The organism is Sandarakinorhabdus sp. DWP1-3-1 (assembly GCF_049896705.1).
Lineage (GTDB): Bacteria > Pseudomonadota > Alphaproteobacteria > Sphingomonadales > Sphingomonadaceae > Sandarakinorhabdus.
In genome coordinates, this window is record NZ_JAFCUV010000003.1 from 1 (window position 1) to 110,822 (window position 110,822).

Below are 110,822 nucleotides of genomic sequence, written 5' to 3' on the forward strand. Positions count from 1 at the left end.
CCCGATTCATGGTTGAGCGTCAGGCCGCCCTGCACGGCAAGGCCGTTGTTCGACTGCGACACGCCGCGAAAGCGGTAGTCGGAAACCAGGGCAACACTGCCCGAAACCTTGAGCGCCGGGGTGGGCTCATCGGCGGCGAGCGCGGGCGAAGTCACGGCGCCGGCAAGGATCGCCGCGCTGATGAAGATATGACGCATGGAACATTTCCCTCTCTTTGGGGGTTGAATGTTCCTCTCCCATCCGTCGGTCTTACCTCTCGCATGGCAACGGGGCCGTGGGGGCATTGATCCGTACAGTGCCGCACAGCCTAGGGTGGAGTTGCCGGCCTTGTATAGCTGCATTGCAGCATTTGCCGGAATGATTGCAATGGTGTTGCGGAATTGCCACTGCAAATGGCACGTCCGTTGTCGAGAATAGCATTTCGGCGGCATTTTAGAACTGGCGCCGTAAAGGTGCGCGCCGGCGATCAGTCCACCAGCACGCCGACCTGCGCGAGGATGATAGTTCGTGCCGTCTCGGCCGGCAGCCTTTGTTCGAAGCGCAGCCGCGCCCAGGTATCGAGGCTCAGGATCAGGTCGAGCGTTTCGAAGGCGATGGCGTTGTCGACGAGATGTGGCGGCATCAGCGCCTGAAGCCGGGCCCTGAGCAGGGTCACGGCGCGCTCGTGATAGGCCTGGATCGTCGGTGATTCGTGGCGATGCGCGTCCGCGGCGCGCTTGAACGGCAGCAGGCGTTCATAGATGTCTACCCGCCGCTCGATCGCCTCGAACAGTTGCGGCCGCCAGTCGACCGATTCGAACGGAGCCAGCGCCGCCATGTAGAACTGCCCGAGCTGGATGGTCATCTCGGCATAAAGGCTTTCCATGTCCTTGAAGTGCCGGAAGACACTGCGCAGCCCGACCTGCGCGCGCGCTGCAACATCCTCGGCACTCGGCGAAATCGCGCCGTCCTCGATCAGCGACAGCATCGCGCCGACAATACGGTCACGACTCTGTTCGGATCGACGACGGCGACCGTCGGTCGAAGGCATGGCGCTGTTCATCGAAGCCAAAGTAAACACTTCTTTCAATTCGACCAATAGATATAGGGTTCACCGGGTTTCGGCGTGGCGCCGAGCGGCCTGTCGATAGCGATCGGGCTGCGGATCAGCGATTGCCAGGCGGGCGGCTGCTGCTGCGCATCATGGGCCTTGAGCCTGGCCTGCAGCGCCGAGACGACGGCGGGATGCGCGGCCGCCACATCCGTCCGCTCGGTCGGATCCGCCGCGAGATCGTACAGCAGGTCCTGCCGCGGCAGGTCGAGCGATTGAAGTTTCCAGTTGCCGTCGCGGACGACACGGTAGCGCCCGCTGCGCCAGAACAACGCTTGGTGCGGCGCGCCGCTAGCCTTGCCCTCGACAAAAGGCAGCACGTCGACACCGTCGACCCGGCGATCAAGCGGCAACGGCGCACCGGCCGCGGCCGAGGCGGTTGCATAGATATCGAAATGGCTGATCATCTCGCGATAGGTCGAACCCGGCGCGATCCGTCCCGGCCAGCGCATCATGAACGGCACATGGGTGCCGCCTTCATAGAAAGTCGCCTTCCAGCCGCGATACGGCCGGTTGATGTCGGGCAGGCCGATGTAGTTGGCGCCACCGTTGTCGGAGGTGAAGATGACCAGCGTGTTGTCGTCGAGGCCCTGGCGTTTCAGCTCGGCCATCACCCGGCCGACGCCGCGATCAACGGACCGGATCATCGCCGCATAGACCCGCAGGCGATGATCCTTGATCTGTGACAGCGCGTCGTAATCGGCCTTCAGCGCCTGCAGCGGCGTGTGGGGTGCGTTGTAGGCGAGATACAGGAAGAAGGGCCGGTTGCGGTTCGCCTTGATCGTCGTCACCGCCTGGTCGGTCAGGTAATCGGTCATGTACTTGTCGGGCGCAAAGCGCGGGCTGCCGTTGTACTGCACGCTGAACGGCAGGTTCGCCCACAGGAACTTGTCGATCGGGTCGAAATCCTGCTTCGAATTGACGACGTTGGGGTCGTCGTCGGGCAGGAACTTCTGGCCGCCGATGATGAAGCCCAGTGATTCGTCGAAGCCCTGGTCCTCCGGCCGCATGCCCTTGGCCTCCCCGAGATGCCATTTGCCGAGGTGGAGCGTGTGATAGCCGCGCGATTTCAGCTGTTCGGCGATGGTGATCTCGCTGGCAGGCACGCCCTTGGCGCCGGGCTGCGCGGCCCGGCGAGCCGCCTCCTCGTCGAAAATCGCCTTGTGCTCCGACGTGCTCGGGAACTCGGCGATGGTTCGGGCGAACATCGCGTCGGGGCGGAACAGGCTGGTCGGGAACCAGGCCGGCAACCGCGTGTCGGTGGGCGTGAATTCATACCCGAAGCGCGTCGGATAGCGGCCGGTCATCAGCGCAGCGCGTGACGGTGCGCAGGTGGCGTTGCCGGCATAGCCGTTGCTGAACACCACGCCATCATGGCCGATGGCATCGATGTTCGGTGTCGCCACGCCGCCGGCGCCGGTACCGGTCAGGCTGATGTCGTTGTAGCCGAGATCATCGGCCATGATCAGGATGATGTTGGGCGGCCGCTGGCCTGCGGGTGCCGTCGCGGGCCCCTGGTTCCAGGTGATGGCATGGTTGGGTGCCGTCGGCCCCGCCATCCAGCCGGCCATGTGCAGCTTGATATAGTCGCGCGACGCGACGACGCCGACGGCCAGCGCCGCGGTGGTGCCGAGCAGGACCTTGGCCCAGGTTCTCATGTGCGTCCCCTATCCGCCGAGCATGGCGGCAAATCAGCGTGCCGAAAAGCGCCGGTAGGCGAGCAGCAGAAGCCCGATCATCACCGCCTCCACCGTCATCGGCTGGATCGCAGTCGGCGCCATGCCATCGACGAGGATCGAGATCACCCGGCCGAACAGGGCAATGCCCAGCATCAGCAGCGGTACCAGCAGCGGCCGCGCCTCGCCGCGCCAGGCGCCGACCAGCGCGAACACCGATGCGCCGATGAAGAAGCCGGGAAAATCGGCGCGCAATGTCGCCATGCCCTGGCTGCCGATCGGCGACAGGAAGAAGGCGGCAGCGAGTTTTTGCGGTACGACCAGAAAGGCGAGGCCAATCGTGACGTTGAAGAGGCCGACCAGCCCGATGACGGCCCGCATGACATTCCGCACGACCTTGTCTCCCCGATTTTGAGAGAGCCTAGGCGCTTCCCCGGCGCATGGCAATATTTCGGCATTGAAAGTGCCATATTTGGCGCGCATCATCGTGGAAAGTGGGGTGGACGCATGCGAATCATCGGCAAGCTGGCGTTGGGCGTCGCTGCACTGGCGCTGGTGGCAGGGGTCGGCGCCAAGGTCTTCCAGCGCCAGCTCGGCGAGATGGCGCTGGCCCGCATCGCCAGCGAACGCGTCGGCCGCGACGTCACAGCCGGGCTCCCCGACGGCCTGCATGTCATCATCTGCGGCAGCGGCTCGCCGCTCCCCGATCCGACCCGCGCCGGCCCTTGCACCATCGTCATCGCCGGCAACCACATCTATGCGATCGATGCCGGCGAGGGCGGCACTCGCAAGCTGAACCAGCTCGGCCTGCCCATCGGCCGCATAGAAGGGCTGTTCCTCACGCATTTCCATTCGGACCATATCGACGGCCTCGGCCCGCTGATGCTGCTGCGCTGGTCGGGGCGGTCGAACACCAGCCCGTTGCCGATCCACGGGCCCCCGGGCGTCGAGCGCATCGTCGCCGGCTTCAATGCCGCCTATGCCCAGGACAATGGCTATCGCACCGCCCATCACGGCACCAAGATCATGCCGCCGTCGGGCGCCGGTGGTACGGCCCTGCCCTTTGCCATCGCCGGTCTGCCGGTGGTCGTTCTCAATGCCGATGGCGTCAGGATCACCGCCTTCCCGGTCGATCACGCGCCCGTCCAGCCGGCCGTCGGCTATCGCTTCGACTACAAGGGCCGCTCCGTCGTCATCAGTGGCGACACCGCCGTCTCGCCGTCGCTGGTCCGCGCCGCCAGGGGCACCGACCTGCTCGTCCACGAGGCGCTGCAGCCCAGACTGGTCAAGATCCTGACCGAGGCGCTGGCCAGGACGGGCCAGGCCAACACCGCCCAGATCACCCGCGACATCCTCGACTATCACGCCAGCCCCGAACAGGCCGCCGACGCGGCAAAGGCGGCAGGCGCCGGCGCGCTCGTCCTCAACCATATCGTGCCGCCACTGCCGCTGGCCTTTGCCTATCCGGCTTTTCTCGGCGATGCGGCCAAGCATTTTTCAGGGCCGATTACGATCGGGGAAGATGGCATGATGATTGACCTGCCGGCCGGCAGCACGTCGATCACCACAAGGAAACTGCTCTGATGAACCGCGTTCTCGCCCACACCGGTGCCCGCTATCCGATCGTCCAGGCGCCGATGGGCTGGATCGCCCGCGCGCAGCTGGCCAGTGCCGTCTGCAATGCCGGCGGCCTCGGCATCATCGAGACATCGTCGGGTGAAACCGCCAATTGCCAGGCCGAGATCCTGAAGATGAAGGACCTGACCGACGCGCCGTTCGGGGTGAACCTGCCGATCCTGTTCCTGAAGGACGACGCCATCCTGCGCTTCATCTGCGAAAGCGGCGTCAAGTTCGTCACCACATCGGCCGGCAGCCCGGCCAAGTTCCTCGCCCCGCTGAAGGCGGCCGGCATTACCGTCTATCACGCGGTCCCCACCGTCGACGCGGCGCGCAAATGCGTCGAGGCCGGCATCGACGGCCTGGTTGTCGAAGGCGCCGAGGGCGGCGGCTTCAAGAACCCCGAGGAAGTTTCGACGCTGGTGCTGCTCCAGGCCATTCGTCGCGCTACCGATGTCCCGCTCATCGCCGCCGGCGGCATCTGCGACGGCAAGGGCATGTCAGCCGCCTTCGCGCTCGGCGCCGAGGCCGTGCAGATGGGAACCCGCTTCGTGTCGGCCGCCGAAAGCCCGGTCCACGTCAACTACAAGCAAGCGATCATCGATGCCCGCGAGACCGGCACCTATGTGCTCAACAAGAAAGCCAGCCCCTGCATCCGGGCGCTGAAGACGACACGCACTGCAGCCATGCACGAAAGCGGCCTAATGCCGCCCGACACCTTCAGGCGCATCCTCGAGCTGTATTTCGGCGGCGACATGGAGGCGGCGGTCGGTCTCGCCGGCCAGACCGCCGGGCTGATCAACGAGGTGAAGACCGCAAGGCAGATCATCGACGAGACCGTCGCCGAGTTCCACGCCATTGCCGGACGCATGGGTGCGCTCGCCAGCAGCGGAGGCTTTTGATGTACCGGCTCTATGGTGCGCTCGGCTCGCCCTATTCGATGAAGCTGCGCGCCGTGCTGCGCTATCGGCGGCTGCCGCACGCCTGGGTGCACGGTCCAGAAGCGATGACGATTGCCGGGTCGAAGGTGAAGGCGCCGGTGATCCCGGTGCTCGAATATCCCGATGGCAGCTTTCACAATGATTCGACGCCGGTCATCCTCGACCTCGAGACGCGCCATGCCGAGCGCGGCATCGTCCCGCCCGATCCGGCCCTCGCCTTCATCGCCGCGTTGATCGAGGATTTTGCCGACGAATGGCTGACCAAGGCGATGTTCGGCTACCGTTGGCTGCGCGAGGTCGACCAGGTCCAGATGAGCCGCTGGCTGGCCTATGACCAGATGAAGGGCGGCGGGCTCGACCGGTCGCAGGCCGCCGCCGAAGCCTTTCGCGCCCGCCAGGTCGGCCGCATGGCGATCGTCGGCTGCACCGAGGCCAACTTCCCGCTCATCGAGGCATCGACCCGCGCCGTGATGGCGGCGCTGGAGGTGCATGTCACCGAACGCCATTGCCTGTTCGGCAGCCGGCCGTCGCTCGCCGAATTCGGGCTCTATGGCCAGATTTCGCAACTCGGCGTCGATCCGACGCCGGAGTCGATGCTGCGCGCCGACTATCCCTATACCTTCCGCTGGCTGCTCCACATCGACGACATGAGCGGCATCGAGGGCGACTGGGACGCGCCCGGCGCCGTGATGGCGCCGGTGGTTCCGGCGCTGCTCCGCATCATCGGCGAGGTTTACTTCCCCTTCCTCGACGCCAATGCCGCCGCGCTGGCCGCCGGTGCCGAGACCTTCACCATCACCGCCATGGGCCATCGCTATACCCAGGGCACGTTCAAGTATCAGGCCAAGTGCCTCGCCGAACTGCGGCGGCATTATGCGGCGCTGCCGACGGACGCGCGGGAGATGCTCGAGCCGCTGCTGGCGGAAGCCGGCTGCCTGGCGCCGTTGACGGCATGACCATATCGCGGCGCAAGGGCTCGTCCGCTGCCAGGGCCGCACTTCCCGCAGCCTTGTTCCTCGCGACGGCTGCCGCTCCGGTGCCCGCCCCGATCGCCCCCGCCCGCCCCAACATCATCCTCATCGTCGCCGACGATTGGGGCTTTACCGACGTCGGCGCCTATGGTGGCGAAATCGCCACGCCGAACCTCGATGCACTTGCAGCCTCGGGCACGCGCTTCGCCAATTTCCATGTCGCCGGCAGCTGTGCCCCGACCCGCGCGATGCTGCAGACCGGGGTCGGCAGCCACCGCGCCGGGCTAGGCAACATGCCCGAGACCATCCCGCCCGAGCATCGCGGCAAGCCGGGCTATGGCGCCGAACTCAACGATCGCGTCGTCACCATCGCCGACCGGCTGCGCGCTACCGGCTATCGCACCTACCTTACCGGCAAATGGCACCTCGGCAATCGCGCCCGCAACCTGCCGACCGGCATGGGCTATGACCGTGCCTTTGCCCTCGGCCAATCGGGCGCCGACAACTTCGAGGAAAAGCCCAACCTGCTGCTCTACGACAAGGCGGCCTGGACGGAGGACGGCAAGCCGGCACACCTGCCCAAGGATTACTACTCCTCGCGCTTCATCGTCGACCGCATGATCCGCTACGTCGATGCCGGCAATGCCAGCGGCAAGCCGTTCCTCGCCTCGATCAATTTCCTCGCCAATCACATCCCGGTACAGGCGCCCGACGGCGACATCGCCGCCTACAAGGATCGCTATGCCGCCGGCTGGACCAGCCTGCGGGCCGAGCGCCGCGCCGGCGCCATCGCCAAGGGCGTGATGCCGCCCGGAACGGCGATGGTCGCCATGGACACGACCGGCGACTGGCAGGCGCTGACGCCCGCCGAACGTGCCGCCCGCGCCCGCGCCATGGCGGCCTATGGCGGCATGGCGACGTCGATGGACCGGGAGATCGGCCGGCTCGTCGCGCATCTGAAGGCGATTGGTGCCTATGACAATACGGTCTTCGTCTTCCTGTCGGACAACGGCGGCGAGGCGACCGACCCGATGGCCAAGCCCTTCAACGCGGCGATGGCGCGGCTCTATTACAACCAGAACCCCGACCAGCAGGGCCGGCCCGGCAGCCTGACCGCCATCGGCGCGAGCTTTGCCAGCGCGGTGTCGTCACCGCTGCGCGGCTACAAGTTCACCGCCAGCGAGGGTGGCCTCAGGGTGCCGCTGATCATCAGCTGGCCCGGCAATCCGGCGCTGGTCCGCAACGGCGTTGCCAATGGCTTTGCCCATGTCACCGACGTGGCGCCGACCCTGCTCGCGCTTGCCGGTGTTGCCGCACCGGCAGGGCGTTTCGGCGGACGCACGGTAGAACCGATGCAGGGCCGCGACCTAACGCCATTGCTGACCGGCGCCGCCACCCGCGTCCACCCCGCCGACGAAGCGCTCGGCTATGAACTGTCGGGCAATGCCGTGCTGTTTCGCGGCGATCTGAAGCTCGTGCGCAACCTCGCCCCCTATGGCGACGGCGCCTGGCATCTGTACGACATCGTCCGCGACCCGGGCGAGACGCATGATCTTGCTGCTGCCCGCCCGGATGTGTTCCGGTCGATGCAGGCCAACTATGCCGACTTTGCCGCGCGCGACCAGGTGCTGCCGATGCCCGCCGGCTACCAGGCCCCGCGCCAGATCGAGGCCAATGCCCTTGATGAATTGCTGGTGCCGCGCCTGTTGCGCCTGATGCCCTGGGTTGTCGGCGTGCTCGGGCTGTTTGTCGGCGGGGCCGTGGCCTGGCGGCGGCGGGAGAAGACCCGGCAGGCGTCGCAGTCCGGGGGCTAGGCAGGGCTGTTAACGCGCTCCCTCCGCTCGCTGCGCGATGCGCCAGGCGAGCTGGTCGAAGCGGTCCTGGCCGAAGAATGGTTCGCCATCGAGAACCATCAGGGGCACGCCATAATGACCACCCTTGCGCTGGTCGACCTGATTGATCTCGATCTCGGCAACATAGCGTGCCGTATCCGCGGCAATCGCGGCATCGAGTTCGGCCAAGTCGAGTCCGGCGCGGTCGGCAGCCCGGGCGAGGTGGTCGCCTTCGTGCCAGTCATCGGTGGCGCCATTCCAGATCAGGGCGCTGACTTCGGTGATGAACTCGACGCAGCGGCCGCGTTCCGCGGCTGCCACGCCCAAATGACTGAGCCGGTGGATGTGCGGCTGTTCCCTGGGATAGCTCCGCGTCGCCGGGTCCATGAGCACCGGATCGGGCCGGGGCCAGCGGTACGGCATGCCGAGATACTGCGCCGTGCGATAAGTGTCCTTCATCAGGTAGAAGACCCACAGCGGATCGGCATTGGCGAAGAAGTCCGCCTGCCGGACCGCGATCGGGTAGACGATGCGGACGTTGCAGGCGACCTTGCCATCGGCAACCAGCGCGGCGACCCGCGGCATCAGCAGATAGGAATAGGGCGAACGGAACGACCAGAACAGGTCGAAGCTGATCGTCATAGCGCCATCAACCCCGGGGCGGTGCGGATGTTGAGCTGCCCGGCAAGACCGGCAAAGCGATGCACTTCGATGCCCTGGTACTCGGGCAGGCCGACCATCTGCAGCATCGCCTGCGGGCCGGGATACCAGGCAAGCGCCACCATGTCCCAGAGCTCCTCGACATCGCCCAGGATGATGCCGGTGACATCGCCCGAGAATACCGCCCGACCGCCGACCATCTCGAGGCATTTCTGCACCGCGGCGCCATAGCGGAGATAGGCGTCCTTCCCCGAAAGCCCCGCGTCCGAACCGTCGGGATACTCGGCCTTGTCCTTGAATTTCAGCAGATTGATCATGACCATCGGGCCGCTGTCGGCGCCGGCAAAGAACAGCTGCGCCTGTTCGGGCCGGGGCATCACGGCGTTGGCGACATGCATGCGGTCAGGCCCCCTTGATGAACTGGTCGATGATCGCCGCGAGTTGCGGCGCCGCGTCTTCCTGGAGGAAGTGACCGCCGGGAACGATCGTGTGCGCCTGCCCGCGGGCACCGGGGATGCGCGCGATGATGGCTGCCTCGCCGCCCTTGGTGACGGGATCGTTGTCCGAAAAACAGGTCAGCACCGGCTTGGCAAAGGCTTCGAGCACCTGCCAGGCAGCGATGTTTTCGCTGACCGAGCCATGGCCGGGCGTGACCGGCACCAGCGTCGGGAACTGCCGCGCGCCTTCCTTGTAGGTCTCGTCGGGAAACGGCGCGTCATAGGCGGCGATCTCTGCCGCGGTCAGCTCGCGGGACGTGCCCATGTTGACGATGTTGCCGGCCGGGAAATTCGGGATTGTCTGGCTGATCTGCAGCCATTGGTCGAAGCCCGGCGATGATCCGGAGCCGGTCGGCAGGCCGGTGTTGGCGATCACCAGCCGGGCAAAGCGGTCCGGAAACGCCGCCACCAGGCGCAGCCCGATGAGGCCGCCCCAATCCTGGCAGAACAGCGTTATGGTGTTGAGGTCGAGCCCGACCAGCCAGTCCGACATCCACTGGACATGGCGCTCATAGGTGTAATCCGTCCGCGCGCCGAGCTTGTCCGACCGGCCGAAACCGATGAGGTCGGGGGCGATGACGCGATGCCCGGCATCCACCAGCGGCCCGATGAAATTGCGGTAGAGGTAGCACCAGCTCGGCTCGCCGTGCATGAGCAGCACCGGGGCTGCATCGGCGGGGCCTTCATCGAGGTAGTGAATGCGGAGCGGCCTTCCTGTCGCCCCATCGGCGACGTCGGCATAATGGGGCGCGAAGTCATAGCCCGGCAGCCCGATGAAACGGTCCTCGGGTGTGCGCAGCACGTGCACTTCATGTCCCCCATCGCTTTATGACACGATAGGTGCCATTATACGTCGCAGGGGTCAATCGTCGGCCTTGGCCGCCATCTCCGGTGCGAGTCGCAGCGACGCCCGCCAAAAGAAGAATGCCGGGATCAGGCCGAGCCACGCCGCGCCATAGAGCACCCAGCGCACGCTTTCGGTGCCCGCCATCGGCTTGAAGGCATCCGACATCATGCCAAAGAACAGGGGGCCGAGGCCGAGGCCGATCAGGTTCTGCGCGAACACCATGATCGCCGTGGCCATGGCGCGAGCCTGGGGGCGCACCAACTGCTGGGCGATGGCGTAGGTGGGGCCATAATAGAGTGCATTGAAGGCGGTGGTGACGATCATCAGCGCCAGCGCCAGCCGCCAGTCGGCAGCGCTGTAGGCAAGGAACAGGATCGGCGCCGCGATCGCCATGGCGATGGCCGGTGCGGTCAGCATGTGGCGGCGATGGTGCCGCCCGAAGCGATCGGCGAGCCAGCCGCCGGCCCATGTGCCGAGCACCCCCGACAGGCCGAGCGCGACGCCGAGAGCCAGCCCGGTTTCGCCCGCCGACAGGCCATAGGTGCGCTGGAACAGGATCGCGACCCAGACGCCCTTGCCATAGCTGAGGAAGGCGGTGAGGCCGGCCGCGGTGGCGAGCAGCAGGAAAGCACGGCTGCCGAGGACTTCGGCCAGGGCCGCGCGGGTGCTGATGCGCTCGACCTTGGGAGCACCTTCGCGCAAGGCCGTGGCGATGCTGCCGTGGCGCGGCTCGCGCAGTGCAAACCAAACGAACGCCGCCAGCAGCAGCCCCGGCAGGCCGACCACCAGGAAAGCCTGCCGCCAGCCGACGGTGTCTGCGAGGAAGCCGCCGAGCACCATGCCGATCAGCCCGCCGATAGGAATCCCGAGGCCATAGAAGGCGATGGCCGAGGCGCGGCGTTCACGCGGCACCATGTCGGAAATCAGGCTGTGGGCGGCCGGCGTGCACCCCGCCTCCCCGACCCCGACCCCGACGCGGGCCAGCAGCAGCTGGGTGAAGTTCTGCGCCATGCCGCACAGCGCCGTCATGCCCGACCACAGCACCAGCGACAGCGAGATCAGCCCGACACGATTCGACGTCGGCCGGTCGGCATAGCGGGCGATCGGGATGCCGAGCAGGGCATAGAACAGCGCGAACGCGAGGCCGGTCATCAGGCCGAGCTGGGTGTCGGACAGCCCGAGGTCGCGCTTGATCGGTTCGGCGAGGATCGTGACGATCTGGCGGTCGAGGAAGTTGAAGATGTAGACGACGAGCAGCGTCCACAGCAGCAGCCGTTCCGACGTGACGCGTTCAACGGGCACAGCGCGGGCCGCGGTTGCCATCATCCTCTCCCCAACACTTTGCAGTCGCTTATGGGCCGTTTCCCGGCTCCTGTTGTGGCCAAGGTGGCGCGATCGGCGGGGATTGGCAAGCGAAGGAGCGGCGGCCATGGTGGCGACGCAGAGCTGATCGACAGGGGACAGGATGATGGCACGCACGACGATAGCGGCGGCGACGCTGGTGGCGGCGGCAGCGGTGGCGGCGGGGGCGGCGGTGCCGTCACCCCGGCGACCGGTGACCGACCCGAAATCACTGGTGTCCTCGGCCAATGCGGCCGCGGCGCCGATTCCCCTTGCCGACCTGGTGCTGACCCGCTCGATCGGGTCGGCCACCTGGAGCGCCGATGGCAAGCGACTGTTCCTCGTCACCAATTTTACCGGGCGGCAGAATATCTGGCGGGTCGATGCCGGCGGCAGCTGGCCGGTGCAGATGACCCAGTCCGACGAGAGCCAGGGCGACCTGGCGGCGTCGGCCGACGGCAAGCTGCTGTATTTCGGGCAGGACAAGGGCGGCGACGAGCTACACGACATCTATGCGGTGCCGACCGGCGGCGGGGCCGTCGTCAATGTCACGAACACGCCCGACAGCGACGAACAGGGGCTGCTCGCCGGCGCCGGCGGGCTGGCCTTTGGCGCCAAGCGCAAGACCGAAGGCCAGGTCAACCTCGCCATCATCGACAAGGCGACGGGCAAGGTGCGGTTGCTGACCGACGAAAAGGATCCGCAATGGCGCTGGGGGCCGGTCGAATGGGTCGATGGCGGCCGCGCGCTGATCGCCAATCGCGTCTTTACCAGTGGCAGCGAGGCACAGGTCTGGCGGGTGAGTGTCGCCGATGGCGCGGCCACGCTGCTGTCGGCGGTCAAGGGCAAGAGCATTACCGCCAGCGGCGCCAGCGCCGACGGCCGGACGATCGCCGCGACATCGAATGCCGAAACCGGGCAGGCGCGCGCCGGCCTGTTCGACGTGGCGAGCGGCAAATGGCGCTGGCTGGCAACGACACCCTGGGAGCAGGAGGCCGTGGCGCTGTCCCCGGACGGCCGCCGGATGCTGGTGCGCGACAATGTCGATGGTCGGTCCTCGCTTGCGCTGGTCGATGTCGCGACGCTGGCGGTGACCCCGGTTGGCCTTCCCGAAGGACTCAATGCGACGGCCGCCGTCCAGCCGTTCACGCCTGACAGCAAGGCGCTGCTGGTGCTCCACGCCGGCGCCGATACGCCGTCCGAATTGCTGGTCGCGGATCTGGCGGCGGGCCGGGCGCGCCCGCTGACGCAGATGGCAATGGCCAGCCTCGATCCCGCCAACCTGGCGAAATCGCAGGTCGTCACATACAAGAGCTTCGACGGCACGTTGATCAGCGCCGTTGTGACGATGCCGTTCAACCTGAAGCGGGATGGCAGCAACCCGGCCATCGTGGTGCCGCATGGCGGTCCGACAGGGCAGACGCAGGACAGTTTCAACCGGACCAGCGCCGCCCTGGCATCGCGCGGCTATGTCGTCATAGCGCCGAATTTTCGTGGTTCGACCGGCTATGGCGAGGCGTTTCAAGCGGCCAATTTCAAGGATCTGGGCGGCGGCGACCTGAAGGACACGCTGGCCGCCAAGGATTTCCTGGTGGCATCGGGCTATGTGGACGCCGCCCGCGTCGGCATCACCGGCGGCTCCTATGGCGGCTTCATGACGCTGATGGCGATCGGCAAGGCGCCCGATGCCTTTGCCGCCGCGGTGCAATTGTTCGGCATCATCAACTGGCGGACGATGTACCGCGACCAGGATGCCGCACTGCAGGCCTATCAACGGTCGCTGCTGGGCCGGCCCGACGAGTTCAAGGGCGTCTATGAGGCGGCATCGCCGATGACCTTCATCCGGGCAACCAAGGCGCCGCTGCTGACCTTGCAGGGTGAAAACGATATCCGGGTGCCTCGCGGCCAGGCGCAGGAGGTTGCCGATGTGCTGAAGGCCAAGGGGAATGTCGTGGAAACGGTGTTCTACCCGGCCGAGGGCCATGGCTTTCGCAAGCGCGAGAACCAGTCGGACTCGCTGCAGCGGACGATCGACTGGTTCGACAAATATCTGAAGGCGGCGAAATAGCATGGGCGATTTCATCCTCCGCGAGACCATTGGCCGGGTTGCCGTGCTGCGCATGAACAGGCCCGATGCCCTGAATGCCATAGGCACGCTGCAGGATTGCGACGATTTCGTGCGCGCCATCGAGGCGGTGGGCGACGATCGCGGCATCAGTTGCGTGATCCTGACCGGCACCGGCCGCGGGTTCTCGGCCGGCGGCAATCTGAAGGCGATGCAGGATCGCACCGGCATCGGCCCGCAGGACCAGCCCGACGGTACGCGCGCGAACTACAAGCGCGGCGTCCAGCGCATCACCCGCGCCATGATGGAACTGGAAGTGCCGGCAATTGCCGCGGTCAACGGCCATGCGGTGGGGCTCGGCTGTGATCTTGCCTGCCTGTGCGACATACGGATCGCGGCGGAATCGGCGCTGTTTGCCTGCAGTTTCATCAAGGTCGGCATCGTGCCGGGGGACGGCGGCGCCTGGTCGCTGGCGCGGGTCGTCGGCTATGCGACGGCGGCGGAGCTGTTTTTCACCGGCGAACGCTTCGATGCGGCGCGGGCGCGGGAGATCGGCCTGGTGTCACGGGTGGTGCCCGACGACCGGTTGCTGCCCGAAGCGATGGCATTGGCGGAGAAGATCGCCGCCAATCCGGCCCGCGCGCTGCGGTTAACGAAGCGGTTGCTGCGCGAGGCGCAGACGGCGCGCATGGACCAGATCCTCGAATTGAGCGCCGCCTTCCAGGCGCTGGCGCATGAAACGGCGGATCACAAGGAGGCTGTCTCGGCATTTCTGGACAAGCGGCCGGCGCATTTCACCGGCGACTGAACGAAGAATAGTCATGCCGGGCCCAAGATTTTTACGCACGCGTTCCGCTAGTCCGCTGTTACAACCAGCGGCATGACAGTGCGGCTGACCCATCTGCAACGGCTCGAGGCCGAAAGCATCCATATCCTGCGCGAAACCGTCGCCGAGACCGAGCGGCCGGTGATGCTCTATTCGATCGGCAAGGATTCGGCGGTGATGCTGCACCTGGCGAAAAAGGCTTTCTATCCGGCGCCCCCGCCTTTCCCGCTGCTGCATGTCGACACGACCTGGAAGTTTCGCGCCATGTACGGCCTGCGCGAGAAGGCGGCGCGCGATGCCGGGATGGAGCTATTGGTGTGGCAGAATCCGGAAGCCAAAGCCGCCGGCATCAACCCGTTCGACCATGGCAGCGCCGTCCATACCGACCTGTGGAAGACCCAAGGCCTGAAGCAGGCGCTCGATCACCATGGCTTCGACGCGGCGTTTGGCGGCGCGCGGCGCGACGAGGAAAAGAGCCGCGCCAAGGAACGCGTGTTCAGTTTCCGCGACCATAACCACCGCTGGGACCCCAAGGCGCAGCGGCCGGAACTTTGGCGGCTGTACAATGCCCGCGCCAATCGCGGCGAAAGCATGCGGGTGTTCCCGATCTCCAACTGGACCGAGCTCGATATCTGGCAGTACATCCATCAGGAGGGCATCGAGATCGTCGGCCTGTATCTGTCGGCGCCGCGTCCGGTCGTCGAGCATGGCGGTCTGTTGATCATGGTCGATGACGAGCGGTTTCCGCTGAACGGGCGGGTGCCGGAGCTGAAATCCGTGCGGTTCCGGACGCTTGGCTGCTACCCGCTGAGCGGCGCTGTCGAAAGCAATGCGACGACGCTTCCCGAGGTCATCCAGGAAATGCTGCTGACGACGACGTCGGAGCGGCAGGGCCGCGCCATTGACCATGATCAGGCGGCGAGCATGGAGAAGAAGAAGCAGGAGGGGTATTTCTGATGGCCCCGCCCGACGGCTTTGCCCCCGACCCGCTGATCGCCAGCGACATCGACGCCTATCTCAAGGGCCAGGCGGCAAAAGCGCTGCTGCGCGTCATCACCTGCGGCTCGGTCGACGACGGAAAATCGACGCTGATTGGCCGACTGCTCTACGATTCCAAGCAGATTTTTGACGACCAGCTGAGCGCGCTCGAGGCCGACAGCAAGCGGGTCGGCACGCAAGGCCAGGCGATCGATTTCGCGCTGCTCGTCGACGGGCTGGCGGCCGAACGCGAACAGGGCATCACCATCGATGTGGCCTACCGGTTTTTCGCCACCGACAAGGCGAAGTTCATCATCGCCGACTGCCCGGGGCATGAGCAATATACCCGCAATATGGTCACCGGCGCATCGACGGCCGATGCCGCGATCGTGCTGGTCGATGCGCGCAAGGGCGTGCTGACGCAAACCCGGCGGCACAGTTACCTCGCGAAGCTGATCGGCATCCGCCACGTCGTGCTGGCGGTCAACAAGATGGATCTGATCGGCTTCGACCAGGCAGCATTCGATACGATCGTCGCCGATTACCGGGCCTTTGCCGCCGAAATCGGGCTGGAAGACGTGGCCGCCGTGCCGATCTCCGGCCTGGGTGGCGACAATATCACGACGCTGTCGGCGAACACGCCCTGGTACACGGGCCCGACCCTGCTCGGCTGGCTGGAGGCGGTCGAGGTCGCCACCGAGGCCGACCAGTCGCGGCCGTTCCGCCTGCCGGTGCAATGGGTCAACCGCCCCAACCTCGATTTCCGCGGCTTTGCCGGCACCATCGCCAGCGGCCGCGTGGCACCCGGCGACGCGGTGCGCATCCTGCCGTCGGGGCGGACGACCAGCATCGCGCGCATCGTGACGCTCGAAGGGGATCGCGACAATGCGGTGGCAGGGGAAGCCGTCACCCTGACGCTCGCCGACGAGGTCGATTGTTCGCGGGGCAATGTCATCGCCGTCGCCGATGACCCGCCCCAGGTTGCCGACCAGTTCGAGGCGACTTTGGTGTGGATGGCGGACGAGGCGCTGCTGCCAGGGCGGTCCTATCTGCTCAAGCTGGGCACCCAGACGGTGGCGGCGACGGTGCAGACGCCGAAATACCAGATCAACGTCAACACGCTGGAGCATATCGCCACCAAGACGCTGGAACTGAACGCCATCGGGGTCGTGCCGCTGACGACGGCGGCGCCTTTGGTCTTCGAACCCTATGTCGACAGCCGCGAGCTGGGCGGTTTCATCCTCATCGACCGGCAGAGCAATGCCACCGTGGCGGCGGGCATGATCAATTTCGCGCTGCGCCGGTCGCAGAACATCCACCTGCAGGCGACCGATGTGACGCGGGAGGCGCATGCCGGGCTGAAGAACCAGAAGGCGGCGGTGCTGTGGCTGACCGGGCTGTCGGGAGCCGGCAAGTCGACGATCGCCAATCTGGTCGAAAAGCGCTTGCACCGGATGAACCGGCACACGTTCCTGCTCGACGGCGACAATGTCCGCCATGGCCTGAACAAGGACCTGGGCTTTACCGATGCCGACCGGATCGAGAATATCCGCCGCGTCGGCGAGGTGGCGAAGCTGATGACCGACGCCGGGCTGATCGTCATCACCGCCTTCATCAGCCCGTTCCGCGCCGAACGGCAGATGGTGCGGGACATGATGGCGCCGGGTGAATTCTGGGAAATCCATGTCGATACGCCGCTGGCGGCGGCCGAGGCACGCGACGTGAAGGGCCTGTACAGGAAGGCGCGGGCCGGTGAACTGAAGAACTTCACCGGCATCGACAGCCCCTATGAGGCACCCGAGGCCCCCGAACTGCGCATCGACACGACGGCGATGAGCGCCGAAGACGCCGCCCGGATGATCGTCGAAAGGTTGATCGGTTGAACGATGCTGCCCTGGCCCGCGCCCTGGCCACCGAAGCCGGCAAGCTGCTGCTCGCACTGCGCGACAATGAGGATAGCAACGCCAAGGCGCTGGGGGACGAAGGCGACCGCGCCGCCAACCGGCTTATTCTCGACGCGCTGCGTCGCGAGCGGCCGGACGATGCGATCCTGAGCGAGGAGGAGGCCGCCGACCCGGCGCGATTGGGGTCGCGGCGCATCTGGATCGTCGACCCCCTGGACGGCACCCGCGAATACGGCGAGCGCCGCGACGACTGGGCGGTGCATGTCGGCTTGAGCATCGATGGCGTGGCGAGCGAGGGCGCGGTGGCCTTGCCGGCGCTGGGGGCGTGTTTCTGCACCCAATATCCACCGGTGCTGAAACCCGAGAGCCGCCCGTTACGGATGCTGGTCAGCCGCACCCGGCCGGCGAAGGAGGCGATCGCCGTCGCCGAGGCGCTGGGGGCCGAACTGGTGGCGATGGGCAGCGCCGGTGCCAAGGCAATGGCGGTGCTGCGCGGGGAGGCCGACATCTACCTGCACACCGGCGGCCAATATGAGTGGGACAATTGCGCGCCCGCGGCAGTGGCGCTGGCGGCGGGGCTGCATGCGTCGCGGGTCGACGGGTCGCCGCTGGTCTATAATCGCGCCGATCCGTTGCTGCCGGACCTGCTGATCTGCCATCGGGATCGGGCGGCGGAGGTGCTGGGGCTGGTGCGGGGGCTCTGACCGTCGTGTCATCCCGGCGAAGGCCGGGACCCATGGCCCACGATCGTTGCCGCGGATTGACCCCGCGTGTGGCAAAGTTTGTGGTTCATGGGCCCCGGCCTTCGCCGGGGTGACAGGGAACTATCCGTCCCCGCGCCGCACCATGTCCGCCCACAGCCCGGCCCCGGGCTCCGACAGCGCCTGTTCTCCCAGCATTTCCGCCCAGCTGTCGCCGCCGAAGTCCGATCGCCAGCCCATCAGGCGGCGCGTCAGGCGGTGCAGCGGATAATCCTGGGTAAAGCCGATGGCGCCATGGACCTGGTGGGCGAGCGCGACGCCGCGGTGGATGGCCATGTTGGTGCGCAGCTTCGCCGCCATCATCTCGTAGGCGCCGCCGCCGCGATCGAGCGCCGCTGCGGCGGCAGCACCCGCCATCTGCACCGCCGCGACCTCTTCGGCGAGTACCGCCAGCGACTGCTGGACGGCCTGCAGCTTGGCGAGCGGCTTGCCGAACTGGATGCGGGCGTTGACATGGGTGGTGGCGAGACCGAGCGCGGCGGCCAGCGCGCCCGCCGACTGGCCGACGCGCAGGAAGGCGCCGTAGAGCGCATGGTCGGCATCCCCCAGCCGCACCGCCGGCACACCGCGATAATCGAGCCGGTCGCGGGGTTCCCCGGCCGGGCTGAGGCCCTCCGTAACCGCGCCGGCGGGCAGCAGCAGTAGCACCGGCTCGGCAGCGTCGGTTTCGACGGTGGCGACGACCTGGTCGGCGACCCGGCCCCAGGGCACCGCGGCGACATGGCCGGTGAACTTGCCGCTGCGGATCGTGCCGCCGCCGCTGCCGATGGTGACCAGCCCGTGCGGCGCCACCACCCCGGCGCGGGCAACCAGGTGCGCAGCCAGCATGGCCTCCGCCAGCGGCTGGGCGAGCGCCTCGGCGCCGGCGACCTGCAGCACGGCAAAGGCGTCGCCCCAGTCACCGCCGAAGCCGCCGGCGCTTTCCGGCACCAGCAGCAGCGGGAAACCGGCGGCGACGATCGCCGGCCAGCCGGGCGCCGCCGCAAACAGCGCCTGCGCGGTGGCGACGACCTGGGGTCTGAGCTCGCTCATCGCAGCCCCAGCCCGCGGGCGATGATGCCGCGCAATATCTCGCGGGTGCCGCCGCGCAGCGAGAAGCTGGGGGATACCTGCAGCAGATGGCTCAGCACCCGCACCAGTTCGGTCGAGCCGTCGAGGTCGAGATCGAGCACCGCTTGCACCGCCAGCGGCAGCCGCTGTTCGAAATCATTGCCGAGATCCTTGACGATCGCCGCCTCGACGACGGGATCCTCCCCGCCGGCGAGCTTTGCCGCGGTCGCCATCGACATCTGGCGCAGCGTCCACAGCTCCGCCATCAGCTTGCCGATGGTGGCGCGCAGCGCGGCGTTCTCGGTGCCGGAAGCGCGGGCGGCGTCGATGAGAGTCACCAGCAGGGCGTGGCTCGACAGATACCGTTCGGGGCCGGAGCGTTCCAGCGCCAGTTCGGCGGTGACCTGGGCCCAGCCATTGCCCTGCCCGCCGACCAGCGCATCGTCGCCGACCATGACGTCGTCGAAGAACACCTCGTTGAAATCATGCTCGCCGGTGAGGTTGATGACCGGGCGGATGGTGATACCGGGCGTGTCGAGGTCGATCAGGAACTGGCTGAGGCCGGCGCCGCGTTCGGAGCCGGCTTCGCTGCGGAGGAGCGCAAGCATGGCATGGGCGCGGTGGGCGCCGCTGGTCCACAGCTTTTGCCCGTTGATGCGCCAGCCGCCCGGCACCTTTTCGGCGCGCGAGCGAACCGCCGCCAAATCGGAACCGGCGCCGGGTTCGGACAGGCCGATGCAGGCATGGACCTCCCCCCGGGCCATGCCGGGCAGGTATTTCCGGCGCTGGGCGTCGGTGCCGTAGCGCAGCAGCAGCGGCCCCGTCTGGCGGTCGGCGATCCAGTGCGCCCCCACCGGCGCGCCGGCGGCGAGCAGTTCCTCCAGCACCACATAGCGGTCCATGGCCGGGCGGTCATGGCCGCCCCATTGCCGCGGCCAGACCATGCCGAGCCAGCCGGCGGCGCCCAGCGCCCGCGAGAAGCCGGCATCGGCCACCGACCAGCTGTTGGCGCGGCGCACGGCGTCGCCGGCGGGCATGTTTTCAGCGATGAAGGCGCGGATTTCGGCACGCAACTGGGCGGTACCGGGGGGCGGCACATGCGGTGGCAGGGCAAAGACGGCGGTCACCCGGCCTTCATGCCCGGCGGCCGGCGGCCTCGCAAACTGTCAGATTTGCCGCGACACTTGCACAAAGCCGGTGGGCGCCCGAAATCTGGCGCCATGCCGCGCCGCCTGCTCGCCTCCATCCACGACGTATCGCCGCGTTTCGAACGCGAGGTCGACGTGCTGGCGGAGCGGCTCGATCGCCGGCTGGAGGCGGCGCGCTTTGCCATGCTGGTGGTGCCCGACCATTGGGACCAGGCACCGCTGGCGGCCGACAAGGCGTTCCAGGCGCGGCTGCGCGGCTGGGCCGATGCCGGGGTGGAGATGTTCCTGCACGGCTGGCGGCACCGCGATGACGCGCCAAAGGGCTTCAGGGCCCAGCACATGACCGCTGGCGAGGGCGAATTTTCGGCGCTGGACCATGAAGAGGCCACCGCCCGCCTGCGCCGCGGGCGCGCCGTGGTGGAGGATGCCATCGGCCGGCCGGTGGCGGGGTTCATCGCGCCGGCCTGGCTGTACAGCGCCGATGCGCTGGCCGCGGTGCGCGACGAGGGCTTTGCGCTCGCCGAGGATCACATGAAGGTGTGGCGCCCCGCCGACGGCGCGGTGCTGGCGCGCGGCCCGGTGATCACCTGGGCGAGCCGTTCGCCGGCCCGCATCGCCAGTTCGCTGTTCTTTGCCGGGCTGGCGCGCCGGGGCCTGCAGCCGTTGCCGACGGTGCGGGTGGCGGTTCACCCGGGCGACACGCGCGTGCCGGCGCTGCTCGACAGCCTCGACGCCACGCTGGCGCGACTGCTGCCGGGGCGCAGCGCGGCGCGTTATGCCGACCTCGACGGCTGAAGCGCGGGCCGTGCGGCGAGCTGCCCTGTCGTCCGGGCATGGCTCCAACGGCGCCGGTGGGGCGTTCAGACCCGTTAGCGAAGCAGTTTCAGCGCAGGGAGCCGGCCCGATGCATGCGAAATACAACCACCGGAGCGCGGTTTGCGGCGATGATCGGTGCGCCGGCACCCTGAAAATGCCATATTGGGTGCGTAATGGGGTGGCAGTCGTACCAGTGGACGCCCCCCTGTCGTGTTGAACGCCCCCGTATTGAGTGCCAATGCCAGCCTGTCCGCCGGCGCCAGTCTGGGCGTCCCGGCGTCCGATCCGGCGCCGCTCGAAACCAGCGAGCGCGGCTGGACATGGTGGCTGGGCGCGGCCTTTTCGCTGGCGGTCCTCGTCGCGGTGCTGGTCCAGCTGCGCAGCGTCGATTTCAGCGAGGTTCGCGACCTGCTGCCGACGGCGCCGCTGTTCTGGCTGGTGTTCGCCGTATCGTATCTGTCGGCGCCCTTTGCCGACTGGCTGATCTTCCGGCGGCTGTGGGCAATGCCGATTTCGGGGCTGGGCGCGCTGCTGCGCAAACTGATCGGCAATGAGCTGCTGTTCGGTTATGCCGGCGAACTGTACCTTTACACCTGGGCACGGCGGCGCACGGCGATGACGTCTGCCCCCTTCGGGGCCATCAAGGATGTCGCCATCCTGTCGGCGCTGGCCGCCAATGCGGTCACCATCGGCATGCTGGCGATCGCCTATCCGCTGCTCGGCGCGCTGCACCTGGGGCTGGATTCAAAGACATTGCTGTTGTCGACCGCGCTCGTGCTCGCCTCGTCGAGCGCGATCCTGCTGTTCCGCAAGACATTGTTCAGCCTGCCGCGGCGCGACCTGTGGTTCGTCACCGGCATCCACCTGGCGCGTATCTTCATCGGCGGCGCGTTGACGGCCTTCTGCTGGCACCTGGTGTTGCCGGAGGTGTCGATCCAGTGGTGGCTGCTGCTGTCGGCGCTGCGCATGCTGCTGTCGCGGCTGCCGTTGCTGCCCAACAAGGATATCGTCTTTGCCGGGCTGGCGGTGTTCCTGATCGGCCATGATGCCGATATCGGCGCGCTGATGACGATGATGGCGAGCGTGATCCTGGCGACGCACCTGGGCCTTGGCGTGGCGCTGGTCGCTGCCGACGCGGCCAATTGGCGGCGCCGGTGAGGTGGCCGGCGGCCCTGTTGGCGGCGGCGACGCTGGCCGGTGCCGGCGCGGCCGAGCCGGCGCGGGTGCGGCCGTCACCGAACCTGGGCCTGGCGGAGGGGATGTGCCGGCCGAACGAGACCGGCCCGGCGCTGATCGTGGTGGCGGACGGGATGAAGGATCGCAGCGGCCGGCTGCGTGCCGAGCTGTATCCGGCCAATGACGACGATTTCCTGCAGGACGACAATCTGCTGGTGATGGCGGGAAAGACCTTTCGCCGGGCCGATGTGCCGGTGCCGGCGACGGGCCCGACGCAGATCTGCATCCGCGTGCCGGGGCCCGGCACCTATACGCTGTCGCTGCTCCACGACCGCGATTCGAACCACAAGTTCGCGCTTTCGAGTGACGGTATCGGGTTTCCGGGCAATCCCAAGCTGGGTTTGTCGAAGCCCAGGGCGGCGTCGGCGACGCTGGTAGCCGGAAATGGCCTGACGACGGTGCCGATCATCCTCAATTACCGCCGTGGCCTGCTGAGTTTCGGCCCGCTGCGGACGCGGCAGCGTTGAAGATCGTCGACATCTCGGCGCTCTATTCGCCCACCGGCGGCGGTATCCGGACCTATACCCGCAACAAATTATACGCTGCGGCGCGGCTGGGCCATGACCTGACCGTGATCGTGCCGGGGGCCGATGCCGCGACGGAGGTGATCGGGCCGACGGCGCGCATCGTCAACATCCCCTCGCCGCGCTTTCCGCTCGACCGCAGCTACTTCTATTTCGAGAATGACGGCATCATCCATGATGCGCTGGATGCCCACCGGCCCGACTTCGTCGAGGCGTCGTCACCCTGGGGCAGCGCCACGGCGGTGGCGGAATGGCAGGGCAAGGCCCCCCGCGCGCTGATCATGCATGCCGATCCGCTGTCGGCCTGGGCCTATCGCTGGCTGGAAGGGATGGTCAGCCGCAAGACCATCGACCGCGGTTTCGACTGGTTCTGGCGGCATCTGCGCCGGCTCGACGACGGCTTCGACATGGTCGTCTGTGCCTCGCCGAGCCTCACGCAGCGCATGACCGAGGGCGGCTTGCGGCGGGTGCGGACGGTGCCGATGGGGGTCGAGGCGGGGGTGTTTTCGCCGGCGCATCGCGATCCGGCGCTGCGGGCGCGACTTCTGGCGCGATGCGAACTGCCCGAAACCGCCACATTGCTGGTCGGCATCGGGCGATTGTCGCCCGAAAAACGCTGGCCGCTGGTCGTCGCGGGCGCAACGGCGGCGGGTTACAGCCGGCCGCTCGGGCTGGTGCTGGTCGGCGATGGCCATGGCCGGGCGGCGGTGCTGCGCGCGGTGGGCGAAAATCCGCACATCCAGCTTATGTCGCCGATCAGCGATCGCCACGAAATGGCGCGGTTGCTGGCCAGTGCCGACCTGCTGGTGCACGGCGCCAGCGCCGAAACCTTCGGCATGGTGCAGGCCGAGGCGCTGGCGTCAGGGCTGCCGATCGTGGTTCCCGACGAGGGCGGCGCCGGTGACCAGGCCTTGCCGGGGCTGGGTTTGCGCTATGCGGCCGGCGATGCGGCGAGCGCCGCTACGACGATCGGGGCGGCGATTGCGCAATTGCCGGCGCTCAGGGCGTCGACACTGCAGGCCGCACCGGGGATTCGGCTGATGGAACAGCACTTTATCGATCTGTTCGGGAGCTATGAGGCGCTGCTGGAGATGCGGCAGGCAGCATAGGGCGGGGTGTTTGCGGCGGATTTTCGACGGGATTCCACGCAAATTGCTTGATTGCGCGATCAACTGCGTCCCTTCCCCTTGCGGGGAGCGACCTCAAAAAGCGCAGGTCAGCGCCCAGGTCTTTCCGGGCCGGTCGAATTCGATCCGCGCGCATTGCTGCAGCACGTCGCGGCCGATCAGGATCCACGGGTCGCGGCCCTTCTTGCGGCTGGCGGTCACCGTTACCGTATCGGCATCGTCGTCGCTGGTGCTGGTGCCGGCGCGGGCCTGGGCGTCGAGTTGTTTCGCCTGGGCCTCGGTGATGCGCACCGCGGGGCGGACCAGCGGCATGTCGAGCAGGCGGGCGCCGGGCGTCGGGGTCAGCCGTTCGAAGGGCAGCGCCACGCCGGGGAAAGGCCGCCAGAAACCCACCTGCCCCGACCGCTTGACGAGGCCGGCAGTGATCAGCGCGGCGGCGGCGCGGGCGTTCATCACCGTATCGGGAGAATTCAGCTCCAGCGCCGTCGAGATCTTTTCATCGCCAAGCCGGACCTTCATCATCACCGAGCCCTTGTCGGGGCGGCTGAGCCGATGCACCCGGCTGCCCGGCGCGACGGGGCCGAGTTCGAGGACGACGCGATCGGTCTTCAGCGCCGACAGGGCGAGGACGCCATCGGCATCGGCGGCGATCGGCTTGTCGACCCAGATCGCCGGCACCGTCGATTTGGGCAGGCCGCGCGGCATGATGCCATAGAGGTTGCCGCGGAACGTCGCCTCGCCGCCGGGGATCAGCGCGCTCTTGAAGGTGCGCTTGCCGATCAGCGGGAACGGCTTCAGCTCCGCGCGCTTTGCCGGTTCGGCGTTCAGCACGAGCGCGGTGTCGAAGCTGAGTGCCAGGCGGATATCGAGATTGCCGCGCTTGATGACCAGCGGGATGTGCGGCTGGCCACCGGGGGCGACGGTGATGACATAGGGCGGCAGCGGCGGCGCGGCGCCGACAAGGACCACTGCCGCGACGACAGCGGCGGCAACGCGCCGGGTCAACGCCGGTCCGCCGGGCCGCCGGCAAGGACGAAGCGCCGGTCGCAATAGCTGCAATCGGCAAAGCCATCGGCGCCGATCTGCAGCCAGACGCGCGGGTGCCCGTCGCCGCCGCGTTCGTCACCGTCACAGGCGACACGCGCGGCATCGATGACGAAGGTTTCGGGCGGCGGGATGATGTCCATGCGCCGTCCTACCAAGCCGGTGGCGGCGAGTCACGCGGCAGAAGCCGCTGGCGGCGAGTCACGCGGCAGAGATCGCGCAGGGATGCCGCGGCAGGCCGCCGCAACTTCGAACTGTCAGCGATCTGCAACGCAATCGTCACGGGCTTGCTGCAACGGGCCGTGACGCACTGCAACAAGGGGTAATTTCCATGCGCGCCACCTGCCTCGCCACCACTGCCTTTGCCACGCTGGCGCTCGCCGCCCCCGGTCTTGCCGCCGACGTCGCAGCCGATGCGATTGCCGCCGATGTTGCCGCCGCCGATGACACCACCGAGATCGTCGTCACCGCGCAAAAGCGCGAGCAGACCATTTCCAACGTGCCGATCACCATCACCGCCTATTCGGGCCGGACGCTGCGCGAGCTCGGCATCACCCAGTTCGACCAGCTCGCCGCCTATGTGCCCGGGCTGAACGTCCAGGAGCAGAGCCCCAACAACCCGGGCTTTGTCATCCGCGGCATCACATCGGATTCGGGGTCGTCGCAGGGTTCGCCGGCGGTCACCGTCTATCTCAACGGCGTCGACGTCAGCCGCTCGCGCGGCTCCTATTTCGACCTCTATGACCTCGAGCGCATCGAGGCGGTGAAGGGCCCGCAGGCGACATTGTTCGGCACCGCCGCCGCCATCGGTGCCGTCAGCATCATCACCGCCCGACCGAAACCCGGCATCTCGGCCGAACTGCGCGGCGCCTATGGCAATTACGATCAGCGCCGCGTCGATGGCTTCCTCAACTGGGGCAACGACGTGTTCGCCGCGCGCCTGGCCTTTGCCGTCAAGAAGCGCGACGGCGTCGTCGAGAACATCGCCGGGCGGCCGGGATCGCAGACGCCGAACGGTCCGCGCATCGACGATCTCAACGGCCAGGGCCAGTACGGCGCCCGGCTGTCGCTGCGCTACACGCCGACCGACCGCTTCAGCCTCGATGTCATCGGCACCTATGACGGCCAGCGCGCGCCGGGCACCGCCTTCAAGTCGGGCACCTTTGCGCCGACCGGCGGCACCACCTCGCCCTTCACCTTCGTCGAGGTCGCCGGCTCGCCGGTGAGCGCCGCGGTGCTCGGCGGCGACCAGCCCGAGCTGGTCCGCAACGTCTATGACCTCAGCGCCACCGCGACCTACGACGCCGACGGGCCGCTCAGCTACACGCTCGTCGCCGGCTATCGCCAGTTCGATTCGAACGAGGTCTTCGACGCCGACGGCACCCAGGCCTGGTTCCTCGAATTCGCCGAAGATGCCCGCGGCAAGCAGTTCAGCGCCGAAGCGCGCGTCAATTACGACAGCGACACTTTCCGGGCCTTTGGCGGCATCAATTTCTTCCGCGAGGACGGATCGCAGCGCGTGCCGTTTTCGACCGAGGAAGGCACCTATCTGCAATGCGCGGCGCGGCTGGTGCCGGGCCTGCCCTGCATCAACGCCGTCGGCGTGGTGACCGCGGCGCAGGCAACGGCGATCCTGACCCGCGGCGCCGCCAGCGTCATCCCCTACAGCTCGGAATTCAGGAATTCGGCGGAGATGCACAATGTCTCGGTGTTCGCCGATGCGACCTGGATCCCGGTGCCGCGGCTGGAACTGACCGTCGGCGCGCGCATGCTGTTCGAGGACCGGACCAGCGGCTTTTTCGCGCGGGCGCCCAACTCGGTGATCAGCGGCGCGCCGTTGCTGCCGCAGATCGACACCGGCGGGCAGACGTTCACCGCGAACGGCAACAACAATGCGTTTCTGCCGCGCGCCAACATCCTGTTCCGCGCCACCGACGAGGTGAACCTGTACATGACCTGGTCGAAGGGCCGCCGCTCGCCCGTCGTCCAGCTCGGCGCGCAACGGGTGAACGGCGTCGGTCGGCCGCTGCGCACCGATATCGCGGCGGAAAAGATCACCAACTATGAAGCCGGCATCAAGGGCGCGTTCGGCGCCGTCAACGCCAGCATCGGCGCCTATTACCTGAAATACGACAATTTCCAGGTGACGATCGTCACGCCCGGCGCGCCGAACCGCACCGAAAGCGCCGGCAGCGCCACCAACTATGGCGTGGAGGCGGAATTCAGCGCCCAGGTCGGCCGCAACCTCAGCCTGTTCGCCAATGGCGCCTATATCAGTGCCAAGGTCGACGAGGACCCGCGCTATCCGGCGTTTTCGGGCGATCGTTTCCGGCTGCAGTCGGAATGGCAGGCGGCGGCCGGCGGCACCGTCAAGCTGCCGCTGTCGGAGGCGCTCGAACTGTTCGCGACACCGACACTGACCTATCGCTCCGGGGTGTTCTTCGAGTTGCCGAACAACCCCGTGACGTCGCAGGGCCCGGTGACCTTGGTCAACCTGCGTGCCGGCATCCAGGACCCCGGCGGCAAATGGCAGCTGCTCGGCTTTGCGACGAACCTCGGCAACCGGGACTATGTGCTCGATGCCGGCAATACCGGCGGGGGGTTCGGGATCCCGACGTTCATCCGCGGGCTGCCGCGGCTGTATGGGGTCGAGGCGGTGGTGCGGTTTTAAAAAACTGTCACCCCGGCGGAGGCCGGGGCCCATGAACCGCGATTTCGGGCACGAAAGCGCCCACTCGCCGTCTTCCCGGCCAACGCTTGGCTGGCGGGGCACCTCGGTTGCGCAGATTGTGGTTTATGGGCCTCGGCCTTCGCCGGGGTGACGGGCCAATCGGTTGGGGGCGCTCGTGTCGACCACCCGTCACCATGTCACGCTTGCCGCTGCTGCCCCCGGGGTCTATCCGGCTGGCATGACCCAATCCGCCATTTCGATCCGCGGCCTTGAAAAGACCTATGCCGGCGGCAAGCGGGCGTTGAAGGGCATCGACCTCGAAATTCCGCGCGGCAGCATGTTCGGGCTGCTGGGCCCCAACGGCGCCGGCAAGTCGACGATGATCAACATCCTCGCCGGCCTCGTCAACAAGACCGGCGGCAAGGCCGACATCTGGGGCTTCGACATCGACGACCACCCGCGCAATGCCAAGCGCAGCATCGGGATCGTGCCGCAGGAACTGGTCTTCGACGCCTTCTTCACGCCGTTCGAGACGCTCGAGCTGCAGGCCGGGCTGTTCGGCGTGCCGAAATCCGAGCGCCGGTCGATGGAACTGCTCGAAGCCGTCCACCTCGCCGACAAGGCGCATGTCTATTCGCGCACGCTGTCGGGCGGCATGAAGCGCCGGCTGCTGGTCGCCAAGGCGCTGGTCCACAACCCGCCGGTGCTGGTGCTCGATGAACCGACCGCCGGCGTCGACATCGAACTGCGCCAGCAGCTGTGGGACTATGTCCGCACCCTCCACGCCACCGGCACCACCGTCGTGCTGACGACGCATTACCTGGAGGAAGCCGAGGCGCTGTGCGACCGCATCGCGATCGTCAACAACGGCGAGATCGTCGCCAACGACCTGACATCGGTGCTGCTGTCGACCGCCGGCGACAAGAAACTGATCGTCACCGTCGATCGCGATCTTGCCGAGGTTCCAGCCAGCCTCGCCGGCCGCACCGAGCTGAAGGGTGAGCGGGTGCTGACGCTGACCTATGACAAGCGCACCCGCAACGCCGGCCAGGTGCTCGCCGCGGTCGCCGCCGCCGGGCTGGGCGTCGTCGATGTGTCGACACAGGAAGCCGACCTGGAGGATGTGTTCCTGGAGCTGACGCGCAACCATGGCTAGGCGCCCGGCGCCCGACGCGCGCACCTTCGACGTCGTCATCATCGGTTCGGGCGCCGCCGGGCTGACCGCGGCGCTGAACCTGGCCGGCCGCTTCAACGTGGCTGTGCTGGCCAAGGGCGATGTGGCGGCCGGGTCGACGGCCTGGGCGCAGGGCGGCATCGCCGCGGTGCTGGAGGCCGGCGACACGTTCGAGAGCCATATCGAGGACACGATGGTCGCCGGCGCCGGGCTGAACCACCGCGCCACGGTCGAATTCGTCGTCGAGCATGCGTCGGCCGCCATCGACCGGCTCGCCGCGCTGGGCGTGCCGTTCAACCCGGGCGAGACGATCAGCGAGCGCTGGCACCTGACGCGGGAGGGCGGCCATTCGCACCGCCGCATCGTCCATGTCGACGATGCCACCGGCTGGGCGGTGCAGCAGGCCCTGCAAAAGGCGGCGACGGCGCACCCCAACATCACGCTGGTGCCGGGCATGGTCGCCATCGACCTGATCACCGCGGCGCATGTCGAGGGCGAACGCTTTGCGCCGCGCGGCTGCCACGGCGTCTATGCCTTCGACACGACCACGAAGCAGGTGCAGCGCTTTATCGGCAAGGCGGTGGTGCTGGCGACCGGCGGTGCGAGCCGCGTCTATCAATATTCGACCAATCCCGACGGTTCGACCGGCGACGGCATCGCCATGGCCTGGCGCGCCGGCTGCCGGGTGTCGAACATGGAATTCAACCAGTTTCACCCGACCTGCCTGTTCCATCCGACGGTCAAGAATTTCCTGATCACCGAGGCGTGCCGGGGCGAAGGCGGGCATCTGAAATTGCCGTCGGGCGAGCGTTTCATGCACCGCTATGACGAGCGGCTGGAACTGGCACCGCGCGATGTCGTGGCGCGGGCCATCGATGCCGAGATGAAGCGGCTGGGGCTCGACCATGTGCTGCTCGACATCGCGCATCTGGGGGCCGATTTCGTCCGCCAGCATTTCCCGACCATCCATGCCCGGCTGCTCGAACTCGGCATCGACTGCACGATCCAGCCGATCCCGGTGGTGCCGGCGGCGCATTATTCGTGCGGCGGGGTGATGGTCGATCTCGCCGGCCGCACCGACCTAACCGGGCTGTGGGCGGCGGGCGAGGTGACGCAGTCGGGGCTGCACGGCGCCAACCGGCTGGCGTCGAATTCCATCCTCGAATGCCTGGTGTTCGGCCAGGCGGTGGCCGACGACATCGCCGCCGGCTGGGACGCCACGGCGCTTCCGGCGATTCGGCCGTGGGACGAAAGCCGCGTTACCGATTCGGACGAGGAAATCGTCGTCGCGCACAATTGGGACGAGCTGCGCCGCTTCATGTGGGACTATGTCGGTATCGTGCGCACCGACAAGAGGCTGGAGCGCGCTGCCCATCGGGTCAAGCTGCTGCGCAAGGAAGTTGCCGATTATTATGGCAATTTCCGGGTGACGCCCGACCTGATCGAACTGCGCAACCTCGTCACCGTCGCCGACCTGATCGTGCGATCGGCGCGCGCCCGGCGCGAGAGTCGGGGGCTGCACTACACCACCGACTATCCGGGGCTGCTGCCCGCGGCCGTCGACACGATCCTCGATCCGGTGGCCGCGCGCGGCTGAATTTTTCCGATTTTTAGGTGCACTGCAGCACCCTGCAAATGCTGGCAAAAGCGTTAACACGCTGATTGTACAGAAGAATTTTACTCATTCAATATCAATGACTTATTTTATTCCGCTGCCGTTCGGATATTGGCGTCAGGACTGCCATTTCGTTCATCTTGCAAAATTTCTGATTTGAAACATTGCATGTTTAGAGCGTGTTATGTAGGAATGTTACGGGGGCAACGTAACATGGTTAAAGTTTTGGAAAGGCTTTGGCGCGACCGCAGCGGAGCGATCAGCACGGTCTTCATGCTGCTGGTGCCGGCGCTGGTCGCCCTGTCCGGCCTGGCGGTCGAATACGGCAATGCGCTGATGATCCAGACGCGCAATCAGCGTGTCGCCGATTCGGCGGCCTATGCCGCGGCGATCGCCTATCACGGCGCCGGCAACAGCCTGTCCGCGGCACGGGCCGCCGCGACGCGCATCGCCAACCTCAACAACCTGTCCAGCGCGACCGTGCTTGCCGAACAGGTGACATCGCCCGCCAATGCGTCGCGATCGGCAATCCAGGTCACCGTCACCCAGTTCGCGCCGCTGCTGCTCAGCAGTGCCATCTACGGCCCGCGCCGCGTCGCCGTGCCGGTGGTCGCCACCGCCGAGCTGGTCGCCCAGGCCGCGGTCCCGCCGAGCTGCATCACTGCCATCGACGGCGGCGGCACCGGCGTCACCGTGTCGGGCGGTGCCAACATCACCGCCAACAATTGCGGCGTCGCGTCGAACGCCAACCTGACCGTCGCCAACTGCGGCGCCTATGTCCAGTCGAACGGCATCACCTATGCCGCCAACGTGGTGATGCCGACCAACTGCGGCGGTGGCCAGCCGCCGCTGCGCAAGGCCGACGGCACCACGCAGACCGCGGTCCGCGCCCCGGTCGCCGATCCCTATGCCGGCAACGCCGCGGTCGCCGCCGCGGCCGGGCGCCTGTCGCAGGCGACGGGGATGGCGGCACCGGTGCTGCCGGCCATCACCATCCCGGGCAACGGCAACGACGTCGATTTCAAGGGCGGCTATAACGCCAGCGACGTCACCGATGTCGACAACCAGGCCCGCAACAACGGCTGCCGCGCCTATTGGACCTCGAACGCCTGGGACTATATCTGCCCGTCGGGTTCGAACACCGTGATGCGGATCCGCTCCATCTGCGGCGGCTGCACGCTGCGGCTCAACCCCGGCGTCACCAACGCGACCGTGCTGACCATCAACAGCTCGATCACCGCCCAGGCCAAGCTGACCTTCGGCAACGGCACCTTCAACATCGGCGGCAATTACACGGGCGGCTATGGCGGCACCGAATTCAACGGTATCGCGCTCAATGTCAGCGGCTTTGTCAACGTCGGTACCAGCGGCGCCGCGACCTTTTCCAGCGGCACCTACAACATCGGCCAGGGCCTCTACCTCAACGGCAGCGCGACGACGGTGTTCGGCTCGGGCACCTTCAACATCGGCCGTGGCACGATCGCCTGCGGCGGCAGCGGCTTCTACAGCATCTGCGCGCTGTCGTCGGGCACCACGACGATCGCCGGGCCATCGGTGTTCAACCTGCCCGGCGGCGTGCGCACCGGCGGCGGCGCGACGCTCAACCTCGGTTCGGGCAACAACAACAGCTATCGGTTCGGCGCCAGCAGCGACGGCTATGCCTTCCGCGGCGACGGTGGTGCCGACACGATCATGGCCGACGCGTCGTCCGGCGGAAACGTCTATGAATTCGGCGGCCATGTGAACCTGACCGGCGGCGGCAGCTGCCTGATCGTCGGCGCGGCACCCAACCACGACATCAAGGGCAATCTGTGGGGCACCGGCGCGATGAAGCTGGGCGCCGGCGTCTACACCATCACCGGCAGCGTCAATTTCGGCGGCAGCGGCGGCGGCGACAGCAGCTGCGGCGGTTCGACGATCGGCCTTTATGCCGACAATGTCACCTTCGTCATCGGCGCGGCGGCGGGCAGCACCGCGACCAGCGGCGACTGCGCCGGCCAGTCGTTCTGCCTGTCGGCGGGATACAGCAATGTCGTCATCAACGCCCCGACCAGCGGCGCGCTCGGCGGCTTTGCCGTCATCGGGCCGCAGTCGGCATCGATCACGGCGGGCGGCACCTTCACTTCGGGCGCCTCCAACACCGTCGTCACCGGCGTCTTCTACATGCCCAACGGGTCGCTGAACTTCAGCGGCGGTGCCTCGCTGGGCGATGCCAGCGGCTGTCTGGAGCTCGTCGGCCGCCAGATCACCGTGTCGGCGGGCGCGCTGCTCGGCAGCAGCTGCATCTCGAGCCAGGGCAGCGGCACCCCGGCCGGCTTCTCCGCACGGCTGGTCGGCTGATGCGCCGGCCGCACCCCACCCGCCTCGATCGCCGCGGCGCCGCCGCGATCGAATTCGTCATCATCGCACCGGTGCTGCTGGCGATGTTCGCCGGCGTCGTCGATATCGGCAATCTGCTGATCACGCGGTTCCGGCTCAACGCCGCGGTTGCCTCCGGCGTCAACTACAGCATGGTCCACAGCGATGACGTCGGCACCGATGGGGCCCCGGCGCTGTCGACGTCGCTGGCCCGGCTGGTGGCGAATTCGTCGCAAACCAGTGGTGTCACCGCGACGGTGACGGTCAACAACGGCCCGTCGGCCACCGCCGTCGGCAGCGGCGAGGCGACGGTCAGCAGCAACGGCAGCGCCACCACCAGCAACGCGCTGTGCTATTGCCCGACCACCGGCAGCGACTGGGCGATCACCACGACCTGCGGCAACAGCTGCACCGGCGGCGGCACCGCCGGGCGCTTCGTGCGCATCACGGCGCGCAAGACCTTCACGCCGCTGCTGTCGACCTATGGCCTGGTACGCAACGGCACCGTCGTCGCCACCAACATCGTGCAGACGGAATGAGCCGCGGTCGAACGACCGGCCCCGACCGCCGTCGCAGCGGATCGGTCATGGTCGAATTCGCCATGCTGATCCTGCCGCTGCTGGTGCTGATCTTCGGCGTCATCGAATATGCGCGGCTGCAATGGACGCGCGGCGCGCTGCAGCAGGTGGCGATTGCCGGCGCGCGCTGCGCCGGCCTGCGCGCGGTGTCGTGCTCGGTCAGCAACGGCACCGGCCGCGACTATAACGCAGAGCTGACCCGCAACTATGTGCGCGGCCGCGCCGCCAGCTGGTATGTCACGGTCGGCGCCCCGGCCATCGTCATCACGCCGAACACGGTCTGCGACGGCGCCGGCAATCTTGTCCGGGTTGACATCAGCTACACCTTCCGATCGCCGTTCCTCGCGCCGATCAGCGCGATGAACATGCCGGTCCGCGCCAGCGCCTGCTTTCCCAACCAGAGCTAGCCCATCAGCTCCCGCACATCGGTCAGCCGCCCGGTCACCGCCGCCGCCGCTGCCATCGCCGGGCTGACCAGATGCGTGCGCGCACCGACGCCCTGGCGGCCGACGAAGTTGCGGTTCGACGTGGAGGCGCAGCGCTCACCGGCCGGCACCTGGTCGGGATTCATGCCGAGGCACATCGAGCAGCCGGGTTCACGCCAGTCGAACCCCGCCTCGACGAAGATGCGGTCGAGCCCTTCGGCCTCGGCCTGGCGCTTGACGAGGCCGGAGCCGGGGACGACCAGCGCCTGCTTGACGTGGGCGGCGACCTTGCGGCCCCGGGCCACCGCCGCCGCCACGCGCAGGTCCTCGATGCGGCTGTTGGTGCAGCTGCCGATGAAGACGTTCTCGACACTCAGGTCCTGCATCGGCGTGCCGGCGGTCAGCCCCATGTAATCGAGGCTTTTCGCCGCCGCGGCGCGCTTGCCTTCGTCGGCGAAGCTGTCGGGCGCCGGCACGACATCGCCGATGGCGACGACATCTTCCGGGCTGGTGCCCCAGGTGACCAGCGGCGCGATGCTGCTGCCGTCGATGATCACCGTATCGTCATAGCGGGCGCCGGCGTCGGTCGGCAGCGTCCGCCACCAAGCCAGCGCCGCGTCGAGGGCGGCGCCCGTCGGCGCCCGCGGCCGGCCGATGACATAGTCGAAGGTCTTTTGATCGGGCGCCACCAGCCCGGCGCGGGCGCCGGCCTCGATCGCCATGTTGCAGACCGTCATGCGGCCTTCCATGCTCATGTCGTCGATGACCGCGCCGGTATATTCGAGGACATAGCCGGTGCCGCCGCCGGTGCCGAGCCGGGCGATGACCGCCATCGCCACGTCCTTGGGGGAAATCGAGAAACCGAGCGTGCCGGTGATGCGCACCTCCATCGTCTTCGACTGGCGCAGCAGCAGCGTCTGCGTCGCGAAGACATGTTCGACCTCCGACGTGCCGATGCCGAAGGCCAGGGCCCCGAAGGCGCCGTGCGTCGCGGTATGGCTGTCGCCGCAGACGAGGGTGACGCCCGGCAGGGTGAAGCCCTGTTCGGGGCCGATGACATGGACGATGCCCTGTTCGGGGGCGTCGATGGCGAACATCTCGACACCGAAATCGGCGCAGTTTCGGGTCAGCGCCTCCAGCTGGGCCCGCGACATCGGGTCGAGGATCGGCAGGCTGCGGTCGGTCGTCGGGACGTTATGATCGGGCACCGCCAGCGTCAGGTCGGGGCGGCGCAGGCGACGGCCGGCCAGGCGCAGGCTTTCGAAGGCCTGGGGCGTCGTCACCTCGTGGATGAGATGGCGATCGATGAAGATGAGCGCAGTGCCGTCATCGAGCTGGCGGACGAGGTGGTCGTCCCAGATCTTCTGGTAGAGCGTGCGGGGACTGGTCATGCCCTGCCTGTTGCCGGGAAACCGCGCCGCCATCAAGCGCCATGGACGATATCGTTGCGGCCCTGTAAGCGCCGGCGCCATGAACAGCCTGATCGACATCCTGCCCATCGAGATCATCGGGCCCGGATTGTTCCTCGCGCTGTGTCTCGTTGCCGAAGTCGCCGGCCGCTTTCGCCGGCGCCGGGCGCTGGGCGGGGAGACCGGCTATGCCGCGTCGGCGGCGGTCAGCCTGCTGGCACTGCTGGTCAGCTTCACCTTTTCGGTGGCGCTCAACCGCTATGACGGCCGCCGCGACCTGGTGGTGGAGGAAGCCGCCGCCATCGGCATGGTCTGGCAGCGCGCCAAGCTGCTGCGCGAGCCGACCGAAAGCGAGGTCAAGGCCAGCCTGGGCCGCTATATCGACGGGCGGCTCGACTATTTCCAGCGCGACCGCCAGACCGACCGGACGCGGCCGACCGATGCCGCCGGGCGCAGCGTGCGGCTGTCGCTGTGGAATGTCGCCGACCGGTTGAACACCGCCGGCGACCAGCCGCTGACGACGCGCGCGCTGGTCGACGCGTTGACCCGGATGGACGATGCCGCCGCCCGCCGCGAATCGATGGCGCGCGAGCATATCCCTTTGCTGGTCATGGACATGCTGGCGATGTTCACGCTGATCGTCGCGGCGATCCTGGGCTATACCGGCGCCGTCCATGGCCATGTCACCCGGATGGCCAATTGGGCCTTCTTCGTGCTGGTGACGCTGGCAATCGTGCTGGTGCTCGATCTCGACCGGCCGCGCACCGGACTGATCACCGTCTCGCAGCTGCCGATGCTGGAGCTGGAAGCGATCGTCGACGCGCGCCGGCCGCCGGCACGATAGCGAACGGCGGCGGCCGTGAAGCCGCCGCCGCTACCGTATGCGCCTGCGTTCAGCAGCCGCGATTGTTGCGGCCGTTGCGATCGATGCTGTTGCCGACTAGGGCACCGGCGCCGCCGCCGATGACGGTGCCGAGCAGCCGGTCGCCGCGACCGGCGACGCCGTTGCCGATCAGGCCGCCGGCGATGGCGCCGAGGATGGTGCCGGTATTGTTGTTGTTGCGGCAGCGATAACCCTGGTTGTAGCCGTTATAGCCACGGCGCTGCTGGTAGTAGCCGCCATGACCCTGCCGGACATAGCCGTTGTTGTAGCCGCCGCCGTAGCCGGGCTGGACATAGTTGCCGCTGTAGCCGCCGTTGTAGCCCTGGTTGCCGTAATAGCCCTGGCGCGCATACTGGCCGCCATAGCCGCTGCGGTCGCGCTGGCTGAATTCCTGGCCGCGGTAGTTGTCGCGGTAGCCGTCGCGATTTTGGGCGCTTGCGGCGGCCGGGACGACGCCGAGCGCGAGTGCCGAAAGCAGTGCGGTGGTGGTGATCAGCTTGGCCGTCATGACGTCCTCCTTTTCGGCCGCTCCGGCGGTCGATGAAGACGGTTTAGCGCGAGTCGGCTGCGCCGGGGCTGAACGCGATCGTTACCCGTCGTTCATGTCATCGATATCGAGCAGCGGCAGTTGCAACGGCGTTCCGGCCGGCGGCGCGAGGCCGAGATGCTTCCAGGCGCCGGCGTTGAGCATACGGCCGCGCGCCGTGCGGGCGACGAGGCCGGACTGGATCAGGAACGGCTCGATGACCTCCTCCAGCGTGTCGCGCGCCTCGCTGAGGCCCGCGGCGAGCGTCTCGATGCCCACCGGGCCGCCGCGATAGATGTCGGCGATCATCATCAGGTAGCGCCGGTCCATCGCGTCGAGGCCGAGCTTGTCGACTTCAAGCCTGTTGAGCGCACGGTCGGCGGCGGTCCGGTCGACAGTGGCGGTGCCGGCGGCGGCGGCGAAATCACGGACCCGGCGCAGCAGCCGCCCGGCGATGCGCGGCGTGCCGCGGGCGCGGCCGGCGATCTCGCGGGCGCCATCGGCAGTCAGATCGAGCTGCAGCAGTGCCGCGGCGCGGGTGACGACGCGTTCGAGCTCGTCGACGGTGTAGAAGACCAGCCGCAGCGGGATGCCGAAGCGGTCGCGCAGCGGCGTCGTCAGCAGCCCGGCGCGGGTGGTGGCACCGACCAGGGTGAAATGCGGCAGGTCGATGCGGACGGAGCGTGCCGACGGCCCCTCGCCGATCATCAGGTCGAGGACGCGGTCCTCCATGGCCGGATAGAGGATCTCCTCGACGGCGGGCGACAGGCGGTGGATCTCATCGATGAACAGCACGTCGTGGTGATCGAGGTTGGTCAGCAGCGCGGCGAGGTCGCCGGCCTTGGCGATCACCGGCCCCGAGGTGGCGCGAAAGCCGACGCCGAGTTCGCGGGCGACGATCTGCGCCAGCGTCGTCTTGCCGAGGCCGGGCGGGCCGTGGAGGAGAACATGGTCGAGCGGTTCGCCGCGCGAGCGGGCGGCGGCGACGAAGACGGCGAGATTGGCGCGCAACGCCTCCTGCCCGATGAACTCGGCGAGGGATTTCGGGCGCAGCGCGGCGTCGATGTCGTCGGGCTTGCGCTTGGGGTCGAGATCGGGGGTCATCGTGCGCTTTTCCTGAGCGCGACGCGGATCAGTTCACCGACCGCCGCGCCTTCGCCCAGTTCCGCCTGCGCCTCCGCCACCGCGCGGCTGGCGTCCATCGGGCGGAAGCCGAGGCCGGCCAGCGCCGCAAGGGCATCGGCGACAACGCCGTGCGCGGAGCCGACCGGCAGCGGTGCCGATGTGCCGAGCGCGACCGCGCCGAACTTGCCCTTCAATTCGTTGGCGATGCGCGCCGCCAGTTTCGGCCCGACGCCGTTGGCGCGCGCGATGCTGGCGGTGTCGGCGGCAGCGATGGCGTGGGCCAGCTCGTCGGGGCCGAGCACCGACAGGATCGCCAGCGCGACGCGGCCGCCGACGCCCTGCACCGTCGTCAGCAGGCGGAAACTGTCGCGCTCCGCCTCGCCCAGAAAGCCGAACAGCTGGATGGCATCCTCGCGGACCTGGGTTTCGATGTGCAGCACCACGGCGCTGCCGATGCCGCCCATCGCGCCCAATGTCTTGGCCGAGGCGCTGACCAGATAGCCGACGCCGTTCACATCGACGACACAGGCGTCGGCGGCGGTCGAATCGAGCAGGCCCTTCAGGCGCGCGATCATGCGACGCCGCGCAGGCGCGCAGTCGCCGCCAGATGGGCGTGGGCGATCGCCACCGCCAGCGCATCGGCGGCATCTTCGCCGGTGACTCTGGTGCCCGGCAGCAGCCGTTCGACCATGGCATGGACCTGGACCTTGTCGGCGCCGCCGGTGCCGACGACGGCCTTTTTCACCAGCCGGGTCGCATATTCGGCAACCTCGAGCCCGCCGCGCGCCGCCGCCAGCAGCACGACGCCGCGCGCCTGGCCCAGCTTCAACGTCGATTGCGGGTTGGCGTTGACGAAAACCTCCTCGATCGCGGCGGCGGTGCAGGCGTGGGTGGCGATGACCGCCTCCAGCCCAGCGTAAAGCGCCGCCAGCCGGTCCGCCAGTGGCTCGGTGGGGCGGGTCTTCACCGTGCCGTGCGCAATGTGGCGGAGGCGGTTGCCGGTGGATTCGATGATGCCCCAGCCGGTCTTGGCGAGGCCGGGATCGAGGCCGAGAACGATCACTCGGCGGTGGCGGCTTCGCGCCCCAGCGTGACGAAGGTTTCGCTGCGCAGCCGCCAGCCGGTCGGCGTCGGCACCCAGACCGCCAGATATTCGCCGCTGAGCCGGGTCTCGCCGGTGGCGGTGCGGAACCGGCCGAGCCAGTGCCCGCGTTCCATGGCGCGCTCGGCCGGAACGGCGATGGTCACGACATCGGGCGTGCGGACATAGGAAATGAATTGCGGATTGCGGAAGCTGTCGGCGAAATAGGCCGTCATCGCATCGCCGCCGCTGATGACCTCGCCGCCGCTGCCGGCGATGCCGACATAGCCGTCGACGAACGCCGCGCGCACGGCCGGCACGTCATGCGCCAGGATCGCGGCGTTGTACGCCGCCCGCGCCGCGCGAACCGCGCTCGCGTCGTCAGCGGCGGACACGGGAGCCGCCATCGCCAGCAACAGGGCCCCCAGCGCCGGCTTCAAAGCTTTTCCAGCACGTCTTCCGGCACATCGTAATTGCCCCACACGGTCTGGACGTCGTCGTCCTCCTCCAGCGCGTCGATCAGCTTCAGCAGCTGGGCTGCGTCGCCTTCCCCGACGGTTACCATGGTGCCAGGCTTCCAGGCGAGCTTGATGCCTTCGGCCTCGCCGAGCACGGCTTCCAGCGCCTTGGCGACGTCGTGCATGCCGTCGATGGCGGTCCAGATCTCGTGGCCGTCCTCGGACGATTCGACATCCTCGGCGCCGGCTTCCAGTGCCGCCTCGAAAACCTTCTCGGCGCTGCCGGCGCCGGCCGGATAGCTGATCAGGCCGAGCCGTTCGAAGCCATGGCTGACGGAGCCGGACGCGCCCAGGTTGCCGCCGTTCTTCGACACCGCGGTTCGGACGTTGGTCGCGGTGCGGTTGCGGTTGTCGGTCAGCGATTCGATGATCAGCGAGACGCCGCCGGGGCCGAAGCCTTCGTAGCGGACTTCCTCGTAGTTGGTGCCGTCATTGGCGGCGGCCTTGCTGATCGAGCGTTCGATATTGTCTTTGGGCATGCCGCCGGCGCGGGCGGCGAGCACGGCGGCACGCAGCCGGGCGTTCATCGCCGGGTCGGGCAGCCCCGCCTTGGCGGCGACGGTGATTTCGCGCGACAGCTTCGAAAAGGCGGCAGCGCGTTTCCTGTCCTGCGCGCCCTTGCGATGCTGGATGTTCTTGAATTTGGAATGACCGGCCATGGCGAGAGGCTCTAGGCCAGGCCATGGCCGAAAGGCAAGATCAGGCCAGCTTCACCGCGGTACCGGTCGCCACCACCATCATCATCGAATCGCTGGCGCCGATGGCTTCGTAATCGAGCGCGATGCCGACGATGGCATCGGCGCCGAGCCGCTGCGCCTCCTCGATCAGTTCCGACAGCGCCTGGTCGCGGCCGCCGCGCAGGACATTTTCATAGGCGCCCGAACGCCCGCCGACGATGTCGCGGATGCCGGCGAACAGGTCGCGGAAGATGTTGGCACCCATCACCGCCTCACCCGAGACGAGCCCGAGATATTGGGCGATCGGGCGGCCTTCGATGCTGCTGGTCGTCGTCGTGATCACGCGGGCGTCTCCTTAGCTATGCTGCCTTGACCGCATCGGCGAGCATGACGCCCGCCAGATGGGCGCGATATTCGGCGCCGGCATGGATGTCGGAATTGAGATCGGCGGGATCAAGGGTCAGGCCGGCGACCGCCGCGGCGCTGAAATCCGCCGCCAGCGCCGCCTCGGCCGCGGGCCAGCGGAAGGCGCCGGGACCGGCACCGGTGACGCCGACACGGACGGTATCGGCAAAGCGCGCGACATAGACGCCGACGACGGCATAGCGCGACGCCGGGTGGCGGAACTTGGCATAGGCCGAGGCCAGCGGCACGCGGAAGCCGACGCGGGTGACGATCTCGCCGTCGGCGAGCGCCGTTGCGAACATGCCCTGGAAATAATCGTCGGCGGCATGGGAGCCGCGATCGGTATCGACGATGGCATCGAGCGCCAGCAGCGCCGCGGGATAATCGGCGGCGGGGTCGTTGTTGGCGATGACACCGCCCAAGGTGCCGCGGTTGCGGACCTGGGGGTCGCCGATGAGTTTCGCCATGCCGGTGAGGCCGGGGATCTTTGCCGCGACAGTGGCGTCGGCGGCGACGGTGGCATGGGTGGTCATCGCGCCGATCCACAGGCGGTCGCCATCGGAACTGATGCCGGTCAGCCCGGCGACGCCGGCGAGATCGACGAGCGTGTCGGGCATGCGCAGCCGCGACTTGATGGCGGGCAGCAACGTGTGGCCGCCAGCGATGAAGGCGGCCTCACCACCGCCGCTGAAGGCCGTGGCGGCATCGGCGAGCGATGCGGGGCGAGCGTATTCGAAATCACGCATGCGCTGTCTCCCCCATGGCGCGAGCGCCCGCCTGAATCGCCTTGATGATGTTCATGTAACCGGTGCAGCGGCAGAGATTGCCCTCGAGATCATGGGCGATCGTCGCCGCATCGACGTCGGGGCCGTGGCGGCGGACGATCTCGATGCCGGCGATGACCATGCCGGGGGTGCAGAACCCGCACTGCAGGCCATGCGCTTCCTTGAACGCCGCCTGCATCGGGTGGAGCGTGTCACCGGTGGCCAGCCCCTCGATCGTCGTGATCGCCTTGCCGTCGACCTGCACCGCGAGGATCGTGCAGCTTTTGACCGATTGGCCGTCGATGAGGACGTTGCAGGCGCCGCATTGGCTGGTGTCGCAGCCGATATGGGTGCCGGTCAGCGCCAGCTCGTCGCGCAGCAACTCGACCAGCAGGGTCGCCGGCGCGACCTCGCGGGTTTGGGCGGTGCCGTTGATCGTCAATCGCGTCTGCATGGCGGCTCCCCGAGGTGTTGGTGCTTCTTAGCGCGGGTGAATGGCGGCGACTACTCCCCTCCCTGCAGGGAGGGGAGGAGACGATCAGCTCACCGCTCTCAACGCCGCCGACTGTTCGGCGAGGCAGCGGCTGCCGAGATCCGACGCCTTGGCGCGCGCCCACCAGGCGGCAAGGCCGGGGCGGTCGGCGACCAGTTGCCCGGTGCCCAGGGATTTGTTGAAGACGTCGAGGAAGAAGAACAGCGGGATCAGCGTGGCGTCGGCGACGGTGAAGGCATCGCCGACCACGAATTCATCGCCGGCGTCGCGGTAATGCTCGATATAGCCGAGCGCATCGCCAAGGCCGGCGAGGGCTGCCGGCACGCCTTCGGGATTGGCGGCGCGGCGGAAGATGCCGGTCAGGCTCGGCACCAGATAGATGTCGGCGATGCGGACGATCAGCCGCATGCGGGCGGCGGCCTGCAGGTCGTCGGGCGCCAGCGCGGGGCCGCTCAGCTTCCTGTCGAGGTAATCGGTGATCGGCTGGCTTTCGGGCAGCGCGAAATCGCCGTCGACGAGCAGCGGCATCTTGGCGATGGGCGACAGCGCGCGATAGGCGTCGGACTTGATGCCGCCGTCGAAATCCTCGGGCTCGAGCTCATGCCCCTTGGCGCGGGCGGCGAGCACCGGGCGCATGACGAAGGGTGACAGCTTGCTGCCGTAGATGTGCATCGTCATCGCGCCGCTCCCCCGTTGATCAATCCACCAGGCCCAGCGCCGTCTTGTAGGTGTCGAGCAGCGCTTCGGCCTCCTGGCGGGCCTGGGCTTCCATCTTGCGCAGCCGCACGATGGCTTTCATCGTCTTGGTGTCGAAGCCGGTGCCCTTGGCCTCGGCATAGACGTCCTTGATGTCGTCGGCGATGCCCTTCTTCTCTTCTTCCAGCGTCTCGATCCGCTCGATGAACAGGCGCAGTTGCTCGGCGGAAACATTCTCGTTCATGGGGGCTCCGTGGCTGGCGGGGCTGCCGATCGGCCACCCCCTTGGTCAGCGCCGTTAGTGGACGGGCGCGTCCCGCATTTCAAGCCGTGTCGCGCGGCCGCGCCAGCCAGCCGCGCGCCCGCGCCGCCGCGACGAACGAGGCACTCACCGGCGTCGTGGTGCCATCGGCGAGCACCAGCCGCCAGCGCCGGCCGTCGCGTACCGCGCCGGTCACCGCCGCCGCCGCCACCCAGGTGCTGCGATGCACCTGCTCGCCATCCAGGGCCGCCAGTTCGCGCAGCGCGTCGCCGAAGCGATACAGCACCAGCGACGTGCGGCCATCGGCCAGCCGCAAGCGCAGGTAATGATCCTCGGCCACCACGACGCGGACCTGGCGCAGATCGGGCAGGCCGGCGCGCGCGGCGAGACTGCCGGGCGCCGGCACGGCTGCGGGGAGAGACGCCTGGCCACCGGTCGGCACGTCCGGTGCGCGCCGCAGCGCGACGGCGATCCCGGCGCCGATGGCCAGCGATACCGCCATTGCCGACACGAAGGTCGGCGCCCAGGCGACCGTCACCGCCATGCCGACGAGGCGAAAGGCGAGGCCGAGCTCCAGCGGCAGCGTGGCGTTGAGCAGGATGGCGCCGGCGACGACCATCAGGACGGCCGCCTGCCAGCCCGGCCCGGCCCGGCCGGCGACGTGGCGATACCAGAGCTGCCATTTCGCGATGTTGACGCCGATCAGCAGGGCCCAGAACAGCGCCCGTTCTGCCACCGGCAGCGCGGCGGTGCCGAACGGCGTCGCGACGACGCACAGCAGCACGGCGACAAGCCCGATCGAGAGCGGGGGGCGGGCGGCGATAGCCGGCAGCCGGTTCGCGGCAACTCGCAAATTCACGAAGCGTCGATCCTGCCTTCGGTCACGTTCACGAAATTCCCGACAAGCTAGGCGAAAACGCGCTTGAGGCAAGACCCGGGCCCCGGCGAAACGACCCGACAAGGTCGCAACCCCGGGGAGATCCATGTTCGCCAATCTGACACCGATGCTCTGGCTGCACTTCGTCGCCGCAGCCCTGGCGCTGTCCATCGGCGTCGCGCAGCTTGTCCTGCCAAAGGGCGGCACCCGCCACCGCCAGATCGGCTGGGCCTATGCGGCGGCGATGCTGGCGGTCAATATCGGCGCGCTGACCACCTATCGCCTCGGCTTCGGCATCTTCCATGTCCTGGCCTTTGTCAGCCTGTATTCGCTGGCAATGGGCCTGTGGGCGATGCGCCGCTGGCGCCAGACCGGCGCGGCATCATGGCTGCGGCGCCACCGCATCGACATGGGCTTCAGCTATCTCGGGCTGGTGATGGCCGGGGTCTCGCAGTTCGCCATCAATCCGCGCTTCGGCCTCGCCGCCGCGATGCCGCCGCTGCTGTACTGGGGCCTGTTCGCGGCGATCAACATCGTCATGTACGCGATCGGCAACTGGCTGATCTTCCGCAACGCCGGGGCGGTGCCGGCGCCGACCCGCTAAAGCCCCGCCGCCTTGTTGCGTTCCAGCGATCCGGCCATGCGCGCCAGCTGCTTCGGCGTCGCTTCGGTCTGGTGCTGTTTCTTCCAATCGGACTGGTGCATGCCATAAACATGACTGCGGGCGTCGGCGTGCTCCAGCGGCACGCCGGCCTCGGTCGCCGCCTCGTGCAGCCAGTCGCCGAGGCAGTTGCGGCAGAAGCCGCCGATGCCCATCAGGTCGACATTCTGCACATCGGTGCGGGCCTGCAGGTGGTGGACCAGGCGCCGGAATGCGGCGGCCTGGATGCGATCGCGCGTCGCTTCGTCGACAAAGGCATCTGACATGTCGTTCTCCAATGGCAAAGGCCGGTCGGGGCGGCTATGGGGCGCTTCGCCGACCAACGACCGGGAAACAGTTGATGAGCCGACATCTCGAACCGCGCGGCCGCCGGGTCAAGGTGCTTGCCACGCTGGGGCCGGCATCGAACACCGAAAGCGCCATCGCCGCGCTGCTCGCCGCCGGCGCCGATGCCTTTCGCGTCAACATGAGCCACGGCACCCAGGCCGAAAAGGCCGCGCTGATCGCCGCCATTCGCGCGGTCGAGAAAAGCGCCGGCAAGCCGCTGACCATCCTCGCCGACCTGCAGGGGCCGAAACTGCGCGTCGGCCGATTTGCCGATGGCGGCGTCGAGCTGGTCAACGGCGCCGCGTTCCGGCTCGATCGCCACGCGGCGCCGGGCGATGCCACGCGCGTCGGCCTGCCCCACAAGGAATTGTTCGCGGCGCTGGCGCCCGGCGCGCGGCTGCTCGTCGACGACGGCAAGCTGGTGCTGCGGGTGACGGCGGTGGCGCCCGATGCCATCGATTGCCGGGTCGAGGTCGGCGGGCGCATCAGCGACAACAAGGGCGTCAACGTCCCCGATGTCGTGGTGCCGCTGCCGGCGCTGACGGTGAAGGACCGGCAGGACCTGGCCTTTGCGCTGGAGCACAACGTCGACTGGATCGCGCTCAGCTTCGTGCAGCGGCCCGAGGATGTCGCCGAAGCCCGCGCGCTGATCGGCGGCAAGGCGGCGCTGCTCGCCAAGATCGAGAAGCCGGCGGCGCTGGAGCGGCTGGCCGAGATCCTGGAGCTGGCCGATGCCGTCATGGTGGCGCGCGGCGACCTGGGGGTGGAGCTGCCGCCGCAGCAGGTGCCGCCGGCGCAGAAGCGCATCGTCGCCATGGCGCGATCGTTCGGCAAGCCGGTGGTGGTGGCGACGCAGATGCTCGAATCGATGATCGTGTCGCCGTCGCCGACCCGCGCCGAAGTGTCTGACGTGGCGACCGCCATCTACGACGGCGCCGATGCGGTGATGCTGTCGGCCGAAAGCGCCGCCGGCAAGTTTCCGGTCGAGGCGGTCGCGATGATGGACGCCATCGCCCGCGAGGTGGAGGCCGACCCCGGCTATTTCGCCCGGGTGCATTTCAGCGACACCGCTGCCGGCCGCACCACCGCCGATGCGATGACATCGGCCGCAGCCGCGATCAGCCGGACGATCGGCGCCAAGGCCATCGTCTGCTTCACGATCAGCGGCTCGACCGCCCGGCGCGCTGCCCGCGAACGCGCCGAGCTGCCGGTGCTGTGCCTGACGCCGCGGCTGACGACGGCGCGGCGCATGGGGCTGGTCTGGGGCGTCCATGCGGTGGTGACGCGCGATGTCGCCGGGTTCGAGGAGATGGTCGAAAAGGCCAAGCGCAGTGCGCTGCGCACCAAGATCGGCCGCGGCGGCGACCCGCTGGTGCTGATCGCCGGGGTCCCGTTCTCCACGCCGGGGACGACGAACGTGGTGCATGTGGTGCGGCTGACAGGGCAGGAACTGGTGGGTTACTGAACGCCCCTACCGAAAGACTAGGCGGCGGCGGCAGGGCGCGATAGGTAGCGACGCATGTTCCTGCTCGACCGCTTGTTCACCAAGATGATCCGCGACGGCGAATTGACCGTTATCGACCACAAGGGCAACCGACACGTCTATGGCAAGCCCAACGCGGCCAAGCCGCCGGTGACGGTGCGCTTCACCGATGCCGCGAGCGCGCGGGCGGTGGCCATCAACCCGGCGATGGGCGCCGGCGAAGGCTATATGGACGGCCGCATGGTCATCGAGCAGGGCGATGTGCGGCAGCTGGTCGATCTCGTCACCTGGAACCTTCGCTGGCAGCGCGACAATCCGGTGCGGTTCGCGCTGTGGCGCCAGGCCAGCATCGCGGCGAAGCTCGACCAGATCAATTTCGCGCGGCGGTCGAAGCGCAATGTCGCGCATCATTACGACCTCGACGACCGGCTGTACGACCTGTTCCTCGATCCGCACCGGCAATACAGCTGCGCCTATTTTGGGGATGGCGCCGACATCGGCCTCGATGCGGCGCAGGAGGCCAAGCTGGCGCATATCGCCGCCAAGCTCGACCTGAAACCCGGCCAGCGCGTGCTCGACATCGGCTGCGGCTGGGGCGGCATGGCGCGCTATCTCCACAAGGTGTCGGGGGCCGAGGTTCTGGGCGTCACCCTGTCGGAAGAGCAGCTGAAATATGCGCAAGGCAAGGCCGCGGCGATGGGCATCGCCGACAAGGTCAAGTTCGAGCTGATCGACTATCGCGCCCTGCCCGCGCAGCACGCCGGCAGCTTCGACCGGATCGTGTCGGTCGGCATGTTCGAACATGTCGGCCTGCCGCATTTCAACCAGTTCTTCCAGACCGTCGAGGCGCTGCTGAAGCCCGATGGCGTCGCGCTGATCCATTCGATCGCGCGTGCCGACGGCCCCGGCGCCACCGACCCCTGGACGGCGAAATACATCTTCCCCGGCGGCTATTCGCCGGCGCTGTCGCAGATCGTGCCGGCGGTCGAGAAAGCCTGGCTGTGGATCACCGACATCGAGGTGCTGCGGCTGCACTATGCCCATACCATCCGCCACTGGTACGACCACTGCGAGGCGAAAAAGGCCGAGATCGTCGCGCTTTACGACGAGCGTTTCTACCGGATGTGGATGTTCTACCTTGCCGCGGCGATGTCGGCGTTCAACAATGACGGCCATATGAACGTCCAGATCCAGCTGACCAAGCGCCGCGACACGCTGCCGATCCGCCGCGACTACATGGCGGCGGTCGAGGCCGGGCTGACCGCCTGATGCGCGTCCCCGACAGCGCGCTCGACGAGCTGCGCGAGACGGGCTTTGTGCGGGTACCGGGGTTCATTCCGGCGGACGTGCTCGCCGCCGCCCGCGACGCGCTGTGGACGGTGTTTCCGACGCCGGCCGACTATTTCGCCGATCCCGCCGCCCAGGCGCGCATGGCCAAGAGCCAGTTCGCCGGCATCAAGCTGTTCCCGTACAACAATCCGGCGCTCGACGCGCTGCCGGTGCTGCCCGATCTCGTCGATGCAGCGGAACGGTTTCTCGGCGGCACCGACATCGACCTGTACAAGATCGAGCTCTGGGCGAAATACGCCGGCGCGATCGATTACGACCAGCCGCACCACCGCGATTACGGCAACCACACGCTGGTGGTGCCGCACCCCGATCGGCCGCAGCTGACGACGATCATGCTGCTGTCGGATGTCGACGAGGGTTGCGCGCCGACCTGCGCGGTGCCGCTACAGGTGAGCGCCCGCCTGCCGACGACGCCGCAGATCCTCGCGCCGGGTGCGCTGGTGGAGCATGAGATCGCACTGACCGGGGCGGCGGGCACGCTGATCCTCTATCGCACCGATGTCTTTCATCGCGGCACCGACTTCGCCGCGCCGGATGCCTCGCGCTTCATCATCATGACCGATTTCAAGCGGCGCGGCTGGCAATGGACCGGCAAGATCGCCTGGCCCGACCAGGCGATCCGCCCGGGCTGGACCACCGCGCTGGCGGCGATGAGCGTGCGCCAGCGCGACCTGTTCGGCTTTCCGCCGCCGGGCAGCGAATATTGGACGCCGGAAACCCTGGCCGGTACCGCGGCGCGCTATCCGGCGATGGACATGACGCCTTATGCCCCTTGCCCGGCGGAGACGAAACGTTAAGGCTGGGGGCATGAACCTTCGCCCGACGCTCGCCGCCCTGCTCCTCCTCAATGCGCTGCCGGCCTATGCCCAGGATGCCGACAAGCCCGACAAGCCGCGGGCGGACAAGTCCGACGAGGCCATCCCGCCGCCCAACCGCTCCGTAACGCGGCACAGCGGCAGCTTCGGCGGGGTCAAGGTCGGCTATACCGCCACCACCGGCGAGACGTATTTGCGCGACAAGGACGGCAAGCCGACCGCGGCGATCTTTTCGACAAGCTATGTCAAGGATGGCGCCGACCCCCGGCGGCCGGTGACGTTCCTCTACAACGGCGGCCCCGGCTCCGGCTCGGTCTGGCTGCACATGGGCGCGTTCGGGCCGAAGCGGGTGCGGATTGCCGATGCCAAGGACGACGGCGCGCCGCCCTATCCGATCGTCGACAACCCCGACAGCCTGCTCGATGTCACCGATATCGTCTTCATCGATCCGGTCGGCACCGGTTTCTCGCACGCGCTCGGCAAGACCGATCCCAAGACCTTCTGGGGCGTCACCGCCGATGCCAAGTCGATCAACGATTTCATCCGGCTGTGGCTCAACGAGAACAAGCGCTGGAACGCGCCCAAGTTCATCGGCGGCGAAAGCTATGGCACCACCCGCTCGGCGGCGCTGATCAACGAGTTGACCGGAGCGTACAACGATGTCGCGGTCAACGGCGTCATCCTCATCTCGACGATCCTCGATTTCGGCGCCGAGGCCGTATCGGAAGGCAACGAGATGCAATATGTCGTCACCCTGCCGTCGATGGCGGCGGTGGCCTGGTATCACAAGGCGCTGCCGCAGGCGGCGTCAGGTCAGGCGGGCGCGCTTGAGCCGTTCCTCGATGAAGCCCGGGCCTTTGCCCGCGGGCCGTACATCACCGCGCTGCTCAAGGGGAACGCGCTGACGGCGGAGGAGCGCGCCACCGTGCGCCGCCAGCTGGCGGGCTTCACCGGGCTCAGCGAGGCCTATCTCGACCGCGCCAATCTGCGGGTCAGCCCCGACCGTTTCTACAAGGAGCTGCTGCGCGATCGCGGCACGACCGTCGGCCGGCTCGACGCGCGTTATCTCGGCATCGACTACGACAATGCCGGCGAAGGACCCGACAACGACCCGAGCTTCTATGGCATCGATGCCAGCTACACCGCCGCCATCAACAGCTGGGCGCGCGACGGGCTCGGCTACAAGACCGACCGGCAATATGTCACCATCGGCAGCGTCGGCCCCTGGGACTGGAAACTCGGCACCGGTCGCGACGGCACCACCTATGTCAATGTCGCGCCCTATCTGTCGAAGGCGCTGCGCGAGAACAGCGGCATGAAGATCTTCGTCGGCCAGGGCTATTACGACTTTGCGACGCCTTTCTTCGGCGCCGAACAGTCGCTGACCCGTCCGGGCTTTCCGGCCGGCCGCGTCGAGTTCGAATATTACCAGGCCGGACACATGATGTACGTCCACGATGCCGACCTGACCAAGCTGTCGCGCGATATCCGCGGCTTCATCCGGCGGCAATCGCCGAACGGCTGACAGCGTGGCCGGCGGACCGGCATTATAACATTTCCGTCACGTTTCTGACGCCGGGCCGTCATCCCCGCGCCATAGCAGCGCCCCCAGCACCGCGATGGGTCGCGGCCGGGGACATTTCAGATGACGAGCCTTTCCAATCGACGCCGCCATGGCGTTCGCGCCGTGCTGCTTGCCGGCATCGCGCTGCACGCCGGCGTCGCCAACGCGGCCGAGATCGCTGCCATCGAGGCCGCCGAAGCCGACGAGATCATCGTCACCGCCAGCCGGCCGATCGCCGAATCGGAAAGCGCGGCGCTCGCCATCCAGAAGAATTCCGATTCGCTGATCAGCGTCGCGGCCTCGGATTCGGTGGGTCGCCTGCCCGACCAGAACATCGCCCAGGCCGCCGGCCGCCTGCCGGGCGTCGCCGTCCAGCGCGACCAGGGCCAGGCACGCTACCTGTCGCTGCGCGGCGCGCCGATCAACTGGACGACATTGTCGTTCGACGGGGTCAACGTCATCAGCCCCGAAGGCCGCGACTCGCGCTATGACAGCATCCCGTCGGCGATCGCGTCGCAGATCATCGTGCGGAAAGCGGTGACGCCCGACCTGACCGGCGAGACGGTCGCCGGGCAGATCGACATCCGCACCCGCTCGGCGCTCGACTACAAGGGCTTCCATGTCGCGGGGAAGGCCGGCGGCGGCCTCGTCGAGCTCGGCAGCCGCGAGGAGTTCGAAGGCTCGCTGGTCGTCGCCAACCGGTGGAACACCGGCGCCGGCGATATCGGCGTCCTCGTCTCGGGGTCATACTACCAGCGCAACATGCTGACCGACAATTTCGAGACCGATTGGGAAACGGTGAGCCAGGACCAGCAGCCCGGCAACGCCGACCGCATCTGGGCCCGCGAAACCGAGAACAAGCTCTATCGGCTGACGCGCAAGAACTACAGCGTGTCGGGCCGGCTCGACTGGGAGCCGTCGGCCGGCAACCGCATCTTCCTGTCGTCGATCTACACCGCCTTCACCGACGACGAGAACCGCGACAACTACATCTTCGATCTCGACGACCGGCAGAGCGACAACAACCGCGGCGCGGCGCCGTGCACGATCACCGCCAACCCGCGCCCGGCGAACACCGGCTATGCCGATGTCTGCATCGGCAACACGCCGTTCACCGGCACCGTCTATGGCGTCGACATCAACCAGCGCGCCACGCTGCGCGCCTTTCGCCAGAGCATCTTCACCAACACGCTGGGCGGCGACCACAAATGGGGCGACGGCTGGAAGCTCGGCTGGCGGCTCAACTATTCGCGGTCGAGGGACGACCGCTCGGTGACCGGCGAGGCGCGGTTCGACAGCCCGTCGACGCGCAACCTGCGGCCGACCGTGGCCTATGATTTCACCGATCCGCAGCTGGCCCGGCTGCAGCTGTTCCGCACCATCACCAACAGCAACCCGACGAGCTACCAGGCCGGGGCGGCGGTACGGAATATCGACGATTTCGCCCGGCCGCTCAGTTCGCTGACCGCGCTCGACGCCGTCGACACCACCAACGCCTATACCGCCAAGTTCCAGCTGTCGAAGGACACGGACCTGTTCGGCGGCGACACCACCATCGCCATCGGCGGCCAGTTCGACCAGCGCACCAAGGAAGCCATCGAAAAGCAGCTGGTCGTCAACACAGCGGCGCAATTCGCCGCTGCCGGTATTCCGACGACGTTCAGCCCCGGCTGGTCGCTCGAAGGCCCGTTCCGCGGCAAGATCCCGCTGTCCTACGACTTCCGCTATTTCAGCACCGAAAAGATGGAGCAGTACGTCAAGGCGGCGGAGGGCATCGCCGCCTACACGCCCGTCGACGCCAATTACTACAAGGTCCGCGAGCAGGTCTTCGCCGGCTATGCGATGGCGACGACACGCTTCGACTGGGGCAGCATCCTGGGCGGCGCGCGGGTCGAGCATGTCAGAAACCGCGGCACCGCCTTTGCCACCATCAACGGCGCGACCACGCTGCTGACCGTCGACAGTGCCAGCACGCTGGTCTTCCCCAGCCTCCACCTGAACTACAATGTCGACGACACCAAGAAGCTGCGGCTGTCGTTCAACAGCGGCGCCTCGCGCGCCGATTACGACCAGCTGCGCCCCAACCTCGTGATCAACGACCCCAACCAGACGATTTCGGGCGGCAATCCCTTTGCTAAGCCGGAACGCGCCTATGGCGTCGACGCCTATTTCGAATGGTACACCCAGCCGCAGGGTTATGTGTCGATCGGCGTCTTCTACAAAAAGGTGAAGGACGTGCTGTTCGACGACAGCCGCACGGTCGGCAACAATGCGCTCGACAGCGGCGGCATCGACCGGTCGCAGTATACGCTGAGCACGCTGGTCAACGGCGGCAGCGGCCATCTCTATGGCCTGGAGGCGGCGTTCCAGCAGCAGCTCGAACCCTATACCAAACAGCTCGGCCTGCCGGCGTGGATGGGGGGTTTCGGCGTCACCACCAACCTGACGCTCAACCGCAGCGAGGCGACGACGCCATTGGGCGGCAAGGTCAGCCTGCCCGGCACGTCGGATACGGTGTTCAACGTCGGCGGCTATTATGAAAAATACGGCCTGTCGCTGCGCCTGCAATACCAGGTCCGCACCAACTGGCTCGATACGCTGGGCGCCGCGGCCGATGGCGGCGACCAGTTCTGGGCGACCGACAACGAGCTCGACTTTTCGGCGCGCTATGCCGTGACGCCGAATTTCGAGGTCTATTTCGACGCCTCGAACCTGATCAACCAGCCGGGCCGCCGCTATGTCCGCGACAGCCGCTACACGATCGAATGGGAACGCTTTGGCCGTCGCTATACCGGCGGCGTGCGGGTAAACTTCTGATGATGAAGACGCTGGCTCCCTTTGCCGCCGCCCTGCTGCTCGCCGGCTGCGCCACGACGCGGCCGACAGCCACGGCGGGCATCGGCTTCCTGGCCTTTGGCGACCATGGCTACAGCCTCGACTATCTCGACCCCGAGGACCTGGCACCGCGGACCGAGGCGCAATATGTCGCCGCGGCGCGGGCCAAATGGCTGAAGGAAAAGCGCCCGGTTGCCGAATTCACGCCGGGCACCATCGCCACGGTCGGCGGCGTGCCGGTCGCCGCGAGCGGCATGATGCCGGTGGCGAAGGCGATGACCGCCTGGTGTAGGACTGCCACCTGCCAGTTCGGCGTGATGCTGGGCGACAACATCTACCCCGACGGGCCGACCCTCGGCGCCGACGGCCGCGACGATGCCAAGCGGTTCCAGGACATTTTCGTCGCGCCCTATGGCGATTTCGGCTGGGGCCAGCCGGATTTCCGGCTTTATGCCGTGCTCGGCAACCATGACTGGCATATCTCGCGGGAAGCCGCGTTGAGCGAAGTCGCCTTCCTCGAAAAGACCCGGCCCTTCTACATGGACGGCATCAGCTATGCGGTGCAGCCGCCGGCGGCAGCGGGCGAGGTCGAGGTGTTCGCGCTCGACACCCATGTGCTGCTGGCCGGCGAAAAGGTGCTCGACGACAAGCTGGCCGACGACGGCAGCGAGGTCGCCACGACGACATATGACGCGTCGGAACCCTGGACGGTGCCGGCGACTCCGGCCGAACGCGCGATGGTGGCTGACCTCGAAAAGCGACTGAAGGCGTCGACGGCGAAGTGGAAGATCGTCATCGGCCATCACCCGCTCTGGTCGTCGGCGGGCGGCAAGTTCCAGCAGTCGCGGTCGCTGCGGGCGGCGCTGCTGCCGGTGTTGTGTCGCAACGCCGACCTGTATTTCGCCGGGCACGAGCATACGCTGGAGCTGGCCACCGACGATTGCAGCACGGCGGTGCCGGGCGCAAAGCTGCCGCCGATGCCGGCGATCGTCACCGGCGCGGCGGGCAAGCAGCGGCCGCTCAACACGGCGTTCATGGGGCATCAGGCGCGGGGTAATCCGCAGTACCACCCGATCTTTGCGCGCGGGATGGTGTGGGGTTTTGCGCATGTGCAGTTGCAGGGGGATGTTGCGGCGGTGACGCTGGTGACGACGCCGGCGGATGGCAGCGGGCGTACCGAGGTGGTGGCGCGGCATGCGTTCCAGCGGCGGTCGGGGGTGTTGCGGTAACCTGTCATCCCGGCGCAGGCCGGGACCCATGGCCCACCGGCTCTGTCGATGACAGCGCCATCCGTGCCAAAAATCGTGGTTCATGGGCCCCGGCCTGCGCCGGGGTGACAAGGGGGCCTAACCCTTAGGCTTGACGCGCAGCGTCGGCGCCGCCACCGCCGGGCCCTCCGGCCAGGGGTGCTTCGGATAGCGACCGCGCAGGTCCTTCCTGACGTCCCCCCAGCTGCCGGCCCAAAAGCGCGGCAGGTCCCTGGTCACCTGGATCGGGCGCCCGGCAGGCGATGTCAGCCGCAGCGTCAGTGGCACCCGGCCGTCGGCCAGCATCGGATGTGCCGCCAGCCCGAACAGCGCCTGCACGCGGACATCCACCGCCGGGCCGCCGTCGGCCGCATAATCGATGGCGTGGCTGCTGCCGGCCGGCGTCTCGAACCTGGCCGGCGCACAGCTGTCGAGCCGGCGCACTTCGGCCCAGCCGACCAGCGACGCCAGCGCATCGGCAAGCTGCGCGTCGGACAGGCCGTCGAGGCGGCGCTTGCCGGCGAGCAGCGGCGGCAACCAGTCGTCGAGAGCCGCCAGCAACCCGGCGTCCGACAGGTCGGGCAAATCGGCCATCCCGGCACCCCGCGCGAACGCCACCCGCGCGCGCAGCGCCGTCGCGGCCTCGCCCCAGGGCAGCAGCGCGAGGCCGTGCCGCCGCACGCCATCGACCAGCGCCGCCGCGACCAGTGCCGGATCGGGGCGCTCCGCCGGGGAGCGCGCCAGCGTGATCGCGCCCAGCCGCCGCTGGGTTTCGGCCGTCACGCCGCCGGTTTCGGAGTCGAAGGCGAACACCGGCGTCGTCTCGATGCGATCGGCAAACAGCCGCTCGACGGTCGCCGGCGCGAGTCCCGCGCCGAGCAGCACCCGCGCGCCGGCCGCCGAGCCCGACGCATCACCGACGACGATCCACGCCGCCGCCGCCAGCGGATCCTCGGCCGCGACCGCCACCGCCCGGCCGTTGGCCATCAGATATGGCGCGCCCGGCTGGCCGCGCCGCCGCGCGACGCGATCGGGAAAGGCCAGCGCCAACGCCTGGCCGGCGGCGTCTTCGGGCAGGTCGCGCGCCCCTGCCCCGCCCGCCGCCTTTGCCCAGCGGTCCGCCAGCCGCCGCGCCGCCTCCGCCCGCGGGCTGCGGTCGCGGCGCAGCAGCCGCAGCCGCTCGTCGAGATCGGCGCCGCGACCGCCCAGCCCGCGTTCGGTCAGCACGACGGCAACGAGCGCCGCCAATGGCGCCAGCCCCAGCGGCGCCGCCCGCACCAGCATATGGCCGAGCACCGGCGGCAGCGGCAGCGCCGCCACCCGCTCGCCATGCGGCGTCGGCCGGCCGTCGCCGTCGATGGCGCCCATCGCCAGCAACCGCGCCCGCGCCTCCGCCACCGAGGCGGCCGGCGGCGGGTCGAGCCAGCGCAGGTCGGCGGGGTCCGCGACGCCCCAGCGCGCGCATTCCAGCACCATGCCCGTCAAATCGCTCTCCAGCATCTCCGGCGGGTCGAAGCGCAGCCGGCCGGCTGTCTCCCCCGCCTCCCACAGCCGGATCGCCACGCCGGGCGCCGTCCGCCCTGCCCGCCCGGCGCGCTGGGTCACCGCGGCCTGCGACGCCCGCTCGGTGACCAGCCGGGTCAGGCCGACGGCGCGATCGTGGCGCGGGCGGCGGGCGAGGCCGGAATCGATGACGACCCGCACGCCGTCGATGGTGATCGAGGTTTCGGCGATCGATGTCGCCAGCACGACCTTGCGGGTGCCAAACGGCGCCGGCCGGATCGCGGCGCGCTGGTCGGCGCCGTCGCGGGCGCCATAGAGCCGATGGACTTCGACATCAGCGGGGAGCCGCCCGTCCAGACGCTCGGCGGTGCGTTCGATCTCGGCGGCGCCCGGCAGGAAGGCGAGAATGGAGCCGGGTTCATCGGACAACGCGCCGCGGATCGCCGAGGCCATGGCGTCCTCGATACGCAAGGCAGCGTCGCGGCCGATGTGGCGCAGGTCGACCGGGAACATCCGCCCCAGGCTTTCCAGCCGCACCAGCCCGGGCACGATGGCCTCATAGGCGGCGCCGTCGAGTGTCGCCGACATCAGCAGCAGCCGCAGATCGGGACGCAGCGCCTCGCGCACCTCCAGCGCCAGCGCGAGGGCTAGGTCGCTGTCGAGGCTGCGTTCGTGGATTTCGTCGAACAGCACCGCGGCGATGCCGGGCAGTTCGGGATCGGCGACCAGCATGCGGGTGAAGATGCCTTCGGTCACCACCTCGATGCGCGTCGCCGCCGACACCTTGCTGTCCATGCGGGTGCGATAGCCGATGGTCTGGCCGACAGGCTCGCCGGCCATTTCCGCCATGCGCTCGGCGGCGGCGCGGGCGGCGAGGCGGCGCGGCGACAGCAGCATGATCTTTTTGCCCTGCGCCCAGCTCTCCCCCAGCAATGCCGGTGCCACCGCGGTCGTCTTGCCGGCGCCCGGCGGCGCCACCAGCGCGACGGGCGCGTTGGCGGCCAGCGCGGTGCGCAGCGCGGGCAGGATGTCCTCGACGGGGAGCGGCATGGCGCGGGTGTAGGGGCATTCGCAGCAACAATGAAGCGCAGGCGGTGGCGGCGCGGCGGTGCCTCTGTTAGCGACACGGATGCTCGAACTCAGCTGCCATTGCGGCGACATCCGCATCCGGATCGCCAAGCGTCCGGACTATATCCACGACTGCAACTGTACGCTGTGCAGCAAGACCGGCGTGCGCTGGGGCTATTTCCATCCGTCGGAAGTCGAGGTCACGGGCATTTCTGGCACGTACAACCGGGTCGACAAGGCGGAGCCGGCGGCGGCAATCGGCTTTTGCCCGCGGTGCAGCGCGACGACGCATTGGACGCTGACCGACACCGCGGTGGCGCGGTTCGGCAACGGCATGATGGGCGTCAACATGTGGCTGGCGAACCCAGGCGACCTGGCCGGGATCGAGCTGCGCTTTCCCGACGGTCGAAGCTGGGAGGGTGAAGGCGACTTCGGCTATGTGCGCGACAGCTACGTGATCGGCACCACCTAGGGGGGACGCGCTTCTTAAGCGCGACCGTCATGCTGGCGAACGCCGGCATCCACCGCCGTGCGAAGTGCCAACCCAACTGCTGCTGCACCGAACGCCGTGCCGGATGGTTCTGGCCGGACCATGGCGCCACAGTGGATGCTGGCGTTCGCCAGCATGACGCTACGATGGAAACGACCGCAGCCACGGCATTTCCAAGCCCCGACACCGCCGCTATAGCTCCGCGCGTCCACCCCCCGCAAAGGTTCTGCCCCTGTGTCCAAGGCCAACAGCCCCGTCAATCGCGTCGTGCTTGCCTATTCGGGGGGCCTCGACACCTCGGTGATCCTGAAATGGCTGCAGCAGACCTATGGCTGCGAGGTCGTCACCTTCACCGCCGACCTGGGCCAGGGCGAGGAGCTGGAGCCGGCGCGGGCCAAGGCGGTGATGATGGGCGTCAAGCCCGAGCACATCTTCATCGAGGACCTTCGCGAGGAATTCGTGAAGGATTATGTCTTCCCGATGATGCGCGCCAATGCGCTGTACGAGGGGCAATATCTGCTCGGCACCTCGATCGCGCGGCCACTGATCGCCAAGAAGCAGATCGAGATCGCCCGCGCCGTCGGCGCCGATGCCGTCAGCCATGGCGCCACCGGCAAGGGCAACGACCAGGTGCGGTTCGAGCTCGGCTATTACGCGCTGGCGCCCGACATCCGCATCATCGCGCCGTGGCGGGAATGGGACCTCAACAGCCGCGAGCAGTTGATCGCCTTTGCCGAAAGCCACCAGATCCCGGTGTCGAAGGACAAGCGCGGCGAGAGCCCGTTTTCGACCGATGCCAATCTGCTGCACACGTCATCGGAAGGAAAGGTGCTCGAGGACCCGTGGATGGAGGTGCCGGACTATGTCTATTCGCGCACCGACGATCCGGAAACGGCGCCCGATACGCCGCAATACATCACCGTCGATTTCGAGGCCGGCGATGCGGTGGCGGTCGATGGCGAAGGCCTGTCCCCTGCTTCGCTGCTGGCGCGGCTGAACGACCTGGGCAAGGTCCATGGCATCGGGCGGCTCGACCTGGTCGAGAACCGCTTTGTCGGCATGAAGTCGCGCGGCATGTACGAGACGCCGGGTGGTACCATCCTGCACATCGCCCATCGCGGCATCGAGCAGATCACCCTCGATCGCGGCGCCGCGCATCTGAAGGACGAGCTGGCGGTGAAGTACGCCGGGCTGCTGTACAACGGATTCTGGTTCAGCCCCGAGCGCGAGATGCTGCAGGCGGCGATCGACCATAGCCAGGCCAAGGTGAGCGGCACGGTGCGGCTGAAGCTGTACAAGGGATCGGCGAGCGTCGTCGGGCGCAAGTCGCCGAATTCGCTGTATTCGGCGGGGATCGTGACGTTCGAGGACGATGCCGGGGCCTATGACCAGCGCGATGCGGCGGGGTTCATCAAGCTGAACGCGCTGCGGCTGCGGCTGCTGGGACGGCGCGACGGGAAGTAAGCTTGTGGCGTCATCCCGGCGCAGGCCGGGGCCCATTGACCACAGGCTTTGCCGCGGGCAGCGCTCGTGTGGGTACGATCGTGGTTCATGGGCCCCGGCCTTCGCCGGGGTGACAGACGTTTAAAGTCCGAAGCTCTGCTTGATGCCGTCGACGACGAACTGGGCGGCCAGCGCCGCCAGGACCACGCCGAGCAGCCGCGTCAGCGCGCCTTCGAACTTGGCACCCATCAGGCGCATCAGCGGGCCGGCGAGCAGAAGGCAGACCAGCGTGATGAGCATGACGGCGAGTAGCGCCGCCATCACCACCAGCGTCTCTTCGGGGCTGCGGCTGCGCGCCGCCAGCAGCATGATCGCGGCGAGCGAGCCTGGGCCGGCCAGCATCGGGATGGCCATCGGGAAGACCGAGATGTCTTCGGCCTCCATCGGTTTGGCGGCGGCGGCGGCCGACGCGATGACCTCTTCGGCGCGATTCTCGCGGCGTTCGGTGCGTTTTTCGAAGACCATGTCGATGGCGATCAGGAACACCATGACGCCGCCCGCGATCTTGAACGCCGACAGGCTGATGCCGAGCGCCGTCAGGAACGCCTGGCCGCCGAGCGCAAAGGCGACGAGCACCGCCCCGGCGATGGCGACCGAGCGGAACGCCATGGCGCGCCGGTGCGCGGCGTTGGCGCCGTTGGTCAGGCTGGAAAAGATCGGCACGCAGCCGGGCGGATCGAGCACCACGAACAGCGTGACGAAGCTCGACACGAACAGCGCAAACAAGGGTCCGTTCATCGCGCTTTTGCCGCCTTCAAAGTGTTGGCGAGCAGGCAGGCGATCGTCATCGGGCCGACGCCGCCGGGCACCGGGGTGATCCAGCCGGCACGGCCGAGCGCGCCGTCGTAATCGACATCGCCGGTCAGCCGCGACTTGCCGTCGCCGGTTGCCACGCGGTTCATGCCGACATCGATGACGCAGGCGCCGGGCCGGATCCATTCGCCCTTGACCAGATGCGCCACGCCGACGGCGGCGACCAGGATTTCGGCGCGGGCGACATGGGCGGCGAGGTCGCGGGTGCGCGAATGAGCGATCGTCACGGTGGCGCTGCGGGCCAGCAGCAGCGCCGCCATCGGCTTGCCGACGATGTTGGAGCGGCCGATGACCAGGGCTTCCTTGCCGGTGATATCGCCAAGCGCCTCCTCGATCATCATCAGGCAGCCCGACGGGGTGCACGGCACCAGCGCGTCGAGGCCGGTCGCCAGTCGCCCGGCGTTGATGGGATGGAAGCCATCGACGTCCTTGGCCGGGTCGATCGTCGCCAGCACGCGATCGGTGTCGATGTGCCTGGGCAGCGGCAGCTGCACCAATATGCCGTCGACCGCTGGATCGGCGTTGAGCGCTGCGACCAGCGCCAGCAGCTCGGCCTCGCTGACTGTCGCGGGCAACCGGTGCTCGCCCGACACCATGCCGGCCTCGGTGGTCGCCTTGCCCTTGGACCGCACATAGACCGCGCTGGCCGGGTCCTCGCCGACCAGCACCACGGTCAGGCCCGGCGCACGGCCGCGGACCGCGACGAATTCGGAGACACCTGCCGCGACGTCGGCGCGCAGTTGCGCGGCGCGGGCCTTGCCGTCGATGATCACCGTCATGCCGTCACCCGCTGCTGGCAGCGGTGCAGCAATTGGACCGGGTCGCCGTCGATCATCACCGTCTTCAACCGTACCGTCTCGCCGCCGACGACCTCCACCTTGCTGCGCGGCACGCCCAGCCATTTCGCCAGCAGCTTTTCGACCGCATCATTGGCGTCGCCGTCGACCGGCGCCGCCGCCACGCGAATCTTCAGGTGCGGCGCCGCGTCGCCGTCGGCGCCGATGCCTTCGACCGCATCGCGGCCGCCGCGCGGCGTCACCCGTACCCGCAACCGGACACCGCCCGGCACCGGCGACCAGGCGTGCGGCAGCGTCACATCAGGCCCGTATCGAGGAGGATCGCCGGCAGACCGCGCTGGATCAGCATGATGATCAGGATCAGCACCATCGGCGCCAGGTCGATGCCGCCCATGTCGGGCAAGATGCGCCGCAGCGGCCGCAGCATCGGATTGAAGAAGCGGTCGAGCGCGTTGACGACGCCGCGCACGAAACCGTTCTGCATGTTGACGACGTTGAAGGCGATCAGCCACGACAGCACCGCCCAGATGACCAGGGCCCAGATCAGCCATTGCAGCACCATGGTGATGAGGCCGACGACGACGTAAAGGGTGTTCATGGGCGCGCGATCGCTCTCGCTGGGATTGACGGGACAGCCTCTAGACGCTCCCCCGCACTGCGGCAATCGCCAGTGGACCACAGCCGGGCGCACGCGGCATGGTGGCGCGGGGAGACCATGATGAGCTTTGCGACACTGGCCGAATTGACCGCCGCCCATGCCGGAGTGGCCCCGGCCAAGCCGGCGATTGTCTTCGACGGCCGCAGTATTGATTACGAGACCCTGCACGACAGCACGCTGCGCACCGTTGCGGCGCTGCGGGCGGCGGGGGTAGGCGCCGGCGACCGGGTCGGCTGGCTGGGGCTCAACCATCCCGATTATGTGATCGTCATGGACGCGTGCTTCCGCATCGGCGCGGTGCTGGTCTCGATCAACGCCCGGCTGGTGGCGCGCGAAATCGCCTATATCCTGTCTGACGCCGGCATCGGCCTGCTGATCAGCGAGCAACAGTTCCTCGCCGTCGCCGAGGAGGCCCGCGCCGCCGCCGGGGTCGAGACGATCGTGCTCATCGATGCACCTCACGCCGGCCGGCCGCTGTTCGCGGACTGGATCGCCGGCCATGCCCCCGACGCCGCCTGCCACCCCGCCGATCCCGAGGACATCGCGCTGCAGCTGTATACCAGCGGCACGACGGGTTTTCCCAAGGGCGCGCTGCTGTCGCACCGGGCGCTGCTCGGCACGATCGGCAAGGGGCCGCTGACCGGCGAGGCCTGGAGCCAGTGGGACGAGGACGATGTCTGCCTGGTCGCCATGCCGCTGTTCCATATCGGCGGCACCGGCTGGGCGCTGCATGCGCTGCACGCCGGCGCCACCATGGTCATCCTGCCGCGGCCCGACATCGCCGGAATCGTCGACGCCATCGCGACCCGGCGCATCACCAAGATGTTCGCGGTGCCCGCCGTGCTGGCGGCGATCCTGGCCCATCTGGAGGCGGCGCCCGCCGATCTCGGCAGCCTGACCGAGCTGCTCTATGGCGCCTCCCCCATCCCGCTCGACATCTTGCGGCGATCGATGCTGGCCTTTCCCAACGCCAGCTTCATCCAATGCTATGGCGCCACCGAGACCTGCGGCACGGTCGTCTACCTGCCGCCGACCGACCACGACCCGGCCGGCAATCCGCGGATGCTCGGCTGCGGCAAGCCGTTTCCGGGCAATGAAATCCGCATCATCGACGCCGACGGTAACGACGTGGCGCCGGGCATCGTCGGCGAGGTCGCGATCAGGTCGGTCAGCACCATGACCGGCTATCACCGCAACCCGGAGGCGACGGCCAAGGCGCTGCAGGATGGCTGGTATCTGACCGGCGACGCCGGCTTTGTCGACGCCGATGGCTATCTGACATTGTTCGACCGGGTGAAGGACATGATCGTGTCGGGCGCCGAGAACATCTATCCGGCCGAGGTGGAGAATGCCCTGCACGAGCATCCGGCGGTGGCCGATTGCGCCGTCATCGGCGTGCCCGACGCGCGCTGGGGGGAAGCGGTGAAGGCCATCGTCGTTCGCAAGGGCGAGGTGAGCCCCGAAGAGCTGATCGCCTTCGCCCGCGGGCGGATCGCCGGCTACAAGGTGCCGAAAAGCATCGATTTCATCGACGTGCTGCCGCGCAACCCGAGCGGCAAGATCCTGAAGAAGGACCTGCGCGCGCCATACTGGCCGGTGGGCGGGCGGCAGGTCGGCTAGCATGGCTTGCGGCGGGCGGCACAGCCGCTAAACCGGCGCCGGATTGCAGGAGAATGACGTGCAGACGATCGGGGTTATCGGCGCCGGGTTGATGGGCAATGGCATCGCGCATGTCGCGGCGCTGGCCGGCTATGACGTCATCCTGTCCGATGTCGAAATGGCGCGGGCCGAGGCGGCGCGGGCGACGATCGCCAAGAACCTGGGGCGCGGCGTCGCCAAGGCCGTCATTACCCAGGCCGATGCCGATGGCGCGCTGGGCCGCGTTCGCCTGACCACCGACAATGGCGATTTCGCCGACGCCGACCTGGTCATCGAGGCGGCGACCGAGAACGAGGCGGTGAAAAAGACCATCTTTGCCGGGCTGGTACTGAAGCCCGCGGCGCTGCTCGCCACCAACACCTCGTCGATCTCGATCACGCGGCTGGCGGCGGCCACGGATCGCCCGGATCGCTTCACCGGGCTGCATTTCTTCAATCCCGTTCCGCTGATGACGCTGGTGGAGATCATCCCCGGCCTCGCCACGTCAGATGCCACCAAGGCGGCGATGCACGGCTTTGCGGCAAAGATCGGCAAGACCGCGATCGACGCCGCCGACAGCCCGGCCTTTATCGTCAACCGCATCCTCTGCCCGATGCTCAACGAGGCGATCTTCGCGCTGGGCGATGGCGTCGGCAGCGTGGTCGATATCGATACCGGGCTGAAGCTCGGCGCCAACCACCCGATGGGGCCGCTGACGCTCGCCGATTTCGTCGGGCTCGATACTTTGCTCAGCATCATGAAGGTGATGCAGGAGGCGACCGGCGACCCCAAATACCGCCCGGCACCGCTGCTGGTGAAATATGTCGAGGCCGGCTGGTACGGCAAGAAATCGGGCCGCGGGTTCTATGACTATTCGGGGCCGGAGCCGGTGCCGACGCGGTAGCGGCTCTCTAGTCTCTACCGAGATGCTTCAGCAACAGCATCAAAATGCGAAACAGGGATACTCATTATTGCCGTATTGCTCGACTGCGCACGAATCTGAATTTGAAGAACGCCATCAGAGGAATATTTTTTGATCTGATCAGCACTTATATCCATGTTAAAGCCCTCGGTGTAACTACAGCCGTACCGACACGAAAGAACATTACGGCTAGTATTGACAAATGGCGCCGGATCACCGCCCTTGAATACGGCGCTGGCATACCTGTGCCAATCACCTCTATAATAAATCACTCCAGTTATGAACCTTTTTGGCGGAATTTCTCCCTTCTTTATTGCAGCAACAAAGGCAAAGCTCATTTGATCGTTCGAGTTGTCCTCCGAAAACTTGACTACAGGACCGGTATATTCATATCTATTCGCAAAATCGTCGCCACTGATGTCTACAGTAACCCCGTTACTGGCGACAATTTGAGATTTTTGAGCTGAAAGCCCAGCAGCCGACGCCATTCCAAGGACAATGCTTACGACGATCTTCATCTGCACCGACATACCCCACCCCTCGTTTCAACAGACTCGCCCGTATGATTTAACTGACGCTTCCGAATTTATGCAACAAGTTAGCCTTTACCAGTCAAAATTTGTCCGATTCGCGACAATCGCAGCATGTTCGTTTGCTACAATAATCCTTCGGCCACCAGCCGCGTCCGCAGCGCCGCCGCATTGGTGAAATGATGCCCGGGGAAGCCCTGTTCCCTGCCCGCGCGGACATTCTCGATCCGGTCGTCGACGAACAGCCCCTCGCCCGGTGCCAGGCCGAAGCGGCGCAGCGCGAGTTGGTAGATCGGCGGCTCGGGCTTGAACATCTGCTCGGTGCCCGACACGACGATATCCTGGAACCGGTCGAAGATCGGTGCCGTGGGCCGGAACATCGCCCAGAACTCGTGCGCGAAATTGGTGATGGCGAACAGCCGCACGCCGCGGGCATCAAGTTCGGCGACAATCTCGTGGACACCGGGCACCGGGCCCGTGATGGTTTCGAGCCAGCGCGGCGCATAGGCGGCGATGAGGTCGGCTTCGGCGGGGAATTGCGCGCTAAGTTCGGAGATGGTTTCGGCACTGGGCCGGCCGCGGTCGTGCTGGAAATGCCAGTCGGGGGTGACGACATGCGAAAGGAACCAGGCGCGATGCGACGGGTCCGGGATCAGTTTTTCATAAAGGGCGCCGATGTCCCAACCGTAGAGGACATGGCCGACATCGAAGACGACGGCCTTGATCGCGGAGGCGGGTGCCACGTTCAACACTCCCCCACCCCCGACCCCTCCTGCAGGCGGGAGGGGCGTTCAATCAGCCCTGGCGGGCCTTGAAGCGGCGGTTGGTCTTGTTGATGACATAGGTGCGGCCATGACGGCGCACGACCTGGCAGTCGCGGTGGCGATTCTTCAGCGACTTGAGGCTGTTGCGGACCTTCATGGAAATTCTCTGAATTAATGCGGTTGCGGCAAGAGCGGGCTGGCTAGGGAAAGCCCGGGCCAAAGTCAACGGATTTCACGACGACCGTTGCGAAGCAGGCGCCGCCATGCCACCTGAGGGACAGGCTGATATAGCAGGAGTTTGCGTGATGCGCCCCACCCCCCGATACCGCCTCGCCGCATGGCTGGCGCCGCTCGCCGCAACCGCGCTGCTCGCCGGCTGCTCCACCGGCACGCCGATGGCCGAGGTCACCCGCTTCAACATCGGCACCCCGATCCCCAGCGACGCCATCGCACTGGTGCCGGCCACGGGCGTCGATGCCGGCAGCCTGGAATTCCGCAGCCATGCCGCGGTGGTGGCGCGCGACCTCGATGCCGTCGGCCTGCATCCGGTCGGCGCCGATGGCCGCAGCGCCTATGTCGGCGTATTGAATGTCTACCAGACCTCGCGCCAGGGCCCGCCGAAATCGTCGCCGTTCCGCATCGGCATCGGCGGCGGCAGCTTTTCGGGCGGCGGCGGGGTCGGCGGCGGGGTGTCGCTGCCGCTCGGCAAGACGCCGTCGAGCGAGATCCGCGTCAATGTCGTCGACCTGCAGATCCGCCGCCGCTCCGACAGCTCGATGGTCTGGGAAGGCAAGGCCGTGCAGGAAGTCGCCGGCGACGCGCCGCAGGCAGCGCTGACGGCCGCCGTGCCGGCGCTGTCGAAGGCCCTGCTGACCGGCTTTCCGGGGCGCAACGGCGAAACCGTCAGGGTCAAGACCGGGCGATGATCGGCCCGATGATCACTGTCGACGCGGCCTTCGACGGCGGCAACATCGTGGTCCGACGCTGCATCGGTCCCGACGATATCGAGCTGGCGATCCGCAAGGACGCGCATAGTGACTTCTATCAATGGTTCCATTTCCGCCTGTCGGGCGCGCGCGGGGTGCCCTGCACGATCCGCATCGTCGACCTGGCCGGCAGCGCCTATCCCGGCGGCTGGCCGAACTATCGTGCCGCGATATCGTACGACCGGGTCGACTGGACCCGCACCGACACCAGCTATGACGCCACCGCGGGCAACGGCACGCTGACGATCCGCGTCACGCCCGATCGCGACAGTTTGTGGTGCGCCTATTTCGCGCCCTATTCGATCGAGCGGCACCATGACCTCGTCGCCCGCATCGGCGCCATGCCCGGTGTCGCGGTCGAGGTGCTCGGCCACAGCATCGAGGGGCAGACGATCGATTGCCTGCACATCGGCGACGGGCCGCTGCATTACTGGCTCTATGCCCGCCAGCACCCCGGCGAGACGATGGCCGAATGGTGGATGGAGGGCGCGCTGGAGCGGCTGGTCGATGCCAGCGACCCGGTGGCGCGCCGCTTGCGCCAGCGCGGCACCTTCCACATCGTGCCCAACATGAACCCCGACGGGTCGTGCCGCGGCCATCTGCGCACCAATGCCGCCGGGGTGAACCTCAACCGCGAATGGGCGGCGCCGACGGCGGAGAAATCGCCCGAGGTGCTCGCCGTGCTGACGGCGATGCAGGCGACCGGCTGCGACTTCGCGCTCGATGTCCATGGCGACGAGGCGATCCCGCAGGTGTTCATCGCCGGCTTCGAGGGGATCCCGTCGATCACCAACAGCCAGGTCGCGCTGCTCGGCGACTACAAGGCGCGGCTGGAGCGGCTGTCGCCCGATTTCCAGACGCGGGTCGGCTATCCGCCGGCACCCGCAGGCAAGGCCAACCTGGCGATGAGCACCAATGCCGTGGCGGAACGCTTCGGCTGCCTGGCGATGACGCTGGAAATGCCGTTCAAGGACAATGACGACCTGCCCGATGCCCGCGCCGGCTGGTCGCCGGGGCGATCGAAGGCGCTGGGGCGTGACTGCCTGGCGGCGCTGGCGGAGCTGGTCGACGACCTGCGCTGAGGCTGTCCTCCCCCTTTTGGCTGTTCCCGTGGCTGCCCGAGCCGCTATGACGTTAACGTCAACCTCGCGCGGGAGCCGTCATCATGGCCTATGAACATATTCTTTTCGATGAAGCCGATGGCATCGCCACGCTGACCATCAACCGGCCGGAGCGGATGAACGCGCTGCATGTCGGCGTCATCGCCGAGATGATCCATGCCGTCGATCGCATCCGCGACGAGGGCAATGTGCGGGTGCTGCTGATGACCGGCACCGGCCGGGCGTTCTGTTCGGGCGCCGACCTGGCGGGTGGCGGGGCCGGCGGTGGCGGCGGTGACACCAAGCTGCCCCCCGGGCCCCCCGATGCCGGCAAGGTGCTGGAGACGCATTTCAACCCGCTGCTCGAACGGCTGTTCGCGCTGCCGGTGCCGTTCATCACCGCGGTCAACGGTGCGGCGGCCGGCGCCGGCTGCTCCTATGCACTGGCCGGCGACATCGTCATTGCCGGGCGATCGGCCTATTTCCTGCAGGCGTTCGTCAACATCGGCCTGGTGCCCGACGTCGGATCGACCTGGATGCTGCCGCGGCTGGTCGGCAAGGCGCGGGCGCAGGCAATGATGATGCTGGGTGAAAAGATCCCGGCCGAGACGGCGCTCGACTGGGGCATGGTCTACAAGGTCGTCGACGATGCTGCGCTGATGGACGAGGCACGGGCGGTGGCGGCGAAACTGGCGAAGGGCCCGACCCGCAGCTATGCGCTGATCCGCCAGGGCATCCGCGCCAGCCTCGACATGACGCTGACCGAGGCGTTGATGGTGGAGCGGCGCAACCAGATGCAGGCCGGCCGCAGCCCCGATTTCGCCGAAGGCGTGACGGCGTTCCTGCAGAAGCGCCCGGCGGCGTTCACCGGTAAATAAGCAGCAGAAAGCCGCCGGCCCGGGGGCCGGCGGCTCTTTTGCGATCAGGCCATGGCGACGCGACGGCGACGCATGGCGGCGCCGGTCAGGCCGAAGCCGGCGATGAGCAGCGCCCAGCTCGACGGCTCGGGCACGGCGCCCGATACGGCCGAAAAGGCGATTTCGCCGCCGTACGGGTTGAAGATGCCGAAGGCGCCGACGTTGATCGCCTGCGTCTGCAGCAGCGTGCCCGACTTGGAATATTGCTGCAGCGACTGGCTGCTGCCGTTCCAGCCGAACAGGCTGTCGGAGGCGCTGTCATAGGCGATGGCCACGATATTGGCCGTGAACGACCCGAGCGCAACGCCGGTCAACGCGTAGTTCGTGACCGCACCGTCGAAATCGCTGACGAACAGCGAATTGGTGCTCGAATCATAGGCGATGCCCGAGCCATTGGACGACAGGTTGAACAGCGTCTGCTGGTTGCTCCAGTCGGCATTGGCGATGGTGACGACGTTCTGACCGCTGCAGCAGGTGACGCCATAATTGACGCTGCCATTGGTGGCGCCGTCGAGCAGCTGGCTGATGACAGGTCCGCCGGCGGCGGTGTTGCCGGTCGCCACGCCGGCGAGCGTGTATTCGGTGGAACCGCCATTGTCGCGGCCGCCGAGCCAGATCGTGCTGTTGATGGCGACGGGATAGGCGAGGCCGAAGGTCGAGAAGCTGTTGACCACGGTACCGCCGGAGATTTCGACCGCGGCCGATGAATCGCCGTCGAACAGGTAATAGGACGCCGCCTGGGCAGGCGCCACCAGTGCACCGGCGACGATCGCCGATGTTAACAATAATTTGACCATGTTGTCATGTCCCCCTGATATCGCTGCCCGGGCCCCCGTTCAGCCCCGCTGCCATGCGCCGATTTTGCTATGTTTACAATTGGAAAAGCGCATTTCCGCCCATCGTGGACAGAATCTGTTCCGCATCCACAACAGGATCGGGCTTTATCGATTTTAAACAAATTACATTTAGCGTGGGTATTTCCCTAGGGGGCTTTGGGAATAACGATGACGATTGCGACCTTCGTTGACCTGCGCAATGGCAAGGCGGCACGGGCAACCGCCGGCGCCGTGGGCAGCGGCACGCCGAGCGAGACGGTGGCTGCGATTCGCGACCTGCTCGACGACAAGCGGCTGAGCTGGGCGCTCTGGCCGCACGGTCGGCCCGGCTGAGCCGGGTTCAGGACATCAGCAGCACTGGCTTGATGACCTTGCCGGCCTTCATGTCGGCGACGGCCTCGTTGATCGCGCTGAACGGATAGGTGGTGACCAGCCGCTCGTGCGGGAACCGCCCGGCGCAGTGCCGCGCGATCAGCCAGGGGATGAAGGCCTGCGGGTCGGCATCGCCCTCCACCGCGCCGCGCAGCGCCTTGCCGCCAAGCAGCATGTTGGGGTCGATGGTGATCTCCGTCCCCGGCGGCGTCACCGCCAGCATCGCCAGCTGCCCGCGGCTGGCCAGTGCCTCCACCCCGGCGCGGATCACCGGGCCGACGCCGGTGGTGTCGACGATATGGTCGATGCCGTCGGGCAGGATGGCGCGGATCGCCGCTGTCACGTCCCGGCCATCGGCGAGGATGGTGTGGGTGGCGCCGAGCTCCCGCGCCAGGTCAAGCCGGGCCGGGTTGCGATCGACGGCAATCAAGGGCGTGCAGCCGATGTCCGCCGCCGCCATCAGCGCCGCCAGGCCGACACTGCCGGTGCCGAATACGCCAAGCGATTGCCCGGCGGCGGGCGCCAGGCTGTTGTAGACGGTGCCGGCGCCGGTCTGCAGCCCGCAGCCGAACGGTGCCAGCATGGCGAGCGGCAGGTCCGCGGGCACCTTCACCGTGTTCCGTTCATAGGCGATGACGTGGGTCGCGAACGACGACTGGCCGAAAAAGGCCGCGGCGATCGGGCCGTCCGCACCGTGCATTGGTACCCGGCCATCGGGCAGCGCGCCGGCATAGTTGAGCGCCAGGAATTGCCGGCAATATTGCGGCGCATGTTCGGCGCAGCGCACGCACTGCCCGCAGCTGGCATAGGACAGGACGACATGGTCGCCGGGCGCGACGCCGGTCACCCCCGGGCCGACGGCCTCCACCACCCCGGCGCCTTCATGGCCGAGCACCTGCGGCAGCGGCAGCCCCTGTTCGTAGTTCTGGACGCCGACATCGGTGAAACAGATGCCGCAGGCATGGATGCGGATGCGGATCTGCCCGGCGCCGGGTTCGACGAGATCGACCTGTTCGAGCACATAGGGGGCACCGCGGGCATGCAGCACGGCGGCGGTGACGATGGTCATGATGCGTCTTTCGCTTTCGGGTCCCGTGCCATCTTTTGCGCCGGCACGCGTGAAGGCAAGTCTGGCGGTTGTACCAGCGCAGGCAGCTGTCGATCGTGCCGCCCGTGAACCCGGCTTGACCCATAGGGCGCGCCCGTTCAAACACGCGCCATGGATGTTAATGCGCTTGCGGCCCTCAGCTTCGAGGAAGCCCTGAAACGGCTGGAGGCCATCGTGCACCGGCTGGAGGGCGGCGAGGCCAGCCTCGAGGATTCGATCGGGCTCTATACCGAGGGCCAGGCGCTGAAGGCGCATTGCGAGGCGAAGCTCGCCGACGCCACCCAGCGCATCGAGGCGATCCAGCAGAACGACGCCGGCCAGGCGGTCGGCACCAGGCCGTTCGGGCAGATGCCGGGCCCCGCCGCATGAGCGCCAAGTCCGACCTGGTGCACGCCTCGATCAGCCTGAAACCGGCGCTCGATGCCATCGGCAAGGCCATGGACCAGCGGTTCGACCGGCTGCTGCCGGTGCCCGGCGATGCCCGCGGCCGCCTGTTCGAGGCAATGCGCCACGCCGCGATCGGCGGCGGCAAGCGCATGCGGCCATTGCTCGTCGTCGCGGCCTGCGACCTGTTCCATGTCGATCGCGAACGCGCCTTGCGGGTCGCGCTCGCGATCGAATGCATCCATGTCTACAGCCTGATCCACGACGACATGCCGTGCATGGACGACGACGACATGCGCCGCGGCAAGCCGACCGTGCACAAGGCCTTCGACGAGGCCACCGCCGTGCTCGCCGGCGATTCGCTGCACGCGCTGGCCTTTGAAATCCTCGCCGACCCGGCGACGCATGAGGACCCGTTCGCGCGCTGCGAGCTGGTGACCGAGCTTGCCGCCGCATCGGGCCCGTCGGGCATGGCGGGCGGCCAGATGATGGACCTGGTCGCGGGCGACACGCTCTATGATCTCGCCGGCGTCACCCGGCTGCAGCAGCTGAAGACCGGCGCGCTGATCGGGTTCTGCCTCGAAGCCGGCGCCATCATGGGTCGCATCGGGGAGGCGCAGCGCACGCCGTTGCGCGGCTATGCCCGCGATCTGGGCCTCGCCTTCCAGATCGCCGACGACCTGCTCGATGTCGAGGGCAATGCCGAGGCGGCGGGAAAGGCCGTCGGCAAGGACGCCGCCGCCGGCAAGGCGACATTCGTGTCGCTGATGGGCGTCGACAAGGCCCGCACCCAGGCGACCATGCTGATCGACCAGGCCATCGCCCATCTCCACGGTTTCGGCGAGGAAGCCGACCTGTTGCGGGCCATCGCCCGTTTCGCCATCGAACGCGACCGGTAAGGACATTTGATGCGAGTCGGCGTTTACCCGGGCACCTTCGATCCCCTGACCCTGGGGCACATGGACATCATCCGGCGCGGTGCCAAGCTCGTCGACAAGCTGGTCATCGGCGTCGCCACCAACCCGTCGAAGTCGCCGATGTTCACGCTTACCGAGCGCAAGATCCAGGTCGGTCGCGAAGTCGCCGACATTCCGGGCGTCGAGGTCGTCGAGTTCGACGAGCTGCTGATGAACTTTGCCGAGCGGCTGGGCGCGACGATCATCGTGCGCGGCCTGCGCGGCGCCGGCGATTTCGAATACGAGTTTCAGATGACCGGCATGAACCGCGCGCTCAACGAGGATGTCGAGCAGGTGTTCCTGATGGCTGATGTCGCGCTGCAGCCGATCGCATCGAAGCTGGTCAAGGAAATCGCCGTCTATGGCGGCGACATCCGCAAGTTCGTGCCGCCGCAGGTCGCGGCTGACGTGGTGGCGCGTGTCGCCGAACAGGGCCTGCGCGGATCATGACATCGCTTTCCAGAATTGCCTGCCGCCTTTTGCTGGCGACCGGCGTGCTGCTCGGCGCTGCTTCCGGTGCCGCCGCCCAGGGTCGTCCCGATCCAAAGGAATTCAAACCGCCGCCGGTGCTGCCCAAGATGGCGGCGCCGACCAACATTCCCGGCATGGTGGCGACGGTCAACGACGAGGACGTGCTGCTGCTCGACCTGTCGACCGGCGGCCGCGTCAAGATCGTCATGCGCCCCGATGTGGCGCCCAAGCATGTCGAGCGCGTGCGCACCCTGGCGCGCCAGGGTTTCTATGACGGCACCGTGTTCCACCGCGTCATCGAAGGCTTCATGGCCCAGGGCGGCGACCCGACGGGCACCGGCCAGGGCGGCTCCAAGCTGCCCGACCTGGTCAATGAATTCAACGACCTGCCGCATGTCCGCGGCGCCGTGTCGATGGCGCGGGCGCAGGGCCTCGATTCGGCCAACAGCCAGTTCTTCATCGTCTTCCAGCCGGTACTGAAGCTCGATCGCAGCTATACGGTGTTCGGGCGTGTCGTGGCCGGCATGGATTTCGTCGACACCATCGTGCGCGGTGAGCCGCCCGAAAACCCGACCAGGATCCTGAAGGCCTCGATCGCTGCCGACAAGGTGCCGCCGCCGGCGTTCACGCCGATCCCGACGACAGCCCTGCCGACGGCGCCCGACGCGGCAACCCCGTCGCTGGCGCTGCCGGGGCTGCCGCCGCAACGACCGGCACCGCCGCCGCAGCGCTGACGGGGGCATGCAGGTCGCCGACTTCGATTTCGAGCTGCCGCCCGAACGCATCGCGCTCCGCCCGGCGAGCCCGCGCGACGCGGCAAGGCTGCTGGAGGTGCGCGGCGGTTTGCTGGGCGACTTCACCATGCGTGACCTGCCCGGCCGGCTGCGCGCCGGCGACGTGCTGGTCATCAACGATACGCGGGTCATCCCGGCGCAGCTGCACGGCACCCGGGGCGCGGCGCGCATCGGCGTCACCCTGCACAAGCGCGAAGCCGAGGACATGTGGTGGAGCTTCGTCAAGAACGCCCGCCGCCTGCGCATCGGCGACAGCGTCGATTTCGGCGCGGGTCTGAGCGGCGAGGTCATCGAACGCAGCGACGACGGCGCCATCCTGTGGCGTTTTTCCGCTGCCGACCTGCCCGCAGCGATGCTGGCCGCCGGCACCATGCCGCTGCCGCCCTATATCGCCGGCAAGCGGCCGACCGATGACCGGGATGCCGCCGATTACCAGACGCTGCACGCCGCCCGCGACGGTGCCGTCGCGGCGCCGACCGCCGGGCTGCACTTCACGCCGGAGCTTTGGGATTCGTTGGCTGCCGCCGGCGTCGGCCGCGAGGTGGTGACGCTGCACGTCGGCGCCGGCACCTTCCTGCCGGTCAAGGTCGACGATACCGACGACCATCGCATGCATGCCGAATGGGGCAGCATCGATGCCGCCACCGCCGCCCGGCTGAACGCGGCGCGGGCCGCCGGCGGCCGCGTCATCGCCGTCGGCACGACATCGCTGCGCTTGCTCGAATCCGCCGTCGATGCCGACGGCACGATCCAGCCGTTCAGCGGCGACACGGCGATCTTTATCACCCCGGGCTATCGCTTCGGCGCCATCGACGGCCTGGTTACCAACTTCCATTTGCCCCGGTCGACGCTGTTCATGCTGGTCAGCGCGCTGATGGGGCTGGAGGTCATGCGGGCGGCCTATGCCCATGCCATCGCCGACGGCTATCGCTTCTATTCCTATGGCGACGGCAGCCTGTTGCTGCCGGAATAGCGGAACCCCGTCCCGCGGCGCCGGGTTCCTCTAGTCCCTGCCGGGGCGCGAAGGAGCCAGCCTTGCCTGCCGAATTGACGGATTTCTACAGCCCGCGCCGTATCGCCCATCCCGCCAAGGCCCAGTTCGTCTTTGCCACCGGCATCGAGTGCAGCACGCCGATGATCGACACGCCCGATGGCCCGCTGCGCCGCGACCAGATGGAGGAGTGCGGGCACTACACCCACTGGCGCGAGGATTTCGAGCTGACCCGCGCCGTCGGTGCCACCCATCTGCGCTATGGCCCGCCCTATTACCGCATGCACCTTGGGCCGGGGCAGTACGACTGGAGCTTTACCGACGAGGTGCTGCCGGTGCTCCGCGACATGGGAATCATCGCGATCATCGACCTGTGCCATTTCGGCGTGCCCGACTGGATCGGCAATTTCCAGAACGGCGACTGGCCGGCGCTGTTCGGCGAATACGCCCGGGCCTTTGCCGCCCGCTACCCATGGATCCGCCTCTATACGCCGGTCAACGAGATGTACATCACGGCGGAATTTTCGGGCTATTTCGGCTGGTGGAACGAGCGGATGACCAGCCACCAGGGCTTTGTCGGCGCGCTGAAGAACGTCACCCTCGCCTGCCAGATCGCCATGGAAGCGATATTGGAAGTGCAGCCGCGCGCCATCTTCATCCATGCCGAATCGTCGGAACACACCCATGCCAATGCGCCGGACCTCACCGCCGAGGCCGAGATGTTCAACGAGCGCCGCTTCCTCAGCCTCGACCTCATCTGCGGGGAACGGATTTCGGCCGGCATGTACGCCTATCTGCGCGACAACGGCATGAGCGGTGAGGAGTATGCCCGGCTGCGCAGCGTCGATTTTACCGAGCACATGATCGTCGGCCATGACTATTACGTCACCAACGAGCAGCTGCTCGTCGCCCCGGGCGTGCGCCGCGGCGCCGGCGAGGTGTTCGGTTACGGCACCGTCTGCCGCAGCTATCACGAGCGCTATCGCCTGCCGATCATGCACACCGAGACCAACCTGCACCAGGGCGCCAATGGCAACGAGGCCGCGAACTGGCTGTGGAAGACCTGGGCCAATATCCAGCAACTGCGCCACGACGGCATCCCGATCTGCGGCATGACCTGGTATTCGCTGACCGACCAGATCGACTGGGATACCGCACTGCGCGAAAAGAACGACCGGGCGAACCCGCTCGGGCTCTATGATCTCGACCGCAACATCCGCCCCGTCGGCGAGGCGTTCCGGCGGCTGGTGACGCAATGGCAGTCGACCCCGGTGCTGCCCTATGGCCCGGTGGATATCGCCGGCGGCTTGCGCGATTGAACCTGGATCGCTCGTTCGGGGCGGCGGCGGGGCCGGGCACGCGACTGCTCATCCTCGGCAGCCTGCCCGGCCAGGCGTCGCTGGCGGCGCAGCAATATTATGCCCATCCGCGCAACGGCTTCTGGCCGCTGGTCGGCGCGGTGATCGATGCCGACCTCGTCGCCCTGCCCTATCCCGTGCGGCTGGCGGCGCTCGCGGCGGCGGGCATCGGGCTATGGGATGTTGTCGGCGCGGCGCGGCGGCCGGGCAGTCTCGACAGTGCCATCCGCGACGTCGAGGCCAATGATCTGGCCAAGCTGGCAGCGTCCTTGCCGGCCTTGCGAACAGTCGCGTTCAACGGCGCGACGGCCTGGCGGCTGGGAGCGCCGCTGCTGGCCGGCACGGAGCTGGAACTGCTGCGCCTGCCCTCGAGTAGCCCGGCACATGCGGCGATGCCGTTCGATCGAAAACGTGCTGCCTGGCTATTGCTGCGCGACCGTCTGTAGGCGTTCGGCCGCTGCGACCTCCGCCAGCAGCCACTCGCGGAACTGGCGGACCCGCGGCTGATTGCGGCGGCTTTCGGGGCAGACCAGCCAGAAACTCGATCCCGCCGTCGCCACCAGCGGGAACGGCGCCACCAGCCGGCCCTCGGCGAGCTCGCGGGTCCACATGCGGGCGTTGAGCAGCGCCACGCCCTGCGCTGCCAGGGCGGCCGCGCCCTCGACGACCTGCGAATCGAGCTGCAGCCCGGCACGGTTGCTGTTGCCGGCCGGCACGCCGGCGGCGTCGAACCACAATTGCCACCAGCCGTCGCCGGGTGTCAGCCGCGGTACGCCGAGCAGGTCGGCCGGGGCCAGCAACGGATAGCGGGCGAGGAAGGCCGGGCTGGCCATCGGCGTGAATTCGCTGGCGAACAGCCGCACGCCATGGAGGCCGGGCGGCACCTCCCGCGTCGAGCGCACCCCGACATCGGCAGGATCGCGCGCGAAATCGACCAGTTGATCGCTCGCGTCGAGCCGGACCGCAAGCTCCGGGTGGCGCAGCTGGAAGCCGCCGAGCCGCGGCGCCAGCCAGTTGGCGGCAAAGGTATTGGCGGCGCTGATGGTCAGCACCGCCTCGGTCTGGCGCCGCGCCGCGGCAAAGGCGTCGTCCATCGTGTCGAACGCGCCGCTGACGAGCGGGGCGGCGCGCTGCCCGGCCTCGGTCAGCGTCACCCGGCCCTTGTCGCGGCGGAACAGCGGTGTGCCCAGCCGCTCCTCGAGCAGGCGGACCTGGTAGCTGACGGCGGCCTGGGTCATGCCGAGCTCGGCGGCGGCGCGGGTGAAATTGCCGTGACGAGCCGCGGCCTCGAAGACCCGGACGGCGGCGAGCGGCGGCAGCTGGCGCATGGCCGGAGCATAAGGCGACCTTATTACTGCTGTCGAGACTTTGGTTGGCGCCGCGGACAACGATCGGCGACATTCCGGCCATGCAGCGGACATCATCCGCGGACGAGGAGAATTCCCATGATGCTCGATTCCGATCAGGGCCGGATGTGGACGGCCCATGGCAAGGCGCTCGGCGACGAGCTGGCCGCGGCGGCACGGGCCTTGCGGCACCCGTCGCCGGCGATCGAGCGCGCCGCCCAGGTCCTGCTGGCGACGGTCGCCGGCCTCGTCTCGCTGGGCATTGCCGTGCTGCCCGGGCTGCTGCTGCCGGGCGCGCCGCTGCTCGCCTGACCGGCGGCTTCCGGCGGCTGCGACAGATGGGGCACGGCCTTGCGCTGGCGCTCCCGCCCCGTGCCGCTATAAGCCGTTCATGGTCGAGCCCACCCTTTACCCGGACGCGGACATCCCGCGCGAGGCCCTGGAAGAAGGGCGGCTGACGCGCGCCTATGTCGAGGACGTCATCGACGCGCTCGACACCGGCAACGACGAGACCGCGCGCACGCTGGTGGCGCCGCTGCATCCCGCCGACATCGCCGACCTGTTCGCGCTGGTGCCCGAGGATTATCGCGCCCGGCTGGCGCGCGCCATCGGCGAGGCGCTCGACGCCGACGTCATCGCCGAGCTCGACGATTATGTGCGTGACGATGTGCTCGCCGCCATGTCGGTCGGCGAGGTCGCCGATCTCGTCACCCAGCTCGACACCGATGATGCCGTCGCGCTGATCGAGGACCTGGAGGACGACGAGCAGCGCGAGGTGCTCGACGCGCTGACACCGTCCGACCGCGCCGATATCGAGGCGGCACTGAACTATGCCGAGGAAACCGCCGGCCGCCTGATGCAGCGCGAGCTGGTCGCGGTGAACACCGACGTCAGCGTCGGCCAGGTCATCGACCAGGTTCGCGCCACCATCGACCCGGCGACCGATTTCTGGGAAATCTTCGTCATCGATGCCGAGCGCCGGCCGGTCGGCACGATGCGCCTGTCCTGGCTGCTGACGACGCCGCCCGATATCGCCGTGACCGATGTCATGCAGCGCGAACAGACGCTGATCCCGGTCGACATGGACCAGGAAGAGGTGGCGCTGCAGTTCCAGAAATATGCGCTGATCTCGGCCGCCGTGGTCGACGGCAACGGGCGCCTGGTGGGTGTCATCACCGTCGACGATATCGTCCACATCATCCAGGAGGAGGCCGGCGAGGACGCGCTGAAGCTGTCCGGCGCCGGCGATGGCGACATCAACGAGCCGGTATTCGACACGTTCAAGGTCCGCGTCGTCTGGCTGCTCGTCAACCTCGGCACCGCGGTGCTGGCGGCAATGGTGATCAGCGCCTTCGAAGGCACCATTGCCCAGATGGTGACGCTGGCGGCGCTGATGCCGATCGTCGCCTCGATGGGCGGCAATGCCGGCACCCAGACGATGGCGGTGGCGGTGCGCGCGCTGGCGACGAACCAGCTGACCGATGCCAATGCCCGGCGCGCGGTGCTGCGCGAGGTGCGGATCTCGCTGCTCAACGGCGCGACGCTGGCGGTGCTGATCGGCATCGGCGTCGGCACGATCTTCCACAGCCCCCTGCTCGGCGTCGTCATCGGATCGGCGATGCTGATCAACAATCTCGTCGCCGGGCTGGCCGGCATGATGATCCCGCTGGGGCTGGAGCGCGCCGGCGTCGACCCGGCGGTATCGTCGGCGGTGTTCGTGACGATGTGCACCGATATCATGGGCTTCTTCGTCTTCCTGGGCCTTGCGACACTGGTCGGCGTCGGGCGGCTGGGGTGACGCTGCACCTGACGAAGGTTGCCGTCGGCTGCCCGGATATCGAGACGCTGGCGCGGTTGCAGCGCGAGCGCTGGGGCGACGACGCCTGCTCGCTGACGCGCTTCATGCCCAAGCGCGCGCCGGAGCTGATCGGCGGATCGATGTTCTGGATCATCAGGCACCGCATCGTCGCGCGGCAGACGATCCTGGCGCTCGACATGGTGACGACGCCGTGGGGGGTCAAATGCCGCATCGGGCTGCAGCCCGGCCCGGTGTCGGTGGCGCCGGTGCCGCGCCGTGCCCATCAGGGCTGGCGCTATCTGGGGCCGAAGGATGCCCCGGCCGATGGCGATGTCGCAGGGGACGGAGCGGCGCTGCCGGTCGGCATGGTGCGCGAGCTGCAGTCGCTGTGGCTTATCTAGCATTGATGTCGTGGCGGCGGCACTGGCCCGCTGCCCCGCCCGGGCCGAACGTCAGCGCACCCGCTTGACCAGTGCGGCGCGCTTTTGCTTCAGGAACGTCATGTTATAGCCGCCGAGCGTGGTCTTGCTGATCTTGACGCGGTCGCCGACGCGGACATTGGGCAGGCTCTGCGTATCGGCCTGGCGCCACAACTGGCCGTTGTCGAGGAGGAAGACACCGAGGCCCGACCGGTTGGTCAGCAATTCGGCAACGCCGGCCTCGACTTCCCGGATCTCGTCGGCCCTGGGCTTGAAGCGGTCGGGCCGGCTGGCGACAGCCTCGGCGCCGAAGGCCTCGCGACGCGCCTTGGCTTCGGCCTCGGCGCTGGCCTTGGCGGCGGCGGCGGCGGCGACGGCTTCCTCGGCGGCGATGCGGGCACTTTCGCGGGCGCGGACTTCGCTGGCGGCGCGCGCTTCCGGCGAGGAATTGGCAAGGGCGGTATCGTAGCAGGCCAGCCGATCGGCATCGCGGGCGATGGCGACGCAGCGCGCCAGTTCGGCCGCACTCTGCGCCTGAACCGGTGCCAGCGGGGAAATCAGCAGCAGGATGGTGGCGACGCGACGCATGACGAAAATCCCCCTTGGGCAATGCCGCCTGATACAGGCCGGTCCGTCGCGGAGGCAAGCAGCTTGACGCCGGACTGTCCCATTGCCATAAGACACCATGTACTCGACCGACCGTCCCATCTACCGCCAGATTCGCGATGTCATCATCTCGCGCATCCTGGATTCGGGTGACGGCGCCCTGCTGCCTTCGGTGCGGTCGCTGGCGGCGGAGGCCGGGGTCAATCCGCTGACCGTCGCCAAGGCCTATCACGACCTGCAGGCCGGTGGCCTGGTCATCGCGCGCAAGGGCGTCGGCCTGTTCGCCGCCGACGGCGCGGCGCGGACGCTGCTGGCGCAGGAACGCGAACAGTTCATCACCGAGGAATGGCCGCGCGTCCAGGCGCGCATCGAACAGCTGGGCCTGTCGACGGCGGACCTGCTCGAACGCGCCTGAGCGCGTTATTTCAGCGTGTGCAGCACGGCCCTTGAAAATGCCAGGGCATCGAAATTCTGGCCCGGCGCGTCGAAGCCGCGACGGATGACGATGATGTGCCGCGTCGGGATGATCAGCGCGAACTGGCCGCGATTGCCGAGCATCGCATAGCTGCCCTCCGGCATGTCGTCGGTCTTGCCGAACAGCCAGAAGCCGGCACCATAGCCGCCGCGCCCCGGCACCACCGGCGTCGGCTGGGCCCCCGCCGGCGTCGATACGAGGCGTCGCCAGCCCGGCGGCAGCAGCTGGCGGCCGCCCGCCTTGCCGTTGTTTTCATACAGGATCGCCAGCCGCGCCAGGTCCCGCGCGGTCATCCAGACCTGGCTCGACAGTACGAAATGGCCCTGCCAGTCGGTTTCGGGCGTCGTCCGCGTCATGCCGAGCGGCCATAGCAGTTCGGTGAACGGAAAGCCGAGCGCCGAGCCCTTGGCACGGCGCTCCAGCCCGGTTTCCAGCGCCAGTGCCGCCAGCATGATGTCGTTGTTGGCATAGTTGAAATGCGTGCCCGGTGGCCGTTCGGGCGGCATCTGCGCCGCGGTTCGCGTCACCGTGTCGCCGCCGACATAGACGGCATCGGTGCGGTTGCCGGCGGGCCCGGCGGCGAGGCCCGAATTCATGCGCAGCAGCTGTTCGGTGGTGATGGCGCGGCGCGGGTCGCCCCGGCCCTGCCATTGCGGGATGGCGGCGGGGGCGGTGACGTCGATGCGGCCCAGTTGCACGCCGCGGCCGACCAGCGTGGCGGCCAGGCTTTTCGCCACCGACCAGGTCCGCTGCGGCGTGTGACGACCATAGCCGGCGCGGTAGCGTTCGGCGACGATGCGGCCGTTCTTGAGGATGATGACCGCGGTCGTCGACGGCTTGCCGCCGTTGTCGCCGCCGAATTTGGGCGTGAAGGCTTCGGCGACGACGCGGTTGAGCGGTGCCGATTGATAGCGCGGCAAGCGCAAGGTCGCGCCGGCGTCGCCGAGCGGCCAGCGCGCCGCATCGACTTTGGCCAAGCTCGGCGGGCGGAAATCCGGCGTCAGGCGTGGCAGGATGCGGGGGTCGCTCGCGCCGATCGGCAGCTGGCTGCAGCCGAGCAGCGGCCGCCAGGCGGCGACGCGGGGCGGCAGCGCCGGGTCGTAGCGGACGCTGACGGTGTGACGGACGCGATCGAGCGCGTAGGGCAGGTCGCCGACCAGCGCCTGGTATTCGGGATAGATGCCGGTCAGGTCGTCGGCGGCGACTTGCCCGGGTGTCTGGCCGGCATTGAACACCCCGGAGCACAGGAACGCCGCCTTGTAGCCGGCGGCGAACGCGCGGGTCTGGCTGTCCGCCGCCGCCGGAGTGGCCAGCAGCAGCGCGAGCGCCGTGACGATCATGCGGTGACGGCCTGCCAGCTCGCCATGGCGAGGCCGAAGGCGCGCAGGTCGCCGACGGTGGTCGAGGCCATGTTGTTCATCGCATAAGCGATGCACAGCCGGGCATCCATGTCGACGATGACGATGGAGCCGCCATAGCCGCCCCAGAAGCAACTGTTGGGGTTGGGCAGCGGCAACGACCCGCCGGGCAGGCCATAGCCGAGGCCATAGGCGACCGGGATGCCCAGCACGAGGTCCTCGCCGGCGATCTGCGGCTCCAGCGCGCGGCGGACGCCGGCTTCGCTCAGGATGCGCTTGCCCTTCGACACGCCGCCGTTGGCGAGCAGGGTCTGGATTTCCGCCACCGAGCGCGCATTGCCATGGCCGTTGGCGGCCGGGATCTCGGCGCCGCGCCATTCGCGGGTGACGGTTTCGCGCGGGTTGACTGCCGGGTTGTTGGCCATGTTGGCGGTCAGCGGCCGGTCGGTGACATCGGCGATGGTGCCGCCCTTGGGCGGCGGGTTCAGCTCGGCGACGCGATGGTCCTCGCTCGCCGGCAGGCCGATGTGGAAATCGGCACCCAGCGGCTCGGCGATTTCGGTGCGGAAGACGGTGCCGAGTGACCGCCCGGTGATGCGGCGGACGACTTCACCGACCAGATAGCCCTGGGTAATGGCGTGATAGCCGGGGGCGGTACCGGGCGCCCAATAGGGTTCCTGGGCCGCCAGCAGCCGGGTGATCCTGTCCCAATCGTACAATTCGTCCTTGCTGACGGTCTCCTTGAAGCCCGACAGGCCGGCGCTGTGCGACATCAGCTGGGCAACGGTGACCTCCGCCTTGCCGGCCGCGGCGAATTCCGGCCAGTAATGCGCCACCGGCTTTTCGAACACGAGTTCGCCGCGGTCGGCGAGCAGCAGCGCGGTCAGCGCCGTCATCGTCTTGGTCGTCGAATAGACGTTGACGATGGTGTCGCGCTGCCAGACCCGCTGCCGCGCCGGATCGGCATGGCCGGCCCAGAGATCGACGACGGTTTCGCCGGCCAGGGTGACGCAGACGCTCGCGCCGATGTCGCCGCCATCGGGGCGGCCGGGCACGAAATTGCCGGCAAAGGCGTCGCGCACGCCGGCAAAGCGCGGGTCGGTGTGGCCATGGATTTCGGTCATTGTCTTCCCCTCAGATGGCGATGTCGGACGGCAGCGGCGACGGGCCGATCAGTCGTTCAAAGGTCTTCAGTGCGTAGCGATCGGTCATGCCGGCGATGAAATCGGCGACGTGGCGGGCGCGGTCGGGTTCGGAAGCCGGCGTGCCGGCGCCCCAGTCGCCCGGCATCGCGGCCGGATCGGCGTGCAGCGCGCCGAACAGCCCGGCCACGACCAGTTGCGACGGGTCGCGCAGCGCCGCGACGCGCGGGTGGCGATACATGCGGGCGCGCAGAAAGGCCTTGAGCGCGCGGGTCTCGGCGACCAGCGCCGGCGACAGCGCCACCAGCGGCCGGCCAGCGGCGCGAGCATCGGCGGCCGATTGCGGCGCCGCCGCGGCGAGGCGCGCCCGCGTTTCGGCGAGCAGGTCGTCGACCATGCGGCCGATCTGGTCGCGGACGAGTTCGGGCACCAGCCGGCGGCGGGCGGTGATGCCCGGCCAGCGCGCGGTGACGGTCGCCCAGCTTGCCGCGGTGAACGGCACCTCGGCAACCAGTTCCTCGACCGTGAACAGCCCGGCGCGGATGCCGTCGTCGAGGTCGTGATTGTCATAGGCGATGTCGTCGGCGAGCGCCGCGACCTGCGCCTCCAGCCCCGCATGGCTGGCAAGATCGAGCGGGAAGCCGGCATCGGCCTCGACCATCGCCCAGGTCGGCAAATGAATCGGGCCATTGTGCTTGGCCAGCCCCTCCAACGTTTCCCAGCTGAGGTTGAGGCCGTCCCAGCCCGGATAGCGGTTTTCCAGTTTCGTCACGATGCGCAGCGTCTGGGCATTGTGGTCGAAGCCGCCATAGGGCGCCAGCGCCGCCGCCAGGGCATCCTCGCCGCTGTGGCCGAACGGCGGATGGCCGAGATCATGCGCCAGCGCCAGCGCCTCGGTAAGGTCTTCGTCGAGGCCGAGCGCGCGCGCGATGCTGCGGGCGATCTGCGCGACCTCGAGGCTGTGGGTCAGGCGCACGCGGAAATGGTCGCCGTCGGGGGCGACGAACACCTGGGTCTTGTACCGCAGCCGGCGAAAGGCGCCCGAATGGACGATGCGGTCGCGGTCGCGCTGGAACACGGTCCGTGTCGCCGAGGCCGGCTCCGGGTGGCGGCGGCCGCGCGATGATGCCGGATCGGTGGCGTAGTTCACAATTCGGTGTCGAAGCCTGTCGTCATCCGCGGCGTGTCGGTCGCGGTCACCGAATAGCGCGGCGCCGGGGCCGGCTGCATGACACCGCCGACCTCGATGAATGTCCCGCGCGCGGCGTTGTGAGGATGCGTCGGCGCCTCCGCCATGCTGAGCACCGGGGCGAAGCAGACGTCGGTCATTTCCATCAGCGCGCACCATTCGTCGCGCGATTTCGTTAGGAACAGCGCCGTCAACCTGTCCTTCAATGGCCCCCATTGCGCCCGGTCCATCTGCGCGTCGAAATCCTTGTCCTCGGCAAGGCCGGCGAGGCGGCGCAGTTCGGCATAGAATTGCGGCTCCAGGCTGCCGATGGAGAGCCACTTGCCGTCGCCGGTTTCGTAGGTGTCGTACATGTGGGCGCCGGTATCGAGCAGATTGGTGCCGCGATCGTCGGACCAGATGCCGTTGGCGCGGAACCCCCAGATCATGCTCATCAGCACGGCGGCGCCGTCGGTCATGGCGGTGTCGATGACCTGGCCCTGCCCGGTTTTCTGCGCATGCAGCAGCGCACTGACCATGCCGAACGCCAGCATCATGCCGCCGCCGCCGAAATCGCCGACCATGTTGATCGGCGGCGTCGGCTTTTCACCGGCGCGTCCATAGGTGTGCAGCGCGCCGGCCAGCGCGATATAGTTGATGTCGTGGCCGGCGGCCTGGGCATAGGGGCCCGTCTGGCCCCAGCCGGTCATGCGGCCATAGACCAGCCGCGGATTGTCGGCGAGCAGCACGTCGGGGCCGAGGCCGAGGCGTTCGGTCACGCCGGGGCGAAAGCCCTCGATCAGGCCATCGGCGGATGTCACCAGTTCGCGGACCTTGGCCTTGCCCTCCGGCGACTTCAGGTCGAGGCCGATGAGGCGGCGGGAACGCAGCAGCGGGTCGCGCGCATCGATGCGGGCGCCGGGCCGATCGATTCGGATCACCTCAGCGCCATGGTCGGCCAGCATCATCGCCGCGAACGGCCCCGGCCCGATGCCGGCGAGTTCGATGATGCGCAGTCCGCTGAGTGGTCCGGCCATGATGCTATCCCTGCTTGGTGTGGGCAGGTGATGCCGCGCCGGGCAAACCATGGTCAAGCGCTAGGTCGTCAACTTATGGACCCGAGGGGCGGGAACTGGCTCCCGCCCCTCAGATTGAACAGGCGTGTCAGGCGGCGACGGCGACCCGGCGACGGCGCGCGGCGGCGCCGACGAGGCCGAAGCCGGCGATCAGCATCGCCCAGCTTGCGGGTTCGGGGACGGTGCTGCCCGGACCCGCCAGTGCGAAGCTGACACCGTCGATCAGCGGATCGTTGAAGCCGAATGCCGTGCTCGACGCGATGGTGAAGCTGATCGTCGTCGATGCGCCGGTGGCGAGATAGTTGATCGACGTCGTCTGGAACGGCTTTTTGAAGACGCCGCTGCCGTCACCGACGATCGTGAACTGGCTCAGCTGCGAGCCGATCAGCACGTCGAGGACGGTCGAGACGCCTGCGGTGTTCTCGCCGCTGAAACCGAAAGTCAGCGTATAGAGCGCCGTGGGAACGGTGGTGACGGTCTGGCTGATGCCTTCCCCGGGAGCCGGCGTCGCGCCGCCGTAGCCGCCGATGTCGTAATAATAGTCACCGTCATACGCCGGCGTTCCGAAGGAAGCGTAGCTGATGACGCCCTCCGTGTGGCCGATGTTGGTCCAGCCTGTCGGTGTGCTGGTCTGGCTGGTGGACGCTTCGAAATTGCCGTTGACGAGCAGGTTCGCCGCGGCCGGCGCGGCACCAGCAAGCGCGGCGAGCGCGACGACGCCGGTCAGAATCTTGATCATGGATAATCCCCGATTTTTGCAGTGGCTTGACGCGACCGGCACCCTACAACGCGCCTTGCAGCGCAGCATGCAATCATCATGCCAGATCGCAACATTTCGTTAAGCTTCTGAAATGAGCCGAATGTGGCGAACAGCCGCGCGTGGTAGCTGCACGAAGTGTAAATCCTGTCGACAATCCGGTGGCCCCTTTCCGCACTTGACGCGCGCCGGCCGATGATTCGATAATACTGGAATTATGGAAACGAATCACGATCTGGCGGTCGATCGGCTGGCGGCGCTGGCGCAATCGCACCGGCTGGCGGTGTTCCGCCTGCTGGTAGTCGCCGGCCCCGACGGCCGTGCCGCGGGGGACATCGCCGCCGACCTCGGCCTGCCGCCATCGTCGCTGTCGTTCCATCTTGCGCATCTCAAGCGCGTCGGGCTGGTTCGGGCCGAACGTCGTGGCCGCTCGCTCTGCTATGCCGCCGATTTCACGGCCATGCACGGACTGGTCGATTTCCTCACCGAAAACTGCTGCAGCGGCGGCGCCTGTGCGCCCGCCGAGACCAGGAGCGCCGCATGAAACGCCTGCACGTCCATGTCGGGGTCGACGACCTGGCCACCTCGATCACCTTCTATTCGACGCTGTTCGCCGCGCCGCCGACGGTGGTCGAGGCCGATTATGCCAAATGGATGCTCGACGACCCGCGGGTGAATTTTGCCATTTCCGCGGGTCATGCCGGGCGCGGCATCGAGCATCTCGGCATCCAGGCCGAGGATGCCGAAGAGCTCGCCGAGATGGCGGCGCGGCTGGCGCAGGCGGAGGGCCCGGTGCTCGACGAGGGCGCGACGACCTGCTGCTATGCGCAGTCGACCAAGGCCTGGATCAGCGACCCGCAAGGCGTTGTCTGGGAAACGTTCCTCACCAGCGGCGTCACGTCGGATTATGGCAACGCGCCGGCGCTGGCCCGGCTGGCGTCGTCGGCACACGCGGCCGTCGGCGCCTGTTGCGCGCCGGCGTTGGCGCCAGCGCCGGCAACGGGATGCTGCGGATGACCGTCACCATCTGGCACAATCCCGAGTGCGGCACCTCGCGCAACACCCTGACGATGATCCGCGCCACGGGGGTGGAGCCGGTGGTGATCGACTACCAGCAGGACGTGCCGCCGGCGGCGGAACTTGCGCGCGTCGCGGCGGCGGTCGGCGGCGCGACGGCGCTGATGCGGACCAAGGGCACGCCGGCCGAAGCGCTCGGGCTGGTCGGCGCCGATGACGCGACCATATTGGCGGCAATGGCGGCCCACCCGATCCTGATCAACCGTCCGGTCGTCATCGGCCCGCGCGGCACCGTGCTGGCGCGGCCGTCGGAGCGGGTGCTCGCGGTACTCGAGGTGCCATTGCCAACAGATTTCACCAAGGAGGACGGGGAAATCGTGCGGCGCCCGGCATGATCCGCGCCGCCACCCCGGCCGACGCCGCCGCCATCGCCGCCATCTATGCGCCCGAGGTGCTGCGCGGCACCGCCACCTTCGAGACCGAAGCCCCCGATCTCGCCGCGATGGCGGCGCGCATCGCCCGCGTCGTCGCCGCCGACTGGCCCTGGCTGGTCGCGACGCACGGCGGCGGCATCGTCGGCTATGCCTATGCGATGCAGTTCCGCGATCGCCCGGCCTATGCCCGCACCTGCGAGAACACCATCTATGTCGCTGCCGACCAGCACCGCACCGGCGTCGGCAGGGCATTGCTGACGGCGCTGTGCAGCGCGGCCCACGGCGCCGGTTTCGACCAGATGATCGCCGTCATCGGCGATGGCGTCGCCAATGTCGGATCGATCGGGCTGCACGCCGCCTGCGGTTTTCGCGAGGCCGGGCGGCTGGTCGATGTCGGCCTGAAGTTCGGCCGCCGGCTCGATGTCGTCTACATGCAGCGGAGCCTCGGATGACGGACGCGCCGGCGCGGCTGTCGTTCCTCGACCGCTGGCTCACCTTGTGGATCTTTGCCGCCATGGCGCTCGGCATCGGGCTGGGTACCGGCTTTCCGGCCCTGCCCGGCGCGCTCGAGGCGATACGCATCGGCACCACCAACGTGCCGATTGCCATCGGCCTGATCCTGATGATGTATCCGCCGCTCGCCCGGGTGCGCTATGAGGAGCTGCCGCTGGTCTTTGCCGACCGGCGGGTGCTGGCGCTGTCGCTGCTGCAGAACTGGATCATCGGTCCGGTGCTGATGTTCGGCCTTGCCGTCGTCTTCCTGCGCGACCAGCCCGAATACATGACCGGCCTGATCCTGATCGGCCTCGCCCGGTGCATCGCCATGGTGCTGGTCTGGAACCAGCTGGCCCGGGGTGACAATCAATATGTCGCCGGCCTGGTGGCGTTCAACTCGATCTTCCAGATCCTGTTCTTCAGCACCTATGCCTGGTTTTTCCTGACCGTGCTGCCCCCGCTTGTCGGCCTGCAGGGCAGCGTCATCGATGTCGGCTTCTGGACCATCGCCGAGGCGGTGGCGCTCTACCTCGGCATTCCGTTCCTGGCCGGCTACCTGACCCGGCGCGTGCTGGCGGCGCGGCGCGGGCGCGACTGGTATGAAGCGCGTTTTCTGCCGCGGATCGCGCCGATCACGCTGCTGGCGCTGTTGTTCACGATCGCCGCGATGTTCAGCCTGAAAGGCGGCGACATCGTGCGACTGCCGTTCGACGCGCTGCGCATCGCCGTGCCACTGACGCTGTATTTCCTGATCCAGTTCGGCATCAGCTTTGCGCTCGGGAGGCTGGTCGCCGGCGACTATCCGCGGACGACGGCGATCGCCTTCACCGCTGCGGGCAACAATTTCGAACTGGCGATCGCGGTCGCCATCGCAAGCTTCGGCCTCGCATCGCCGGTCGCCTTTGCGGCGGTGATCGGCCCGCTGGTCGAGGTTCCGGTTCTGGTGCTGCTGGTCAGCGTGTCATTGCGGCTGCGCCAGCGCTGGCGGGGGCCGGCAACGGCCTGATCGCCACGGGGCCCGACGGCCCGCACTGCCTTTGCAGCGCGGGCCGGTCGCGGATCAGTTGTTGACCTGCCGCTTGAAGAACGGCGGGATGTCGACCTCGGGGGCACCGGGGACGGGTTCGGGCGCCAGCGTGGCCGTCGGGGCCGGCTTTGGCTTTGGTCCCCGCGACAGGTTCATCATCTTTTCGAACAGGGTCGGCGCGCGTTCCTCTTCGACCGGCGGGTGCATCGGCGCCGGCGGCTGCGGCGGCGCGACGGCTACCGGAGCGTCGGTGGGCGTGAAGCGGAAGGTGTCGAGCGGCACCGGCGCGTCGATGCGCTCGGCATCGGCGAGGTCGATCTCCTCGTCGATCGTCGCTTCGGGCAGGTCGGCATCCATCTCGGCCAGCGCATCGGCGACGACAGGCGTCGTTTCGACGGCGGGCTGCACCGCGACGGGCTTCGGCGCCACCGGGGCGATGACGGGGGCGGTGACCGGCTGGGGCGCGAAGATGCTCGGCTGGCCACCGAAGCCGGCAGCGGCACGCGGCCGCTGCGGCACGACTGCCGCACGCGCCGCGGCGTCGATGCCGGTGGCGACGACCGAGACGCGCATGACGCCGTCGAGATCCTTGTTAAAGGCCGAGCCGACGATGATGTTGGCGTCGGGATCGACCATGTCGCGGATGTGCGTGGCGGCCTCGTCGACTTCCATCAGCCGCAGGTCGTCGCCGCCGGTGATGTTGATGATGACACCCTTGGCGCCGCGCATGCTGACTTCGTCGAGCAGCGGGTTGGCGATGGCCTTTTCGGCGGCTTCGATGGCGCGGCGTTCGCCGGTCGCCTCGCCGGTGCCCATCATCGCCTTGCCCATTTCGGACATGACAGTGCGGATGTCGGCGAAATCGAGGTTGATGAGACCCGGCATGATCATCAGGTCGGTGATGCCGCGGACGCCCTGGTGCAGCACCTGGTCGGCCATCGCGAACGCTTCCTTGAAGGTCGTGTTGGCATTGGCGATCAGGAACAGGTTCTGGTTGGGGATGATGATGAGGGTGTCGACGACCTTCTGCAGTTCGGCGATGCCTTCCTCGGCGGCGCGCATGCGCTTCGAACCTTCGAAGGTGAAGGGCTTCGTCACGACACCGACGGTCAGGATGCCCTTTTCACGGGCGGCACGGGCGACGACGGGGGCTGCACCGGTGCCGGTACCGCCGCCCATGCCGGCGGCGATGAAGCACATGTGCGCGCCTTCGAGGCTCGATTCGAGCTGGTCGAGGGTTTCCTCGGCGGCGGCACGGCCGATCTCGGGACGCGCGCCTGCCCCCAGGCCCTGCGTGATCTTCATGCCCAGCTGGATGCGCGTCGGCGCCTTGCTGCTGGCCAATGATTGCGCATCCGTATTGGCCACAATGAATTCAACGCCCTGAAGATCGGCATTGATCATGTTGGTGACCGCGTTGCAGCCGGCGCCGCCAACGCCGATGACGGTGATCCGCGGCTTGAGCTCGGTCAATTCAGGCCGTTCGAATTCCAGCATCTCGTGTCTCCCCTTCGATCAGGCACACTATATAAGGTATGGGTCAGTTCCAAGCGGCTTCATAAACTTCCGCGAAGTTTTTCGATCATGCTGGCGAGGCGCCCGCCGTTGCCGGTTGGCTTTGGCGGTGCCGCCATGTGCCAGATGTCCGGTACTTCAGCTGCGGCGAACAATACCAGCCCGGCGAGCGTCGCAAACGCCGGTCCGCCCTGCGCCGGCGGCAGTCCGGTCAGTCCGCGCGGCCGGCCGATGCGGACGTTTCGGCCGAGTGACCCCTGCGCGAAATCGGCGATCGAGCGCAGCTCCGCGCCGCCGCCAGTCAGCACCAGCTGCCGCGCCTGCGGACCGACGAATCCCAGTTCGTCGAGCTTCACCTGGACCTCGCGGAACAGCAGGTCGAGCCGGTGGCGGATGACGCCGATGATCTGCGCCTTGGGCACGCGCATCGGTTCGGCCATGGTGTCGTCGCTCATCGGCGGGATCTCGACGGCGTCGTGATTGTCCTTGGGTGTCGCCATCGCCGAGCCGTCGAGGGTCTTCAGTCGCTCGGCATGGCTGCGCCGCGTCGCAAAGGCGGCGGCAAGGTCGTTGGTGATGTCGTGCGCGCCCATCGGGATCGCCGCGACGCCGACCAGCATGCCGTAATTGTGGACGGCGATGGTGGTGACGCCGGCACCGATCTCGATCAGCGCGACGCCCAGCTCGCGTTCCTCGCGTTCCAGCGTCGACAGGCTGGCGGCGAGCGGCGAGGCGACGAGGCTGCGCAGCCCGATATGCGCCTGCTTGATGGCGCGATCGAGGTTCTTCAGCGGCGGCGTGTCGGCGGTGACGACATGGATATCCATGCCGAGCCGATCGGCGTGGAAGCCCAGCGGGCTTTCGACCCCCGGCTGGCCGTCGAGGGCATAAAGCGCCGGCTGGGCATGGACGACGGTGCGGCCGCGCGGATCGATGCGGGCGCGGCCGGCCTGGCGCAGCGTCATCATGTCGGCGGCGGTGATGCTGGCGCCGGCAATGTCGATCTCGGCGGTGGCGACATCGCTGCCGAGGTTGCCGGCCGAGATCGAGGCATGGACGAATTCGACCTGGATGCCCGCGGCGCGCTCGGCCTGGTCCATGGCACCGCGGATGGCGGCCTCGGTCTTTTCGAAATCGGTGACGAGGCCGCGCTTCAGCCCGAAACACGGCTTCTGACCCGTGCCGATCACCCGCGGTTCACCGTCGCCACCGACCAGCGCGATCAGCGCGGCGACCTTCGACGTGCCGACATCGAGGACGGCAATGGTGCGCTCGCCGGTGCCCTTGGGCACCAGGGGGATCTTGGGGGCCATCAGATGGTTGTCGGCTTCTGGGTTTTGGCGGCCTTGGCCGCGGCTTCGAGGGCTTTTTGCACGGCCTGCCCACCGACGGTCATCTGGCCGGGCAGCCGCATGTCGAAGCGTTCGTAGCGCCCGCCGAGCAGTCGGCTCTCGTCCCCCTGCCCCGCATCGAGGCTGGCGAATTTCTTGAATGCCGCGGTGGCGGCGGCGGGCGTGTCGGGCAGCGCCAGCGTCTCGCCGGTCTTGAACTTCAGGTCCCAGCGGCGACCGCCGACCAGGATGGCGGCATCGACCTGGCGCGACAGCGCGGGCGCCGCGGCGGTCAGCAGCAGCAGCTCGCGGACATGGAGGTTGGCGCCCGGGCCGACGACGACCGGCAGGCTGGCGAAGCGTTCGAGGTTGCGCGTCGTGAGCACGCGACCGGTCACATCGACGGCGGCAAAGCGCTGGCGATGCTGCCACAGCGCCGCCGGCTGCCGTTCGACGACGGTGATCGACAGCGTGTCGGGCAGGCGCCGGGCGACACTGGCATCGGCGACCCAGGGCATCGCCAGCAGCCGGTCGCGGATGGCGTGGAGGTCCGCCGCCAGCATCGCGTTGGTCGGCCCCGACAGCGCCGCGTCATAGACGGCGAGCCGCGACAGTTCCCGCGCGCCGTTGATCTCGACATGGCGGATCTCATAGCCGGCATCGGCGGTGCGGTGGACGAAATCCTGCCAGGCGCGCTGCGGAATGCCCATCAGCGAAGTGACGACGGCGGTGGCGAGCAGCACCAGCCCCGCCGCCGCCAGGCCGACATTGCGGCGCAGCGTCGGCGCGCTGACCGGCAGCGCCAGCGTCGCGGGCGCGGGCTTGCGCGCCGCGACCGGCTTGCGCCGCGGCGGCGCGGCGCCGCGTTTCAGGGCAACGGTGCTCATGTCCCCTCCATGGCACTGTCGATCAGACGTTGCACCAGCGTTTCGTAAGAAATGCCCCGCGCCCGCGCCTGTTCGGGCACCAGGCTGAGCGGCGTCATGCCCGGCTGGGTGTTGACTTCAAGGAGGTAGAGCCCCGCTTCCCCCTGCGCCGGATCCCAGCGGAAATCCGACCGCGAGGCGCCGCGGCAGCCGAGCGCGCGATGCGCGTCGAGCGCCATTTTCAGGCACGACGCGGTGATCTCGGCCGGCAGCTCGGCCGGACAGACATGGACGGTCAGCCCGTCGGTATATTTGCTGTCATAGTCATAGAAGCCGTGGGTCGGCTGCAGTTCGGTCACGGCCAGAGCCTCGTCGCCGAGCACCGCCACGGTCAGTTCCTTGCCGGCAATGAAGGGTTCGGCGAGGAGTTCGGTGAATTCGGCCCAGGGGCCCGCGGCGTCGCGGGCGATCGGGTTGCCATAGTTCGACGTATCGGTGACGATGGCGACGCCGACCGAGGAGCCTTCGTTGACCGGTTTCAGCACATAGGGGCGGGGCAGCGGATCGCCGGCATACAGGCTTTCGGAGGCGACCATGCGCCCCGCCGGCATGCGGATGCCCTGCGGCACCAGGATACGCTTGGTCAGTTCCTTGTCGATGGCGATCGCCGAGGTGGTGACGCCGCTATGGGTGTATTTGAGGCCGAGGATATCCATCAGCCCCTGGATGCTGCCGTCCTCCCCAGGCGTGCCGTGGAGCGCGTTGAAGACGACATCGGGAGCGGCGGCGGTGAGCGCCGCGGCGACATTGCGGTCCATGTCGATCTCGGTGACATCATGGCCGAGCGTGCGGCAGGCGGCGGCGATGCCGCGCCCGGAGGTCAGCGACACCTCGCGCTCGGCAGACCAGCCGCCCATGAGGACTGCGACCTTCACTTCGGTGTCCCCACGCGCTGGATTTCCCATTCGAGTTCGATGCCCGACTGCGCCTTGACCCGGGCGCGGACTTCCTCGCCCAAGGCCTCGATATCGGCGCTGGTGGCGGTGCCGGTGTTGATCAGGAAGTTGGTGTGCTTTTCGCTGACCTGCGCGCCGCCGACCGTCAGCCCGCGGCAGCCGGCGGCGTCGACGAGAGCCCAGGCCTTGTGCCCAGGCGGGTTCTTGAAGGTGGAGCCGCCGGTGCGCGAGCGAAGCGGCTGGGAGGCTTCGCGCTCGGCGGCGATGCGGTCCATCTCGGCGGTGATGGCGGTCTTGTCGCCGGGGGTGCCGCGGAAACCGGCGGCGACCACGATGGCGTCGTCGGGCAGGTCGGAATGGCGATAGGTAAAGCCGAGCGCATCGAGATCGATGACCCGCTGCTCACCGGAGCGCAGGACGACCGTCGCATCGACCAGCACATCGGCCGTTTCGCGACCGTAGGCGCCGGCGTTCATCCGCACCGCACCACCGACGGTCCCGGGAATACCGCGCATGAATTCGAGGCCGGCAAGGCCATGGTCGCGTGCCGTGCTGGCGAGAAGGATGCCCGGCGTGCCAGCGCCCGCGACGAGCCGATCGCCGGTTACATCGACGCCGGAAAAGCCCTTGCCGAGCCGCACGGTGACGCCCGGCAAGCCGCCATCGCGAACGATGAGATTGGAGCCGAGACCCAGCGGCTTGACCGGCACCGCGGGGTCGAGCGCGCGCAGGAAGTCCTGCAGGTCGGCAACATCGGCGGGTTCGAAAAGCCATTCGGCAGCGCCACCGGACTTGAACCAGACAAGCGGCGCCAGCAGGGCCCCGGCGGTCAGCCGGCCACGCACCTGCGGAGGCGCCAGCGTCATCATCCGGCGCGCGCCTTGTCGATGGCCGCGGCCAGGCCGGCCGCCCATTTCGTGATGTCGCCGGCGCCGAGGCAGACGACCATGTCGCCCGGGCGCGCGTCGGCGGCGAGCTTCGCCGCGAGATCGTCGGCGCCGGTCACCGTCACAGCGGCGCGATGCCCGGCGGCGAGCAGCCCGGCGGCCAGCGCCTCGGCGTCGATGCCCTCGATCGGCGCTTCGCCGGCGGTGTAGACAGGGGCGACATAGACCGCATCGGCATCGTTGAAGGCGGCCTGGAACTCGGTCATCAGGTCGCGCAGCCGAGTGAAGCGGTGCGGTTGAACGACCGCCAGCACCCGCCCCTGCGCACCCTCGCGGGCTGCCGCCAGCACGGCGCGGATTTCGACCGGGTGATGGCCGTAGTCGTCGATGATCGTCACCCCACCCGTCTCCCCAACGTTGGTGAAGCGGCGCTTGACCCCGCCGAAGCGCGCAAAGCCGGTGCGGATGGCGTCGTCGGAAATCCCCAGTTCGATCGCCACGGCGACGGCGGCGAGCGCGTTCAGCACATTGTGGCGGCCGGGCATCGGCAGCATCAGGTCGGGGATGGTGCGCGACGATTCATTGGCCCCGTCGCGGGTGCGGACGATGACGCTGAAACTGTTGCCACCCGGCACCGGGGTGACGGTTTCCCCGCGGACGTCGGCTGTCGCCGAAAAGCCATAGGTGACGATGCGGCGATCGCCGACGCGCGGGATCAGCGCCTGGACCTCGGGGTGGTCGATGCACAGGATGCCGGCGCCGTAGAACGGAATCTTGTGGATGAATTCGGCAAAGGCCGCGCGGACCTGATCGAAATCGCCCCAGTGATCGAGGTGCTCGGGATCGATGTTGGTGACGATGCCGAAGGTGCCACCGAGCCGGAGGAAGCTGCCGTCGCTCTCGTCGGCCTCCACCACCATCCATTCGCTCGTCCCCAGCCGGGCGTTGGAGCCATAGGTGTTGATGATGCCGCCGTTGATGACCGTCGGGTCGAGCCCGCCGGCGTCGAGCAGCGCCGCCACCATCGATGTCGTCGTCGTCTTGCCGTGCGTGCCGGCGACGGCGACGCAGCTTTTCAGCCGCATCAGTTCGGCCAGCATTTCGGCGCGGCGCACCACCGGCAGGCGGCGGGCGCGGGCGGCGACGACTTCCGGGTTGTCGGGCTTGATCGCCGTCGAGGTCACCAGCACTGCGGCATCGGCGACATTGTCGGCGCTCTGGCCGATGAACACTTTGATGCCCTTGGCGCGCAACCCTTCGACGACATAGCCCTCGGCGCTGTCGGACCCCTGCACGGCAAAGCCCAGATTGGCCATCACCTCGGCGATGCCCGACATGCCGATGCCGCCGATGCCGACGAAGTGGATGACGCCGATGTCGGTGCGGAAACCAGGGCGCAATCCAGAAGACGTGGGTGACAGGTTCATGAGGCGGATCCGGTGGCGATGACAAGGTCGGCGAGGCGCGCGGCCGCGTCGGGATGGCCGGCGGAGCGGGCGCCGGCGGCGGCGGTGGCCAGCGCTTTCGGGTCTGCCAGCCAGCCGGTCAAGGCCTCGGCCACGCGCTCCGGCGTGAAATGCGGCTGCGGCACGACGATGGCGCCGCCGGCCGCCGCCATGCCGTTGGCATTGTCGGTCTGGTGGTCGTCGGTGGCGATCGGCAGCGGCACCAGGATCGCCGGGCGGCCGGCAACGGCAAGCTCTGCCACCGTCGACGCGCCGGCGCGGGCGATGACGACATGGGCCCGCGCGATCTCCGCCGGCAAATCGGTGAAATAGGCGCGGATATCGGCGCCGACCCCGGCGGCGCGATAGGCCTCCGCCATCATCACGGCATCCTCGTCGCGGCCCTGGTGGGTGACGTCGAGCCGCGCGCGCAGCGTTTCGGGCAGCAGCGCGACGGCGGCCGGCACGACGCTGTTGAGGATGGCGGCGCCCTGGCTGCCGCCGGTCACCAGCAACCGGAGCCGCGGGCTGTCGGCGACGAACGGCACGGCGCGGGCAGCCACGATCTCGGTGCGCACCGGATTGCCGGTGAGCACCGTCCGCGCCGCCCAGCCGCCATCGAGGCGGCGGACCCGGGCATAGCTTGTGGCGATGCGCGCGACACGGGGAGCGAGGAAGCGATTGACCCGGCCGAGCACGGCATTCTGTTCATGGACGAGGCTCGGCAGCTTGAGCGACAGCGCGGCCAGCAGCGATGGCAGCGCCGGATAGCCACCGAAACCGATGACGGCACTGGGCCGCAACTCGCGGAACAAGGCCCGGGCCGCCCCCCGCCCGCGCCAGATGCTCATCGCCACCGCCGGTAGCGTCCGCCAGCCCGAGCGGCCGGGCGAGCCGCTGTCGACGACGGTGCGCGGCACGCCGTCGAACAGACCCGGAAAGCGCAAGCCGCGCGTGTCGGTGACCAGATGGACGGCATGGCCGCGGGCGCGCAGTTCGAGCGCCAGCACATGCGCCGGCACCATATGGCCGCCGGTGCCGCCGGCGGCGAGGATGTATAAGCCGCTCACCCGGCCCGCCAGCGTTCGACATAGGGCGAGGCCTTGAGGAACGGATTGCGCCGGGTCAGCGCCAGCAACAGGCCCATGCCGAGGCTCAATGCCAGGAACGACGAGCCGCCATGGCTGATGAACGGCAGCGTCATGCCCTTCGACGGCATCAGCTTCAGGTTGACCGCCATGTTGATCGTCGCCTGCAGGCCGAACTGCGTGGCGAGGCCGCCCGCGGCGAGCAGCACGAAGGGTTCGTCCTCGTCGAGCATCATCAGGAAGACGCGGACGACGATGGCGATGTAGAGCCCGGCGACGACGAGGCAGGCGATCATGCCGAATTCCTCGCCGATGACGCTGAAGATATAGTCGGTCTGCGGCTCCGGCAGGCGGAACTTCATCTGGCCCTCACCGGGGCCGACGCCGAACAGTCCGCCGGCACGATAGCAATCGAGCGCCTTGTCGATCTGGTAGGTGTCGCCACCGCCGGTCAGGAACTTGTCGATGCGCGACGAGACATGGTCGACGGTGAGATAGGCGATGCCGAGCCCGAGCGTGCCGGCGACGGCCAGCACGCCGAGCACCCACAGCGACATGCCGGCAAGCACGGCCTGGACCAGCCAGACGATGGCGATGAGCGCCGTCTGGCCGAAATCGGGCTGGCGGATCAGCAGCAGCGCGACGATCGCCAGCAGGCCGAAGCTCAGCTGCATCGTCGGGATGGTGCGGTCGTCGAAGCGCAGCGCCAGCAGCCAGGCGGTGGTGACGACGAACATCGGCTTGAAGAATTCCGACGGCTGGAACTGGAACCCGGGCAGCGCGATCCAGCGCTGGGCGCCATTGGTCGTCGCGCCGATCACCGGCACCAGCAGCAGCGCGACCAGGAAAACGACGGTGCCGATCAGCCCGACGCGCTTGGCCCATTGCACCGGCAGCATCGAAACGCCGAGCATCAGCGGCAGGCCGATGACCACCCAGAGGATTTGGCGTTTCAGGAAAAACAGATCGTCGTACTTGAACGCCGCGCCCGACAGGCGCTGTGCCGCGGCCGGCGACGCGGCGGCGACGGCGATGATGCCGATGCCGATCAGCGCGAAGACAAAGGTCAACAGCAGCTTGTCGGTGGTCCAGAACCAGCGGCCGAGCCACGATCGGTCGCCGCGCGAGAAAGCCGCACCGGGCGCCGGGGTCCAGGGACGCGTCGCCATGTCTACAGGGCCTCCACCAGGGCACGGAACGCCAGCCCACGCGCCTCGAAATCACGGAACTGGTCGAAACTGGCGCAGGCCGGCGACAGCAGCACGGTATCGCCGGGCCGCGCCGCCGCCGCGGCATCGGCGACCGCCTGGGCCAGCGTGCCCGATTGCGTCACCGGCAGCAGCGGCGCGAGAATGGCGCCGAACAGCGGCGCCGCTTCGCCGATCAGATAGGCGGCGCGCACGCCCTTCAGGAACGGCTTGACCGCATCGAGGTCGGCACCCTTGGCGCGCCCGCCGGCGATCCAGTGGGTGTTGGGGAATGCCGCCAGCGCCGGCGCCGAGCTGTCGGGGTTGGTCGCCTTGGAATCATTGACCCAGAGCACGCCGGCTTTTTCGGCGATGCGCTCCATCCGGTGCGGCAGGCCCAGATAGCTGCGCAGGCCCGCGGCGATCTCCGCATCGGTCAGGCCGAGCGCCGCGCAGGCAGCGACGGCGGCGCGGGCATTCTGGAGGTTGTGCGGTCCCTGCAGCGCCGGCCATTCGGCCTGGTCGCCGGCCTCGACATCCTCGATGAACTGGATCTCGGGCTCCTCGGCCGCGTCGAGAACATCGTGGTTGGTCTCGGCATCCCAGCCGACGATGGCGGGGCGAAACGGCGACTGCATGGCGAACAACCGGGCCTTGGCGGCGACATAGGCGTCCATGCTGCCGTGGCGCTCGAGATGGTCGGGGGTGATGTTGAGGAGGATCGCCACGTCGCAGTCGAGGCTGAAGGTGATGTCGAGCTGGTAGCTGCTGAGTTCCAGCACATAGACCCCGCCTGCCGGCAGCGGTTCCTGCGCCAGGATCGGCAGGCCGATGTTGCCGGCCATGGTGGTCGGCGCGCCGGCGGCGGCGAGCATGTGGTGGACGAGGGCGGTCGTCGTCGATTTGCCGTTGGTGCCGGTGATGCCGACGACGCGGTGTTCGGGCAAGGCATCCCGGGCCTGGGCGAACAGCTCGATGTCGCCGATGACGGGCACGTCGGCGGCGATCGCCTTGGCGAACAACGGCGCGTCGTGCGGGACACCCGGTGACACGACCAACGCCTCGATCGTCGTCAGGTCGATGTCGTGGAGGTTGGTGAGGTCGCCGCAACCATCCTTGGCGAAGGCGTCGCGCGCCGCCTCCCCATCGTCCCAGCTGAGGCAGGTGGCACCCGATGCCGTCAAGGCGGCCACCGTCGCCTTGCCGCTGCGGGCGAGGCCGTAGACGCCAAAGGTTTTGCCGGCAAAGGCGGGGGAGGTGATCACCGCAGCTTCAACGTCGCGAGGCCGGCGAGCGCCAGCACGATCGAGATGATCCAGAAGCGGATGACGACGGTCGATTCCGCCCAGCCCAATTGTTCGAAATGATGGTGGATCGGCGCCATGCGGAATACCCGCTTGCCGGTCATCTTGAAGCTGGCGACCTGGACGATGACGCTGACGGTTTCGAGGACGAACAGCCCGCCGATGACGACCAGCACCAGTTCATGGTTGGTGATGACCGCAATGCTGCCGAGTGCGCCGCCCAGGGCGAGGCTGCCGGTGTCGCCCATGAACACCGCCGCCGGCGGGGCGTTGTACCAGAGGAACCCCAGGCACGCGCCGATCAGCGCCGCGGCGAACACCGCGAGCTCGCCCGAGCCGGGGACATGGTGGATGCCGAGATAGTCCGAAAAGCGGATGTTGCCGACCAGATACGCAATGATCGCGAACGCCGAGGCGGCGATGACGACCGGCATCGTCGCCAGCCCGTCGAGTCCGTCGGTCAGGTTCACCGCATTGCCGAAACCGGTGATGATGAAGGCGGCAAAGGCGATGTAGAAAAAGCCCAGGCCCAGCCCCGCGTCCTTGAGGAACGGCAGGTACAGCGTCGTTCCGGTCTTGCTGGCGATCCAGGTGCAGGCGAGGCCGGCGATGAAGAATTCGATCAGCAGCCGGGTGCGACCCGAAACGCCCTTGGCGCTGCGCTTCGTCACCTTGTCGTAATCGTCCATGAAACCGATGGCGCCGAAGCCCAGCGTCACGAACAGGCTGGCCCAGACGAAACCGTTGGCGGTGTCCATCCACAGCAGCGTCGAGATCGTCATCGCGATCAGGATCATCAGCCCGCCCATCGTCGGCGTGCCCTTTTTCGTCAGCAGGTGCGACGCCGGGCCGTCCTCGCGGATCGGCTGGCCCTTGCCCTGGCGGCTGCGCAGGAAGGTGATGAAGCGCGGCCCGATGAACAGCGCGATGACCAGCGCCGTCACCAGCGCCCCGACCGAACGGAAGGTGATGTAGCGGAACAGGTTGAGGATGCCCTCGAAGCCCGCCCAATAGGCCAACAGGTTGATCAAGCCGCTGTCTCCCCACCGCCGAGCGGCGCCACGATCCGACCGCGCAACGTCGCCACGACGTCACCGAGCCGCAGGCTGTTGGAACCCTTCACCAGCAGAACGTCGTCCGCTCCGAGCAGCCGGTCGATCTCGGTCTGCGCGGCCGGCGCATCGGCAACGTGGCGGACATCTAGCCGCCGGGCGAGCGCCGCCGCCAGCGGTTTCATCTCGTTACCCACAACTATTATGCTCGAAACGCCCGCGGCCACCACATGTGGTGCCAGGTCGGCATGAAATTCGTCCGACAGCGACCCCAGCTCACGCATCCCGCCGAGCAGCGCCAGCCGGCGCCCGGTGCGCGCCGGAGCGATGTCCCCCAGCACCGCCAGCGACGCCGCCATCGAGGCGGGATTGGCGTTGTAGCTTTCGTCGATGACGATGGCGCTGCCGCCCTCGACGCCCACCCGCAGTCGCTGGCCGCGGCCCGGCAGGTCCGACAGTTCGGCGAGCGCCAGCCCGGCCAGCGCCAAGTCGCCGCCGGCGGCATGGACCGCCGCCAGCACGGCCAGCGCATTGCCGACCCAGTGCCTGCCGGCCATGCCGATCTTGAAGGTCAGCCGATGCTCCCCGACCCGCGCCGTCACGCACGAGCAGTCGGGATGCAGCGCCACCGCCTCGGCATGGACATCGGCGGCGGGATCGAGGCCGAAGGTGATGATGTGAGCGGCATGGTCGCGGGCATGGCCGAGCAGCCGGTCGCGGTGGATATTGTCGTATGGCACGATCGCCGTGCCGCCGGGCAACAGTCCTGAGAAGATCTCGCCCTTGGCATCGGCGATGTCTTCTTCGCTGGCGAAGAATTCGCGATGCGCCGAGGCGACCCAGGTGACGATGGCGACCTGCGGCCGGACCAGCGCCGTCAGCGCCGCCAGCTCGCCGGCATGGTTCATCCCCATCTCGAACACGCCGAAGCGGCTGTCGCGCGGCATGCGGGCGAGGCTCAAGGGCACGCCGGTGTGGTTGTTGTAGCTTTTCACCGAGGCATGGACGGCATCGGGCGCAAAGCGCGTCAGCGCCAGCCGCAGCGCTTCCTTGACGCCGGTCTTGCCGACCGAGCCGGTAACGCCGATGCGCAGCGCCGGCGACCGGTCGCGGGCGGCGGCGGCGAGCGCATAGAGGCCGGCGGTGGTGTCGGCGACGCGGACATGCGGGTGGTCGCTGTCCGCCGACACCAGCAGCCCGGCGGCGCCGCGATCGATCGCCTGGGGCAGAAAACGATGGCCGTCATCGGCCTCGCCCTTCAACGCGATGAACAATTCGCCGCCGATGACCTCGCGGCTGTCGAAGGTGACGCCGTTGGCGCTGAAATCACCATGGGCCGTCCCGCCGGTGGCGGTGGCGATTTCCGCGGCCGTCCAGAGCGGACTCATGCCGCGCACTCCCGCGCCACCTGGACGTCGTCGAAGGGCAGCACCCGGTCGCCGACCACCTGGCCCTGTTCATGGCCCTTGCCGGCGACGAGGACGATGTCGTCGGCGCCGCTTTCGGCGATCGCGGCAGCGATGGCGCTGCGCCGGTCGCCGATTTCGCTGGCGCCTGGCGCGGCGGCCATGATGGCGGCACGGATCGTGGCGGCGTCCTCGCTGCGCGGATTGTCGTCGGTGACGATCACCCGGTCGGCGGTGCGCACCGCGGTTTCGCCCATCAGCGGCCGCTTGCCCTGGTCGCGGTCGCCGCCGGCGCCGAAGACGAGGATCAGCCGGCCCTTGGCATGCGGGCGCAGCGCCGCGGCGGCCGCCTCGAGCGCATCGGGGGTATGGGCATAGTCGACATAGACCGCAGCGCCGGAGCGAGCGATGACGGCGCGCTCCAGCCGGCCGCGCACCGGCTGGACGCGGGCGAGATTGGACAGGGTCGCCGCGACCGCGCCGCCGGTGGCGACGACCAGTCCGGCCGACACCAACGCATTGGCGGCCTGATAGGCACCGATCAACGGCAGCTGGACCTTGTGGACCTGGCCCTCGGCCTCGATCTCCAGCGCCTGGCCCAGTTGTGTCGGGGTGCGCGACACCAGCCGCAGCGTCTCTCCGGCGCTGCCGACGGTCAGCAGCCGCAGGCCGCGCGCCTTCGCGGCAGCGATCACCTGCGCCGACCAGTCACCGTCATCGGCCCAGACCACCGCCGCGCCGTCGCTGTCGACGACATCGGTGAACAGCCGCAACTTGGCGGCGAAATAGGCCTCCATCGTGCCATGGTAGTCGAGGTGATCGCGCGACAGGTTGGTGAAGGCGGCCGCCGCGACCGGCAGCCCTTCGGTGCGAAACTGGTCGAGGCCATGGCTCGACGCCTCGAAGCTGGCGTGGCTGATGCCCTCGCGCTGCAGGCCGGCCATGTTGGCGAGGAAGGTCACGACGTCGGGCGTGGTCAATCCCGTCGACACCTGGTCGTTGACGGTGGTCACGCCCAGCGTGCCGATGCTGGCGGCAACCTGGCCGGCGACGTGCCAGAGCTGCCGGGTCAGTTCCGCCGTCGATGTCTTGCCGTTGGTACCGGTCACCGCGACCGTCACCGCCGGGAATGGCGCAAAGAAGCGCGCCGCCGCCCGGGCGAACACGGCGCGCGGTTCGTCGGCATGGATGGCCAGCGCGCCATCGACCGGCACGCCGGTGCGCGTCACCACGGCGATGGCGCCGGCGGCGATGGCGGCGGGGATGTAATCCTCGCCATTCACCCGCGCGCCGCGGAACGCGCCGAAGATGGTGCCGGGCGCGACCTTGCGGTGATCGAGGGCGAAGCCGGTGACGGTTGCGCTGCCGCCACCGTCCACGAGGTCGCCGAGCCGCACGCCTATTCCTCGACCGTGTCGGCGGCCTTGGGCGACACCGCGCTCAGATCCATGTCGCGGCCGGCTTCGGGCGGCACGCCGAGGATCGGGCCGATCTTCCCGATCAGCCGGCTTGTCGCCGGAGCGATGGTCATGCCGGCGGTCTTGAAGCCGAAACTGGTCTTGCTGCCCTTGGGATCGTCGATCATCATCACCGTGACATAGCGCGGCGCGTCCATCGGGAAGGCGGCGGCAAAGGTCGACACGTTCTGGCCATGGACATAGCGGCCGTTGATGACCTTTTCGGCCGTCCCGGTCTTGCCGCCGACGCGATAGCCCGGCGCCTCGGCCTTGCGCCCGGTGCCGCTGGTGACGACCAGCCGCAGCAGCGCCCGCATGGTGTCGGAGGTCGCCGCACCGAAGACGCGGTGGCCAGGGACCGGCGTTCCCGGCGCGACCTTCAACAGCGTCGGATTGTGATAGATGCCGCCGTTGACCAGCGCCGCATAGCCGGCGGCAAGGTGCAGCGGCGTCACCGAAATGCCATGGCCATAGCCGATCGTCATCGTCGCCAGCTCGCCCCAATTGGACCAGGGCGGGAACTGCGGACGCGAACGCTCGCCGAGCTCGAAGTCGACCTGCTTCAGGAACCCCAGCTTGTCGAGCATCTCGCGCTGGCGCTCGCGACCGATTTCCTGGGCGATGCGCGCGGTGCCGATGTTCGACGAATGGATGAAGATGTCGGGGACGTTCAGCCAGCGGTTGAGCGCATGGTCGTCGTGGATGACCTTGCGGCCGACGACCAGCGGGCGGGTCGCGTCCCAGGTCTTCTGCATCGACGGGATGACGCCGGTGTCGAGCCCGCTGGCAATGGTGAATGCCTTGAAGGTCGAGCCCAGCTCGAACGTGGCAAAGGTCGCCTGGTTGTAGCGCGAGGCGTCGTCGGACTTGCCCGGCGCATTGGGGTTGAAATCGGGCTGCGAGGTCATCGCCAGGATCTCGCCGGTGCGGACGTCCATGACGATGCCGGCGGCGCCGGCGGCGCGCTGGTCCAGATAGACGCTGCGCAGTTCATGCTCCAGCGCCTGCTGCACCCGCACGTCGAGCGCAAGCTGCAGCGGGGTGCCGCGTGTCGCATCGGCGGCGAGCCGCTTGTCGAACTCCTTTTCCAGCGCCACGGCGCCGACGCCCTTGTCGTTGGTATAGCCGATGACATGGCTGGCGAGGTTGAAATTGGGGTACAGCCGCTCGGCCTCGCGGCGCAGGTAGATGGCGGGTTCGCCAAGGTCGTTGATGCGCTTGGCCTCGCTCGGCAGCACGCGGCGGGCGATGTAGCGGAACTGGCCCTTGTGGGTCAGCTCCATCAGGATTTCGGCCTCGGTCTTTTCGGTCAGGATCGCGGCGATCCTGCGCGCCAGCACCTGCGGGTTGCCGGCCAGCTTGCGCGGCTCGACCGAGATGGCGAACGCCTCGAAGGTGCGCGCCAGCTCGTTGCCGTTGCGATCGACGATGTCGGCGCGCGGCGGCGCGGCGCTCGCCCGCTCGCGGGTGGCGACCGGCTGCGCCTCGAACACGGCAAGGTCGGTCAGCCGCATGCCGATGACCGGCGGCACGGCAAGGAACAGCAGCAGCAGGATGACCAGCCGCTGGCGCGCCAGCCCCTGCGCCGCCTGGCGCTGCCCGGCGAGCGGCACTTGCGGTGCGGGCGTGCCGGCGGCGTCGCCGGTCCGCCAGGGAACTGCAATCAACCCGGCCATGCCTGGATCACTGCCCCCCGTCGGGAAGCAGATCGCGCGGCGCGCCGGCGGCCGGCGCGGCATCGAGGCTGGCGCCGATGTCGGCAACCATCGACGATGCCGACGGGCGCGACATGGCCGGGCGGACGCTGGCCACCGCCTGGAAGGCGGGCTTGACCGGCACCTGGAAGGCCGGCTTCACCGACGCCTGGAAGGCGGGCTTCACCACAGCCTGGAAGGCGGGCTTCACCACTGCCTGGAAGGCAGGCTTAGCCACCGCCTGGAAGGCAGGCTTAGCCACTGCCTGGAAGGCGGGCTTCACCGGCGCCTGATAGCTGGCGGTCACCAGCCTTGCGGTCGTCGCGACGGGCGGTGCCAGGCCGGGGCCACGAACATCGGGACCGGGGACATAGGCGGCGCGCACGAGCGGCGCGGTCGGCGCCGCGACCTCGGTCGGCGCGGTCACCGCATAGCGGACGACGGCGCTGTCCGCAGGGGCGACTCCGGCAGGCGGCGCCGGCGCCACGAAGCTGGCGAGCTGCACCGGCGAGCGCAGATACTGCTGCGCCGACGGTGCCGACATCTGCAGCACGCTGTCGTTCCAGCGCTGCATTTCGGGGAAACGCGCGCGAGTGCGCAGTTCGGCCTGCAGGTTGCGCATGTCGCGGGCGTCGAGCACGATCTGGCGGCGCAGGCGCTCGACGGCGGCGCGCTCCGCCGAAACCTTCAGGTTGATCGTGTAGCTGCCGATCGCCGCCGCCGTCGTGACGAACAGCATCAACGCGGATCCACCATAGTTTCTCATGCGGACCTCCTCATCATGTCATTCGAAATCCAGGCCGGCGCGGCGGTGCGGACGGCAGCGCGCAGCGTTGCGGAGCGGGCACGCGGATTGGCGGCGACCTCGGCATCGGACGGACGCACGGCCCGCGCCGGTCGTTCGAAACTGGCGGCGCGCGGGCGCACCGCCGCCGGCAGGTGGCGCGACCCGGCCGGGGCACCGCCGGACCGGTCGCGCAGGAACAGCTTGACCTGGCGATCCTCGGCGGAATGGAAACTAACGACGGCGAGCCGGCCACCGGGGCGCAGCAGGCGCTCGGCGGCGGCGAGGCCCATGTCGAGCTGGCCGAGCTCGTCGTTCACATGGATGCGCAGCGCCTGGAAGGTGCGGGTGGCGGGGTCGCTCTTCTTGCCGGGCTGGGCACCGAGGACGCTGCGCACCAGCCGCGCCAGTTCCGACGTGCGGGTCAGCGGGCGATCGTTGACGATGGCGCGCGCGATGCGGCGGGCGCCGGGCTCGTCGCCCAGCTTGAACAGCACATCGGCGATCTCGGCCTCGGTCGCCGTGTTGATGAAATCGGCGGCGGTCATGCCGTCCTGCCCCATGCGCATGTCGAGCGGACCGTCGGACTGAAAGGAAAAGCCGCGTTCCGGCTGGTCGATCTGCATCGACGAGACACCGATATCGAAGGCAATGGCATCGGCGGCATCGATGCCATGGTCGGCCAGCCCGGCCTCCATGTCGGCGAAGGGCCGGTTGATCAGGATGACATCGCCATGGGCGGCGATATCGGCGTTGAGCGCGATGGCACTGGCGTCGCGATCGAAACCGATGGCGCGGCCCAGCCCGACGGCGCGGGCGGCGCGCAGATAGCCGCCGGCCCCCAGCGTCGCATCGACATAGACATCGCCCGGCTGCAGCCGCAGCGCCGCCAGGGTTTCGGCGAGCAGGACGGGGACGTGCCCGCTCATCGTGCCGGTTCCGTCATTGGAAGCCCGCGGGCCTCCATCTCGCGGCGCAGGATGCGCAGCATGCGCGGCTCGACGCCCGCCTGTTCGAGGAAGCGATAGGGGTTCCACATCTGGAACCAGTTGCCGCCGGCGACGAACCAGACATGGCCGTTGATGTCGCCCAGGTCCTTCAACCCGGCGGTCATCACGATGCGGCCGGCGTCGTCGATCTTGAAGGCGCTCGTCGAACCGAACAGCGCCATGGCGCGAAATGCGCCTTCGGCGGTTTCCTCGTCGACGGCCTGGGCGTCGAGGCGGTTCTGCAGCACCTGGTGATAGGATTTGTCATAGCCGATCAGGCAGTCGAGGCCGCGGGCGGGGCCGATGTAGAGATCCTTGGTGCCGGACCGCGCCACGATGGCGTCACGAAACTCCGCCGGAATCGACAGACGATTCTTCGTGTCGACCGCGTTCAGCGCATATCCGATGAAGGATTCGTACGACACTCACCCGCCCCATCAGTGAGAGAAGGCGGCCCAATGTCGGACGTTACCGGTTCAATCCGGTCCCACGCTTTCACCTGACCACGCAGCGACGATTCCCGCCCTCACTGTGGACAAGCTGTATCATGGGAAATCGTGGGTCTCAATGGATATTCATGGTCTGGAAGTGTGATTCATGGGGATATCCATGGTAAAACGGCAGTACAAAAACATCCGTTCCGGTTTTGATCTTGCTCCCGGAGCCTGTGGATAACCATGTGGTCAATTGTCGGCTAGTGGCGGGAAAAACCCGGGAGTGTCGCCGCTAGACCGCAAGCTGCAGTTCACCCGACGCGCTGCCCGATCGGCGCATGCCGGCAGCGGCGGCCCGGACGTCGGTGCGCGGGCGAGAGCCGCGTGGACAGCAAATGCCGGCAGGTTCAGGCGCCGTCGTCCCGCGCCGGCGGAACAGGCCTAGGTGCGGGTGGCGCGAACCTGGACGGGGCGCCGCTGGCCCTTGTCGTCGAACCTGGCCGGGCCGGTCCCGGGCGCGACGCCGAGCACGGCGAGCGGTTCAGCCTGTGAATCCACCGGGGCCGCGGAAGCGCCCGGCCGCATACCGGCCGACGCGATCAGGAACAGCAGGAAAATGGCGGCCAGCCCGGTCACGCCCCAGCGCACGCGCTGGGCCGCTGCCGCACCGATCAACCGATCGGCGGCGCCCCGGCGCGCGGCCGGGCTTTCCATGGACTGCCGAGTGCCGGGAAGGCGGTTCAGCAAAGACATCGACCCTCGCATTTAGTCGTTGGACCGACCCGGATCGTTGCCGGGGCGGCGTGACAATCGGGCCCGGCGATTGCCAAACCCGATGCACAAGACGTGCGCGTTAAGGGCATCGTATAGATATTCAGCGGCGCCGAGTCGATAGACTGCGCCGCGCGCGTCGTCACCGGATCGGCGCGAGACCCTTGGCAGCGAGCCATTCCGGATTGTAAATCGTTGAAAGATAACGTAAACCCGAGTCACAAAGAATCGTTACGATAACGTTCCCCGGGCCCATTTGCCGCGCCAGGCGGACGGCGCCGGCAACATTTATGCCCGATGACAGCCCCAGGCACAGCCCCTCTTCCGCATTCAGGCGCCGGACCCAATCGAGGCCCTCGGCATCGGGAATGCGGAACTGGGCGTCGACCACCAGCCCTTCGAGATTGGCCGTGATGCGGCTCTGGCCGATGCCTTCCGACACGCTCGAACCTTCGCTGCGCAGCTCGCCATTGGCGAAGTATTCGTACAGCGCCGCGCCTTCGGGATCGGTCAGCGCGATCTGCACATCGGCGTTTTCGGCGCGCAACCCCATCGCCACGCCCGCCAGCGTGCCGCCGGTGCCGCAGGCGCAGGTAAAGCCCGTCACCCGGCCCTCGGTCTGTGCCCAGATCTCGGGCGCCGTCGTCTTGATGTGCGCCATGCGGTTGGCGACATTGTCGAACTGGTTGGCCCAGACCGCGCCGGGCGTCTCCTCCGCCATGCGGCGCGAGGTGTGGACATAATGCGCCGGGTTCGAATAGGGCGCCGCCGGCACCAGCACCAGCTCCGCGCCGAGCGCCCGCAGCGTGTCCTGCTTCTCCCGGCTCTGGGTCTCGGGCATGACGATGACGGTCCTGTAGCCGCGCGCGCTGGCGACGACGGCGAGGCCGATGCCGGTGTTCCCCGCGGTGCCCTCGACGATGGTGCCGCCCGGCAGCAGCGTACCGCGGCGCTCGGCATCCTCGATGATGTACAGCGCGGCGCGATCCTTGACGCTGCCGCCGGGGTTGAGGAACTCCGCCTTGCCGAGGATCGTGCAGCCGGTTTCGGCGCTCGGGCCCTTCAGCGTCACCAGTGGGGTGTTGCCGATCAGGGCGATGATGTCGGGAACGGCGGGAACAGCGGGTACGGCAGGCATGACCCGGCTTAACGTCCGGCGTCGGCAGGGGCAAGGAAGCTCTGGTTTTGCCGCGGCAAGCGGCGCTAGAAGCGGAACGATGACCGGGCTTCGCTCACCCACGATCGCTGCCGTCCCGGCCATGGTGCTGCTCGCCATGGCGGGGTGCGGCCCCGACCGGCCGGAAGGCGCCCGGCTGACCGTGACCGTCGTTGGTGGCGGCGATCGACCCGGCGGCGTCGCCCGGCGCCTGGTGGCGGAGGCGACCCAGCCCACGCTCGTCGCCCGCGACGGCAACGGCGACACGGTGGCCGGGCTGGCGACGAGCTGGCGCTTTGTCGACGATGGCCGCAGCCTGATCCTGCGGCTGCGGCCGGTGAAATGGAGCGATGGCAAGCCGCTGGTCGCCGATGATGTCGTGGCGGCATTCCGGCGCGCCGCCGGCCGCCGCGAGGCAGCGACGATCGACGCCGGGATCGCCAACGCCGGCGCGATCGCCAGCCGCGCGCTCCCCGCCGCGCGGCTCGGCGTGCTGGCACCGATCGCCCGGGTCGTCGAAATCCGCCTCGATGCGCCCTCGCCGCTGCTGCTCGGCTGGCTGGCGGAACCGGCGCTGGGCGTGGTGCGCGCCGCGTCGCCGCGCAAATCGGCGACACCGCCGCCGACGCTCGCCGCCTATGCCGCCAGCGGACCGCCCGAGCTGCGCGTGCTGAAGCGCTTTGCCATGGCCGCCTCGCCCGATGCGCGCCCGGCCGAAATCAGCATCGCCGTCAGCAGCGATGCCCGTGCCGCCGTCGCCGATTTCGTTGCCGGCCGCCAGGACATCGTCATCGGCGAAGGCCTGGCCGGCCTCGGCGAGGCCCGGGTCGGCGCCCGCGCCGATGCGCTGCGGCTCGATCCGCTGTGGGGCGTCTATGGCTATCTGGTCAACAGCCGCAGCGGCCCGACCGCCGATGCCGGCGTCCGCCGCGCGCTGGCCATGGCGATCGATCGCCCGGCGCTGGCCGGCAGCTTCGGCCTCGCGACCATCCAGCCGGCCACCGGCCTGGTGCCGTCGCCGGCCGGCGCGACGCCCGACTGGCTGCGGCTGGACTATGACGGCCGGTTGCTGGCGGCGCGGCAGCTGCTCGCCGCCGCCGGCTGGACGGCCGAGCGGCCGTTGCGGCTGGTCCTGCTGCTGCCGCCCGGCCGCGACCATCGCGCCGTCGCGGAACGGGTCGGCGCCGACTGGGCCCGCATCAACGTGCTGCTGGCGGTGACCGACGTCGAGGCCGAACCCTATGACAAGCTGGTCGCGCGCGGCGATTTCGATCTCGCCGTGCGCGAGGCGAGCCTGCCGGTGCCCGACGCCGCCGCGCTGCTGTCGCGCTTTCGCTGCGGCGCCGGCCCGCATTGCAACCCTGCCGCCGACGCGCTGCTGGCCGCCGCCAGGGCCGCGGCGCCCGGCGACCGCGCGCGCCTGCTGGCCGAGGCGGAGGCCGCGCTGCTGGCGGCGCCGCCGCTGATCCCGCTGTTCACGCCGGTGCGCTGGGCGCTGGTCAGCCGCCGCGTCGACGGCTGGCTGCCCAACAGCGCCGGCAGCCACCCGCTTGCCCGGCTGGCCGCGCGATAAGGGCCGCGTCAGTCCTGGCCCGACAGCGCGCGTTCGTAGAGCCAGACCCGGATTGCGCTGCTGAGGTTGGTGGTCCGCGCCTCGTCGATCTCGGCAACGAGCGCGGCAAGCGGCTTGGCTTCGGTGGCGGCGGCGGCCTTGAGCGCGTCCCAGAAGATCGGTTCGAGGGTCAGCGAGGTGGCGTGGCCGGCGATGGTGAGGGAGTGTTTCTGGGTCATTTTCTAGACGGGGCGGCGAATGAGGGCATGGGCAAAGCCCATGCCGACGTCAGACGCGTTCGGTCGCCGGAGGGGCGACCGCCGCGCTGGCCGTGCTTGCGCGAGTCCGCGCGCTTGGCTGCGCCATGCGCGCCGGCCGCGCTGCTCAGTACATATGCTGCCCGCCATTGATGCTCAGCGTCGAGCCGGTCACGAATCCGGCATTCTCCCCGATCAGGAAGACGACCCCGCGCGCGATCTCCTGCGCCTGCCCCAGCCGGCCGGCAGGTATCTTGGCGACGATCTTTTCGAGCACGTCGGCCGGCACCGCGGCGACCATGTCGGTGTCGATATACCCCGGCGCGATGGCGTTGACGGTGATGCCGAAGCGCGCGCCTTCCTGGGCCAGTGCCTTGGTGAAGCCGTGGATGCCCGATTTCGCGGCGGCATAGTTGACCTGGCCGTATTGCCCGGCCTGGCCGTTGATGCTGCCGATGTTGACGATGCGGCCAAAGCCACGCGATTTCATGCCGGTGAATGTCGCCTTGGCCATGTTGAAGCAGCCGCCGAGGTTGACCCGGATGACTTCGTCCCAGGCCTCGTAACTCATCTTCATCAGCGTGCCGTCGCGGGTGATGCCGGCGTTGTTGACGACGACGTCGATGGGGCCCAGCGCCGCCTCCACTGCCGCCACGCCATCGAGGCAGGCCTGGTGATCGGCGACGTTCCATTTGAAGGCCGGAATGCCGGTGCGCTCGGTAAAGGCCGCCGCCTTGGCGTCGTCACCGCCGTAATTCGCCGCGACGCTGACGCCTTCGGCCTTCAACGCGAGGCAGATCGCCTCCCCGATGCCGCGCGTGCCGCCGGTAACAATTGCCGTCCG

The 110,822-nt window shown here is 68.2% G+C and carries 115 protein-coding genes (1 of these 115 running past the window's edge); 52 read left to right on the forward strand and 63 right to left on the reverse strand.

Annotation, left to right across the window (positions count from 1 at the left end):
* From ACP7AI_RS13685 to ACP7AI_RS13700, 4 genes are all read right to left on the reverse strand, one after another.
* Window positions 1-197, reverse strand: a 197-nt coding sequence (locus ACP7AI_RS13685; protein WP_426168376.1) for a TorF family putative porin, incomplete at its 3' end; no start/stop codon positions are given.
* A gap of 269 nt (window positions 198-466) precedes the next feature.
* Window positions 467-1,030, reverse strand: coding sequence for a TetR/AcrR family transcriptional regulator (locus ACP7AI_RS13690; protein ID WP_426168379.1), 564 nt, complete (start codon window positions 1,028-1,030; stop codon window positions 467-469).
* 35 nt (window positions 1,031-1,065) lie between these two features.
* Window positions 1,066-2,748 (reverse strand): sulfatase-like hydrolase/transferase, encoded by a 1,683-nt coding sequence (locus tag ACP7AI_RS13695; protein ID WP_426168382.1) that lies wholly within the window; start codon window positions 2,746-2,748, stop codon window positions 1,066-1,068.
* 33 nt (window positions 2,749-2,781) lie between these two features.
* On the reverse strand, window positions 2,782-3,159 hold the full coding sequence (locus tag ACP7AI_RS13700) for a DUF4345 family protein (RefSeq protein ID WP_426168385.1): 378 nt from the start codon (window positions 3,157-3,159) through the stop codon (window positions 2,782-2,784).
* 114 nt (window positions 3,160-3,273) lie between these two features.
* Between ACP7AI_RS13700 and ACP7AI_RS13705 the strand changes: the two genes are divergently transcribed.
* From ACP7AI_RS13705 to ACP7AI_RS13720, 4 genes are all read left to right on the forward strand, one after another.
* On the forward strand, window positions 3,274-4,350 hold the full coding sequence (locus tag ACP7AI_RS13705) for an MBL fold metallo-hydrolase (protein WP_426168388.1): 1,077 nt from the start codon (window positions 3,274-3,276) through the stop codon (window positions 4,348-4,350).
* Window positions 4,350-5,285: an NAD(P)H-dependent flavin oxidoreductase gene (locus ACP7AI_RS13710; RefSeq protein WP_426168391.1), complete on the forward strand. Its 936-nt coding sequence runs from the start codon at window positions 4,350-4,352 to the stop codon at window positions 5,283-5,285. The genes ACP7AI_RS13705 and ACP7AI_RS13710 overlap by 1 nt, the downstream gene beginning before the upstream one ends.
* Window positions 5,285-6,280 carry a glutathione S-transferase N-terminal domain-containing protein gene (locus tag ACP7AI_RS13715; protein WP_426168393.1) on the forward strand — a complete coding sequence of 332 codons (996 nt, stop codon included), beginning with the start codon at window positions 5,285-5,287 and terminating at the stop codon, window positions 6,278-6,280. The genes ACP7AI_RS13710 and ACP7AI_RS13715 overlap by 1 nt, the downstream gene beginning before the upstream one ends.
* Before the next feature lie 80 nt (window positions 6,281-6,360).
* Complete coding sequence (locus tag ACP7AI_RS13720) at window positions 6,361-8,109, forward strand: arylsulfatase (protein WP_426168396.1); 1,749 nt, start codon at window positions 6,361-6,363, stop codon at window positions 8,107-8,109.
* Between the two features lie 9 nt (window positions 8,110-8,118).
* Here ACP7AI_RS13720 and ACP7AI_RS13725 read toward each other — a convergent pair whose 3' ends face one another.
* The 4 genes from ACP7AI_RS13725 to ACP7AI_RS13740 are packed head-to-tail and all read right to left on the reverse strand — an operon-like array spanning window position 8,119 to window position 11,454.
* Window positions 8,119-8,769 (reverse strand): 2-hydroxychromene-2-carboxylate isomerase, encoded by a 651-nt coding sequence (locus ACP7AI_RS13725; protein ID WP_426168398.1) that lies wholly within the window; start codon window positions 8,767-8,769, stop codon window positions 8,119-8,121.
* Window positions 8,766-9,185 carry a DUF1330 domain-containing protein gene (locus tag ACP7AI_RS13730; RefSeq protein ID WP_426168400.1) on the reverse strand — a complete coding sequence of 140 codons (420 nt, stop codon included), beginning with the start codon at window positions 9,183-9,185 and terminating at the stop codon, window positions 8,766-8,768. The genes ACP7AI_RS13725 and ACP7AI_RS13730 overlap by 4 nt, the downstream gene beginning before the upstream one ends.
* 4 nt (window positions 9,186-9,189) lie before the next feature.
* Window positions 9,190-10,086, reverse strand: a complete 897-nt coding sequence (locus ACP7AI_RS13735) for a haloalkane dehalogenase (protein ID WP_426168402.1) — start codon at window positions 10,084-10,086, stop codon at window positions 9,190-9,192.
* Between the two features lie 60 nt (window positions 10,087-10,146).
* Entirely contained in the window at window positions 10,147-11,454 is a 1,308-nt protein-coding gene (locus ACP7AI_RS13740) for a spinster family MFS transporter (RefSeq protein WP_426168405.1), read from the reverse strand.
* Between the two features lie 142 nt (window positions 11,455-11,596).
* Between ACP7AI_RS13740 and ACP7AI_RS13745 the strand changes: the two genes are divergently transcribed.
* From ACP7AI_RS13745 to ACP7AI_RS13765, 5 genes are all read left to right on the forward strand, one after another.
* The gene (locus ACP7AI_RS13745; RefSeq protein ID WP_426168408.1) at window positions 11,597-13,540 is read left to right on the forward strand and encodes a S9 family peptidase; all 1,944 of its coding nucleotides are present in this window, start codon (window positions 11,597-11,599) and stop codon (window positions 13,538-13,540) included.
* Between the two features lies 1 nt (window position 13,541).
* Window positions 13,542-14,345 (forward strand): crotonase/enoyl-CoA hydratase family protein, encoded by an 804-nt coding sequence (locus ACP7AI_RS13750; protein ID WP_426168411.1) that lies wholly within the window; start codon window positions 13,542-13,544, stop codon window positions 14,343-14,345.
* Window positions 14,346-14,417: 72 nt separating this feature from the next.
* Complete coding sequence (cysD, locus tag ACP7AI_RS13755) at window positions 14,418-15,320, forward strand: sulfate adenylyltransferase subunit CysD (protein WP_426168413.1); 903 nt, start codon at window positions 14,418-14,420, stop codon at window positions 15,318-15,320.
* Window positions 15,320-17,224 (forward strand): sulfate adenylyltransferase subunit CysN, encoded by a 1,905-nt coding sequence (gene cysN / locus ACP7AI_RS13760; RefSeq protein WP_426168416.1) that lies wholly within the window; start codon window positions 15,320-15,322, stop codon window positions 17,222-17,224. Before cysD ends, cysN begins: the two co-directional genes overlap by 1 nt.
* Window positions 17,221-17,949, forward strand: a complete 729-nt coding sequence (locus tag ACP7AI_RS13765; protein ID WP_426168418.1) for a 3'(2'),5'-bisphosphate nucleotidase CysQ — start codon at window positions 17,221-17,223, stop codon at window positions 17,947-17,949. The genes cysN and ACP7AI_RS13765 overlap by 4 nt, the downstream gene beginning before the upstream one ends.
* Before the next feature lie 120 nt (window positions 17,950-18,069).
* Here the strand turns inward: ACP7AI_RS13765 and ACP7AI_RS13770 are convergent, their stop codons facing one another.
* Entirely contained in the window at window positions 18,070-19,038 is a 969-nt protein-coding gene (locus ACP7AI_RS13770; protein WP_426168420.1) for an acyl-CoA dehydrogenase family protein, read from the reverse strand.
* Window positions 19,035-20,183, reverse strand: a complete 1,149-nt coding sequence (locus ACP7AI_RS13775; RefSeq protein WP_426168422.1) for an acyl-CoA dehydrogenase family protein — start codon at window positions 20,181-20,183, stop codon at window positions 19,035-19,037. Before ACP7AI_RS13775 ends, ACP7AI_RS13770 begins: the two co-directional genes overlap by 4 nt.
* 93 nt (window positions 20,184-20,276) lie before the next feature.
* Here ACP7AI_RS13775 and ACP7AI_RS13780 point away from each other — a divergent pair, with 93 nt between their 5' ends.
* From ACP7AI_RS13780 to ACP7AI_RS13795, 4 genes are all read left to right on the forward strand, one after another.
* Window positions 20,277-20,999: a DUF2334 domain-containing protein gene (locus tag ACP7AI_RS13780; protein WP_426168424.1), complete on the forward strand. Its 723-nt coding sequence runs from the start codon at window positions 20,277-20,279 to the stop codon at window positions 20,997-20,999.
* A gap of 231 nt (window positions 21,000-21,230) precedes the next feature.
* Window positions 21,231-22,178 (forward strand): hypothetical protein, encoded by a 948-nt coding sequence (locus tag ACP7AI_RS13785; RefSeq protein WP_426168427.1) that lies wholly within the window; start codon window positions 21,231-21,233, stop codon window positions 22,176-22,178.
* Complete coding sequence (locus ACP7AI_RS13790) at window positions 22,175-22,723, forward strand: DUF2141 domain-containing protein (RefSeq protein ID WP_426168430.1); 549 nt, start codon at window positions 22,175-22,177, stop codon at window positions 22,721-22,723. Before ACP7AI_RS13785 ends, ACP7AI_RS13790 begins: the two co-directional genes overlap by 4 nt.
* Window positions 22,720-23,889 (forward strand): glycosyltransferase, encoded by a 1,170-nt coding sequence (locus ACP7AI_RS13795; RefSeq protein WP_426168432.1) that lies wholly within the window; start codon window positions 22,720-22,722, stop codon window positions 23,887-23,889. The genes ACP7AI_RS13790 and ACP7AI_RS13795 overlap by 4 nt, the downstream gene beginning before the upstream one ends.
* Before the next feature lie 93 nt (window positions 23,890-23,982).
* Here ACP7AI_RS13795 and ACP7AI_RS13800 read toward each other — a convergent pair whose 3' ends face one another.
* Both ACP7AI_RS13800 and ACP7AI_RS13805 read right to left on the reverse strand, forming a co-directional pair.
* The gene (locus ACP7AI_RS13800) at window positions 23,983-24,912 is read right to left on the reverse strand and encodes a hypothetical protein (protein WP_426168434.1); all 930 of its coding nucleotides are present in this window, start codon (window positions 24,910-24,912) and stop codon (window positions 23,983-23,985) included.
* Window positions 24,909-25,094: a zinc-finger domain-containing protein gene (locus ACP7AI_RS13805; RefSeq protein WP_426168437.1), complete on the reverse strand. Its 186-nt coding sequence runs from the start codon at window positions 25,092-25,094 to the stop codon at window positions 24,909-24,911. The genes ACP7AI_RS13800 and ACP7AI_RS13805 overlap by 4 nt, the downstream gene beginning before the upstream one ends.
* A gap of 188 nt (window positions 25,095-25,282) precedes the next feature.
* Here ACP7AI_RS13805 and ACP7AI_RS13810 point away from each other — a divergent pair, with 188 nt between their 5' ends.
* From ACP7AI_RS13810 to ACP7AI_RS13835, 6 genes are all read left to right on the forward strand, one after another.
* Window positions 25,283-27,622, forward strand: coding sequence for a TonB-dependent receptor (locus ACP7AI_RS13810; RefSeq protein WP_426168439.1), 2,340 nt, complete (start codon window positions 25,283-25,285; stop codon window positions 27,620-27,622).
* A gap of 238 nt (window positions 27,623-27,860) precedes the next feature.
* Window positions 27,861-28,778: an ABC transporter ATP-binding protein gene (locus tag ACP7AI_RS13815; RefSeq protein WP_426168441.1), complete on the forward strand. Its 918-nt coding sequence runs from the start codon at window positions 27,861-27,863 to the stop codon at window positions 28,776-28,778.
* On the forward strand, window positions 28,771-30,393 hold the full coding sequence (nadB, locus tag ACP7AI_RS13820) for an L-aspartate oxidase (RefSeq protein WP_426168443.1): 1,623 nt from the start codon (window positions 28,771-28,773) through the stop codon (window positions 30,391-30,393). The genes ACP7AI_RS13815 and nadB overlap by 8 nt, the downstream gene beginning before the upstream one ends.
* Before the next feature lie 243 nt (window positions 30,394-30,636).
* Window positions 30,637-32,751: a pilus assembly protein TadG-related protein gene (locus ACP7AI_RS13825; RefSeq protein ID WP_426168446.1), complete on the forward strand. Its 2,115-nt coding sequence runs from the start codon at window positions 30,637-30,639 to the stop codon at window positions 32,749-32,751.
* A complete protein-coding gene (locus ACP7AI_RS13830; protein ID WP_426168447.1) occupies window positions 32,751-33,308 on the forward strand; it encodes a TadE/TadG family type IV pilus assembly protein in 558 nt (185 codons plus the stop codon). Before ACP7AI_RS13825 ends, ACP7AI_RS13830 begins: the two co-directional genes overlap by 1 nt.
* Before the next feature lie 47 nt (window positions 33,309-33,355).
* Complete coding sequence (locus tag ACP7AI_RS13835) at window positions 33,356-33,754, forward strand: TadE/TadG family type IV pilus assembly protein (protein WP_426168450.1); 399 nt, start codon at window positions 33,356-33,358, stop codon at window positions 33,752-33,754.
* On the opposite strand, the gene leuC is transcribed toward ACP7AI_RS13835, so the two are convergent.
* A complete protein-coding gene (gene leuC, locus ACP7AI_RS13840; protein WP_426168452.1) occupies window positions 33,751-35,163 on the reverse strand; it encodes a 3-isopropylmalate dehydratase large subunit in 1,413 nt (470 codons plus the stop codon). The genes ACP7AI_RS13835 and leuC overlap by 4 nt on opposite strands.
* A 79-nt stretch (window positions 35,164-35,242) precedes the next feature.
* Here leuC and ACP7AI_RS13845 point away from each other — a divergent pair, with 79 nt between their 5' ends.
* Window positions 35,243-36,025 (forward strand): hypothetical protein, encoded by a 783-nt coding sequence (locus ACP7AI_RS13845; RefSeq protein ID WP_426168454.1) that lies wholly within the window; start codon window positions 35,243-35,245, stop codon window positions 36,023-36,025.
* A gap of 49 nt (window positions 36,026-36,074) precedes the next feature.
* On the opposite strand, the gene ACP7AI_RS13850 is transcribed toward ACP7AI_RS13845, so the two are convergent.
* The 12 genes from ACP7AI_RS13850 to ACP7AI_RS13905 form a co-directional block, all read right to left on the reverse strand.
* Window positions 36,075-36,572 (reverse strand): glycine zipper 2TM domain-containing protein, encoded by a 498-nt coding sequence (locus tag ACP7AI_RS13850; protein ID WP_426168457.1) that lies wholly within the window; start codon window positions 36,570-36,572, stop codon window positions 36,075-36,077.
* 81 nt (window positions 36,573-36,653) lie between these two features.
* Window positions 36,654-37,694 (reverse strand): Holliday junction branch migration DNA helicase RuvB, encoded by a 1,041-nt coding sequence (ruvB, locus tag ACP7AI_RS13855; RefSeq protein WP_426168460.1) that lies wholly within the window; start codon window positions 37,692-37,694, stop codon window positions 36,654-36,656.
* A complete protein-coding gene (ruvA, locus tag ACP7AI_RS13860; protein ID WP_426168463.1) occupies window positions 37,691-38,290 on the reverse strand; it encodes a Holliday junction branch migration protein RuvA in 600 nt (199 codons plus the stop codon). The genes ruvB and ruvA overlap by 4 nt, the downstream gene beginning before the upstream one ends.
* Window positions 38,287-38,778 carry a crossover junction endodeoxyribonuclease RuvC gene (gene ruvC, locus ACP7AI_RS13865; protein WP_426168466.1) on the reverse strand — a complete coding sequence of 164 codons (492 nt, stop codon included), beginning with the start codon at window positions 38,776-38,778 and terminating at the stop codon, window positions 38,287-38,289. Before ruvC ends, ruvA begins: the two co-directional genes overlap by 4 nt.
* Window positions 38,775-39,191, reverse strand: a complete 417-nt coding sequence (locus ACP7AI_RS13870; RefSeq protein WP_426168469.1) for a nuclear transport factor 2 family protein — start codon at window positions 39,189-39,191, stop codon at window positions 38,775-38,777. Before ACP7AI_RS13870 ends, ruvC begins: the two co-directional genes overlap by 4 nt.
* A gap of 41 nt (window positions 39,192-39,232) precedes the next feature.
* A complete protein-coding gene (locus tag ACP7AI_RS13875; RefSeq protein ID WP_426168471.1) occupies window positions 39,233-39,973 on the reverse strand; it encodes a YebC/PmpR family DNA-binding transcriptional regulator in 741 nt (246 codons plus the stop codon).
* A gap of 40 nt (window positions 39,974-40,013) precedes the next feature.
* Window positions 40,014-40,334, reverse strand: a complete 321-nt coding sequence (locus ACP7AI_RS13880) for a YbjQ family protein (protein WP_426168473.1) — start codon at window positions 40,332-40,334, stop codon at window positions 40,014-40,016.
* A 16-nt stretch (window positions 40,335-40,350) separates the two neighbouring features.
* Window positions 40,351-41,142, reverse strand: coding sequence for an FAD binding domain-containing protein (locus ACP7AI_RS13885; protein ID WP_426168476.1), 792 nt, complete (start codon window positions 41,140-41,142; stop codon window positions 40,351-40,353).
* Window positions 41,135-41,614, reverse strand: a complete 480-nt coding sequence (locus ACP7AI_RS13890) for a (2Fe-2S)-binding protein (RefSeq protein WP_426168479.1) — start codon at window positions 41,612-41,614, stop codon at window positions 41,135-41,137. The genes ACP7AI_RS13885 and ACP7AI_RS13890 overlap by 8 nt, the downstream gene beginning before the upstream one ends.
* A gap of 84 nt (window positions 41,615-41,698) precedes the next feature.
* Window positions 41,699-42,331, reverse strand: coding sequence for a glutathione S-transferase family protein (locus ACP7AI_RS13895; RefSeq protein ID WP_426168481.1), 633 nt, complete (start codon window positions 42,329-42,331; stop codon window positions 41,699-41,701).
* A 19-nt stretch (window positions 42,332-42,350) separates the two neighbouring features.
* Window positions 42,351-42,593: a DUF2312 domain-containing protein gene (locus tag ACP7AI_RS13900; protein WP_426168483.1), complete on the reverse strand. Its 243-nt coding sequence runs from the start codon at window positions 42,591-42,593 to the stop codon at window positions 42,351-42,353.
* Window positions 42,594-42,672: 79 nt separating this feature from the next.
* Complete coding sequence (locus ACP7AI_RS13905; protein WP_426168485.1) at window positions 42,673-43,470, reverse strand: LytTR family transcriptional regulator DNA-binding domain-containing protein; 798 nt, start codon at window positions 43,468-43,470, stop codon at window positions 42,673-42,675.
* A 124-nt stretch (window positions 43,471-43,594) separates the two neighbouring features.
* Between ACP7AI_RS13905 and ACP7AI_RS13910 the strand changes: the two genes are divergently transcribed.
* Complete coding sequence (locus ACP7AI_RS13910; protein WP_426168487.1) at window positions 43,595-44,092, forward strand: DUF2306 domain-containing protein; 498 nt, start codon at window positions 43,595-43,597, stop codon at window positions 44,090-44,092.
* Here ACP7AI_RS13910 and ACP7AI_RS13915 read toward each other — a convergent pair.
* Window positions 44,089-44,415, reverse strand: coding sequence for a DUF1244 domain-containing protein (locus ACP7AI_RS13915; protein WP_426168490.1), 327 nt, complete (start codon window positions 44,413-44,415; stop codon window positions 44,089-44,091). The genes ACP7AI_RS13910 and ACP7AI_RS13915 overlap by 4 nt on opposite strands.
* Before the next feature lie 74 nt (window positions 44,416-44,489).
* Here ACP7AI_RS13915 and pyk point away from each other — a divergent pair, with 74 nt between their 5' ends.
* The 6 genes from pyk (at window position 44,490) to ACP7AI_RS13945 (ending at window position 53,752) form a co-directional block, all read left to right on the forward strand.
* Window positions 44,490-45,941, forward strand: a complete 1,452-nt coding sequence (gene pyk, locus ACP7AI_RS13920) for a pyruvate kinase (protein WP_426168492.1) — start codon at window positions 44,490-44,492, stop codon at window positions 45,939-45,941.
* A gap of 54 nt (window positions 45,942-45,995) precedes the next feature.
* Window positions 45,996-47,228, forward strand: a complete 1,233-nt coding sequence (locus ACP7AI_RS13925) for a class I SAM-dependent methyltransferase (protein WP_426168495.1) — start codon at window positions 45,996-45,998, stop codon at window positions 47,226-47,228.
* Entirely contained in the window at window positions 47,228-48,106 is an 879-nt protein-coding gene (locus tag ACP7AI_RS13930) for a hypothetical protein (RefSeq protein ID WP_426168498.1), read from the forward strand. Before ACP7AI_RS13925 ends, ACP7AI_RS13930 begins: the two co-directional genes overlap by 1 nt.
* A 10-nt stretch (window positions 48,107-48,116) precedes the next feature.
* Window positions 48,117-49,649 carry a S10 family peptidase gene (locus ACP7AI_RS13935; protein ID WP_426168501.1) on the forward strand — a complete coding sequence of 511 codons (1,533 nt, stop codon included), beginning with the start codon at window positions 48,117-48,119 and terminating at the stop codon, window positions 49,647-49,649.
* A gap of 120 nt (window positions 49,650-49,769) precedes the next feature.
* Window positions 49,770-52,505: a TonB-dependent receptor gene (locus ACP7AI_RS13940; RefSeq protein ID WP_426168504.1), complete on the forward strand. Its 2,736-nt coding sequence runs from the start codon at window positions 49,770-49,772 to the stop codon at window positions 52,503-52,505.
* A 2-nt stretch (window positions 52,506-52,507) separates the two neighbouring features.
* Window positions 52,508-53,752 (forward strand): metallophosphoesterase, encoded by a 1,245-nt coding sequence (locus tag ACP7AI_RS13945; RefSeq protein ID WP_426168507.1) that lies wholly within the window; start codon window positions 52,508-52,510, stop codon window positions 53,750-53,752.
* Between the two features lie 117 nt (window positions 53,753-53,869).
* Here the strand turns inward: ACP7AI_RS13945 and hrpB are convergent, their stop codons facing one another.
* Window positions 53,870-56,323 (reverse strand): ATP-dependent helicase HrpB, encoded by a 2,454-nt coding sequence (gene hrpB / locus ACP7AI_RS13950; protein WP_426168510.1) that lies wholly within the window; start codon window positions 56,321-56,323, stop codon window positions 53,870-53,872.
* Between the two features lie 79 nt (window positions 56,324-56,402).
* On the opposite strand from hrpB, the gene ACP7AI_RS13955 reads away from it, so the two are divergent.
* Window positions 56,403-56,813, forward strand: a complete 411-nt coding sequence (locus ACP7AI_RS13955) for a GFA family protein (protein WP_426168513.1) — start codon at window positions 56,403-56,405, stop codon at window positions 56,811-56,813.
* Window positions 56,814-57,065: 252 nt separating this feature from the next.
* Window positions 57,066-58,295, forward strand: a complete 1,230-nt coding sequence (locus ACP7AI_RS13960; protein ID WP_426168516.1) for an argininosuccinate synthase — start codon at window positions 57,066-57,068, stop codon at window positions 58,293-58,295.
* A 120-nt stretch (window positions 58,296-58,415) separates the two neighbouring features.
* Here ACP7AI_RS13960 and ACP7AI_RS13965 read toward each other — a convergent pair whose 3' ends face one another.
* The 4 genes from ACP7AI_RS13965 to ACP7AI_RS13980 are packed head-to-tail and all read right to left on the reverse strand — an operon-like array spanning window position 58,416 to window position 60,542.
* Window positions 58,416-59,060, reverse strand: coding sequence for a MarC family protein (locus ACP7AI_RS13965; protein ID WP_426170130.1), 645 nt, complete (start codon window positions 59,058-59,060; stop codon window positions 58,416-58,418).
* Between the two features lie 8 nt (window positions 59,061-59,068).
* The gene (gene folD, locus ACP7AI_RS13970) at window positions 59,069-59,926 is read right to left on the reverse strand and encodes a bifunctional methylenetetrahydrofolate dehydrogenase/methenyltetrahydrofolate cyclohydrolase FolD (protein ID WP_426168518.1); all 858 of its coding nucleotides are present in this window, start codon (window positions 59,924-59,926) and stop codon (window positions 59,069-59,071) included.
* Complete coding sequence (locus tag ACP7AI_RS13975) at window positions 59,923-60,243, reverse strand: DUF167 family protein (RefSeq protein WP_426168521.1); 321 nt, start codon at window positions 60,241-60,243, stop codon at window positions 59,923-59,925. The genes folD and ACP7AI_RS13975 overlap by 4 nt, the downstream gene beginning before the upstream one ends.
* On the reverse strand, window positions 60,240-60,542 hold the full coding sequence (locus ACP7AI_RS13980; RefSeq protein ID WP_426168523.1) for a YggT family protein: 303 nt from the start codon (window positions 60,540-60,542) through the stop codon (window positions 60,240-60,242). The genes ACP7AI_RS13975 and ACP7AI_RS13980 overlap by 4 nt, the downstream gene beginning before the upstream one ends.
* 120 nt (window positions 60,543-60,662) lie before the next feature.
* Here ACP7AI_RS13980 and ACP7AI_RS13985 point away from each other — a divergent pair, with 120 nt between their 5' ends.
* Together ACP7AI_RS13985 and ACP7AI_RS13990 are read left to right on the forward strand one after the other, a co-directional pair.
* Entirely contained in the window at window positions 60,663-62,222 is a 1,560-nt protein-coding gene (locus ACP7AI_RS13985; protein ID WP_426168526.1) for a long-chain-fatty-acid--CoA ligase, read from the forward strand.
* 58 nt (window positions 62,223-62,280) lie between these two features.
* Entirely contained in the window at window positions 62,281-63,144 is an 864-nt protein-coding gene (locus ACP7AI_RS13990; protein WP_426168529.1) for a 3-hydroxybutyryl-CoA dehydrogenase, read from the forward strand.
* 14 nt (window positions 63,145-63,158) lie between these two features.
* Here the strand turns inward: ACP7AI_RS13990 and ACP7AI_RS13995 are convergent, their stop codons facing one another.
* The 3 genes from ACP7AI_RS13995 to ykgO all read right to left on the reverse strand — a co-directional run bounded on the left by ACP7AI_RS13995 (window position 63,159) and on the right by ykgO (window position 64,613).
* A complete protein-coding gene (locus tag ACP7AI_RS13995; protein WP_426168532.1) occupies window positions 63,159-63,680 on the reverse strand; it encodes a hypothetical protein in 522 nt (173 codons plus the stop codon).
* 137 nt (window positions 63,681-63,817) lie between these two features.
* Window positions 63,818-64,435: an HAD family hydrolase gene (locus tag ACP7AI_RS14000; protein WP_426168534.1), complete on the reverse strand. Its 618-nt coding sequence runs from the start codon at window positions 64,433-64,435 to the stop codon at window positions 63,818-63,820.
* Window positions 64,436-64,487: 52 nt separating this feature from the next.
* Window positions 64,488-64,613: a type B 50S ribosomal protein L36 gene (ykgO, locus tag ACP7AI_RS14005; RefSeq protein ID WP_152578011.1), complete on the reverse strand. Its 126-nt coding sequence runs from the start codon at window positions 64,611-64,613 to the stop codon at window positions 64,488-64,490.
* A 145-nt stretch (window positions 64,614-64,758) separates the two neighbouring features.
* Here ykgO and ACP7AI_RS14010 point away from each other — a divergent pair, with 145 nt between their 5' ends.
* The 3 genes from ACP7AI_RS14010 (at window position 64,759) to ACP7AI_RS14020 (ending at window position 67,420) form a co-directional block, all read left to right on the forward strand.
* Window positions 64,759-65,382 carry a DUF4136 domain-containing protein gene (locus tag ACP7AI_RS14010; RefSeq protein WP_426168538.1) on the forward strand — a complete coding sequence of 208 codons (624 nt, stop codon included), beginning with the start codon at window positions 64,759-64,761 and terminating at the stop codon, window positions 65,380-65,382.
* Window positions 65,379-66,524: a M14 family metallopeptidase gene (locus tag ACP7AI_RS14015; protein WP_426168541.1), complete on the forward strand. Its 1,146-nt coding sequence runs from the start codon at window positions 65,379-65,381 to the stop codon at window positions 66,522-66,524. Before ACP7AI_RS14010 ends, ACP7AI_RS14015 begins: the two co-directional genes overlap by 4 nt.
* A gap of 83 nt (window positions 66,525-66,607) precedes the next feature.
* Window positions 66,608-67,420 (forward strand): enoyl-CoA hydratase-related protein, encoded by an 813-nt coding sequence (locus tag ACP7AI_RS14020; RefSeq protein WP_426168544.1) that lies wholly within the window; start codon window positions 66,608-66,610, stop codon window positions 67,418-67,420.
* A gap of 44 nt (window positions 67,421-67,464) precedes the next feature.
* On the opposite strand, the gene ACP7AI_RS14025 is transcribed toward ACP7AI_RS14020, so the two are convergent.
* A complete protein-coding gene (locus ACP7AI_RS14025; RefSeq protein WP_426168547.1) occupies window positions 67,465-68,256 on the reverse strand; it encodes a PEPxxWA-CTERM sorting domain-containing protein in 792 nt (263 codons plus the stop codon).
* A gap of 207 nt (window positions 68,257-68,463) precedes the next feature.
* On the opposite strand from ACP7AI_RS14025, the gene ACP7AI_RS14030 reads away from it, so the two are divergent.
* Entirely contained in the window at window positions 68,464-68,628 is a 165-nt protein-coding gene (locus tag ACP7AI_RS14030; protein WP_426168550.1) for a hypothetical protein, read from the forward strand.
* Between the two features lie 7 nt (window positions 68,629-68,635).
* On the opposite strand, the gene ACP7AI_RS14035 is transcribed toward ACP7AI_RS14030, so the two are convergent.
* The gene (locus ACP7AI_RS14035) at window positions 68,636-69,736 is read right to left on the reverse strand and encodes an NAD(P)-dependent alcohol dehydrogenase (protein ID WP_426168552.1); all 1,101 of its coding nucleotides are present in this window, start codon (window positions 69,734-69,736) and stop codon (window positions 68,636-68,638) included.
* Between the two features lie 150 nt (window positions 69,737-69,886).
* Here ACP7AI_RS14035 and ACP7AI_RS14040 point away from each other — a divergent pair, with 150 nt between their 5' ends.
* From ACP7AI_RS14040 to ACP7AI_RS14070, 7 genes are all read left to right on the forward strand, one after another.
* Window positions 69,887-70,144 (forward strand): exodeoxyribonuclease VII small subunit, encoded by a 258-nt coding sequence (locus ACP7AI_RS14040; RefSeq protein ID WP_426168554.1) that lies wholly within the window; start codon window positions 69,887-69,889, stop codon window positions 70,142-70,144.
* A gap of 68 nt (window positions 70,145-70,212) precedes the next feature.
* Window positions 70,213-71,058: a polyprenyl synthetase family protein gene (locus ACP7AI_RS14045; RefSeq protein WP_426170132.1), complete on the forward strand. Its 846-nt coding sequence runs from the start codon at window positions 70,213-70,215 to the stop codon at window positions 71,056-71,058.
* A gap of 9 nt (window positions 71,059-71,067) precedes the next feature.
* Window positions 71,068-71,565: a pantetheine-phosphate adenylyltransferase gene (gene coaD / locus ACP7AI_RS14050; RefSeq protein ID WP_426168557.1), complete on the forward strand. Its 498-nt coding sequence runs from the start codon at window positions 71,068-71,070 to the stop codon at window positions 71,563-71,565.
* Window positions 71,562-72,320 carry a peptidylprolyl isomerase gene (locus tag ACP7AI_RS14055; RefSeq protein ID WP_426168560.1) on the forward strand — a complete coding sequence of 253 codons (759 nt, stop codon included), beginning with the start codon at window positions 71,562-71,564 and terminating at the stop codon, window positions 72,318-72,320. Before coaD ends, ACP7AI_RS14055 begins: the two co-directional genes overlap by 4 nt.
* A 7-nt stretch (window positions 72,321-72,327) precedes the next feature.
* Complete coding sequence (gene queA / locus ACP7AI_RS14060; protein ID WP_426168562.1) at window positions 72,328-73,353, forward strand: tRNA preQ1(34) S-adenosylmethionine ribosyltransferase-isomerase QueA; 1,026 nt, start codon at window positions 72,328-72,330, stop codon at window positions 73,351-73,353.
* A gap of 62 nt (window positions 73,354-73,415) precedes the next feature.
* Window positions 73,416-74,690, forward strand: coding sequence for a family 1 glycosylhydrolase (locus tag ACP7AI_RS14065; protein WP_426168565.1), 1,275 nt, complete (start codon window positions 73,416-73,418; stop codon window positions 74,688-74,690).
* Entirely contained in the window at window positions 74,687-75,175 is a 489-nt protein-coding gene (locus ACP7AI_RS14070) for a DNA-deoxyinosine glycosylase (RefSeq protein ID WP_426168567.1), read from the forward strand. The genes ACP7AI_RS14065 and ACP7AI_RS14070 overlap by 4 nt, the downstream gene beginning before the upstream one ends.
* Here the strand turns inward: ACP7AI_RS14070 and gcvA are convergent.
* Window positions 75,152-76,057: a transcriptional regulator GcvA gene (gcvA, locus tag ACP7AI_RS14075; protein ID WP_426168569.1), complete on the reverse strand. Its 906-nt coding sequence runs from the start codon at window positions 76,055-76,057 to the stop codon at window positions 75,152-75,154. The genes ACP7AI_RS14070 and gcvA overlap by 24 nt on opposite strands.
* A 117-nt stretch (window positions 76,058-76,174) precedes the next feature.
* On the opposite strand from gcvA, the gene ACP7AI_RS14080 reads away from it, so the two are divergent.
* The 3 genes from ACP7AI_RS14080 to ACP7AI_RS14090 all read left to right on the forward strand — a co-directional run bounded on the left by ACP7AI_RS14080 (window position 76,175) and on the right by ACP7AI_RS14090 (window position 78,274).
* Window positions 76,175-76,387, forward strand: a complete 213-nt coding sequence (locus ACP7AI_RS14080) for a hypothetical protein (RefSeq protein ID WP_426168572.1) — start codon at window positions 76,175-76,177, stop codon at window positions 76,385-76,387.
* Window positions 76,388-76,466: 79 nt separating this feature from the next.
* Complete coding sequence (mgtE, locus tag ACP7AI_RS14085) at window positions 76,467-77,873, forward strand: magnesium transporter (protein ID WP_426168575.1); 1,407 nt, start codon at window positions 76,467-76,469, stop codon at window positions 77,871-77,873.
* Window positions 77,870-78,274 carry a DUF1489 family protein gene (locus ACP7AI_RS14090; RefSeq protein WP_426168578.1) on the forward strand — a complete coding sequence of 135 codons (405 nt, stop codon included), beginning with the start codon at window positions 77,870-77,872 and terminating at the stop codon, window positions 78,272-78,274. The genes mgtE and ACP7AI_RS14090 overlap by 4 nt, the downstream gene beginning before the upstream one ends.
* Before the next feature lie 51 nt (window positions 78,275-78,325).
* Here the strand turns inward: ACP7AI_RS14090 and ACP7AI_RS14095 are convergent, their stop codons facing one another.
* Window positions 78,326-78,880: a hypothetical protein gene (locus ACP7AI_RS14095; RefSeq protein ID WP_426168580.1), complete on the reverse strand. Its 555-nt coding sequence runs from the start codon at window positions 78,878-78,880 to the stop codon at window positions 78,326-78,328.
* Window positions 78,881-78,977: 97 nt separating this feature from the next.
* On the opposite strand from ACP7AI_RS14095, the gene ACP7AI_RS14100 reads away from it, so the two are divergent.
* Window positions 78,978-79,313: a GntR family transcriptional regulator gene (locus tag ACP7AI_RS14100; protein WP_426168582.1), complete on the forward strand. Its 336-nt coding sequence runs from the start codon at window positions 78,978-78,980 to the stop codon at window positions 79,311-79,313.
* A 5-nt stretch (window positions 79,314-79,318) separates the two neighbouring features.
* On the opposite strand, the gene ACP7AI_RS14105 is transcribed toward ACP7AI_RS14100, so the two are convergent.
* From ACP7AI_RS14105 to ACP7AI_RS14125, 5 genes are all read right to left on the reverse strand, one after another.
* Window positions 79,319-80,713 carry a serine hydrolase domain-containing protein gene (locus tag ACP7AI_RS14105; protein WP_426168584.1) on the reverse strand — a complete coding sequence of 465 codons (1,395 nt, stop codon included), beginning with the start codon at window positions 80,711-80,713 and terminating at the stop codon, window positions 79,319-79,321.
* Entirely contained in the window at window positions 80,710-81,855 is a 1,146-nt protein-coding gene (locus ACP7AI_RS14110) for a serine hydrolase domain-containing protein (protein ID WP_426168586.1), read from the reverse strand. The genes ACP7AI_RS14105 and ACP7AI_RS14110 overlap by 4 nt, the downstream gene beginning before the upstream one ends.
* A gap of 10 nt (window positions 81,856-81,865) precedes the next feature.
* On the reverse strand, window positions 81,866-83,026 hold the full coding sequence (locus tag ACP7AI_RS14115; RefSeq protein ID WP_426170134.1) for a deoxyguanosinetriphosphate triphosphohydrolase: 1,161 nt from the start codon (window positions 83,024-83,026) through the stop codon (window positions 81,866-81,868).
* On the reverse strand, window positions 83,020-84,078 hold the full coding sequence (locus ACP7AI_RS14120) for a CaiB/BaiF CoA transferase family protein (protein WP_426168587.1): 1,059 nt from the start codon (window positions 84,076-84,078) through the stop codon (window positions 83,020-83,022). Before ACP7AI_RS14120 ends, ACP7AI_RS14115 begins: the two co-directional genes overlap by 7 nt.
* Before the next feature lie 127 nt (window positions 84,079-84,205).
* Window positions 84,206-84,856, reverse strand: a complete 651-nt coding sequence (locus ACP7AI_RS14125) for a PEPxxWA-CTERM sorting domain-containing protein (RefSeq protein WP_426168589.1) — start codon at window positions 84,854-84,856, stop codon at window positions 84,206-84,208.
* Between the two features lie 235 nt (window positions 84,857-85,091).
* On the opposite strand from ACP7AI_RS14125, the gene ACP7AI_RS14130 reads away from it, so the two are divergent.
* From ACP7AI_RS14130 to arsB, 5 genes are read left to right on the forward strand one after another with little or no spacing between them, the layout of a single operon-like run.
* Window positions 85,092-85,418 carry an ArsR/SmtB family transcription factor gene (locus tag ACP7AI_RS14130; protein ID WP_426168591.1) on the forward strand — a complete coding sequence of 109 codons (327 nt, stop codon included), beginning with the start codon at window positions 85,092-85,094 and terminating at the stop codon, window positions 85,416-85,418.
* Window positions 85,415-85,891: an ArsI/CadI family heavy metal resistance metalloenzyme gene (locus tag ACP7AI_RS14135; RefSeq protein ID WP_426168594.1), complete on the forward strand. Its 477-nt coding sequence runs from the start codon at window positions 85,415-85,417 to the stop codon at window positions 85,889-85,891. Before ACP7AI_RS14130 ends, ACP7AI_RS14135 begins: the two co-directional genes overlap by 4 nt.
* Entirely contained in the window at window positions 85,888-86,286 is a 399-nt protein-coding gene (locus tag ACP7AI_RS14140; RefSeq protein ID WP_426168597.1) for an ArsC/Spx/MgsR family protein, read from the forward strand. The genes ACP7AI_RS14135 and ACP7AI_RS14140 overlap by 4 nt, the downstream gene beginning before the upstream one ends.
* Window positions 86,283-86,777: a GNAT family N-acetyltransferase gene (locus tag ACP7AI_RS14145; protein WP_426168600.1), complete on the forward strand. Its 495-nt coding sequence runs from the start codon at window positions 86,283-86,285 to the stop codon at window positions 86,775-86,777. The genes ACP7AI_RS14140 and ACP7AI_RS14145 overlap by 4 nt, the downstream gene beginning before the upstream one ends.
* Entirely contained in the window at window positions 86,774-87,826 is a 1,053-nt protein-coding gene (gene arsB, locus ACP7AI_RS14150) for an ACR3 family arsenite efflux transporter (protein WP_426168602.1), read from the forward strand. The genes ACP7AI_RS14145 and arsB overlap by 4 nt, the downstream gene beginning before the upstream one ends.
* Before the next feature lie 54 nt (window positions 87,827-87,880).
* On the opposite strand, the gene ftsZ is transcribed toward arsB, so the two are convergent.
* The 18 genes from ftsZ to ACP7AI_RS14240 all read right to left on the reverse strand — a co-directional run bounded on the left by ftsZ (window position 87,881) and on the right by ACP7AI_RS14240 (window position 108,151).
* Window positions 87,881-89,344, reverse strand: coding sequence for a cell division protein FtsZ (ftsZ, locus tag ACP7AI_RS14155; RefSeq protein WP_426168605.1), 1,464 nt, complete (start codon window positions 89,342-89,344; stop codon window positions 87,881-87,883).
* Window positions 89,345-89,403: 59 nt separating this feature from the next.
* The gene (gene ftsA, locus ACP7AI_RS14160) at window positions 89,404-90,675 is read right to left on the reverse strand and encodes a cell division protein FtsA (protein ID WP_426168608.1); all 1,272 of its coding nucleotides are present in this window, start codon (window positions 90,673-90,675) and stop codon (window positions 89,404-89,406) included.
* Window positions 90,675-91,580: a cell division protein FtsQ/DivIB gene (locus ACP7AI_RS14165; RefSeq protein WP_426168610.1), complete on the reverse strand. Its 906-nt coding sequence runs from the start codon at window positions 91,578-91,580 to the stop codon at window positions 90,675-90,677. The genes ftsA and ACP7AI_RS14165 overlap by 1 nt, the downstream gene beginning before the upstream one ends.
* On the reverse strand, window positions 91,577-92,524 hold the full coding sequence (locus ACP7AI_RS14170; RefSeq protein WP_426168612.1) for a D-alanine--D-alanine ligase: 948 nt from the start codon (window positions 92,522-92,524) through the stop codon (window positions 91,577-91,579). The genes ACP7AI_RS14165 and ACP7AI_RS14170 overlap by 4 nt, the downstream gene beginning before the upstream one ends.
* Window positions 92,491-93,381, reverse strand: a complete 891-nt coding sequence (murB, locus tag ACP7AI_RS14175; RefSeq protein ID WP_426168615.1) for a UDP-N-acetylmuramate dehydrogenase — start codon at window positions 93,379-93,381, stop codon at window positions 92,491-92,493. Before murB ends, ACP7AI_RS14170 begins: the two co-directional genes overlap by 34 nt.
* The gene (gene murC / locus ACP7AI_RS14180) at window positions 93,381-94,829 is read right to left on the reverse strand and encodes a UDP-N-acetylmuramate--L-alanine ligase (RefSeq protein ID WP_426168618.1); all 1,449 of its coding nucleotides are present in this window, start codon (window positions 94,827-94,829) and stop codon (window positions 93,381-93,383) included. The genes murB and murC overlap by 1 nt, the downstream gene beginning before the upstream one ends.
* Window positions 94,826-95,917, reverse strand: coding sequence for an undecaprenyldiphospho-muramoylpentapeptide beta-N-acetylglucosaminyltransferase (murG, locus tag ACP7AI_RS14185; RefSeq protein WP_426168621.1), 1,092 nt, complete (start codon window positions 95,915-95,917; stop codon window positions 94,826-94,828). Before murG ends, murC begins: the two co-directional genes overlap by 4 nt.
* A complete protein-coding gene (locus tag ACP7AI_RS14190) occupies window positions 95,914-97,104 on the reverse strand; it encodes an FtsW/RodA/SpoVE family cell cycle protein (RefSeq protein WP_426168624.1) in 1,191 nt (396 codons plus the stop codon). The genes murG and ACP7AI_RS14190 overlap by 4 nt, the downstream gene beginning before the upstream one ends.
* Window positions 97,105-97,106: 2 nt before the next feature.
* A complete protein-coding gene (gene murD, locus ACP7AI_RS14195) occupies window positions 97,107-98,387 on the reverse strand; it encodes a UDP-N-acetylmuramoyl-L-alanine--D-glutamate ligase (RefSeq protein WP_426168627.1) in 1,281 nt (426 codons plus the stop codon).
* On the reverse strand, window positions 98,384-99,457 hold the full coding sequence (gene mraY / locus ACP7AI_RS14200) for a phospho-N-acetylmuramoyl-pentapeptide-transferase (protein ID WP_426168630.1): 1,074 nt from the start codon (window positions 99,455-99,457) through the stop codon (window positions 98,384-98,386). The genes murD and mraY overlap by 4 nt, the downstream gene beginning before the upstream one ends.
* Window positions 99,454-100,866, reverse strand: coding sequence for a UDP-N-acetylmuramoyl-tripeptide--D-alanyl-D-alanine ligase (locus ACP7AI_RS14205; protein WP_426168633.1), 1,413 nt, complete (start codon window positions 100,864-100,866; stop codon window positions 99,454-99,456). Before ACP7AI_RS14205 ends, mraY begins: the two co-directional genes overlap by 4 nt.
* A complete protein-coding gene (locus ACP7AI_RS14210; RefSeq protein ID WP_426168636.1) occupies window positions 100,863-102,281 on the reverse strand; it encodes a UDP-N-acetylmuramoyl-L-alanyl-D-glutamate--2,6-diaminopimelate ligase in 1,419 nt (472 codons plus the stop codon). The genes ACP7AI_RS14205 and ACP7AI_RS14210 overlap by 4 nt, the downstream gene beginning before the upstream one ends.
* A 2-nt stretch (window positions 102,282-102,283) precedes the next feature.
* Window positions 102,284-104,017 (reverse strand): peptidoglycan D,D-transpeptidase FtsI family protein, encoded by a 1,734-nt coding sequence (locus ACP7AI_RS14215; protein WP_426168639.1) that lies wholly within the window; start codon window positions 104,015-104,017, stop codon window positions 102,284-102,286.
* A 7-nt stretch (window positions 104,018-104,024) separates the two neighbouring features.
* Window positions 104,025-104,801 carry a hypothetical protein gene (locus tag ACP7AI_RS14220; protein ID WP_426168641.1) on the reverse strand — a complete coding sequence of 259 codons (777 nt, stop codon included), beginning with the start codon at window positions 104,799-104,801 and terminating at the stop codon, window positions 104,025-104,027.
* A complete protein-coding gene (gene rsmH, locus ACP7AI_RS14225) occupies window positions 104,798-105,748 on the reverse strand; it encodes a 16S rRNA (cytosine(1402)-N(4))-methyltransferase RsmH (RefSeq protein ID WP_426168644.1) in 951 nt (316 codons plus the stop codon). The genes ACP7AI_RS14220 and rsmH overlap by 4 nt, the downstream gene beginning before the upstream one ends.
* Window positions 105,745-106,233, reverse strand: coding sequence for a division/cell wall cluster transcriptional repressor MraZ (locus ACP7AI_RS14230; protein ID WP_426168646.1), 489 nt, complete (start codon window positions 106,231-106,233; stop codon window positions 105,745-105,747). Before ACP7AI_RS14230 ends, rsmH begins: the two co-directional genes overlap by 4 nt.
* Before the next feature lie 450 nt (window positions 106,234-106,683).
* Window positions 106,684-106,995 (reverse strand): hypothetical protein, encoded by a 312-nt coding sequence (locus tag ACP7AI_RS14235; RefSeq protein ID WP_426168649.1) that lies wholly within the window; start codon window positions 106,993-106,995, stop codon window positions 106,684-106,686.
* A 160-nt stretch (window positions 106,996-107,155) separates the two neighbouring features.
* Window positions 107,156-108,151, reverse strand: a complete 996-nt coding sequence (locus tag ACP7AI_RS14240) for a cysteine synthase A (RefSeq protein ID WP_426168651.1) — start codon at window positions 108,149-108,151, stop codon at window positions 107,156-107,158.
* Window positions 108,152-108,230: 79 nt separating this feature from the next.
* On the opposite strand from ACP7AI_RS14240, the gene ACP7AI_RS14245 reads away from it, so the two are divergent.
* Entirely contained in the window at window positions 108,231-109,742 is a 1,512-nt protein-coding gene (locus ACP7AI_RS14245) for an ABC transporter substrate-binding protein (RefSeq protein ID WP_426168654.1), read from the forward strand.
* A gap of 8 nt (window positions 109,743-109,750) precedes the next feature.
* Here the strand turns inward: ACP7AI_RS14245 and ACP7AI_RS14250 are convergent, their stop codons facing one another.
* Together ACP7AI_RS14250 and phbB are read right to left on the reverse strand one after the other, a co-directional pair.
* The gene (locus ACP7AI_RS14250; RefSeq protein ID WP_426168656.1) at window positions 109,751-109,960 is read right to left on the reverse strand and encodes a ribbon-helix-helix domain-containing protein; all 210 of its coding nucleotides are present in this window, start codon (window positions 109,958-109,960) and stop codon (window positions 109,751-109,753) included.
* Window positions 109,961-110,105: 145 nt separating this feature from the next.
* Window positions 110,106-110,822, reverse strand: the 3' portion of a protein-coding gene (gene phbB / locus ACP7AI_RS14255; protein WP_426168659.1) for an acetoacetyl-CoA reductase. 6 nt of this gene lie beyond the right edge of the window; 717 of the gene's 723 nt are visible here — the last part of the coding sequence; its start codon lies beyond the right edge, outside the window; the stop codon is at window positions 110,106-110,108.

Excerpts from the sequence above, each read along its gene's own strand:
- ACP7AI_RS13690 (WP_426168379.1), bottom strand. The coding sequence starts at position 1,030 with ATGCCTTCGACCGACGGTCGCCGTCGTCGATCCGAACAGAGTCGTGAC.
- ACP7AI_RS13695 (WP_426168382.1), bottom strand. The coding sequence starts at position 2,748 with ATGAGAACCTGGGCCAAGGTCCTGCTCGGCACCACCGCGGCGCTGGCC.
- ACP7AI_RS13705 (WP_426168388.1), top strand. The coding sequence starts at position 3,274 with ATGCGAATCATCGGCAAGCTGGCGTTGGGCGTCGCTGCACTGGCGCTG.
- ACP7AI_RS13710 (WP_426168391.1), top strand. The coding sequence starts at position 4,350 with ATGAACCGCGTTCTCGCCCACACCGGTGCCCGCTATCCGATCGTCCAG.
- ACP7AI_RS13715 (WP_426168393.1), top strand. The coding sequence starts at position 5,285 with ATGTACCGGCTCTATGGTGCGCTCGGCTCGCCCTATTCGATGAAGCTG.
- ACP7AI_RS13725 (WP_426168398.1), bottom strand. The coding sequence starts at position 8,769 with ATGACGATCAGCTTCGACCTGTTCTGGTCGTTCCGTTCGCCCTATTCC.
- ACP7AI_RS13730 (WP_426168400.1), bottom strand. The coding sequence starts at position 9,185 with ATGCATGTCGCCAACGCCGTGATGCCCCGGCCCGAACAGGCGCAGCTG.
- ACP7AI_RS13740 (WP_426168405.1), bottom strand. The coding sequence starts at position 11,454 with ATGGCAACCGCGGCCCGCGCTGTGCCCGTTGAACGCGTCACGTCGGAA.
- ACP7AI_RS13745 (WP_426168408.1), top strand. The coding sequence starts at position 11,597 with ATGATGGCACGCACGACGATAGCGGCGGCGACGCTGGTGGCGGCGGCA.
- ACP7AI_RS13750 (WP_426168411.1), top strand. The coding sequence starts at position 13,542 with ATGGGCGATTTCATCCTCCGCGAGACCATTGGCCGGGTTGCCGTGCTG.
- cysD (WP_426168413.1), top strand. The coding sequence starts at position 14,418 with ATGACAGTGCGGCTGACCCATCTGCAACGGCTCGAGGCCGAAAGCATC.
- cysN (WP_426168416.1), top strand. The coding sequence starts at position 15,320 with ATGGCCCCGCCCGACGGCTTTGCCCCCGACCCGCTGATCGCCAGCGAC.
- ACP7AI_RS13770 (WP_426168420.1), bottom strand. The coding sequence starts at position 19,038 with ATGAGCGAGCTCAGACCCCAGGTCGTCGCCACCGCGCAGGCGCTGTTT.
- ACP7AI_RS13780 (WP_426168424.1), top strand. The coding sequence starts at position 20,277 with ATGCCGCGCCGCCTGCTCGCCTCCATCCACGACGTATCGCCGCGTTTC.
- ACP7AI_RS13805 (WP_426168437.1), bottom strand. The coding sequence starts at position 25,094 with ATGGACATCATCCCGCCGCCCGAAACCTTCGTCATCGATGCCGCGCGT.
- ACP7AI_RS13810 (WP_426168439.1), top strand. The coding sequence starts at position 25,283 with ATGCGCGCCACCTGCCTCGCCACCACTGCCTTTGCCACGCTGGCGCTC.
- ACP7AI_RS13815 (WP_426168441.1), top strand. The coding sequence starts at position 27,861 with ATGACCCAATCCGCCATTTCGATCCGCGGCCTTGAAAAGACCTATGCC.
- nadB (WP_426168443.1), top strand. The coding sequence starts at position 28,771 with ATGGCTAGGCGCCCGGCGCCCGACGCGCGCACCTTCGACGTCGTCATC.
- ACP7AI_RS13830 (WP_426168447.1), top strand. The coding sequence starts at position 32,751 with ATGCGCCGGCCGCACCCCACCCGCCTCGATCGCCGCGGCGCCGCCGCG.
- ACP7AI_RS13835 (WP_426168450.1), top strand. The coding sequence starts at position 33,356 with ATGGTCGAATTCGCCATGCTGATCCTGCCGCTGCTGGTGCTGATCTTC.
- leuC (WP_426168452.1), bottom strand. The coding sequence starts at position 35,163 with ATGACCAGTCCCCGCACGCTCTACCAGAAGATCTGGGACGACCACCTC.
- ACP7AI_RS13845 (WP_426168454.1), top strand. The coding sequence starts at position 35,243 with ATGAACAGCCTGATCGACATCCTGCCCATCGAGATCATCGGGCCCGGA.
- ACP7AI_RS13850 (WP_426168457.1), bottom strand. The coding sequence starts at position 36,572 with ATGACGGCCAAGCTGATCACCACCACCGCACTGCTTTCGGCACTCGCG.
- ruvB (WP_426168460.1), bottom strand. The coding sequence starts at position 37,694 with ATGACCCCCGATCTCGACCCCAAGCGCAAGCCCGACGACATCGACGCC.
- ruvA (WP_426168463.1), bottom strand. The coding sequence starts at position 38,290 with ATGATCGCGCGCCTGAAGGGCCTGCTCGATTCGACCGCCGCCGACGCC.
- ACP7AI_RS13875 (WP_426168471.1), bottom strand. The coding sequence starts at position 39,973 with ATGGCCGGTCATTCCAAATTCAAGAACATCCAGCATCGCAAGGGCGCG.
- ACP7AI_RS13885 (WP_426168476.1), bottom strand. The coding sequence starts at position 41,142 with ATGCGTGATTTCGAATACGCTCGCCCCGCATCGCTCGCCGATGCCGCC.
- ACP7AI_RS13890 (WP_426168479.1), bottom strand. The coding sequence starts at position 41,614 with ATGCAGACGCGATTGACGATCAACGGCACCGCCCAAACCCGCGAGGTC.
- ACP7AI_RS13895 (WP_426168481.1), bottom strand. The coding sequence starts at position 42,331 with ATGACGATGCACATCTACGGCAGCAAGCTGTCACCCTTCGTCATGCGC.
- ACP7AI_RS13900 (WP_426168483.1), bottom strand. The coding sequence starts at position 42,593 with ATGAACGAGAATGTTTCCGCCGAGCAACTGCGCCTGTTCATCGAGCGG.
- ACP7AI_RS13910 (WP_426168487.1), top strand. The coding sequence starts at position 43,595 with ATGTTCGCCAATCTGACACCGATGCTCTGGCTGCACTTCGTCGCCGCA.
- ACP7AI_RS13915 (WP_426168490.1), bottom strand. The coding sequence starts at position 44,415 with ATGTCAGATGCCTTTGTCGACGAAGCGACGCGCGATCGCATCCAGGCC.
- pyk (WP_426168492.1), top strand. The coding sequence starts at position 44,490 with ATGAGCCGACATCTCGAACCGCGCGGCCGCCGGGTCAAGGTGCTTGCC.
- ACP7AI_RS13925 (WP_426168495.1), top strand. The coding sequence starts at position 45,996 with ATGTTCCTGCTCGACCGCTTGTTCACCAAGATGATCCGCGACGGCGAA.
- ACP7AI_RS13930 (WP_426168498.1), top strand. The coding sequence starts at position 47,228 with ATGCGCGTCCCCGACAGCGCGCTCGACGAGCTGCGCGAGACGGGCTTT.
- ACP7AI_RS13935 (WP_426168501.1), top strand. The coding sequence starts at position 48,117 with ATGAACCTTCGCCCGACGCTCGCCGCCCTGCTCCTCCTCAATGCGCTG.
- ACP7AI_RS13940 (WP_426168504.1), top strand. The coding sequence starts at position 49,770 with ATGACGAGCCTTTCCAATCGACGCCGCCATGGCGTTCGCGCCGTGCTG.
- ACP7AI_RS13945 (WP_426168507.1), top strand. The coding sequence starts at position 52,508 with ATGAAGACGCTGGCTCCCTTTGCCGCCGCCCTGCTGCTCGCCGGCTGC.
- hrpB (WP_426168510.1), bottom strand. The coding sequence starts at position 56,323 with ATGCCGCTCCCCGTCGAGGACATCCTGCCCGCGCTGCGCACCGCGCTG.
- ACP7AI_RS13955 (WP_426168513.1), top strand. The coding sequence starts at position 56,403 with ATGCTCGAACTCAGCTGCCATTGCGGCGACATCCGCATCCGGATCGCC.
- folD (WP_426168518.1), bottom strand. The coding sequence starts at position 59,926 with ATGACGGTGATCATCGACGGCAAGGCCCGCGCCGCGCAACTGCGCGCC.
- ACP7AI_RS13980 (WP_426168523.1), bottom strand. The coding sequence starts at position 60,542 with ATGAACACCCTTTACGTCGTCGTCGGCCTCATCACCATGGTGCTGCAA.
- ACP7AI_RS13985 (WP_426168526.1), top strand. The coding sequence starts at position 60,663 with ATGAGCTTTGCGACACTGGCCGAATTGACCGCCGCCCATGCCGGAGTG.
- ACP7AI_RS13995 (WP_426168532.1), bottom strand. The coding sequence starts at position 63,680 with ATGAAGATCGTCGTAAGCATTGTCCTTGGAATGGCGTCGGCTGCTGGG.
- ykgO (WP_152578011.1), bottom strand. The coding sequence starts at position 64,613 with ATGAAGGTCCGCAACAGCCTCAAGTCGCTGAAGAATCGCCACCGCGAC.
- ACP7AI_RS14015 (WP_426168541.1), top strand. The coding sequence starts at position 65,379 with ATGATCGGCCCGATGATCACTGTCGACGCGGCCTTCGACGGCGGCAAC.
- ACP7AI_RS14020 (WP_426168544.1), top strand. The coding sequence starts at position 66,608 with ATGGCCTATGAACATATTCTTTTCGATGAAGCCGATGGCATCGCCACG.
- ACP7AI_RS14025 (WP_426168547.1), bottom strand. The coding sequence starts at position 68,256 with ATGGTCAAATTATTGTTAACATCGGCGATCGTCGCCGGTGCACTGGTG.
- ACP7AI_RS14030 (WP_426168550.1), top strand. The coding sequence starts at position 68,464 with ATGACGATTGCGACCTTCGTTGACCTGCGCAATGGCAAGGCGGCACGG.
- ACP7AI_RS14035 (WP_426168552.1), bottom strand. The coding sequence starts at position 69,736 with ATGACCATCGTCACCGCCGCCGTGCTGCATGCCCGCGGTGCCCCCTAT.
- ACP7AI_RS14040 (WP_426168554.1), top strand. The coding sequence starts at position 69,887 with ATGGATGTTAATGCGCTTGCGGCCCTCAGCTTCGAGGAAGCCCTGAAA.
- ACP7AI_RS14045 (WP_426170132.1), top strand. The coding sequence starts at position 70,213 with ATGGACCAGCGGTTCGACCGGCTGCTGCCGGTGCCCGGCGATGCCCGC.
- coaD (WP_426168557.1), top strand. The coding sequence starts at position 71,068 with ATGCGAGTCGGCGTTTACCCGGGCACCTTCGATCCCCTGACCCTGGGG.
- ACP7AI_RS14055 (WP_426168560.1), top strand. The coding sequence starts at position 71,562 with ATGACATCGCTTTCCAGAATTGCCTGCCGCCTTTTGCTGGCGACCGGC.
- queA (WP_426168562.1), top strand. The coding sequence starts at position 72,328 with ATGCAGGTCGCCGACTTCGATTTCGAGCTGCCGCCCGAACGCATCGCG.
- gcvA (WP_426168569.1), bottom strand. The coding sequence starts at position 76,057 with ATGCGCCAGCTGCCGCCGCTCGCCGCCGTCCGGGTCTTCGAGGCCGCG.
- ACP7AI_RS14080 (WP_426168572.1), top strand. The coding sequence starts at position 76,175 with ATGATGCTCGATTCCGATCAGGGCCGGATGTGGACGGCCCATGGCAAG.
- mgtE (WP_426168575.1), top strand. The coding sequence starts at position 76,467 with ATGGTCGAGCCCACCCTTTACCCGGACGCGGACATCCCGCGCGAGGCC.
- ACP7AI_RS14095 (WP_426168580.1), bottom strand. The coding sequence starts at position 78,880 with ATGCGTCGCGTCGCCACCATCCTGCTGCTGATTTCCCCGCTGGCACCG.
- ACP7AI_RS14100 (WP_426168582.1), top strand. The coding sequence starts at position 78,978 with ATGTACTCGACCGACCGTCCCATCTACCGCCAGATTCGCGATGTCATC.
- ACP7AI_RS14105 (WP_426168584.1), bottom strand. The coding sequence starts at position 80,713 with ATGATCGTCACGGCGCTCGCGCTGCTGCTGGCCACTCCGGCGGCGGCG.
- ACP7AI_RS14110 (WP_426168586.1), bottom strand. The coding sequence starts at position 81,855 with ATGACCGAAATCCATGGCCACACCGACCCGCGCTTTGCCGGCGTGCGC.
- ACP7AI_RS14120 (WP_426168587.1), bottom strand. The coding sequence starts at position 84,078 with ATGGCCGGACCACTCAGCGGACTGCGCATCATCGAACTCGCCGGCATC.
- ACP7AI_RS14125 (WP_426168589.1), bottom strand. The coding sequence starts at position 84,856 with ATGATCAAGATTCTGACCGGCGTCGTCGCGCTCGCCGCGCTTGCTGGT.
- ACP7AI_RS14130 (WP_426168591.1), top strand. The coding sequence starts at position 85,092 with ATGGAAACGAATCACGATCTGGCGGTCGATCGGCTGGCGGCGCTGGCG.
- ACP7AI_RS14135 (WP_426168594.1), top strand. The coding sequence starts at position 85,415 with ATGAAACGCCTGCACGTCCATGTCGGGGTCGACGACCTGGCCACCTCG.
- ACP7AI_RS14140 (WP_426168597.1), top strand. The coding sequence starts at position 85,888 with ATGACCGTCACCATCTGGCACAATCCCGAGTGCGGCACCTCGCGCAAC.
- ACP7AI_RS14145 (WP_426168600.1), top strand. The coding sequence starts at position 86,283 with ATGATCCGCGCCGCCACCCCGGCCGACGCCGCCGCCATCGCCGCCATC.
- arsB (WP_426168602.1), top strand. The coding sequence starts at position 86,774 with ATGACGGACGCGCCGGCGCGGCTGTCGTTCCTCGACCGCTGGCTCACC.
- ftsZ (WP_426168605.1), bottom strand. The coding sequence starts at position 89,344 with ATGCTGGAATTCGAACGGCCTGAATTGACCGAGCTCAAGCCGCGGATC.
- ftsA (WP_426168608.1), bottom strand. The coding sequence starts at position 90,675 with ATGGCCCCCAAGATCCCCCTGGTGCCCAAGGGCACCGGCGAGCGCACC.
- ACP7AI_RS14165 (WP_426168610.1), bottom strand. The coding sequence starts at position 91,580 with ATGAGCACCGTTGCCCTGAAACGCGGCGCCGCGCCGCCGCGGCGCAAG.
- ACP7AI_RS14170 (WP_426168612.1), bottom strand. The coding sequence starts at position 92,524 with ATGGGAAATCCAGCGCGTGGGGACACCGAAGTGAAGGTCGCAGTCCTC.
- murB (WP_426168615.1), bottom strand. The coding sequence starts at position 93,381 with ATGACGCTGGCGCCTCCGCAGGTGCGTGGCCGGCTGACCGCCGGGGCC.
- murC (WP_426168618.1), bottom strand. The coding sequence starts at position 94,829 with ATGAACCTGTCACCCACGTCTTCTGGATTGCGCCCTGGTTTCCGCACC.
- ACP7AI_RS14190 (WP_426168624.1), bottom strand. The coding sequence starts at position 97,104 with ATGGCGACGCGTCCCTGGACCCCGGCGCCCGGTGCGGCTTTCTCGCGC.
- ACP7AI_RS14205 (WP_426168633.1), bottom strand. The coding sequence starts at position 100,866 with ATGAGTCCGCTCTGGACGGCCGCGGAAATCGCCACCGCCACCGGCGGG.
- ACP7AI_RS14215 (WP_426168639.1), bottom strand. The coding sequence starts at position 104,017 with ATGGCCGGGTTGATTGCAGTTCCCTGGCGGACCGGCGACGCCGCCGGC.
- ACP7AI_RS14220 (WP_426168641.1), bottom strand. The coding sequence starts at position 104,801 with ATGAGAAACTATGGTGGATCCGCGTTGATGCTGTTCGTCACGACGGCG.
- rsmH (WP_426168644.1), bottom strand. The coding sequence starts at position 105,748 with ATGAGCGGGCACGTCCCCGTCCTGCTCGCCGAAACCCTGGCGGCGCTG.
- ACP7AI_RS14235 (WP_426168649.1), bottom strand. The coding sequence starts at position 106,995 with ATGTCTTTGCTGAACCGCCTTCCCGGCACTCGGCAGTCCATGGAAAGC.
- ACP7AI_RS14240 (WP_426168651.1), bottom strand. The coding sequence starts at position 108,151 with ATGCCTGCCGTACCCGCTGTTCCCGCCGTTCCCGACATCATCGCCCTG.
- ACP7AI_RS14245 (WP_426168654.1), top strand. The coding sequence starts at position 108,231 with ATGACCGGGCTTCGCTCACCCACGATCGCTGCCGTCCCGGCCATGGTG.
- ACP7AI_RS14250 (WP_426168656.1), bottom strand. The coding sequence starts at position 109,960 with ATGACCCAGAAACACTCCCTCACCATCGCCGGCCACGCCACCTCGCTG.